General features: G+C 64.6%; 112 protein-coding genes, 1 tRNA gene and 1 pseudogene (2 of these 114 running past the window's edge). 61 read left to right on the forward strand and 53 right to left on the reverse strand.

The genetic code is table 11. The features are described from left to right. Positions 1-1,509 carry the 3' portion of a catalase gene (locus tag AB0O58_RS03055; protein ID WP_366237870.1) on the forward strand. It extends 630 nt beyond the left edge of the window, so 1,509 of the gene's 2,139 nt are visible here — the last part of the coding sequence; the start codon falls outside the window, past its left edge; it ends in the stop codon at positions 1,507-1,509. A gap of 2 nt (positions 1,510-1,511) precedes the next feature. Here AB0O58_RS03055 and AB0O58_RS03060 read toward each other — a convergent pair whose 3' ends face one another. From AB0O58_RS03060 to AB0O58_RS03080, 5 genes and pseudogenes are all read right to left on the reverse strand, one after another. Next, positions 1,512-1,919 carry an ankyrin repeat domain-containing protein gene (locus AB0O58_RS03060; protein WP_366237871.1) on the reverse strand — a complete coding sequence of 136 codons (408 nt, stop codon included), beginning with the start codon at positions 1,917-1,919 and terminating at the stop codon, positions 1,512-1,514. Between the two features lie 80 nt (positions 1,920-1,999). After that, the gene (locus AB0O58_RS03065; RefSeq protein ID WP_032392152.1) at positions 2,000-2,503 is read right to left on the reverse strand and encodes a hypothetical protein; all 504 of its coding nucleotides are present in this window, start codon (positions 2,501-2,503) and stop codon (positions 2,000-2,002) included. Positions 2,504-2,524: 21 nt separating this feature from the next. Beyond that, positions 2,525-3,736, reverse strand: a complete 1,212-nt coding sequence (locus AB0O58_RS03070; protein WP_366237929.1) for a GMC family oxidoreductase — start codon at positions 3,734-3,736, stop codon at positions 2,525-2,527. Between the two features lie 93 nt (positions 3,737-3,829). Beyond that, positions 3,830-3,940, reverse strand: a pseudogene (locus AB0O58_RS03075) (NAD(P)-binding protein); the annotation flags it as partial. After that, positions 3,937-4,629: a carboxymuconolactone decarboxylase family protein gene (locus AB0O58_RS03080; RefSeq protein ID WP_366237872.1), complete on the reverse strand. Its 693-nt coding sequence runs from the start codon at positions 4,627-4,629 to the stop codon at positions 3,937-3,939. The pseudogene AB0O58_RS03075 and the gene AB0O58_RS03080, both read right to left, overlap by 4 nt. A 136-nt stretch (positions 4,630-4,765) precedes the next feature. Here AB0O58_RS03080 and AB0O58_RS03085 point away from each other — a divergent pair, with 136 nt between their 5' ends. From AB0O58_RS03085 to AB0O58_RS03095, 3 genes are all read left to right on the forward strand, one after another. Beyond that, the gene (locus tag AB0O58_RS03085; protein ID WP_052060406.1) at positions 4,766-5,515 is read left to right on the forward strand and encodes a TetR/AcrR family transcriptional regulator; all 750 of its coding nucleotides are present in this window, start codon (positions 4,766-4,768) and stop codon (positions 5,513-5,515) included. Positions 5,516-5,654: 139 nt separating this feature from the next. After that, a complete protein-coding gene (locus AB0O58_RS03090; RefSeq protein WP_230073142.1) occupies positions 5,655-6,044 on the forward strand; it encodes a DUF4234 domain-containing protein in 390 nt (129 codons plus the stop codon). 31 nt (positions 6,045-6,075) lie between these two features. Beyond that, the gene (locus AB0O58_RS03095) at positions 6,076-6,510 is read left to right on the forward strand and encodes a GNAT family N-acetyltransferase (protein WP_032406096.1); all 435 of its coding nucleotides are present in this window, start codon (positions 6,076-6,078) and stop codon (positions 6,508-6,510) included. 97 nt (positions 6,511-6,607) lie between these two features. On the opposite strand, the gene AB0O58_RS03100 is transcribed toward AB0O58_RS03095, so the two are convergent. Continuing rightward, positions 6,608-7,777, reverse strand: a complete 1,170-nt coding sequence (locus AB0O58_RS03100) for an MFS transporter (protein WP_052053510.1) — start codon at positions 7,775-7,777, stop codon at positions 6,608-6,610. Further along, positions 7,777-8,616, reverse strand: coding sequence for a MurR/RpiR family transcriptional regulator (locus AB0O58_RS03105; protein ID WP_080731151.1), 840 nt, complete (start codon positions 8,614-8,616; stop codon positions 7,777-7,779). The genes AB0O58_RS03100 and AB0O58_RS03105 overlap by 1 nt, the downstream gene beginning before the upstream one ends. Positions 8,617-8,758: 142 nt before the next feature. Here AB0O58_RS03105 and AB0O58_RS03110 point away from each other — a divergent pair, with 142 nt between their 5' ends. From AB0O58_RS03110 to AB0O58_RS03125, 4 genes are read left to right on the forward strand one after another with little or no spacing between them, the layout of a single operon-like run. Further along, complete coding sequence (locus AB0O58_RS03110) at positions 8,759-9,334, forward strand: tripartite tricarboxylate transporter TctB family protein (RefSeq protein ID WP_032389707.1); 576 nt, start codon at positions 8,759-8,761, stop codon at positions 9,332-9,334. Between the two features lie 3 nt (positions 9,335-9,337). Beyond that, entirely contained in the window at positions 9,338-10,861 is a 1,524-nt protein-coding gene (locus tag AB0O58_RS03115; RefSeq protein WP_032389706.1) for a tripartite tricarboxylate transporter permease, read from the forward strand. After that, the gene (locus AB0O58_RS03120) at positions 10,858-11,850 is read left to right on the forward strand and encodes a tripartite tricarboxylate transporter substrate binding protein (protein WP_366237873.1); all 993 of its coding nucleotides are present in this window, start codon (positions 10,858-10,860) and stop codon (positions 11,848-11,850) included. The genes AB0O58_RS03115 and AB0O58_RS03120 overlap by 4 nt, the downstream gene beginning before the upstream one ends. A 23-nt stretch (positions 11,851-11,873) precedes the next feature. Then, positions 11,874-12,476 carry a methyltransferase gene (locus AB0O58_RS03125; RefSeq protein ID WP_094695684.1) on the forward strand — a complete coding sequence of 201 codons (603 nt, stop codon included), beginning with the start codon at positions 11,874-11,876 and terminating at the stop codon, positions 12,474-12,476. Positions 12,477-12,594: 118 nt separating this feature from the next. On the opposite strand, the gene AB0O58_RS03130 is transcribed toward AB0O58_RS03125, so the two are convergent. From AB0O58_RS03130 to AB0O58_RS03180, 11 genes are all read right to left on the reverse strand, one after another. Continuing rightward, on the reverse strand, positions 12,595-12,927 hold the full coding sequence (locus tag AB0O58_RS03130) for a DUF3140 domain-containing protein (RefSeq protein ID WP_032387659.1): 333 nt from the start codon (positions 12,925-12,927) through the stop codon (positions 12,595-12,597). 134 nt (positions 12,928-13,061) lie between these two features. After that, entirely contained in the window at positions 13,062-13,805 is a 744-nt protein-coding gene (locus AB0O58_RS03135; RefSeq protein ID WP_366237874.1) for an EAL domain-containing protein, read from the reverse strand. Then, complete coding sequence (locus AB0O58_RS03140; protein WP_032367032.1) at positions 13,792-14,079, reverse strand: hypothetical protein; 288 nt, start codon at positions 14,077-14,079, stop codon at positions 13,792-13,794. The genes AB0O58_RS03135 and AB0O58_RS03140 overlap by 14 nt, the downstream gene beginning before the upstream one ends. After that, positions 14,064-15,356, reverse strand: coding sequence for a lipase family protein (locus AB0O58_RS03145; protein ID WP_032367033.1), 1,293 nt, complete (start codon positions 15,354-15,356; stop codon positions 14,064-14,066). The genes AB0O58_RS03140 and AB0O58_RS03145 overlap by 16 nt, the downstream gene beginning before the upstream one ends. Positions 15,357-15,376: 20 nt before the next feature. Beyond that, on the reverse strand, positions 15,377-16,966 hold the full coding sequence (locus AB0O58_RS03150; RefSeq protein ID WP_366237875.1) for a GMC oxidoreductase: 1,590 nt from the start codon (positions 16,964-16,966) through the stop codon (positions 15,377-15,379). 107 nt (positions 16,967-17,073) lie between these two features. Further along, the gene (locus tag AB0O58_RS03155; protein ID WP_366237876.1) at positions 17,074-17,619 is read right to left on the reverse strand and encodes a TetR/AcrR family transcriptional regulator; all 546 of its coding nucleotides are present in this window, start codon (positions 17,617-17,619) and stop codon (positions 17,074-17,076) included. 34 nt (positions 17,620-17,653) lie between these two features. Beyond that, complete coding sequence (locus AB0O58_RS03160; protein WP_366237877.1) at positions 17,654-18,412, reverse strand: lysophospholipid acyltransferase family protein; 759 nt, start codon at positions 18,410-18,412, stop codon at positions 17,654-17,656. A 6-nt stretch (positions 18,413-18,418) separates the two neighbouring features. Continuing rightward, positions 18,419-18,811: a hypothetical protein gene (locus AB0O58_RS03165; protein WP_366237878.1), complete on the reverse strand. Its 393-nt coding sequence runs from the start codon at positions 18,809-18,811 to the stop codon at positions 18,419-18,421. A gap of 8 nt (positions 18,812-18,819) precedes the next feature. Then, a complete protein-coding gene (locus tag AB0O58_RS03170; protein WP_366237879.1) occupies positions 18,820-19,962 on the reverse strand; it encodes an FAD-dependent oxidoreductase in 1,143 nt (380 codons plus the stop codon). Continuing rightward, the gene (locus tag AB0O58_RS03175; protein ID WP_032389698.1) at positions 19,959-20,156 is read right to left on the reverse strand and encodes a ferredoxin; all 198 of its coding nucleotides are present in this window, start codon (positions 20,154-20,156) and stop codon (positions 19,959-19,961) included. Before AB0O58_RS03175 ends, AB0O58_RS03170 begins: the two co-directional genes overlap by 4 nt. Next, complete coding sequence (locus AB0O58_RS03180) at positions 20,153-21,355, reverse strand: cytochrome P450 (protein WP_366237880.1); 1,203 nt, start codon at positions 21,353-21,355, stop codon at positions 20,153-20,155. The genes AB0O58_RS03175 and AB0O58_RS03180 overlap by 4 nt, the downstream gene beginning before the upstream one ends. Positions 21,356-21,515: 160 nt before the next feature. Between AB0O58_RS03180 and AB0O58_RS03185 the strand changes: the two genes are divergently transcribed. Next, positions 21,516-22,178, forward strand: coding sequence for a TetR/AcrR family transcriptional regulator (locus AB0O58_RS03185; RefSeq protein ID WP_032374898.1), 663 nt, complete (start codon positions 21,516-21,518; stop codon positions 22,176-22,178). A gap of 251 nt (positions 22,179-22,429) precedes the next feature. Here AB0O58_RS03185 and AB0O58_RS03190 read toward each other — a convergent pair whose 3' ends face one another. Continuing rightward, complete coding sequence (locus AB0O58_RS03190; RefSeq protein WP_288124330.1) at positions 22,430-23,278, reverse strand: GAF and ANTAR domain-containing protein; 849 nt, start codon at positions 23,276-23,278, stop codon at positions 22,430-22,432. Positions 23,279-23,470: 192 nt separating this feature from the next. Between AB0O58_RS03190 and AB0O58_RS03195 the strand changes: the two genes are divergently transcribed. Together AB0O58_RS03195 and AB0O58_RS03200 are read left to right on the forward strand one after the other, a co-directional pair. Beyond that, the gene (locus AB0O58_RS03195) at positions 23,471-23,935 is read left to right on the forward strand and encodes a DUF2975 domain-containing protein (RefSeq protein WP_288124329.1); all 465 of its coding nucleotides are present in this window, start codon (positions 23,471-23,473) and stop codon (positions 23,933-23,935) included. After that, complete coding sequence (locus AB0O58_RS03200) at positions 23,935-24,141, forward strand: helix-turn-helix transcriptional regulator (RefSeq protein ID WP_032374896.1); 207 nt, start codon at positions 23,935-23,937, stop codon at positions 24,139-24,141. Before AB0O58_RS03195 ends, AB0O58_RS03200 begins: the two co-directional genes overlap by 1 nt. A gap of 12 nt (positions 24,142-24,153) precedes the next feature. Here the strand turns inward: AB0O58_RS03200 and AB0O58_RS03205 are convergent, their stop codons facing one another. Beyond that, a complete protein-coding gene (locus tag AB0O58_RS03205; protein ID WP_366237881.1) occupies positions 24,154-26,511 on the reverse strand; it encodes a pyruvate dehydrogenase in 2,358 nt (785 codons plus the stop codon). A gap of 237 nt (positions 26,512-26,748) precedes the next feature. Next, positions 26,749-27,378, reverse strand: a complete 630-nt coding sequence (locus tag AB0O58_RS03210; protein ID WP_027495446.1) for a TetR/AcrR family transcriptional regulator — start codon at positions 27,376-27,378, stop codon at positions 26,749-26,751. Between the two features lie 118 nt (positions 27,379-27,496). Between AB0O58_RS03210 and AB0O58_RS03215 the strand changes: the two genes are divergently transcribed. Genes AB0O58_RS03215 through AB0O58_RS03225 form a run of 3 tightly spaced genes read left to right on the forward strand, consistent with a single transcriptional unit; the run spans position 27,497 to position 30,042 of the window. Then, positions 27,497-28,477: an NmrA family NAD(P)-binding protein gene (locus tag AB0O58_RS03215; RefSeq protein ID WP_222061716.1), complete on the forward strand. Its 981-nt coding sequence runs from the start codon at positions 27,497-27,499 to the stop codon at positions 28,475-28,477. After that, on the forward strand, positions 28,474-29,259 hold the full coding sequence (locus AB0O58_RS03220) for an SDR family oxidoreductase (RefSeq protein ID WP_052063097.1): 786 nt from the start codon (positions 28,474-28,476) through the stop codon (positions 29,257-29,259). Before AB0O58_RS03215 ends, AB0O58_RS03220 begins: the two co-directional genes overlap by 4 nt. Before the next feature lie 12 nt (positions 29,260-29,271). Beyond that, complete coding sequence (locus AB0O58_RS03225; RefSeq protein ID WP_366237882.1) at positions 29,272-30,042, forward strand: TetR family transcriptional regulator; 771 nt, start codon at positions 29,272-29,274, stop codon at positions 30,040-30,042. On the opposite strand, the gene AB0O58_RS03230 is transcribed toward AB0O58_RS03225, so the two are convergent. Together AB0O58_RS03230 and AB0O58_RS03235 are read right to left on the reverse strand one after the other, a co-directional pair. Then, complete coding sequence (locus tag AB0O58_RS03230) at positions 30,011-30,670, reverse strand: enoyl-CoA hydratase/isomerase family protein (RefSeq protein WP_222065336.1); 660 nt, start codon at positions 30,668-30,670, stop codon at positions 30,011-30,013. The two genes, AB0O58_RS03225 and AB0O58_RS03230, sit on opposite strands and share 32 nt — an antisense overlap. Positions 30,671-30,698: 28 nt before the next feature. After that, positions 30,699-31,322 carry a TetR/AcrR family transcriptional regulator gene (locus AB0O58_RS03235; RefSeq protein WP_222098610.1) on the reverse strand — a complete coding sequence of 208 codons (624 nt, stop codon included), beginning with the start codon at positions 31,320-31,322 and terminating at the stop codon, positions 30,699-30,701. A gap of 154 nt (positions 31,323-31,476) precedes the next feature. Between AB0O58_RS03235 and AB0O58_RS03240 the strand changes: the two genes are divergently transcribed. The 3 genes from AB0O58_RS03240 to AB0O58_RS03250 are packed head-to-tail and all read left to right on the forward strand — an operon-like array spanning position 31,477 to position 34,831. After that, positions 31,477-32,112, forward strand: coding sequence for a VOC family protein (locus AB0O58_RS03240; protein WP_366237883.1), 636 nt, complete (start codon positions 31,477-31,479; stop codon positions 32,110-32,112). 26 nt (positions 32,113-32,138) lie between these two features. Next, positions 32,139-33,065, forward strand: coding sequence for a fumarylacetoacetate hydrolase family protein (locus AB0O58_RS03245; RefSeq protein ID WP_366237884.1), 927 nt, complete (start codon positions 32,139-32,141; stop codon positions 33,063-33,065). Next, entirely contained in the window at positions 33,062-34,831 is a 1,770-nt protein-coding gene (locus tag AB0O58_RS03250) for an FAD-dependent monooxygenase (protein ID WP_366237885.1), read from the forward strand. Before AB0O58_RS03245 ends, AB0O58_RS03250 begins: the two co-directional genes overlap by 4 nt. Here the strand turns inward: AB0O58_RS03250 and AB0O58_RS03255 are convergent. Next, positions 34,819-35,580 (reverse strand): TspO/MBR family protein, encoded by a 762-nt coding sequence (locus AB0O58_RS03255; RefSeq protein WP_366237886.1) that lies wholly within the window; start codon positions 35,578-35,580, stop codon positions 34,819-34,821. The two genes, AB0O58_RS03250 and AB0O58_RS03255, sit on opposite strands and share 13 nt — an antisense overlap. A 66-nt stretch (positions 35,581-35,646) precedes the next feature. Between AB0O58_RS03255 and AB0O58_RS03260 the strand changes: the two genes are divergently transcribed. From AB0O58_RS03260 to AB0O58_RS03275, 4 genes are all read left to right on the forward strand, one after another. Next, the gene (locus tag AB0O58_RS03260) at positions 35,647-36,513 is read left to right on the forward strand and encodes a hypothetical protein (protein ID WP_366237887.1); all 867 of its coding nucleotides are present in this window, start codon (positions 35,647-35,649) and stop codon (positions 36,511-36,513) included. 9 nt (positions 36,514-36,522) lie between these two features. Further along, positions 36,523-37,740 carry a lipase family protein gene (locus AB0O58_RS03265; protein WP_366237888.1) on the forward strand — a complete coding sequence of 406 codons (1,218 nt, stop codon included), beginning with the start codon at positions 36,523-36,525 and terminating at the stop codon, positions 37,738-37,740. Between the two features lie 19 nt (positions 37,741-37,759). After that, entirely contained in the window at positions 37,760-38,593 is an 834-nt protein-coding gene (locus AB0O58_RS03270) for an alpha/beta fold hydrolase (RefSeq protein WP_288123166.1), read from the forward strand. Positions 38,594-38,677: 84 nt separating this feature from the next. Further along, on the forward strand, positions 38,678-39,760 hold the full coding sequence (locus AB0O58_RS03275) for a M20/M25/M40 family metallo-hydrolase (RefSeq protein ID WP_032392132.1): 1,083 nt from the start codon (positions 38,678-38,680) through the stop codon (positions 39,758-39,760). Here the strand turns inward: AB0O58_RS03275 and AB0O58_RS03280 are convergent. Then, positions 39,721-40,746 carry a LacI family DNA-binding transcriptional regulator gene (locus AB0O58_RS03280; protein ID WP_027495434.1) on the reverse strand — a complete coding sequence of 342 codons (1,026 nt, stop codon included), beginning with the start codon at positions 40,744-40,746 and terminating at the stop codon, positions 39,721-39,723. The two genes, AB0O58_RS03275 and AB0O58_RS03280, sit on opposite strands and share 40 nt — an antisense overlap. 202 nt (positions 40,747-40,948) lie before the next feature. On the opposite strand from AB0O58_RS03280, the gene AB0O58_RS03285 reads away from it, so the two are divergent. The 8 genes from AB0O58_RS03285 to AB0O58_RS03320 are packed head-to-tail and all read left to right on the forward strand — an operon-like array spanning position 40,949 to position 47,947. Continuing rightward, positions 40,949-41,815 carry a BtpA/SgcQ family protein gene (locus AB0O58_RS03285; protein ID WP_230073156.1) on the forward strand — a complete coding sequence of 289 codons (867 nt, stop codon included), beginning with the start codon at positions 40,949-40,951 and terminating at the stop codon, positions 41,813-41,815. A gap of 3 nt (positions 41,816-41,818) precedes the next feature. Further along, positions 41,819-42,715, forward strand: a complete 897-nt coding sequence (locus AB0O58_RS03290) for a carbohydrate kinase family protein (RefSeq protein ID WP_363797393.1) — start codon at positions 41,819-41,821, stop codon at positions 42,713-42,715. Continuing rightward, positions 42,712-43,725 carry a substrate-binding domain-containing protein gene (locus AB0O58_RS03295; RefSeq protein ID WP_366237889.1) on the forward strand — a complete coding sequence of 338 codons (1,014 nt, stop codon included), beginning with the start codon at positions 42,712-42,714 and terminating at the stop codon, positions 43,723-43,725. Before AB0O58_RS03290 ends, AB0O58_RS03295 begins: the two co-directional genes overlap by 4 nt. A 4-nt stretch (positions 43,726-43,729) precedes the next feature. Then, the gene (locus tag AB0O58_RS03300; RefSeq protein WP_032392130.1) at positions 43,730-44,515 is read left to right on the forward strand and encodes an ATP-binding cassette domain-containing protein; all 786 of its coding nucleotides are present in this window, start codon (positions 43,730-43,732) and stop codon (positions 44,513-44,515) included. Beyond that, positions 44,512-45,546, forward strand: coding sequence for an ABC transporter permease (locus tag AB0O58_RS03305; protein WP_032367059.1), 1,035 nt, complete (start codon positions 44,512-44,514; stop codon positions 45,544-45,546). The genes AB0O58_RS03300 and AB0O58_RS03305 overlap by 4 nt, the downstream gene beginning before the upstream one ends. Next, the gene (locus AB0O58_RS03310; RefSeq protein WP_027495428.1) at positions 45,543-46,568 is read left to right on the forward strand and encodes a phosphotriesterase; all 1,026 of its coding nucleotides are present in this window, start codon (positions 45,543-45,545) and stop codon (positions 46,566-46,568) included. The genes AB0O58_RS03305 and AB0O58_RS03310 overlap by 4 nt, the downstream gene beginning before the upstream one ends. Positions 46,569-46,577: 9 nt before the next feature. After that, entirely contained in the window at positions 46,578-47,330 is a 753-nt protein-coding gene (locus tag AB0O58_RS03315; RefSeq protein ID WP_045841059.1) for a glutamine amidotransferase, read from the forward strand. Next, a complete protein-coding gene (locus AB0O58_RS03320) occupies positions 47,327-47,947 on the forward strand; it encodes a TenA family protein (RefSeq protein ID WP_032400451.1) in 621 nt (206 codons plus the stop codon). Before AB0O58_RS03315 ends, AB0O58_RS03320 begins: the two co-directional genes overlap by 4 nt. A gap of 68 nt (positions 47,948-48,015) precedes the next feature. Here the strand turns inward: AB0O58_RS03320 and AB0O58_RS03325 are convergent, their stop codons facing one another. From AB0O58_RS03325 to AB0O58_RS03355, 7 genes are all read right to left on the reverse strand, one after another. Further along, complete coding sequence (locus AB0O58_RS03325) at positions 48,016-48,456, reverse strand: Hsp20/alpha crystallin family protein (RefSeq protein ID WP_027495425.1); 441 nt, start codon at positions 48,454-48,456, stop codon at positions 48,016-48,018. A 175-nt stretch (positions 48,457-48,631) separates the two neighbouring features. Next, positions 48,632-50,029 (reverse strand): MFS transporter, encoded by a 1,398-nt coding sequence (locus AB0O58_RS03330; protein WP_366237890.1) that lies wholly within the window; start codon positions 50,027-50,029, stop codon positions 48,632-48,634. Between the two features lie 158 nt (positions 50,030-50,187). Then, complete coding sequence (eda, locus tag AB0O58_RS03335) at positions 50,188-50,847, reverse strand: bifunctional 4-hydroxy-2-oxoglutarate aldolase/2-dehydro-3-deoxy-phosphogluconate aldolase (RefSeq protein ID WP_032400452.1); 660 nt, start codon at positions 50,845-50,847, stop codon at positions 50,188-50,190. Next, on the reverse strand, positions 50,844-52,256 hold the full coding sequence (locus tag AB0O58_RS03340; protein WP_366237891.1) for a mannitol dehydrogenase family protein: 1,413 nt from the start codon (positions 52,254-52,256) through the stop codon (positions 50,844-50,846). The genes eda and AB0O58_RS03340 overlap by 4 nt, the downstream gene beginning before the upstream one ends. After that, positions 52,253-53,188 (reverse strand): sugar kinase, encoded by a 936-nt coding sequence (locus tag AB0O58_RS03345; protein WP_366237892.1) that lies wholly within the window; start codon positions 53,186-53,188, stop codon positions 52,253-52,255. Before AB0O58_RS03345 ends, AB0O58_RS03340 begins: the two co-directional genes overlap by 4 nt. Before the next feature lie 8 nt (positions 53,189-53,196). Further along, a complete protein-coding gene (gene manD / locus AB0O58_RS03350; RefSeq protein WP_032374833.1) occupies positions 53,197-54,402 on the reverse strand; it encodes a D-mannonate dehydratase ManD in 1,206 nt (401 codons plus the stop codon). After that, the gene (locus AB0O58_RS03355; protein WP_366237893.1) at positions 54,399-55,445 is read right to left on the reverse strand and encodes an alcohol dehydrogenase catalytic domain-containing protein; all 1,047 of its coding nucleotides are present in this window, start codon (positions 55,443-55,445) and stop codon (positions 54,399-54,401) included. The genes manD and AB0O58_RS03355 overlap by 4 nt, the downstream gene beginning before the upstream one ends. A gap of 119 nt (positions 55,446-55,564) precedes the next feature. Between AB0O58_RS03355 and AB0O58_RS03360 the strand changes: the two genes are divergently transcribed. Beyond that, positions 55,565-56,278 carry a GntR family transcriptional regulator gene (locus AB0O58_RS03360; RefSeq protein ID WP_027495418.1) on the forward strand — a complete coding sequence of 238 codons (714 nt, stop codon included), beginning with the start codon at positions 55,565-55,567 and terminating at the stop codon, positions 56,276-56,278. A gap of 37 nt (positions 56,279-56,315) precedes the next feature. After that, the gene (locus AB0O58_RS03365) at positions 56,316-56,480 is read left to right on the forward strand and encodes a hypothetical protein (protein ID WP_288124311.1); all 165 of its coding nucleotides are present in this window, start codon (positions 56,316-56,318) and stop codon (positions 56,478-56,480) included. A 241-nt stretch (positions 56,481-56,721) separates the two neighbouring features. On the opposite strand, the gene AB0O58_RS03370 is transcribed toward AB0O58_RS03365, so the two are convergent. The 7 genes from AB0O58_RS03370 to dcd all read right to left on the reverse strand — a co-directional run bounded on the left by AB0O58_RS03370 (position 56,722) and on the right by dcd (position 64,327). After that, positions 56,722-57,801 (reverse strand): fused (3R)-hydroxyacyl-ACP dehydratase subunits HadA/HadB, encoded by a 1,080-nt coding sequence (locus AB0O58_RS03370; RefSeq protein WP_032374830.1) that lies wholly within the window; start codon positions 57,799-57,801, stop codon positions 56,722-56,724. 83 nt (positions 57,802-57,884) lie between these two features. Further along, positions 57,885-58,829, reverse strand: a complete 945-nt coding sequence (locus tag AB0O58_RS03375) for an Hsp70 family protein (RefSeq protein ID WP_366237894.1) — start codon at positions 58,827-58,829, stop codon at positions 57,885-57,887. Positions 58,830-58,990: 161 nt separating this feature from the next. Further along, the gene (locus AB0O58_RS03380; RefSeq protein ID WP_366237895.1) at positions 58,991-59,278 is read right to left on the reverse strand and encodes an ANTAR domain-containing protein; all 288 of its coding nucleotides are present in this window, start codon (positions 59,276-59,278) and stop codon (positions 58,991-58,993) included. A gap of 150 nt (positions 59,279-59,428) precedes the next feature. Next, complete coding sequence (locus AB0O58_RS03385) at positions 59,429-60,505, reverse strand: hypothetical protein (protein ID WP_366237896.1); 1,077 nt, start codon at positions 60,503-60,505, stop codon at positions 59,429-59,431. A gap of 83 nt (positions 60,506-60,588) precedes the next feature. Then, on the reverse strand, positions 60,589-62,028 hold the full coding sequence (locus AB0O58_RS03390) for a CYTH and CHAD domain-containing protein (protein ID WP_366237897.1): 1,440 nt from the start codon (positions 62,026-62,028) through the stop codon (positions 60,589-60,591). A gap of 85 nt (positions 62,029-62,113) precedes the next feature. Then, positions 62,114-63,643: an Hsp70 family protein gene (locus tag AB0O58_RS03395; protein ID WP_196251017.1), complete on the reverse strand. Its 1,530-nt coding sequence runs from the start codon at positions 63,641-63,643 to the stop codon at positions 62,114-62,116. 105 nt (positions 63,644-63,748) lie between these two features. Further along, a complete protein-coding gene (gene dcd / locus AB0O58_RS03400; RefSeq protein ID WP_027495411.1) occupies positions 63,749-64,327 on the reverse strand; it encodes a dCTP deaminase in 579 nt (192 codons plus the stop codon). A 140-nt stretch (positions 64,328-64,467) separates the two neighbouring features. On the opposite strand from dcd, the gene AB0O58_RS03405 reads away from it, so the two are divergent. From AB0O58_RS03405 to AB0O58_RS03425, 5 genes are all read left to right on the forward strand, one after another. Then, positions 64,468-65,196, forward strand: a complete 729-nt coding sequence (locus AB0O58_RS03405) for a hypothetical protein (protein WP_051364987.1) — start codon at positions 64,468-64,470, stop codon at positions 65,194-65,196. Then, positions 65,193-67,307 carry an Rv1355c family protein gene (locus AB0O58_RS03410; protein ID WP_196251018.1) on the forward strand — a complete coding sequence of 705 codons (2,115 nt, stop codon included), beginning with the start codon at positions 65,193-65,195 and terminating at the stop codon, positions 67,305-67,307. The genes AB0O58_RS03405 and AB0O58_RS03410 overlap by 4 nt, the downstream gene beginning before the upstream one ends. Before the next feature lie 143 nt (positions 67,308-67,450). Continuing rightward, positions 67,451-69,244 (forward strand): EAL domain-containing protein, encoded by a 1,794-nt coding sequence (locus tag AB0O58_RS03415; protein WP_052061526.1) that lies wholly within the window; start codon positions 67,451-67,453, stop codon positions 69,242-69,244. A 19-nt stretch (positions 69,245-69,263) separates the two neighbouring features. Continuing rightward, positions 69,264-69,337: transfer RNA gene (locus tag AB0O58_RS03420), tRNA-Gly, on the forward strand. A gap of 189 nt (positions 69,338-69,526) precedes the next feature. Next, the gene (locus AB0O58_RS03425; protein WP_032387743.1) at positions 69,527-70,501 is read left to right on the forward strand and encodes an alpha/beta fold hydrolase; all 975 of its coding nucleotides are present in this window, start codon (positions 69,527-69,529) and stop codon (positions 70,499-70,501) included. 4 nt (positions 70,502-70,505) lie between these two features. Here AB0O58_RS03425 and AB0O58_RS03430 read toward each other — a convergent pair whose 3' ends face one another. Continuing rightward, positions 70,506-71,693 carry a CdaR family transcriptional regulator gene (locus AB0O58_RS03430; RefSeq protein WP_032367074.1) on the reverse strand — a complete coding sequence of 396 codons (1,188 nt, stop codon included), beginning with the start codon at positions 71,691-71,693 and terminating at the stop codon, positions 70,506-70,508. 224 nt (positions 71,694-71,917) lie between these two features. On the opposite strand from AB0O58_RS03430, the gene AB0O58_RS03435 reads away from it, so the two are divergent. From AB0O58_RS03435 to AB0O58_RS03455, 5 genes are all read left to right on the forward strand, one after another. Then, complete coding sequence (locus AB0O58_RS03435) at positions 71,918-73,606, forward strand: aldehyde dehydrogenase family protein (RefSeq protein WP_032400521.1); 1,689 nt, start codon at positions 71,918-71,920, stop codon at positions 73,604-73,606. 42 nt (positions 73,607-73,648) lie between these two features. Further along, positions 73,649-75,235: a GMC family oxidoreductase N-terminal domain-containing protein gene (locus AB0O58_RS03440; RefSeq protein WP_032400460.1), complete on the forward strand. Its 1,587-nt coding sequence runs from the start codon at positions 73,649-73,651 to the stop codon at positions 75,233-75,235. Positions 75,236-75,390: 155 nt separating this feature from the next. Further along, positions 75,391-76,089 (forward strand): hypothetical protein, encoded by a 699-nt coding sequence (locus tag AB0O58_RS03445; protein WP_032367076.1) that lies wholly within the window; start codon positions 75,391-75,393, stop codon positions 76,087-76,089. 102 nt (positions 76,090-76,191) lie between these two features. Then, entirely contained in the window at positions 76,192-76,662 is a 471-nt protein-coding gene (locus AB0O58_RS03450; RefSeq protein WP_027495403.1) for a hypothetical protein, read from the forward strand. Further along, entirely contained in the window at positions 76,659-77,324 is a 666-nt protein-coding gene (locus AB0O58_RS03455) for a methyltransferase domain-containing protein (RefSeq protein ID WP_080729123.1), read from the forward strand. Before AB0O58_RS03450 ends, AB0O58_RS03455 begins: the two co-directional genes overlap by 4 nt. On the opposite strand, the gene AB0O58_RS03460 is transcribed toward AB0O58_RS03455, so the two are convergent. Beyond that, the gene (locus tag AB0O58_RS03460) at positions 77,311-78,627 is read right to left on the reverse strand and encodes a hypothetical protein (RefSeq protein ID WP_032375071.1); all 1,317 of its coding nucleotides are present in this window, start codon (positions 78,625-78,627) and stop codon (positions 77,311-77,313) included. The genes AB0O58_RS03455 and AB0O58_RS03460 overlap by 14 nt on opposite strands. 79 nt (positions 78,628-78,706) lie before the next feature. Here AB0O58_RS03460 and AB0O58_RS03465 point away from each other — a divergent pair, with 79 nt between their 5' ends. From AB0O58_RS03465 to AB0O58_RS03485, 5 genes are all read left to right on the forward strand, one after another. Then, on the forward strand, positions 78,707-79,504 hold the full coding sequence (locus AB0O58_RS03465; RefSeq protein WP_032369478.1) for an S-methyl-5'-thioadenosine phosphorylase: 798 nt from the start codon (positions 78,707-78,709) through the stop codon (positions 79,502-79,504). After that, positions 79,501-80,559, forward strand: a complete 1,059-nt coding sequence (locus tag AB0O58_RS03470) for an NAD-dependent epimerase/dehydratase family protein (protein WP_032390238.1) — start codon at positions 79,501-79,503, stop codon at positions 80,557-80,559. The genes AB0O58_RS03465 and AB0O58_RS03470 overlap by 4 nt, the downstream gene beginning before the upstream one ends. Next, positions 80,552-81,205 carry a glycosyltransferase family 2 protein gene (locus tag AB0O58_RS03475; protein WP_032390239.1) on the forward strand — a complete coding sequence of 218 codons (654 nt, stop codon included), beginning with the start codon at positions 80,552-80,554 and terminating at the stop codon, positions 81,203-81,205. The genes AB0O58_RS03470 and AB0O58_RS03475 overlap by 8 nt, the downstream gene beginning before the upstream one ends. Further along, a complete protein-coding gene (locus tag AB0O58_RS03480) occupies positions 81,202-81,858 on the forward strand; it encodes a DUF2064 domain-containing protein (RefSeq protein ID WP_222087113.1) in 657 nt (218 codons plus the stop codon). Before AB0O58_RS03475 ends, AB0O58_RS03480 begins: the two co-directional genes overlap by 4 nt. Before the next feature lie 175 nt (positions 81,859-82,033). Then, positions 82,034-82,195 (forward strand): hypothetical protein, encoded by a 162-nt coding sequence (locus AB0O58_RS03485; RefSeq protein ID WP_167328661.1) that lies wholly within the window; start codon positions 82,034-82,036, stop codon positions 82,193-82,195. Positions 82,196-82,200: 5 nt separating this feature from the next. Here AB0O58_RS03485 and AB0O58_RS03490 read toward each other — a convergent pair whose 3' ends face one another. Beyond that, positions 82,201-82,635: a MarR family transcriptional regulator gene (locus tag AB0O58_RS03490; RefSeq protein ID WP_032367083.1), complete on the reverse strand. Its 435-nt coding sequence runs from the start codon at positions 82,633-82,635 to the stop codon at positions 82,201-82,203. 191 nt (positions 82,636-82,826) lie between these two features. Here AB0O58_RS03490 and AB0O58_RS03495 point away from each other — a divergent pair, with 191 nt between their 5' ends. The 3 genes from AB0O58_RS03495 to AB0O58_RS03505 all read left to right on the forward strand — a co-directional run bounded on the left by AB0O58_RS03495 (position 82,827) and on the right by AB0O58_RS03505 (position 86,440). Next, a complete protein-coding gene (locus AB0O58_RS03495; RefSeq protein ID WP_366237930.1) occupies positions 82,827-83,879 on the forward strand; it encodes a DUF4185 domain-containing protein in 1,053 nt (350 codons plus the stop codon). 22 nt (positions 83,880-83,901) lie between these two features. Further along, positions 83,902-84,525 (forward strand): class I SAM-dependent methyltransferase, encoded by a 624-nt coding sequence (locus tag AB0O58_RS03500; protein WP_288122793.1) that lies wholly within the window; start codon positions 83,902-83,904, stop codon positions 84,523-84,525. 79 nt (positions 84,526-84,604) lie between these two features. Next, on the forward strand, positions 84,605-86,440 hold the full coding sequence (locus AB0O58_RS03505; RefSeq protein ID WP_027495393.1) for an acyl-CoA dehydrogenase: 1,836 nt from the start codon (positions 84,605-84,607) through the stop codon (positions 86,438-86,440). Between the two features lie 145 nt (positions 86,441-86,585). Here the strand turns inward: AB0O58_RS03505 and AB0O58_RS03510 are convergent, their stop codons facing one another. The 4 genes from AB0O58_RS03510 to AB0O58_RS03525 form a co-directional block, all read right to left on the reverse strand. Beyond that, positions 86,586-87,572 carry a hypothetical protein gene (locus AB0O58_RS03510; RefSeq protein WP_366237898.1) on the reverse strand — a complete coding sequence of 329 codons (987 nt, stop codon included), beginning with the start codon at positions 87,570-87,572 and terminating at the stop codon, positions 86,586-86,588. 526 nt (positions 87,573-88,098) lie between these two features. Then, the gene (locus AB0O58_RS03515; RefSeq protein WP_027495391.1) at positions 88,099-88,590 is read right to left on the reverse strand and encodes a flavin reductase family protein; all 492 of its coding nucleotides are present in this window, start codon (positions 88,588-88,590) and stop codon (positions 88,099-88,101) included. A gap of 170 nt (positions 88,591-88,760) precedes the next feature. Continuing rightward, positions 88,761-90,989: a VanW family protein gene (locus AB0O58_RS03520; protein ID WP_366237899.1), complete on the reverse strand. Its 2,229-nt coding sequence runs from the start codon at positions 90,987-90,989 to the stop codon at positions 88,761-88,763. Between the two features lie 228 nt (positions 90,990-91,217). Beyond that, entirely contained in the window at positions 91,218-92,522 is a 1,305-nt protein-coding gene (locus tag AB0O58_RS03525; RefSeq protein ID WP_045841046.1) for a CdaR family transcriptional regulator, read from the reverse strand. Positions 92,523-92,670: 148 nt separating this feature from the next. Between AB0O58_RS03525 and AB0O58_RS03530 the strand changes: the two genes are divergently transcribed. The 5 genes from AB0O58_RS03530 to AB0O58_RS03550 are packed head-to-tail and all read left to right on the forward strand — an operon-like array spanning position 92,671 to position 97,470. Continuing rightward, positions 92,671-93,492: an ABC transporter ATP-binding protein gene (locus AB0O58_RS03530; RefSeq protein WP_230591705.1), complete on the forward strand. Its 822-nt coding sequence runs from the start codon at positions 92,671-92,673 to the stop codon at positions 93,490-93,492. Beyond that, positions 93,482-94,204, forward strand: coding sequence for an ABC transporter ATP-binding protein (locus tag AB0O58_RS03535; protein WP_027495389.1), 723 nt, complete (start codon positions 93,482-93,484; stop codon positions 94,202-94,204). The genes AB0O58_RS03530 and AB0O58_RS03535 overlap by 11 nt, the downstream gene beginning before the upstream one ends. Before the next feature lie 26 nt (positions 94,205-94,230). After that, on the forward strand, positions 94,231-95,109 hold the full coding sequence (locus AB0O58_RS03540) for a branched-chain amino acid ABC transporter permease (protein WP_032374817.1): 879 nt from the start codon (positions 94,231-94,233) through the stop codon (positions 95,107-95,109). A gap of 1 nt (position 95,110) precedes the next feature. Continuing rightward, positions 95,111-96,154: a branched-chain amino acid ABC transporter permease gene (locus tag AB0O58_RS03545; RefSeq protein ID WP_045841045.1), complete on the forward strand. Its 1,044-nt coding sequence runs from the start codon at positions 95,111-95,113 to the stop codon at positions 96,152-96,154. After that, positions 96,151-97,470: an ABC transporter substrate-binding protein gene (locus tag AB0O58_RS03550; RefSeq protein ID WP_027495386.1), complete on the forward strand. Its 1,320-nt coding sequence runs from the start codon at positions 96,151-96,153 to the stop codon at positions 97,468-97,470. Before AB0O58_RS03545 ends, AB0O58_RS03550 begins: the two co-directional genes overlap by 4 nt. A 149-nt stretch (positions 97,471-97,619) precedes the next feature. Here the strand turns inward: AB0O58_RS03550 and AB0O58_RS03555 are convergent, their stop codons facing one another. Continuing rightward, positions 97,620-98,918, reverse strand: a complete 1,299-nt coding sequence (locus AB0O58_RS03555) for an acetyl-CoA C-acetyltransferase (RefSeq protein ID WP_032387612.1) — start codon at positions 98,916-98,918, stop codon at positions 97,620-97,622. Positions 98,919-99,057: 139 nt separating this feature from the next. On the opposite strand from AB0O58_RS03555, the gene AB0O58_RS03560 reads away from it, so the two are divergent. Together AB0O58_RS03560 and AB0O58_RS03565 are read left to right on the forward strand one after the other, a co-directional pair. Further along, positions 99,058-100,404, forward strand: coding sequence for a 3-oxoacyl-ACP reductase (locus AB0O58_RS03560; RefSeq protein ID WP_366237900.1), 1,347 nt, complete (start codon positions 99,058-99,060; stop codon positions 100,402-100,404). Next, the gene (locus AB0O58_RS03565) at positions 100,401-101,258 is read left to right on the forward strand and encodes a MaoC/PaaZ C-terminal domain-containing protein (RefSeq protein WP_032369490.1); all 858 of its coding nucleotides are present in this window, start codon (positions 100,401-100,403) and stop codon (positions 101,256-101,258) included. Before AB0O58_RS03560 ends, AB0O58_RS03565 begins: the two co-directional genes overlap by 4 nt. 103 nt (positions 101,259-101,361) lie before the next feature. On the opposite strand, the gene AB0O58_RS03570 is transcribed toward AB0O58_RS03565, so the two are convergent. Continuing rightward, a complete protein-coding gene (locus AB0O58_RS03570) occupies positions 101,362-101,964 on the reverse strand; it encodes a TetR/AcrR family transcriptional regulator (RefSeq protein WP_027495382.1) in 603 nt (200 codons plus the stop codon). A gap of 62 nt (positions 101,965-102,026) precedes the next feature. Continuing rightward, positions 102,027-103,202, reverse strand: coding sequence for a glycoside hydrolase family 3 N-terminal domain-containing protein (locus tag AB0O58_RS03575; RefSeq protein ID WP_222065410.1), 1,176 nt, complete (start codon positions 103,200-103,202; stop codon positions 102,027-102,029). A 154-nt stretch (positions 103,203-103,356) separates the two neighbouring features. Between AB0O58_RS03575 and AB0O58_RS03580 the strand changes: the two genes are divergently transcribed. The 3 genes from AB0O58_RS03580 (at position 103,357) to AB0O58_RS03590 (ending at position 108,368) form a co-directional block, all read left to right on the forward strand. Beyond that, positions 103,357-103,824, forward strand: coding sequence for a universal stress protein (locus tag AB0O58_RS03580; protein WP_027495380.1), 468 nt, complete (start codon positions 103,357-103,359; stop codon positions 103,822-103,824). 103 nt (positions 103,825-103,927) lie between these two features. After that, entirely contained in the window at positions 103,928-104,098 is a 171-nt protein-coding gene (locus AB0O58_RS03585) for a DUF2613 domain-containing protein (RefSeq protein WP_072692026.1), read from the forward strand. Positions 104,099-104,120: 22 nt separating this feature from the next. Beyond that, positions 104,121-108,368: an alpha-(1->3)-arabinofuranosyltransferase gene (locus tag AB0O58_RS03590; RefSeq protein ID WP_366237901.1), complete on the forward strand. Its 4,248-nt coding sequence runs from the start codon at positions 104,121-104,123 to the stop codon at positions 108,366-108,368. Here the strand turns inward: AB0O58_RS03590 and AB0O58_RS03595 are convergent. Continuing rightward, positions 108,346-109,491, reverse strand: coding sequence for an acyltransferase (locus AB0O58_RS03595; protein ID WP_287452706.1), 1,146 nt, complete (start codon positions 109,489-109,491; stop codon positions 108,346-108,348). The two genes, AB0O58_RS03590 and AB0O58_RS03595, sit on opposite strands and share 23 nt — an antisense overlap. A gap of 167 nt (positions 109,492-109,658) precedes the next feature. On the opposite strand from AB0O58_RS03595, the gene AB0O58_RS03600 reads away from it, so the two are divergent. Further along, positions 109,659-110,780, forward strand: a complete 1,122-nt coding sequence (locus AB0O58_RS03600; RefSeq protein ID WP_366237902.1) for a DUF3068 domain-containing protein — start codon at positions 109,659-109,661, stop codon at positions 110,778-110,780. Positions 110,781-110,881: 101 nt separating this feature from the next. Here AB0O58_RS03600 and AB0O58_RS03605 read toward each other — a convergent pair whose 3' ends face one another. The 3 genes from AB0O58_RS03605 to AB0O58_RS03615 form a co-directional block, all read right to left on the reverse strand. Next, positions 110,882-112,600, reverse strand: coding sequence for a nitrilase-related carbon-nitrogen hydrolase (locus AB0O58_RS03605; RefSeq protein ID WP_366237903.1), 1,719 nt, complete (start codon positions 112,598-112,600; stop codon positions 110,882-110,884). Next, entirely contained in the window at positions 112,597-114,039 is a 1,443-nt protein-coding gene (locus tag AB0O58_RS03610) for a cytosine permease (RefSeq protein WP_052073940.1), read from the reverse strand. The genes AB0O58_RS03605 and AB0O58_RS03610 overlap by 4 nt, the downstream gene beginning before the upstream one ends. 169 nt (positions 114,040-114,208) lie before the next feature. Further along, positions 114,209-114,646: a MarR family transcriptional regulator gene (locus AB0O58_RS03615; RefSeq protein ID WP_032367431.1), complete on the reverse strand. Its 438-nt coding sequence runs from the start codon at positions 114,644-114,646 to the stop codon at positions 114,209-114,211. 103 nt (positions 114,647-114,749) lie between these two features. On the opposite strand from AB0O58_RS03615, the gene AB0O58_RS03620 reads away from it, so the two are divergent. Further along, positions 114,750-115,343, forward strand: partial view of a substrate-binding domain-containing protein gene (locus AB0O58_RS03620; protein ID WP_032400466.1) — the 5' portion only. Its footprint extends 483 nt past the window's final position; the window shows 594 of its 1,077 coding nt (coding positions 1-594); its start codon is at positions 114,750-114,752; its stop codon lies beyond the right edge, outside the window.

The raw sequence follows: 115,343 nt of genomic DNA on the forward strand, positions 1-115,343 counted from the left end.
CGAGGTATCCCGCGCTCGTATCGCACGATGGAAGGCTTCGGCGTCCACACGTTCCGCCTCGTCGCCGAGAACGGCGAGACCAGGCTGGTCAAATTTCATTGGAAGCCACTTGCCGGAGTGCACTCGCTGGTGTGGGAGGAAGCCCAGATCGCCGCGGGCGTCGATCCGGACTTCCACCGACGCGACATGTCCGACGGCATCAAGGCCGGTGCCCCACTGGAATACGAATTCGGAATCCAGGTCATGCCCGACGACGGCACCGAGACCTACGAGGGCATCGATCTGCTCGATCCCACGAAAATCGTTCCCGAAGAACTGGTTCCGGTGCAACCCATCGGCAAGCTCACCCTCGACGCGAACCCCACGAACTACTTCGCCGAAACCGAGCAGGTCGCGTTCCACACGGGCCACCTGGTGCCGGGCATCGAAGTCACCAACGACCCACTGATGCAGGCGCGTCTGTTCTCTTACCTGGACACCCAGATCACGCGTCTCGGCGGCCCCAATTTCTCGCAACTGCCGATCAATCGACCGCATGCACCTGTCAACGACATGCTGCGAGACGGTATGCATCAGACCGCCGTACACACCGGCCTTGCCCCGTACCTCAGCAACTCAGTCGACGACGGAGAACCCGCGGTAGCAGGTGAGAAGGACCACGGTTACGTGCAGACCGAACGCCTCATCGAGGGCCGCGCTGTACGAGCGAACCCCGCATCCTTCGACGACCACTTCACCCAGCCCACCATGTTCTATCGCAGCCTCAGTGCCGTCGAGCAGGATCACCTCGTCGAGGCATTCACGTTCGAGTTGGGCAAAGTGTTCGAGCAGTCGATCAAGGAACGTGAGCTCGAGGTTCTCTCGAACGTCGACGCCGATCTGTGCGAGCGCGTCGCCGCCGGCCTCGGCCTACCCGCACCCGTCGGCACACCCGCTGAGGACGTATTGCTCTCCCCCGCTCTGTCTCAGATCGTCGAGGCTCCGGGACCGATTGCCGGACGCAAGATCGGCGTCATCGCCGACGCCGGATCGGACCTGTCCGGAATCGGCAAGCTACGGACGGCAGCCGCGCGCCGCGGTGCCACAGTGCACGTCATCGCTGCGGCCGGCGGCATCCTCGGCAAAGGCATGCGCACTCAGGTGGTCGAGCGAACATTCCTCACAGTTCGTTCGATCGAGTTCGACGCCTTCGTCGTCGCGGGCGGAACGACGCCGACGAACGACATCAAGCTGATCCTGCTGCTGCAGGAAGCATTCCGTCATTGCAAAGCGATGGGTGCCTGGGGCGACGGAGCGGCACTGCTCGAGCAGGCCGGAATCGGTGCCGACGACGCAGGCGTCGTCATCGGCGAGACAGCGGTGAAAGCGTTCAACGACGCGTTGCTCGCTGCGGTCGGATTGCACCGGGCCTGGGATCGTGCCCCCGCGGTGATGGCGTCGAACATCCCGCCTTCGGTCCCCGACAAGCCTGCTCGTAAGCGGGCAGCCAAGGCCAAGGCAAGGAAGTAGGGCTACCCCGACTGGGGCTCGGTCAGCATCGCGGCCATGTCGTCCAACTCGAAGTACTGGGCGATTGCGTGTGCCGATCGAGCTCCGGCTTCGGGGTCTGCGCCTGCCTCCAGCAGCATCCGCACAATGGGCGTCGACCGACGAAACACCGCGGCCGCCAACGCTGTTTGGCCGTTGTCGTTCACGCGATCCACCGCTGCCCCCAGCGTCAGAAGCATGCTCACCGCACCCGGTTGTACGTGATACGCCGCCAGAATCAACAGTGTGTCGCCCTTGTCGTTGGTCAGGTCGACGGAGCCCCCGGCCTCGAAAAACGACTGCAACCACGAGGCGTCACCGCTGCGCGCGCAATCGAATGCATGCCGAAACACAGCCAGAACATCGTCGTCCAGAACATCGTCGTCGTCCACCAACACATGATTCCCCGAGCGACGAGATTCAACCGAGGCATCGTCCGATCCAAGTCGACGGTGAACGGCACGCATCGTGGTCACCGGTCCAAAGTGAAGTACATCAGCGTGATGCGTCGCCGCATGACAGTGAGGTACATCGCGGCAATGAACACCCCGGGCCCCATCGCAGCTGCTTCGCCGGTGATGAGCCGAACCGGCCGAGGGTTCGTACGCTGGTCGTAGTCCAGTGCTGCGTGGTGCCCGTCCTGGGCGGTCGTGATCGCGAAGTCACCGAATGTGCGGGGTCGTCGGCGACCGATCCACAGGTTGGTTCCAGTGTTGCCGTCGAATCTCTTGCCGCGCCATATCGGGCGCGCGAGCATCGCGACGATGGAGGTGATCGGAGTGCGCAGCATGCCCGGAAGTCGTTGCAGAGCAATCAAAGACACTATTCTTCCGGTGTAGTCGCCGGCAAGGACGACGGGTGACGGCGAGGCGTTCATCAGCGACGCCAGATCGGCGAAGCCGAGACCGTCACGAGATGTCGGTATCGGAGCAGTGGCGTCGACGAGGCTGTGCAAGCGAATTGTGTTGTCTTTCATTGGATTCTCCTGACAGGTGTTCTAGAGCCCAGAGGTTTCTGGGCATCGGTGGATCTGGTGGCTGATGCGTTCGGCCATTGCGGCGATGGTCATGGCGGGCGGAATGCCCGGCGCGGACGGCAGTATCGACCCGTCGGCGACGAAAAGTCCGGGATAGTTGTGAACCTGCCCGGAGGTGTCGACCACGCCGTTCGTCGGCGACTCGGCCATCGGTACTCCACCGAGTGGGTGGACCGAAGCCAGACGCGTGCTGCCGCGACCGAAAGGCGCATTGACGATCGTGCGTTTCGCCCGGTAGCCCGACGCGATCGCCGTGGCGTGCTCGGCGAGTCTCTCGAACAATTCGGAATCGTCGTCGCGGTTGGTGCCGAGGTGAAGATTGCGCCCGTCGTAGGTGGCCTCCGACGCGATACGGTCCGCGCCCATACCGATCAGCAGGGCAGTTCGTGGCAGCAATCTCGCCACCGCGGCGGACGGGGCCATGTGGTGCAGGCAAAGCCCCACCTCGGCAGTGAGGAAATCACGTCGGCCCTCCGCGGTCAGATACGCAGTGATCGGCGGTCCTGCAACGGAATCGACTCGCTGCGCGGTCCGATGAACCACGGTCACCATGTCCCCGTTGGGGGTGAAGCCACGTCCCAGGGCGGAGCTGACAAGGGGCAGCGTTCCGAGCCGGTCGCGAGCGTCGAACAGGAGCCGCATCGTTCCCAGCGTTCCCGCCGACAGGATCAATCGAGGTGCAGATTCGACATAGCTGCGACCGCGTTCGTGGTCTCGGTACCGCACCTGCCATCCGCCGTCGGGTGTCTGCGACATGGCGACGACCTCACTCATGGCCCGCAACTCGGCTCCGTGACGCAGCGCCATCGGCAGATAGGTCGTTCCCATCGTCGCCCTACTCGGTTTGCCATGGGGATGGCTCGTGAGAGCCAGATCGGGAAAATGCACCGGGCCCAGTCCCGCTGCGGTCACGGCGCGGTCGAATGCGCGCGCCTTCTGCGGAATCGGCGCAACCGGACGTGGGGCGAGCATTGTTCGGACCGCGTCGATATGTGGCCGCATCTCGGCTGCGTCGATGCAGTCGGGGAAAGCGTCGAGGTAGGCGTCCGGTGGTGGCACCTGCATGTCGGTGTAGACGAGAGATCCGCCGCCGACCCCGCTGGACACCACACAGGTCAACCGGTCGAACTGATGTAGCTCGTACAGTCCGTGACGGCGGACTCCGACAGACATACTGCGTGACCGAGTGGAATATCGGATCCCTCGCACCATATGCAATGGGCCCGTCCGACCCGATGCGGGAACCCGGTCGCCATCCCACCATGCCCCACGTTCGAGAATCAGAACCCGGTGGCCGCCTTCTGCCAGTCGTGCTGCAGTGACCGCACCGCCGAATCCAGACCCGACGACTATGGCGTCCCACGTGGGCTTCGTCATGAACCCACACGACCGTTCACGCTGCCCTGCGCGGTGAGAGCACGACCGTCGAATCGATCGAACTCGTGCCACACCTTCTTCGGGGACACCCGCCGTCGCAGTGCCAACGACAACGCCGAGACAACGGCCCCGACCAAGTAGGTTCCCCCGACAATCAGTTCGTCGACCACGCGACTTCCCGGTACCGAATGCCCGCGCATCCGGCGAATCAGCGCTTCTGCGGTATTGCCGGATACGTTCAGCAGCGTCATGACTCGAACGACGGTATCGAGGTCACGGATTCGCTGTGGGCTGTACCGGTTTTCCATCCGACGTTCGAGGGCCTCGTCAGCACGACCGAGACCGTTCGCCGCTCGGCTCTGCGCCCACACCACCGCGATCAAGACATCGTCGGTCGCGTCGGCCGGATCCAAGCCGACCAGCCGCGCCAATCCGTCGCGGTCCGCGCCGGAGGTGATCGCGGCATCGTCGTGCATGAAAGCGCAGAACTTGCAGTCGTTGACCATCGCAACGGCGAACATGACCTGCTCACGCAGCAGCGGGTCGACGCCGGTCGGTGTCCAGACGGTGACAAGGCTGCGTCCGCGCCTGAGCAGAGTGCCGACATCACGCGTCATGGCGGCCGCAGTGAACGTGCGTTTACGGAAAGGGGGCACTGCATCGGTGTGCCGACCGGGTTGAGCTTCCATGTTCGCCACTTCCTTCGATCGATGTGAAGCGAAATGTAATCACCGATAACATTTTGATCGGTGATCGCACAGTAGGCGCTGCCTGCCTAGACTGTCAACGGGGCACGGGAAGACAGGATCGGGAGGAGTGGTCACAGTGGGCGGAGCAGCTGCACCATCGCGTCGAGAAGCACGGCGTCGGGAGACCGTCGACGAGATCAAGACGCGGGCTCGTACGCATCTGGCCGAACACGGGCCAGGCGGGTTGTCCCTACGTGCTGTCGCACGGGAAATGGGAATGTCCTCGGCGGCGATCTACCGGTACTTCGACAACCAATCGGCCTTGATCGGAGCGCTCTGCATCGACGCATACACCGCGCTGGGCGACGCCATCGACGCCGCTCGAACCGACGTAGACTCACATGATCTGCAGGCCCAGTGGTGGGCCATGGGCCACGCAATCAGACAGTGGACGCTCGCACACCCCCACGATTTCGCGCTGATCTTCGGCACCCCCATCGCCGGCTTTCACGCCGACGCCGCAGTGACCGGCCCGGCAGCAAGCCGCGCACTACTTTCACCGATGGTGGTCTATCTCGCTGCGGTCGAGAACGGATCGGCAGACCTGACTCGGTGTCAGATCCCCGAACTGCTCGCGCCCGGAGATCTCGGGGCCTACTTACTCGATTTGCAGGAGACCGCTCTGGCGAAAGATATCGATCGCCAACATCTTCTGCGCATAGCGGCGGTAGGACTCAACGCCTGGGCGTCGATCTTGGGTTTTCTCGTCTCCGAACAGTTCGGCAATTTGCCACGCCTGGTCTCGAGTGTGGACGCGCTCTACGACTCACACCTCCGGACGGTGTTGTGCGGGATGGGGTTCGACGTGCTACCAGCGACTGCGTGAGTGCCGTGCACGGAGCGAGACCTCGCGTACGGACCCAACGACGTGGGAGAATCGTGTGGTCCACGGACATGCGGCGTCTGTCGCGTCCGACAAGGTTGGGGGGAGCATCATGACCGGTCCGGTTGCTCAAGGTAGTGCGATGAAGCGGCGAAACCCCGTTGTCGTGTGGATCCTGTTGCCGCTCATCACTCTCGGCATCTACCACTTCGTCTGGTACTACCTCATCCACCGTGAGATGGCGGACTTCGACCGACGCAAGGTCGACCCGCCGGTCGTCGGACCACTGCTGGTTCTGCTCCTCCTCGGCTGGACCATCATCGCGCCGTTGATCAGCTACTACAACACAGGAAACCGCATCGCCGACGCCCAACGCGCGGCCGGCCTTCAGCCGACGTGCAGCTCGGTCGTCGGACTTCTGCTCACGTTCGTCTTCGGCCTGCAGTCCCTGTACTACCAGCTGGAACTGAACAAGATCACGGCCCGATACAACGACGTACCGCCGGGAACCGTTGTGCCGCTCGCGGTGTGAATCGCGAAACCGAAACCACGAAAAGGACCCGATGACCACCCTCCATCACGCACCGCTCTCACGCGTCGATCCGAGCACTCTGTACCGCATCTTGGCCCTTCGAGTCGCGGTATTCGTACACGAACAGAAGATCGTCGACGAGGCCGAACTCGATGGCGCGGACCTACTTCCGACGACCGAACTGTTCTGGATCCAGGACGAGAACAGCGAGGTGTTGGCCACTCTCCGAGTGCTCGTCGACGACACGGTCCACATCGGCCGCGTCGCGACCGCGACTGCCGGCCGTGGCCGCGGATATGCCGGACAGCTCGTCGAGGCCGCCCTCGAGGCATACCCCGGGGTGGTCGAGATGTCCGCGCAAGCACACCTCGAAAAATGGTACGGCCGATTCGGATTCACTCGAGTGGGAGAGCAATACCTGGAAGCGGGAATCCCGCACGTGAAGATGTCCACCCATCCCAGCTGAATCAGCCCAGTGTCGGTTCGTGTGCAACTTGTGCTCCACTCTGTGCCCCTAGTCGGGGAATCCTCGCGACCGAGGCGTCGAGTGGAGCGTCAATTGCTCAGGGTCGGCTCCGTGGGTGCGAGGCCGCGACGATCGATCCCCCGAGCACCAGTGCATTGCCGAGCAGAATGCCCGTCACCCCGAACGGGCCGGCGAGTGCGCCGACCGTCAGTGGGATGAGGATCTGGGCCGATCTGTTGGCCGACATCCGCAATCCCAACGCCTCTCCCTGCGTGGATTTCGGCACGATCGACACCACCCACGACATGGTCAGTGGCTGCGGAATACCCAACGCGATGCCGAGTGCAATCATGACTCCGATGGCTCCGACGGCCTGTACGAATGGCAGCACGGCGAGAGCGGTCGCGCCCGCCGCCAGCGAAACATTCAGCAGCACAGTGCGACCGAACTTCGCGTCGAGTCTGCCCAGCCCCACTCGGCTGACCACCGACACCCCGGCACGCAACGCCAGCAGCCACCCCACCGTCGTCACCGACACCCCACGCTCGACGGCCCACGCGGGCACGAAGGCATAGAGCAGATCGACCGTCACGAGCACCGCGCCGCTGACCGTCAACGATTGCCACATACCCGGCAGCTTCAGCAATTTCAGCCCCGACGCTTCCCCTTCGGCAGGCTTCTCGGCACGAATGTGGTTGCGGCCGAGCATCAAGAACAGTGCGGTGGGGAGCGCGACCGCGGTGAAGGCACCGGCAGTGAGGATGCCTGCCGTCGTGTTCGGGCTCTCGATGCTCGCGCCGCCAAATCTCGACGCGACGGCCGTCACGGCGAGCGGCCCCACCAACTGACCCATCGACGCGGCGGCAGTCAGTGCGCCGAAGGCACTTTCGTTCTTGCCGTCGACGTGGACGTGTGCAACGAACGCCTGCTGCCCGATCATGATGAGCAGATTGCCCAGTCCGAACGCAGCCGTGCACACGAGCAACGCCCACATTGCCGAAAACGTGACGAGTACACCGGTTGCGATCGAGCACAACACGATTCCCGAAACGATCACCACCGGCCCGCCGAACCTGTCGGCGATGCGCCCGATCGGCAGGGCCGCCAATACTGCGGGCGCAGCGAAGAGTGCCGCAATCACCGCAAGCGTTCGAGTGTCGGCACCCTCGGCGATCGCCCGATAGCCGATCATCAACCGCACCCCGACCCACCCGGCCTGCGCAGTCGTCGCCTGAACGGTCAGAGCAATGGAGTCACGAGAAGGCATCAGCGCAAGGGAATTTCGTCGGTTCCTCCGACCAACCTCGACACGTCGTTGATGTCGTCGCGCACCGCCCCGTACCGATCGGGATCGAGGTGGAAGATGGCCAACTGCAGCGCGTACGCAATGGCAATGGGAATGATGAGGGTGTTGTATTCCGAATCGTCACCACGTTGGGCGACGAGCAGATGCGTCGGCGCGGGGCGAAAGTGATATCCCGGCGCGTCGCTGATGAGGATCGACGTGCCGCCGCGTCGTTCCGCTTCCCGGACCAGCGCAGGCAGCTGCGACGGTGCCTCGCGCAGGGCAAAGGCGATCAGGACGGAGTCCTCGGTGAAGCTGACGAACCGCTCGGCGAGGTCCTTCCCTCCGAGCCCGAGCTCGACGACCACCAGGCCGAGCCTGCGGAGCCGTCGTGCCAGCATGTCCAACGCGGGCCGCTCGTCGGCCTTGGAGAACAGGTAGACCACCCGCGAACGGTGAATCGCCGTAGCCACCTCCACCAACTGCTCCTGTGGGATGAAGCTCGACAACCGTTCGAGAGCACGCGCTTCGTCGCGAGCGAACACGGCAAGCTCATGCCCGGTGTCGCTCCTCATCAGTGCCGATGCCGCAACCGGTTCTGGGCTGTCACGCTCCAGGTCGGCACGAAGGTCGGGGAAGCCGCTGTAGCCGAGCTTCTGCGCAAGACGCACTACCGTCGACTCATGCGTCTGTGCACGGGCCGCGACCGGGGCCGCCCGCAGACTCGACGGTTCGGGCTCTCCGAGAAGTACTGCGATGACACGTTTTTCGGACGCGCTGAGCGATTTCCCGCTACTGGCAACCACTGTTCGGAAGCTCATACCCTCCACTTTCCACTGTGTCTGTTGACACACTCAACCACAATCCTGTAAACCTGTGCAAGATTGCAAGTGACGTGAAGCACAGCAATTCGGCCGACCCCTCCAGGCCACATCGAACTTATCGTCAGAAAGGCAGCCGGCCGTGAAGATACTGCTCGGCACACAACACACGATCGAATGGATCGTGCTCGGCGCGACGCTGGTCGTCGGATTGGCGACCGTCACCATGGCAACCGGCTACGGCATCGCCGCCGACCCCGGCGTCGGCGCGGGCTTCCTGCCCCTGGTGGGCGGCCTCGGCATGATCCTCGGCGGCGCTATGTGGGCGATACAGCTCGTCCGAGCACCGCGGGTGACGACCCCCGAACCTGAACTGGAGCTAGAACCCGCCACCTCGGCGGCCGTCGCGTTCCTCTCCAGCGACAACGAGGAGGACGCCGACGAGACCGAACTTCCCGACCGCGCAGGCTGGACCAGAATCGGAGTGGTCGTCGCCGCGATCGCCGGCGCAGCGCTGGTCCTGCCCACCCTCGGGTACACCCTGTCCATGGCGCTGATGCTCGCCGTCGTGCTGACCTTCGTCGGCAAACGGACTCCAGTGGTCGCCATCGGCGTCGCCGTGGCCACCACACTCGCCACCCGACTGGTGTTCGACGTCTGGCTCGGCACGGCCCTGCCTGCATCGTCCATTCCCTTCCTCGCCGATTGGGGGTTGTGAGCCATGGGATTTCCCGATCTGGTGGCAGGCTTCGTCAACGTCCTCACTCCGACGCATCTGCTGTTCGCACTCCTCGGCTGCGTACTGGGCATGCTCGTCGGCGTCCTCCCTGGGTTCGGCCCCGCCGCCGCGGTGTCACTGCTGATCCCGATCACCTTCGGCCTCGACGCCACCACGGCGCTGATCATGCTCGCCGCCATCCTCTACGGCGCAGCATTCGGCGGCACCGTCACCGCGGTCCTACTGCGCATTCCCGGTGAGGCGTCGTCCATTGCAACGACACTCGACGGCTACGAGATGGCCAAGAGCGGACGCGGCGGTCCCGCCCTCGTCGTTGCCGCACTCGCGTCGTTCGTCGGCGGACTGGTCGGCGTCGTCGGATTCGTCGTCGTCGCCCCGTTCAGCCGATTCGCACTCGAATTCGGTGCTCCCGAACTGTTTCTCGTCGCACTACTCGGCATGGCCCTGATCACCAGCTTCTCGGGCAACAACCCCGCGAAAGCACTGATCAGCGTCGGGCTCGGCCTGGCCATCGCGTCGGTGGGTATCGACTCCGGCCAAGGCATCCAGCGATTCACGTTCGGCATGCCGGAACTGTTCGACGGCGTCGCACTCGTGGCCGTCGTGATGGGCTGCTTCGGCCTCACCGAAATCCTCATCCAAGCCCGCTCGGCAGGCGGTGCCGGACGACGACCACTCGCCGTCGGTAAGCTGCTGCCCACCAAGACCGACATCACCAGGTCTGCAGGCCCCACGATGCGCGGCTCCGTCATCGGCTTCTTCATGGGCCTGCTCCCCGGATCTCCGGGTGCTGCAACCTCATTGGCGTCCTATGCGATGGAGAAGAAGCTCACCAAGCGTCCCGGGCAATTCGGTAAGGGTGCCGTCGAGGGTGTCGCCGGACCGGAATCGGCCAACAACGCACTCGCGCTGTCGTCGATGATTCCACTGTTCACCCTCGGCATCCCCACCTCCGCGACCGTAGCCATCATGGCCAGCGCCTTCACCATCAACGGTCTGATCCCCGGCCCACTGTTGTTCCGCGACAACCCTGAAGTGGCCTGGACCATCATCGCCAGCTTCCTCGTCGGCAACATCATCCTGCTGATTCTCAACGTGCCACTGGTTCGCCTGTGGATTGCCGTACTGAAGATCCCGTTCCACTACCTGATGGCGATGATCCTGGCCTTCATGTTCCTGGGCGTCTACAGCATCAACGGCAGCGTCTTCGACATCTTCATCATGCTCGGCGCAGGCGTCATCGGATACCTGTTCCACCTCAACAAGATTCCACTGACTCCACTGGTGCTGGCCCTGATCCTCGGGCCTCTGCTCGAGGAGAACTTTCAGCGTTCACTCTCGCTGTCTCGCGGGGACTACGGCGTCTTCGTCGAAGGTCCCATCAACAAGGTTCTCCTGCTCGTCTTCATCGCAGCCGTTCTGTTCGGAATGCTGCGCCCCGTCCTCGCTCGCATCCTCTCCCGCCGCGCCACCCGAACCCAGCCCATCAAGGAGCCCGTCTCATGAGAACACTGCCCACCCTGGTCGCGGCCATCTCCGCTGCCGCCCTGATTGCCGGATGCGGCTCGAGCACAACCGATTCCGGAGCGCCGTTCCCACGGAACGGTGCCACCGTCGAATGGGTCGTCCCGTCCGCCGCAGGCGCAGGCAACGACATCCTGGCCCGAATCATGGCCCCCGCCATGGAGAACGAACTTGGCGTGCCGGTCAAGGTCGTCAACAAGGAGGGCGGCAGCCAGGTCGTCGGACTGAACTACCTGGCCAACGCCGAGCCGGACGGTGAGACCATCGGCTTCACCAACATCCCGTCGATCCTCGGGCGATACCTCGACCCGAGCAAGAAAGCCGGGTTCGATCGCGAAAGCTTCTCGCCCATCGGGTCGTTCGCATCGAACGACATCGTGATCGGGGTCAACAAGTCCAGCCCGTACAAAGACATTGCCGAGCTCTTCGACGCCGTGAAGGCCAACCCGGGGTCCATCACCGTGGGCACCGATTCCAGGGCCGGCGACGACCACGTCAACCTCCGCACCCTCGAAGACACCCTCGGCCTGGACTTCAACATCGTTCATTACAACAGCGGAGCCGACAAGATCTCGGCATTGGTCTCCGGCGAAACCGACTTCGCCCTCGGTGGAGTGTCCAGCTTCTACGGCCAGTTCGCCTCGGGTGAGGTGAACATCCTCTCGGTTCTCACCGAAGAGCAGAACAAGCTCATCCCCGAGGTACCGACGCTGGCAAGCGAGGGATACGACGCGCCGTTCATGACCAACAACTTCGCCATCAGTGCCCCCGCCGGCACCCCGGACGCGACGATGACCACGCTGCAGAACGCCCTCGAGACTGCACTGGCCGACCCGGCAGTCGCCGAGAAGCTGACCGGCGCTGCGACGCAGCCCGATTGGGTGTCCGGTGCCGACGTCGCGACCCTGTGGGAACAGCGCGAAACCGAGATCGAACCGATCATCGCCGAACTGCTCGCCGACCAGCAATGAGCCACCCGAAAGGCATTGATCTCATGAGTACCGAAACCTATTCAGCCACTGCCGTATCCGACGACATGATCGAACGCTTCTCTCGAGTGCCCGCAGCCAACGTAGGCGATGCACAGGAGCGCTTCGGCATCATCGCCGGACTGCGGCCCATCTGGGCCGGAGCAGCAGTCACCGGCCGGGCGTACACCGTCTGGACCCGATCGGGCGACAACCTCTACATCCACAAGGCCCTCGACGACGCCCGCCCAGGCGACGTCATCGTGGTCAACGGCTCGGGTGACGACACACGCGCCCTCATCGGCGATCTCATCGGAATTCGCGCCAAATCGCTCGGCATCGCCGGCTTCGTCATCGACGGTGCCGTGCGCGATGCCGACGCCTTGGCCGAGTTGGGTCTGCCCGTATTCGCACGCGGTGTCACACCGGCGGGTCCCTACAAGAACGGGCCGGGCCGACTGAACGAGCCTGTCGCACTCGGAGGAGTCGTCGTCTCACCCGGTGACATCATCGTCGCCGATGCCGACGGAGTGGTCGTCGTCAAGAGTGCCGATGTGGACGACGTCATCGTCGCGGCCGAGGAAGTGGTGGCGCGCGAGGCCTCGAAGCGAGCGAGCTTCTCGTCGTAGATGCGCTAGTCGGGTCCTCCACGGTGCGAGCAATGTCTGCTCCACTCCTGAGCCCCGGTGGCGGGATTCCCGCAGCCGGGGCCCCGACTAAAGCAGACCTCCCGTCAGCGAAGCGAGATCATTTCTTCTTCGGGTCGTGGCCCCAGTTCATCAGCGAGTAGCGCCATTTGGTGTCGGTGATGTCCCCGTCGGGCCGCTGCGCAAGGTGTCGTTTGCAGTAGCCGACGACCTTTCGCATGTGCTCGTAGTCGTCGTCGGACAGGTCCGCCTTCTTCGTCTTCAGGATTTCGACGATGCGGCGGCCGCTCTCGTGGCCCGTCGACTCGCCGCCCTCCTTCTTTTGACCGACGTCCTTCGAGTCGTCGGTGCCGAGAAACTCGTCGAGTTCCTTCGCCGTCATGTTGACGAGGTCATCGAACTCCGTCTTGATGTCACTGTCGTCATCGGCCATCAGTCCGTCTCCTTCGATTCACCCTCGGTGGTGGTGCCGCGTGTCTCCCGTTCGACCGCATCGGCCTTTCTGAACTTGTCTTGTTCCTGCCATACCCACAGTTGGGCGGTACTCAACCTGCTGGTCAGATCCGATCACAGCGCAGCAGGGCGGCCCACTCGGAAGCCCTGCAGCAGGTCTGCCCCGATCGACGCGGCCGCTTCGAGGTCGTCGTCGGTCTCGATGCCCTCGAACACGCACCTCGCCTCCGTTTTTCGCGCGAACTCGAGCACCAGTTCAGCCAAGGCAGACTTGACTCGATTGCCTTTCATGCCGTGAACGACGAACGCGTCGAGTTTGATGATCTGCGGCTCGAGCACGACGAGCTGCCGCATACCTGCGTATCCGGATCCCACATCGTCCACTGCAACGGCGACGCCGCCGCGTCGAAGTTCGGCCAACACTGCCACCACCGCATCCTCGTCGTCCTGGGCGGCATGTTCGGTGAGCTCGATTACCAGTGACCGTCGTCGGCCGAAATCGAGCAGCACATCCACCAGGGCAGCATCGACCAGTAGCGTTGCAGCACTGAGGTTCACCGCAACGAAGCAACCATCCGGCAGACGCGCTGATTCTCCCAATGCCTTGACGGCCGCAGATCTGTCCAGAGCAGGACCGAGGCCGCACTGCGCTGCATCGGCGAACCACGCCTCGGTGTCACCGCCGCCCGCCGGGAAACGCGACAGGGCCTCGTATCCCTCGATCACACCATCGCGTGCACGAACGATCGGCTGAAAGACGATGTCCGGGCCACCGCCGGCAATCACAGCCTCCACCCGACGCCGCGACCGCAACAGGGTCGAGCGCAGCGGTGTCGACGCCGCCCTAGTCGACGGCACGATTCCACACCCGCACCACCGGGTGGAGCTGAACCGGAGCTGCAACCGGGCGCATCGCGGCAAGGACGGCATCCGGATCCCGATCGCCGAAACTGGTCAGCAGTGCCCTGGCACGCTGTCCATCCGGCGGCCAGCACAGTCCGAACGCGTCTGCTATCGCCACATAGTCATGGGCACGCTGCTCGACGGTCGAGGCTGCGGGACAACGATTGCGTAGTACGAATTCTCGCACCAGCCGCCAGCGCCTGCGGCCGCCGATCAGTCGATGGAGCATGGTGCCATGGGGACGTCGGCGAACCGATCCATCAGGAACGCTGCAGCGGCACCGCCGTACCCGTCGATCAGCTGTGGCCCGAAGTGGTTGGGCAACACCGCACCCTGCAGGATCGGCGGCAAAGGGTTGGTTCGGAACTCCACCGTGGCACCTCGCCCACACCAATCCTGAGCCAACTGCCGGGCCTGACCGTACGGCACGGTGTCGTCGTTGAGTCCGCTGGTGATCATCACCGGTGCGTTCGGAGTACTGCGACCGATCCGCTGAGCCTCGAGAATACGACCCGCCTGCGGAATGGTGCCCAGATTCTCGAGCATCGACTTGCCGTCCGCGGTCAACGATTCGGTTCGCAGAAACGGGTACTTCAGAATGGTGTCGCCGATGCACTGCGTCGACAGATCGTTCAGCACTGCCTTGCCGTGATCGGTGAGTCTCTCTTCGACGAGCGGCAGCAAGCTCGGATCCCGCTCTACGAACCCGTTGAGGGCATAGCCGATCACCCCTCCGATCAGCGTCCCGTCGACGGTCTTCAACACCTCGAGCAAGTCCGCTGTAGGAGCTCCGGCCCACGTACCCTTCAGATCAACCTCAGGTGCGTACTCCGAGGCCAGTTCGGCCGCCGCGGCTGCCGCCCCACCGCCCTGGGAGTACCCCCAGATACCAACGGGTGCATCGGTATCACCTAGGAGCTCGTTCGCGGCACGAGCACCGTCGAGCACCGCATGAGCCTGCTCGACACGATTGACATAGGTGTGCACACCGGGCGTTCCCAACCCGATGTAGTCGGTCACGAATACGTTGGCACCCATCGATCCCCACAGAGTGGAAGACAACAATTCCTGATTGAACGAGATCGACAATGGTTGTGCCACAGCGTTGACAGTCGTCGGAAACGCACGAGAAGGAGCGCACTGATCGGCTTGACCCACCGTGCCGGGCGCGACGACGATGGTCGGCCGCGGGCCTGCACCACGCCAGGGCACCTCGGTCTCGATGAACGTGCCCGACACGCCCACCGGCGTATCGTCCTGCGTCCGTGACGTGTACAGCACCCGCTGCGCCTGAACGGGGTAGGCACCGTCCGCACCGGGCAGAGCCGCGAACAGTGACATCGGCTGCGTCCGCAACACGGCCCCCGGGTCGTCGACGACCTGAGCCGGAGGGACGTAGAAGTCGTCGACGGGGTCGGCATTCGCTGCCGAGCCTCCAAGCACGGTCAGGGAAGACGCGAGCACGGCGGTGACTGCGACGCCGATCATGTTGCGGTACAGATGCATCGGTCTCTTTCTGGTGGGGGTCAGATAGCGGTGCCGATGTCGTCGGCAACGATGTTGTCCAGCGCACGTTCGGCCAGTGCGGCGATGGTCATGGATGGGTTGCACGCTGCGGTGGTGCCGGGCATGAGTGCCCCGTCGAGTACATACAGGCCTCGCTGGCCGTGGACGCGACCGTCGAGATCACATACCGCGCCCATGTTGGCCCCACCCAACGGATGCCAGGTGGACGGGAACACTGCATTGGTATCGGTGAGAACACTGCCCGATCCAGCGATACGACGCACCGTCGGATCGATCGAACCGTCCTGAATCAGGCTGTCGCCGTTGGCCGGCCAATGTAGTCGCACCTGGTCCATGGAGGAGTCGTAGCCGAAATGGCCGCGGCCGCTGCTGACGCCGTACCCGACGAGCATCGTGCTGTGGGCATCGAACGACAACGGCGGTATCGAGGCCTGGATGACGGTGTGCGCAGTGTTCGGGTCGTCCCAGTTGAGGCTGCCGAACACCACCGGTCCGCCTTGGGGTGCACCGAATTGCTGCTCGATGCTCGACCACACGTAGATGCGATCGGCATTGGTGCCCCAGCCCTGCCCCAACTCGTTCGGGAGATCGGGAATGCCTCCGGTCGCTCCGGCGCGGACGAGCAGTTTGGTGGTGTTCAGGCTTCCGGCTGCCATGATCAGCGTGCCGGCGGTGAGAACCTTGTTCTCCAGAACCGTTCCGTCGGAATCGATTCGATCGACATAGACCGTCCAACGGCCGTCGGCACGCCGCTCGACACTCGTGACATCGTGCTGCGTCGCGACCGTGGCCAGCCCCGTCGCCTCGGCGGCGGCGATGTAGGTGACGTCCACGGAGTGCTTGCCGCCGTTGTTGACTCCGAATGCGCCGGAACCATCGGTGTACGACGGTGCCATCACCCCGCGCGTCTCGTCGAGGGCGAAGTTCCAGTCGATCGGCATCGGGATCTTGGACACCGGCAGCCCCGCTCGACGAGCATTGGCCGCAAACACCCGCGCTGCTTGATAATTGGGCGTACCGATCAACGCGTCGGGAGCCTGCTGGAGCTGCAACATCCGCGCCACGCGTGGGTAGTGCACCCGATTCAGAGTCGGCCAATCCAGTCCGGCCGGAAAGTGTTCCTCGAACACCGGCTGCGATGGCTGCAGTGTCATTCCCTGGTAGATCAGGGATCCGCCTCCGACACCGGCCGCGCACAGCGCAGTCATGTTGTCTCCGGGCACCGCCTCGAGGAGGCCGACGTACGGATCGAACGGAACTGGCCTGCCGAACAGGTTGGGACTCGAACCGTGCCACAGCATTCGCTTGTCCGGTGACGTGGCATCGGGAAACGTGTCTGCGTTCGGTCCTGTGTTCCAACGTCTTCCGCGCTCGAGCACCAGAACCGGCACCCCGGCTTCGGCCAGGCGCAATGCGGCGACGCCACCGCCGAACCCCGATCCGATGATCACCACACGATGATCCTCGCGGGTCAGCGGGATCTGGACGCGTCGCCCGCCCGCTGCTCGCGCCACTCCCGCGCCCGATAGTGCGGCCAATCCCGCAACCGCAGTCGCGCCGAGAAACGACCGGCGATTCAAATTCGACACGTACCCCCCCAATGGTGTGCAGCAGCGCGCACGAGACCTGTGTCACGTGCACGTGCGAAGCAAAACTAGACAGATGCGGCTTATGGTGTCAAGTTTTTGGGGGTCCGTCAGAACAGGAGCGGAATCAGCCAGCGCCGCAGGTATGACCGCAAACCGTCGTCGTCGTGGATCTGCGCGTCGTCGAACAAGATGACGGACAGCCCGTTACGCACAAGCACGGAATCGATACCATCGAACCGCGTCGCATCGAATTCGGGATTGCGTTCGATGTAACCGTCGAGGAACTGACGCACCACCGGTTCGGCTCGATCCATCATGTCCGGATCGAACAACGGGTTGGCGTTGCCTGAACGCATCAGAGAATTGAGCACCGGTTCTCGTCGAATGAGGTTGCGTGCAGCCACAATAGTCTCTACGACGAACTCGGACGGCGTCTCGGCCTGATCGGCCTTTGCCCGGGTGCCACCGATCACGTCGACGACAAGACCGACCATCGCCTCCGAGATCATGTCCTCGCGCGTGCTGAAGATCGAATACACCGTCTGGCGCGTCACGCCTGCCGCCCGCGCAGCCGCGGCAATGGTGACATCCTCGAACCCACCCTCGGCAATGAGCCCGAGGGTGGCGTCGAGAATCTTCTGCTTCGAACGCATGGTTCGAGTATGACGGCAATCCCGGCTCGGCGAGTCATCCGATGAGAGGCCGCCGATCCTTCGTCAGTTCGTCGAGTTCGGCTTGCATAGCCGAGTGCACCCGCACTGCGAACTCCTCGGCCGTCTCGTCGGCCTCGGGGCGCATGGGTGCGAGCACCGTCGTTTCGAGTTTGGTGGGCAGCGGCAGGTACGGAAGAAGCCCGACCAGACCGAGATTGACGCCCCACGGTATGGACACCGACAGCGGAAACGTTTTGAGCCGCAGTACCTTGTCCAACCTCAACGCCTTCGCCAGCCGCTTACCACTGCTGAGTACCAGCAGGGACTCCCCCGCCCCTGCCGTGACGACGGGGACGACCGGCACCCCCGCCTCGATCGCCAAACGAGCGAACCCGGTCCGACCCGAGAACACTATGTCGTTGCGATGCCGCCACGACTTCAAAGCATCGACGTCACCGCCCGGGAAGACCAGGACACTGCTGCCCTCCGCAAAAGCGTCCAGGGCCGTTTGTCGCCCGGCGGGCCTGGCACCGAAGGATTCGATCAGCTTCTCGGCATGCAGAGTCCACGCGATCTGGTGGGTCAGCGTGATCAACTCGCGGTCGATACCGAGCTCGTCGTATGCGGCCGCGAATGCGAACACATTGAGATCGATGACTCCGCCGAACCCGTGGTTGGCGACGAACAGCACCGGGGTATCCGGAACCGGTTGCGCTACGGTCACTTCCAGTCGGTTGTAGAGGCGAACAGCACTGCTGCTCGCCGCGCGAACGACTCGAGCGATGTTGTCCATCGCCGACTACCGGTCCAGTTGCAGGTCTGCCAGCGCGCCGGCGATCACGAAGCCTCCGGCAATTGCACAGCCGGCTGTTCTCGTTCGTTGCGGCAGGTGAGCGGTGAACGCGAACGCCGCCGTGTCCCAGACGTCGACGGCCACACCTGCTCGCAGCAGAGTGCGCACGGCCTTCGGCGCGTACCGAGTTGCCGCATACAGGCCGCCGCCGATGTAGATTTCACGAATTCCGAAGGTGCGAGCCGCAGCTCGCGTCGTCGCCACCGCCGCGTCGGGCCCAGCGAGGAGTTCGTTGGCGCGAGTGGGCGCCACCATGTGGGCGATGCCGATCGCGGCCCGGCCGAGCCCGACCGCCTCGGGAAGACGACGAACCAGACCGGACGCAGAGCCGAAAGCCATGAAATTCCTTACGTAGTGGGAACAGCGGAGTCGCGAGCAAGCCGTCGGAGCAGTCCGACGGCCTTCTTCATGCCGTAGGCAACGATGGTCGTGCGGCCGTCCTCGTGGTTCCACTGCAGCAGCGCCGATCCGTCGTCGACGGAACCCTCGAGCACGGTCGGATTACCCAGTAGCGGAAGAGGACCGACGACCTTGATGGACAGTCCCAGAATCTCGGTCCAGAAGTAGTCGTCGGCGGGCGCACACGTGGGTTCGAGACCGAGCGCGGAGGCCGCTGCGACCTTGCCCTGCGCGACGGCATTCGACCAGAACGGCGCTCGACCGGAACCGGCACGTGAATACGCGACGTCGCCTGCGGCGAACACTTCGGGAAGCGTAGTGGTGCAACGATCGTCGATCGCAACACCGCGATCATCGGCGATACCGGTACCGTTCAACCACTCGGTCTCGGGCACATCACCGGCGCAGGTGACCACCACATCGGCGTCGAGGGTGCGGCCCGCGAGCTCGATCCCGGTAACGGGGTTGCCCGTCAACGTAACCAGGCTGTCCGCGCGGAGAAACTCGACCGACGCTGCCTCGGCCCGGGCGGAAATCGCGCCGGACAGGTAAGTACCCAGTAGGCGTGTCAACGGAGGGTCGACGTCCACGACAGTGACTGCGATTCCGCGCGAGACGCACGCACTGGCGACCTCCATGCCGAGGAATCCGGCACCGACGACGATCGCCGTCTGCGCCGCATCGAGTTTCGGACGTAGTGCCCGAACATCGTCGAAGGTCCGCAGCACCGTCTCGCCCCTTTGCCCGGGAGCCGCAATGCGACGTGCAGCCGCTCCGGTGGCGACGATCAACCGATCGTACGGAACATCGGTACCGGCGGCGGTCGTGACTGTGTGGGCCTCGGCATTCACCGATACGGCCCGATCACCGATCGCCTCGATCCCGAGGTCCGACAGATCCCACGTTTCCGCCTCGGCTGCTTCGCCTTTGAGCACGTGCTTGGACAACGGCGGCCGCGCGTAGCAACCGTCGGCATCGGCCCCGATCATCGTCAGTGGACCTTCGTGTCCGCGGGCCCTCAGTTCGCGGACAGCGGTGCACGCGGCTATGGAGTCTCCGACGACGACGATCCTGCTCTCGAGAGAGCTCACGCCTGTTCTCGCAGTGCCGCCACCGGACACACGCCGACCGCAGACCGGGCCGAGGCCGCGAGGTCGTCGGGAATGTCGTTGCCATCGAAGGCGTAGTGCAGTTCGCCCTCGTCATCGAGGCTGAACACCTCGGGTGCCTGTTCGGCACAGATGCCGTGGCCCTCGCAGCGATCCCAATCGACGTCGATCCTCATGGCTGTGTCCCTTCTGCTGCCACCAATTTGAGCGGCAACCGTTCGTATCGATGAATGACGTTGTTGACAGCGCGTACGGGTGTTCCTGCGGGAACGAACTTCTCGACACGCTGCGCCAGCACCCGAAGCATGGTCTGGGCTTCCAGACGGGCGAGCCCCTGACCGGCGCACCCGTGCACGCCGGAACCGAAGCCGAGTTGACGCGCCGCGTCACGCGTGATGTCGAAGGCATCGGGGTTGTCCCATTCACGCTCGTCGCGGTTCGCCGACGCGTAGACCACCAGTACGCGAGCACCTTTCGGGATTCGTGATCCGTCGATCTCGACGTCACGGACCGCACGACGCGAGAACGCTCTGATCGGCGACTCGTATCGCACGACCTCGTTGATCGCATTGGGGATCAGGTCCGGGTCCTGCCTGATCGCCTGCCACTGCTTGGGGTGCCGCGCGAACAGGTCGAGGGCACCGCAAATCGCTCCGATGGTGGTATCGAGCGAGGGACCGAGGTAGTCGATCATCAGCGCAGGACAGGTCGACTTCTGAATCTTGTTGTCGTCGGCGGCCTTCAGAACGTCGTCGCCCATGCTTCCCGGAATCACCGATCGGTCTCGCACCACGCGCCGCGAGAAGGCAAGCATCTCTGCGGCACCCTTGACAGCGGTGATCGAGTGTCGATTCACGGGGCCGAGGGAGTCGAAGGTCGCCCCCGCCCACCGGAGTAGATCCTCGCGGCCGTCCTCCGGCCACCCGACGAGATCGGGCACGATCGACATCGGCAGCGCTGTCGCGAGATCGTCCACGCCGTCGACGAACTGTTTGCTCAGTGCCGCGTCGACGATGCTGTTCGCTTTTTCCTCCACAGCCGCTTTCATCTTGCGCACGGCCTTCGGAGTGAGCCGATGCGCCAGCACCGATCGCTTGGTCGCATGCTCGTCGCCGTCACTGTTCAGTGTCGTTCCGCGGCCGAGCCGATTGGCGACGGGATTGAGCGCCACACCGTCACCCGAGATGAAGGTCACGTCGTCGAGCAGCACCGCCTTGCAATCCGCGTAGCGCGAGACGGCGAACACCTGCTGGCGGGGCAGCCACACCACCGGACCCAGCGCGCGCAGCCGGGCATAGTGCGGGTACGGATCGAGAATCGCGTCGGTGGAGTACAGGTCGGTGCGGTACTGCGGAATCGTCGCGTTCGTTGTCATGGGATCCTTCGGTGCTGCCGGAAGTCGAGGCCCCTGCCTTCACAGGGTGTTGACGATATCGTCACTCATGGCACGGTCGTACGTCAAGGCTTTTTGACGAATTCGTCATACTTGATTCGCGATAGGCTGCGCTCACTGACCCACAGAGCAGGAGCAGATCGTGACCGAAGGCAACCGCGTCGAGCGCCGCAAGGCACGCACCAGAGCCGCGCTGATCCAGGCCGCCCAAGGGTTACTCGCCAACGGGAACACCAACGCACCCGTGCTCGAAATAACGCAGGCCGCCGACGTCAGCAACGGCTCGTTCTACAACTACTTCGAGAGCAAAGAAGAACTGTGGCAGGCCGCCATCGACGCCGCTCTCGAGTCCGTCGGCGACTACCTCGATTCGCTCACCGTCGGTTTCGAGGACCCGGTCGAGAAATTCACCCAATCGTTCAGACTGTCCGGGCGCCTGTTCCGCCTCGAACCGCAACTGAGCCGCGTCCTGCTCAACTCCGAGGCCGCCGCATTCGCCGCGGCCGGTGGCCTGGCACCACGGTCGCGTCGCGATATCGAATCGGCCGCAGCGCAAGGGAGATTCGACGTCGACGACCCGGATCTCGCCCTCGCGATCGTCGCCGGTTCGCTGCTCTCCATGGGCCGTCTGCTCCTCGCACAGCCCGACCGCGACGAAGCGGCGACGGTCGACGGCACCACCGAGCGAGTGCTCCGCGCACTCGGAATTTCGACCGACGAGGCACGCACACTGTGCAGCAGTCCACTACCGGCGTCCTACAGCGGCGACGTCCACGCGGCCGTCGTCCCCACTGCGTCGCACTGAGCCCCCCTGGGTTTGCCGTCAACCCCTCTGATGTCGGGGTGGGCCGTGCACGGCTACCGGGGCCGGAACGGCCCGAGCTACCGGCTCGATCTTCCGACTCCCCCCGCCGGTGTCGATGTCGAGAAAATGCTGGAGTTCGTCGTAAATCGGAGTGTCCGTCATGGGCCTTGACCTTCTCGACCTTCGGAGATGCAGATCGTTCGGCTTCGCTGAACCATTGATGGTGCTCGGTGGACCGTGTGACCCCGACACTACGGCCCTTCGGCATCCTGCCATCGGCCGACGGAATCGACCATCCGAGCCGCCAACACGGCAACTCGCGTGTTCTCTCGCTGCGATTGCTGCACCAACGCGGCGAACGCGGCTTCGGGAGTGATCGACTGCGTTGCCATCAGGATGCCCTTGGCCTGCTCGATGGTCGCCCTGGTCGCCATCGCCGCACGAAGACCGACGACTTCCTGCTTCGCCTCCACCGTGTGCCGGGAATTCCATACTGCCGCTTCGACCGACGTGACGAACATCTTCACCACCACTTCGTCGATATCGTTGAAGCCACCGGCATCGAAGCCGTAGATGTTGAGCGAGCCTGCATGCTCGGAGTCGACTGCCAGCGGTGCCGACAGGTAACTCTGCACTCCGATGTCTGCTGCTGCGGCTGCGAATGCGGGCCAGCGAGTGGTGATCTCGTCGACTCGGACGCACACCAACCGATCGTGGCGCGCCGCTTCGAGGCACGGACCCTCGTCCGCGCGGTACTGATCGGCATCGATATCGACCACGCGCGCGTCCGAGAATGCAGCGGTGGCGGGATTCTCCGAATCATGATGCAGCAGGGTCACTCCCGCCATATCTGCCCCGGGAATTGCCACGACGGCCTGCTCGCACAGGCCCTGCAGCACAGTCTCGAATCGGCTGTGCTCGAACAATATTCCGCGGAACACGTCGAGCGCCTCGAAGGTGTCTTCCGCGAAATACGTCGTCGCACCCGGCATGTGTGATTGCCTCGGGAGTGCCGCCGCGATCTGCTCGTCGAACGCGGCTGCGGCCGCTCTCTCGGCAGCCGAATCATCCGGCGTTTCCTCGGATGTCCGATCGGTCACGTGGTCCCGCCCCCATACGATGCGGCCATCACACCCTTCGCCGTGAACGAGCAACCTACGGCGTTGGCCCTCGCCGAATGTTACAACCGTACGCCCGCTGTCAATCGGAACTGGATGATCCGGACACCGTATTGATCTATTGACTTTCGATAGATTCCTGTCGATACTCGCTATATGCTGAGTGGATATCGAGTGGTAGTCCTGTTACTTCGCCTGTTTCTCGCCGCGTTGTTCGCGGTGCTGGTGCTCATGCAGGTCATGTCGCTGCCCGGGCAGTTCGCCCACATGGCTCAGGAATCTCCCGAATCCGCGTACCTGCAGTGGCCGTTGACCATCGTGTCCATCTTCTGGGTGCTGTGCATTCAAGTGGTCGTGGTCGCGACGTGGAAGCTGCTGACGATGGTGAACCGCAATGCCATCTTCACCCGCGCCTCGTTGGTGTGGGTCGACACGATCACGTGGTCGATCGTCGCGGCCTGGGTGGTGCTGGTCGGCGTCTTTCTCTACGTCGGATTCGGAGCCGACGACCCAGGCCTGCCGCTACTGCTCTTCCTGCTCGTCGTCATCGTCGCCGTCGCCGCACTGTTGATGGTCGTCATGAGGACACTGCTCAGTCAGGCCACGGAACTGCGCAGCGACATGGACGCGGTCATCTGATGGCCATCGTGGTGCGCATCGATGTTCAGTTGGCCAGGCGGAAGATGAGCGTCGGCGAGTTTGCCGAACGCGTCGGCCTGACGCCTGCCAACATCGCAGTCCTCAAGAACGGACGGGCCAAAGCAGTACGACTGAGCACCCTCGACGCCATGTGCCGGGTGCTGCACTGCCAACCCGGAGACCTCCTGGAATGGGTGGACGAATGAGCACCCGCGGCACTACTGTCCGGTGACATCCAGAGCGGCACCGACGATCGAATCGGTGTCGATGTGATGATGCTTGTACACCTCGTCCAGAGAGCCCACCTGACCGAAGTTGCTGACGCCCAACGACGTCGACGCCACGCGGTTCACCGTGGCCAGGAACGCCAGCGTGTGCGGATGGCCGTCGAGGACGGTCACCATCGGTGTCGCCCGATCGGCCGGCAACAGCTGATCGAGAATCCACGACTCCGCGTCGCCGTGTCCCTGTCGAGCCTGGACGGCTCGATAGAGCTGGCCCGGACTTGTGATGCACAGGACGTCCGCGAGAATGCCGATGCGCTCCAAACGTGCTGCGGCGTCGAGAGCTTCGGGCATGAGCGCACCCATCGCTGCGATCGTGACGGTGGCACCGTCTCGTCGCACGAGCGGGTAGCCGCCGGCCACCACCTGCTTGCGCCTGCGTTCGCGGGCCGCCGGATCGCTGGGCACGTCGGCCAACGTCTGATCGACCGGACGGGTCGACAGGCGCAGGTACGCCGAGGTGCCGTCGGGACGACCCAACTTGGCGATACTGGCGAGCAACGTCCACTCCACGTCGATGGCGAACGCCGGCTCGTACGAGATGCACCCGGGCTGCTCCAGACCGATCGATGGAGTCTTGATCGACTGGTGCGCACCACCTTCCGCGGCCAACGTGACACCCGATGGCGTACCGACCAGAATCGACTGACCGCCCGCGTAGATGCCGTACGACCACGGCTCGAGGGCGCGTTCGACGAACGGGTCGTACATCACCCCGATGGGGAACAGCGGCTCCCCCCACCGACTCCACGTTGCACCCAGCTCGCCCATCAATCCGACCAGATTGGTCTCTGCGATACCGAGTTCCATGTGTTGACCGGTAGGCCCCTCACGCCAGTGCATGATGGTTTCGGCATCGTCACCGAACCAGTCGTGCCGCTCCGACGACGACCAGACACCGACCTTGTTGACCCAACCGCCGAGATTGGTGGTGGAGCTGACGTCGGGACTGACCGTCACGACACGGCGCGCCGCATCCGGGGCCTCACGTGTCAGGTCGATCAGGGTGCGGCCGAGCGCGGCCTGCGTCGTGGCAGTGCCCTTGGGAGTACGGCCGATGTCGGCAGGAACTGCAGGCGGTGCCGAGACGGGCACCGGCTCGCGGCGCAGCCGTTCGGCGACATCGACGCACAACTGCCCGGCAGCTGTGGCGTCGTCGAAGCGGCCCCACGGCGAACCGACGTCGGTGCCGAGAGTGTCTGCCAGAGCTGCATATTCGTCGACAGTCAGCAGAGACGAGTGGTTCTGCGGATGCCCCTGAGTGGGGAGGCCGAATCCTTTGACCGTGTAGGCGATGATCACCGTGGGCCGGGTGTCGTCGATCTGCGCGTAGGCTTCGCGCAGCGCGTCGAGATCATGGCCGCCGAGATTGCGAATCGACTCGGTGAGAATCAGATCGTCGAGGTCTCCGATAAGCGCGGCGATCGCTGCGGCATCGGACCCGTTGCCGGGCAGCCGATCACGCAATTCGGACGCCGAGCACCGCAACAGCCGCTGATACTCGGGATTGGGCATGTCGAGGATGCGACGCCGCAAGGCGTCGCCCCCGGTACGCGCGAAGAGGTTCTCGAGCAACCGACCGAACCGCACGGTGATGACCTGCCAGCCTGCCGCGTCGAACATCTTCTCGAGGCGACGCGCGGCGATGTTCGGCACCACCCGGTCGAGGGACTGACGGTTCAGGTCGACGATCCAGACGATCTCGCCCAACTCACCGATGCCCGGATCGATGACGGCTTCCCACACGGCACCCTCGTCGAGCTCGGCGTCTCCGACGAGCGAATACTGCCGTCCGCGAAACCCACTCGGGGTGTCTGCGGAAAATGCGGAGTCGACGAAGCGGCGCGACATTGCGCCCCAAATAGGTGCCGTCGCACCGATACCCACCGACCCCGTCGAGTAGTCGACGGTATCGGGATCCTTGGCGCGCGACGGGTAGGACTGCAGCCCACCGTACGAGCGCAGCGTCGTCAAATACTTCTCGTCCAGCTCACCGAGAAGGTAGTTGATGGCGTGCAGCACCGGCGACGCGTGCGGCTTGACCGATACTCGGTCGCCCGCTTCGAGCTGCTCGAACCACAGCGAGGTCATGATGGTGACCATCGACGCGCACGACGCCTGATGACCGCCCACCTTGAGACCCGTCGGATTGGGCCGGATTCGGTTGGCGTGGTGGATCATCGACGTCGACAGCCACAGCACCCGCTCGGAAATGTCGTGCAGGGTTTCGCGCCCCCCGGTGACCGAATCACCGTCGGTCGAGTTGCCGGTGGTCGAGCTGAGGCTGGTCATGGCGAGCACTCCTGAAATAGGCGACGAAAGATTGCATCGAGTGGACGTGGCGGGACCGGATGGGTCCCGTCACTCCATGAGGCAAGCGTTCGGATTGCGAAGCGCCGAGTCAGTCGCGTCTGTGATGCAACCGGCGTCAGTCGACCAGAACCCGGCGGGCTGCGCAATAGAAGTCATCGACATTGAGCAATCTGCGCAATTTTCGGAATCAGCCTTTGCCGTTTCTGGTCGACCTGATCACCGCGGCCCGGCACCTCGGCGAGTCGCGGAATCGATGACAGCTTCGAATGCGTCGACGATCAGCGCGACCGACTCGTCCAGATCGAGATCCGCCGTCTCGAAGAAGGCATCGGCGGTTCGATCGAGAAAGCCGGTCCACCCTGAAATCGCAACAGCGACCAGCGGCGGCAACGGATCCGGAAGTTCGGCCAGGGCCGCGACCTGACGCTCACCCTCGGCGCGAGCCTGCCGGAGGGCGCTCTCGACGCCTGCCTCACCGAATTCCTCCTCCCGCACCACGCGCAAGTAGAGCGCTCGGTGATCCCGCAGAAACTCGATGTGCCGTCGGACGAATCCTTCCAGCCGCGCTCGGACGGTCCGCTCTTCGGACTGCGGCCCCTGCGCGTCGGACAACTTGCCCAGAACGTCGGCCAGCGCAGCCTGCACCAGGCCCTGCTTGTCGGTGAAGTAGTAGAAGAGCAACCCGTGCGCCACACCCGCTCTGCGCGAGATCGCCGCCGCACTGATGTCTGCGCTGGCACCTTCGGAGATCATCTCGATCGCGGCGTCGATCAACGCCTGACGGCGATCGCGACGTGGGCGGGCGCGCCGCGACTGCTCTGCATCGTCGACGTCGTTCGAGGGCACCGTCCGAGACTAATGCAGATCGAGTCGGCATTTGCGTCGACCTCTTGCGTTATGTGCAGATCATCTGCAATATGTGCGAGAGAGCCGGGACTGCCGCGCTCCCCATCGAGGAGGTCCGATGATCACAGTGACCAGTGCCGCAGGCGGGATCGGACGGTTGCTCGTCCGGCAGCTGACCGCGCAGAAGATGCCCGTCCGCGCTGTCGTGAAGAACGACAGTCAGGCTGCGACCACCCGTCGAGACGGGGCAGCCGAGGTCGTCGTGGGCGATCTGCGGTCGTCCGACACGCTCGACAGAGCCCTGGCCGGAGCCGACGTGCTCTATCACGCGGCACCGACCCAGGTCATCGACGAGAGACCGATCATCGAGCACCTGATCGCAACGACTCCGGCAAGTGGGTTGCAGCACATCGTGTTTCACTCCGTGATCCATCCGGACCTGCATCAGCTGACACACCACCACCAGAAGGACATCGCCGAGGGCCTGCTCCGCGACAGCGGAATCCCCACCACGGTGCTCAGGCCGTCGCACTACATGCAGAACTACTTGGAAGTGTGGGAGTTCCTGCAGGCGGGCGTCATGCCGTACCCGGTGTCGCCGGACAGTGTGATGGGTGTCGTCGATCTCGCCGACGTCGCCGAGGCCGCGGCGAACGTACTGATCGACCCGTCGCCGCACACCGGCCGCACCTACGACCTGTCCGCGGTCGAACTCACCCGACACCAGATGGCCGAGATCTGGTCACGCGTGCTGGGGCATCCGGTGACCGCCATCCGAATCCCGCCCTCGTCGCTGACGAATACCCTCGATGTGGTGCCTGCACTTCCTGCCGTCATCGGTCACGCCGTGCGATCGACGAAGCTGCGTTCGCTCGGACATATCGTTCGCGGCGCGCAGGCCGCGTCGAATCCCCGCGATATGAAGAACTGGCCGGAAGACGCACGTCAGGCGTATCGCACGATGATGACCCATTACGACGGCCACGGTCTGCCCGCGGGAGACCTGACGGTTCTTCCGACCCTGCTCGGACGAGCACCCACCTCGTACGAGGAGTTCGCCCGGCGCTCGGCCGCTGAGCTCGGGCGCTCGGACCGATGAGCCGCAGGGCTTTTCGCTACAGTCCGGGCCGCTCGCTGGTCACCGGCGCGAGTTCCGGAATAGGCGCCGAGTTCGCGCGCGTGCTGGCCGCCCGCGGCTCCGATCTGGTGCTCGTCGCCCGACGGGAAGATCGTCTGACAGCGCTGGCGGACGAGGTCGAATCGACCTACGGTGTGCGCTGCCGAACAGTGCCCTGGGACCTGTCGGAGGAGGCCAGTGGTCGGCGGCTCCGCGCCATCGTTCCCGAGCGCATCGACCTCATCGTCAACAACGCAGGATTTGCGGTCCAGGGACCGTTCGTCGACGGCGACGCCGACGATTTCGAGCGGCTCGTCGCCGTCGACATCCGCGCGGTCGTGGACATCTGCTCGGCGTTCCTGCCGGGCATGATCGCCCGCACAGCAGGCACCATCGTCAATGTAGCCAGCACGACGGCATTCCAACCTGTCCCGACTCTTGCCGTGTATGCGGCCGCGAAAGCCTTCGTGCTGAGCTTCAGCCAGTCGCTGTGGTACGAAGCAGCGCAACACGGAGTCAGAGTGTTCGCACTCAACCCCGGCCCCACCCACACCGAATTCTTCGACGTCATAGGCGATTCGGCCACAGCCACCGGTACCTACCAGACACCGGCCGACGTCGTCGCCACCGCCATGAAGGAACTCGACGCCAAACGATCACGGCCACATGTTATTTCGGGTCGCCGCAATGCTCTGCAGGCGGCGATGGCGGGTATCGTCCCCGCACGAGTTCTACTCCCGGCCCTCGCACGAATGCTGCACTAGACTGTCACGATCATGGCCAGGGTCTCGAGATTCACACTCGCCGATCGCCGAGAGGCGGTGGCACGGGCATTCGGGGGTTCCGAAAGCCCGACAGCCGTGGCCACGGACTTGGGCATCCACACCACCACGCTGTACCGCTGGGCCGGGTCGTCGACCACTGACGAACCCGGGCCCGCACCGACACGCCTCATCGAGGCCACCCAGGAGCTGCTTCGGCACGCCGACTATGCAGACATCACGATCGAAAGTGTCGCTGCGCAATGCGGTCTGGCCCCCAGAACTGCCTTCCACCACTTCCCCAACAAACGCCAACTCTTTCAAGCCGCCGTCGACGACGCCGCCACCGTTCTGATCGAACGCATCCGTGAACGGTCCGCGGACGCCGGCTGGCCGAGCACCCCACTCGAGCAGCTGCAGACATTTCTGCGAATAGCTGCCGAGAGCATCTACGAGACACCGCGCACGCACGTGCTGTTCCGCAATCTCGGAGTCCCGAAATCCGAAGGCACAGCGGAGCGTTGGCACGACAGCTTCGTCGATGCCATCACCGAACTACTCCGCGCCGCTGCCGAAGCAGGGCAGATCGACAGTGCCACAGACCTCCCTGCCTCAGCCCGACTGCTCACGGGTGCCATGCGCGGCATCCACACAGCGGTGTTCGACGGTGCCGACGCCGACACGGCTCTGACCCTCGTCGGCCGCGTTCACCTTCTGATCCCGCCTGCGCGGCGCGACGCGACCGACTACGACGTCACTGTCGACCCTGACGCAGCGCAGCGGTGACCGACGCGAACATGGTCGTCTTGATGGCTCCGATGGTGGCTTTGTCCTTACCGGCAATTGCCGAGAGCCGCTCCAGCGCAGCATCGATCACCGAGTCCTCGGCCGCTACGCCGTCGACAAGACCTGCAGTGAGGGCCTCCGCGCTCCCGTACCGATGTCCCGTGGTCATTGCGACCATGGCCGTCTGCGGAGAGAGCTTCGCCTGAATCAGAGCGGACATGCCGGGAGTGAAAGGGATGTTGATATCCGCTTCCGGAAAGCAGTAGTAGCCACGATCCTCGCGCATGAAGCGGTAGTCATGGGCAATGGCGAACATCGCTCCGGCACCGAAACTGTGCCCGTTGACCGCCGCGGCGGTGGGTATCGAAAACGTGAGCATTCGGGCGAACAGCGTCTGCACTCGATCGACGTACCAATCGGCGCGATCACCATGGGCCATCAGCCAGTCGAGGTCCAGTCCGTTGGAGTAGAACTTGCCCGCTCCTACCGTGATCAGCCCGCGCGCCGACCGCTCTATCTGGTCCAAGTGGGCGTCGACCACATCGAGCCAGTCCGGTGAGAATCGATTCTCGTCCGAGCCGAGCGTCAAAATCGCTATGTCACTGCGAATTTCTAGCGTAGGAGTCATCGTGAGCTACCTTTCGAGGGTGCCGAGGCTATGAAGACCTCGGCGGTGGAGGGGGCGGAGGAAGAGTGAGGACGCCGCGCACGGCGGCAGCGAGTCGTTCGCGCACCGATGCGTCTGGCGCACGGCGACCCCGCAGGAGCAACGCGGCAGGGAGCTCGACGGTGCAATCCTTGATCACGGCTACGGCCGTGCGATCCGCTCGGTTCCACATCTCGGTCGACAACCGCACGAACAACTCGACGAGCGTCGAATCGAGCATACGAAGGTCGTCGGCAAGCGCGTCCGGAATATCGTTCGAGCCCAACAACTCTCGACGCGACACAATCATGAGAAACTGTCCGGCCGTCGGATGATCGAGTAGAAAGCGCGCCGGCGCATCCGCAGCAGCCACTATTGCGTCCACCGCGGTGCCCGTCGCCAATGCGTCGTCCACGGACCCTCGCTGCACGGTGAGCATGCGCTGCGCGCCGCGCAACCACACTCGGCCGAGGAGTCCGGCCCGCGACCCGAACGCGTGGTAGATCGCCCCGTTGGACACCGAGGTCAGCTCAGACAACGCGCGAATGGTGACCGCGGCCGGGCCCGACTCGACGGCCAACGCCTCGGCCACATCCAGTAGGTGGTCGAGATCGTGCACGCGTGGGCGGGGCATGACGTGACCGTAACAGAGCAATTGCTCTGTTACAACGACACGCTCGGCACCGCACCCATTCCAGATTTTCGACTGACCATCAGTCAATTTATTGACTGACAGTCAAACTGCACTTAATCTGGATCACACTCCGATCGCGACGAAAGGTCGATTCATGAGCGCAACGCACGATGCACCGCCGATCGAGACGCAACGGGTCGCTCCCGACTACATCGCGCATTGGGTCGTCAAATCTGCGCGAACCGAGGAGATGGTGCGCTGGTACGGCACGGTGTTCGGGGCCGAGATCGCCTACCAGGACGACGAGATCACGTTCTTGACCTGGGACGACGAGTCGCATCGACTCGCGGTCATCGCCGTGCCCAAGCCGGTGAAGTTCCTGTTCCCCTTCGCCAAGCTGCGCCGCAAGGCCTACGGCATCGATCACATCGCCCTGACGTTCCGATCGCTGGAACGACTGCTGGAGAACTACGTGCGGCTCAAGCGCCAGGGCATCCTTCCGGTGTGGTCCATCAACCACGGGCCGACGATCTCGCTGTACTACGAGGACCCGGACGGTATTCGGCTCGAGTTCCAGGTGGAGAACTTCGACCCCGATCACACCGCGGCCTTCTTCTTCACCGAGGAATTCGCGCGCAATCCCATCGGCGTCAACATCGACCCCGACTACCTCCTCAGCCGACTCCGCAACGGAGCGACCCACGAGGAACTGCGGCAGCGTGAGGCCGGAACCAGGCCCGGCCGGCCGGTGATCGCCAACAAGAAGACCATCACACCGAAAACTTTGTGACCGAAGGCTAGGGGGGATCGAAAGCTATGCCCATCAACATCATTCGAACCACGGGCGGCTGGTGGCGTCTCGACGGCGACCAGGCCGTCAGGATCGACACCGCTGCGCAGACCACCCGTGAGCTACTGGGTGATCGCGCGGCCATCGAGGCGGCATCGGGGGTCGGGACGAACGTCGCCGAGCTCCGGCTCGTCTCACCCATCACCGCACCCTGCCGAGTGGTGGCGCAGTTGCTGAACTACCGATCCCATGCGATCGACGCCGGTTCGGACCCGAAGACCCTGCAGCCGACGTTCTTTCGTAAATCGTCCGCGTCGATCAGTGGCCCGAACGATCCCATTCGGCAACCGCCGGAGGTAGCCCTGCTGGACTACGAGATCGAGCTGGGTGTGGTGGTCGGTGCCGATATCCCCATCGGGACAACCGTCACCGACGACAACCTCGCGTCCTATGTGGCGGGCTTCGTCGTGGCCAACGACGTGTCGGCTCGGGAGATCCAGTTGACGAAAGTGCAGGTGTACGAGAGCAAGTCGTATCCCACCTTCACTCCACTCGGCCCTCGGCTGGTGCTGCTCGACAACGACGAGCTTCGACGACTGCCCGAGCTACGGATGACGTTGGCGGTCAACGGGGAAATCCGTCAGGACCAGACCATCGGCGACGACCTCATCACTCCTCCCGCCGAGGCCTTCACCAGACTGGCCCGCTTTCAGAACATGACCGCAGGCGATGTCCTGCTCACCGGAACTCCGATCGGTACGGCAATCTCCGCGCCGCCCAAAGCGATCCAGAAGATCGGTGAACTCATCCCGCCTGCGCTGAAGTGGAAGTTCTTCTTCGCACGCCAAGCCAAGAATCCGAAGTACCTCTCGGTCGACGACGTCGTCACTGCCACCATTCGCACTCCGGACGGGTCGATCGACCTGGGAACCCAGGAAACCGTCGTCCGATGAGCACTCCCGTCGTCATCATCGGTGCCGGCCCGGCGGGTACCACTGCAGCGCTTCTGCTGGCGCGCAGGGGCATTCGAACGGTATTGCTGGAGCGTCGAACCAGTCCCTTGTTCCATCCGGCGGCTCACGTCATCAATGCTCGGACGCTGGAGATCTGGAACGAGTACAGCCCCGAACTGGCCAAGTCGATAGCGGCGATGTCGCCTCCGCACGAACAGGTCAATCTGATCAGCTGGTACGGCGACCTGGCCGGAGACGCGATCGGGTCGATCGATCTGCTGTCCGATCCCGAACGCAAAGCCATCGTGGAAAGCCAGAGCCCGTACATGGTGTCGCACATCGGCCAGCACATTCTGATGCCCGTGCTGTGGGACGCCGTGGACGCCGAACCGCTGATCGAATTTCGCCGCGGAGTCTCCGTCGAATCGGTCGAATCGAACTCCGGTGACGCGCGCATCGCCTTCCGCACCCTGACGGGTGACGTCGACGAACTCGGTGCGCCGTACGTCCTTGCCTGCGACGGTGCCAACAGCGCCACCCGCGACGCGGCCGGGATATCGCTGACCGGACCGGTACTGGCCAACATGGGCAGTGCGTTCTTCACGTCGAACACACTGTTTCCCGACGACGCGCGTCCGCTGTTGAGTTGGATCTACACCCCGGACCTGTGCGGAGTGCTCATCTCGCACGCGGATCACCGCTACATCCTGATGACGGCCTATCTGCACCCAGCGCAGGAGATCGCCAGGAACGGCCGCCGATTCTGGGAGAAGACGCTACCGAAGGCGTTGGGTACGAACGACTTCACGCTCGAATCGACGGGCACGTGGGTGATGACGTCTCAGACGGCCGACACCTTCCGCCACGATCGGCTGCTGTTGCTGGGCGATGCCGCTCACCGCTTTCCACACACCGGCGGCTTCGGGCTCAATTCCGGAGTGCAGGATGCCCACAACCTCGCGTGGAAGCTCGACGCTGTGCTCTCGGGTGCGGCCGGCCCGGAGCTACTGGACACCTACGACACCGAGCGCCGCCCCGTCGTGGAGAAATTCGCCGAACAAAGCGTGGCCAACCACTTCCGCATGGACGACATCGGCAAGCGGGTGGGGATCACCAATGCCATGCTGGCCAAGGCAACTCAAGCCATGGGCCGGGCACCCCTGAACAAGATCCCGGGCCGACTGATCGCACCCATCGCGGCCGCGGCAACCCGCAAGCAGATGAGCCGGTCCCGAAGCCTGCGCCCGGATGCCCCCGGGTCGACGGAACTGCGCGCCGAAATCGCGGCGGCGATTCCACTGCAATTGGAGCATTTCGTCTCCACCGGCCTGCAATTCGGCTACCTCTACGACAGTCCACTGATCGCCCAGGACGCGTCGACGAAACCCGTGGAAGATGTTGTCGATTACGTGCCCACCACGTACCCCGGTGCGCGATTGCCGCACGCGCTCGTCTCGGTCGACGGGCAACTCGTCTCGCCGCACGACGTGTTGGACCCGAACATGTTGACGCTGTTCACCTTCGACGGTTCCGCGTGGGAATCGGTGATTGCTGGTATGCGTGATGTACGCCCGGGTATGTCGCTCGTCGTACTGGACGCACCCGTCGGCGTCGATCGCAACGAACTGATATCGCTGTACGAGGTAGGTGAGTCCGGAGCAGTACTCGTCCGACCCGACGGTCACGTCGCCTGGCGTACCAACGATTCGGGGAGTTCGCTGTCCGACTTCCTCGAAACGCACTGGAGGAAGTACTACGCCGCCTGACGGACCGTCGACCGCCGTGATCGGAGCCTGATTCCCACCGTCACGACGGCGACGATCACTGCGGCAGATACTGCCGTCCATCCGACCATGGCGTTCGTCAGCTCGCCGCCGAGGCGCCCCTGTGCCAGCCATCCCAGTCCCCACACGATGGCGAACATCGGAGCGATCGCTCCGTTCGAGTAACGCGCCAGAGTCACCCCGACCATTGCTGCGACGGCCAGTACAACGACCGCCCAGACCGTCGCGCCACCGGTGACTCCGAGATCGACCAGCCACGCCGAGATGTTCGCGATGGTGGCCACGCACACCCACCCGAGATAGAGACCCATCGTGCCGTCGGTGATCACCGCGTCGACCACGGATTCCGGGCGCTGCTGTTGCAGGTGAACGAAGACGCGCACGAGAGCGGCCAACAGCGCGACGATGACCACCACGCTGAGCCACACCTGCCCGAACTGAATCGCGAGAATCCACGCCGGATTGAGCAACATCGACGCGATGACCGGTGCCCGCAAGGCGTCGTGACGTCCAGTTCGACCGGGTAGGAACTGCCAGACGGCATAGACGACGAGACCGGTGTAGATCACCGACCAGATTGAGAACGCGGGACCAGCGGGAGCCACCAGCGTCGACGTCGCACCGAGCGCCCCGCCGGCCGCCTCGGCAATGGGCGTCCCTACCCACGCGCCGGAGCCGAGAAACGACACCACAACCGCAACGACCGCACTGACAACGACGCCAATCCTCATGGCTGCGATAGTCCCCGAAAAACAGAAGCGACAAACCCTGAACTGCAATGCCGCTACGTTGTGCTGATGACATGGCGATGGACGGTGGGACTGATGCTCGTCGCCATCACCGCGGTCACCTGTGCGTCGCCGGCGTCGCTGAATCCCCACCGGGTCGTCGCCGAAATCGGATCTGCAGAGGCATTTCGGTGCGACCGAGGGCCCCAGATAGACGAGCCGCGGCCGAGATTCCCTCGGCCCACACCTGGGACGGTGCCGGACGATTTCGTTCCAGTCGCCGCGATCGTCTGCGACCAAATCGACGAGGGGGTCGCCCCCGACACCGTGCCCTACCGCGAGCACAGATACGAAGGTGACCTCACCGAGGTGATCCGCCTACTCAACGCGCCGTCCGAAAGCACGCTGATCCGCGGCTATTGCCCGACATACAGCGTCGTCGAGCCGCCGCAGATATGGCTCGTCGACAACCGAGGGCGCGCAATGGAACCGACTCTCCCTACTGGGGAATGCGGGCTGCTGAATTACAGCGCCATCGCCGAAATTCGGGCACTCGATATGGTTACCGAATTCGAACACGACGTATCGGTGATCAGCTACGACCGGCAACGAGTCTCGAGCTGCTCCCCTCACTACTCCGAGGTTCTCCTCGGCAGTGAGCGCGCAGCGGGTCTGACCATCGGCTACACGTACTGCTTGTTCTCCGGCACCGAATTCACCGGAGTCACCGGCGAGATCGGGATATCGATCGAAGACTTGGCACCCGCCGGGCCCTGCACGATGTCTGCGACGCGGACGGCGGTGACGACATATGCTGCTGGATGGCCGTCGAACATTCGCAATTTCACCATCGAACTCGACGGATGCCGTCGCGCCATTCCCGACGGGTATGCGCCGCTGCAGGCGACCGACGAGTTGTTGGCTGCGTTCTGGTAGACACGCGATATGCCCGCATCCATTGCCCTGCCGTCTCGCCGAGTCTTCGCAATTGCGTGCGGGCTCACGCTGCTGACGGCCGTCGGATGCAGTTCGTCGCCCGCTGGACCCGACTCGCCCGCGCCCGCAAGTACGTCTCTAGCACAGTCGCAGTACGAGCTGACGGGCACTGCGGGGACGCTGCTCGAATCGGAGGATTTCGGGTCCCGGTCGGCCAGGCTCACTGCGACAGGTGCGACCGTCTATCGCTTCGTGTACGAATCGACATCCGGTGTCGATGATTCTGCGACGGCGGTCTCCGGCGTCGCCGCTGTTCCGCCCGGTACACCTCCGGCAAATGGATGGCCGATCGTCGTCTACGGCCACGGCACCACCGGCGTACAAGCCGACTGCGGGCCCTCCCTGTACCCCGACCTACTCGGATTGGACTCCACGGTCGAGGCTTTCACCGAACTCGGCTACGTCACGGTGCTACCCGACTATCAAGGACTCGGCAGCGGAGACGGCACCCACCCGTACCTGGAGCCGCGCACTGCGGGCCACAACATGATCGACGCGGCTCGCGCCGTCCACAACGGCCTGCCCGAGACCTCTGCTCGGTGGGCAGCCGTCGGACTGTCGCAGGGCGGGCAAGCAGCCTGGGCCGCAAACGAATTGAACTCCAGCTATGGGCAAGGGCTGGAACTGATCGCCTCGGTCTCACTGTCCCCGCCCACGGATCTGGCACCGCTTGCGCGTGCCGCCAGGGACGGCACCCTGACCACACCGCAGAAAGGGCTGCTGCCGTACCTGCTCTACGGGGCGCAACAGGTCGATCCCACCCTCGACCCTCGGGACTACAGCGGCACGGTCGCTCAGACCAACACAGAACTACTACTCGCGTGCCAGGGCACGAACACCGCAACCAAGGAGCGCGCTGTCAGCGAGATGGCACCGACGGAGTTCGCGCCGAGATCCCCCGAGGCAGAACAGAAGCTGTTCGATCTGATCGGCCGCTACACCCTCCCTCAGGTACGAACCACCGTGCCGATGTTCGTCGCCTACGGTGCGCGCGACGACATCGTGCTACCGCAGTGGACGGCCGACGCCGTCCGCGCAGCGTGTGCGCTCGGCGATCGGGTTGTCGCTCAGGAACAACCAGAGCAGGGACACAACGTGAGCGACGACTCGGCCATGCAATTCCTCGCCGCCGAATTCGCCGGTGCATCGGTTCCCAGCACGTGCTGACCAACGAAAGGATTCTTCGGTGAGCGGGAGGATCGCACGCTACACCCATGACGGACTCGAGTTCGACGTCCTCGACCAGGGACCTCTGGACGGACCGATTGTGTTGCTGCTGCACGGCTTTCCCGAACGTGCCGCGTCGTGGTCCGCCGTGATGAACGAGCTGAACGAGGCGGGGTTCCGAACAATCGCGCCCGATCAACGCGGGTACTCGCCGGGTGCCCGACCCAAACGCCGACGCGACTATCGCGTCGGTGCGCTCGTCAACGACGTCGTGGCCCTCATCGACGAAATCGGTGCCCCGGTGCATGTGGTCGGCCACGACTGGGGAGCGATGATCGCGTGGGTCACCGCAGGCCGACGCCCCGATCTGGTGTCGTCGCTGACGGCATTCTCCGTCCCGCATCCCGGGTCGTTCATGACGGCTCTGCTCACCTCACGACAAATTCTGCACTCCTGGTACTTCGCATTCTTCCAACTGCCGGTGCTCCCCGAGAAATGGATGACACGGCCTGGCCAGAGGGCCGAAAAGTGGTATGAGAAAAGCGGTATGAATGCGGACGACCTGGAGCGCACGCGCACGGACGTCGTCGACTACGGCGCACTTCCCTTCGCTGTCACTTGGTATCGCGGACTGCCGTTCTCCAACCCTGGTATCGGCCGTCTGCGCATCACAGTCCCGACATCGATGGTGTGGAGTGACGGCGACACCTTCATCGGCCGCTCGGCCATCGAACGCGCACAACAGTACGTCGATGCCCGCTACACCCTGACTGTGCTTGCCGGAGTGACACATTGGATCCCGACTCAGGCACCGACCGAAGCCGCGCAGGCAATCATCGCCAACGCCTCATAGATGCCTGCGGCAGTGGTGCGGTTATGTGCCCTCTGCGGCGCTCTGCCGCACCACTGCCGCAGGCACCACGGGCATACTGGAGTCATGGATTCCGTCGGACTTCTCACCGAACTGGTCACCCAGCCCACTGTGTCGGGTGATCCCCGTCCCCAGCGCTCGTCGATGGACGAAATCGTGTCCGTGCTCAGGGCCCGCGTCGGTGACCTTGCCATCGACGGCGATCCGGATGGTCCCCACCCATGGCTGTTGATCACCAATCCCTCCCCGCCGACGTCGACGCGGTTGATGTTCGCGTGCCACGTGGACACCGTGCCGGCGGGTGATCTGTCGAATTGGCAGTTCGATCCCTTCGCTGCAGATATCGAACACGGTGTTCTCCGTGGCCGCGGCACCTCGGACATGAAGGCCGGGCTTGTTGCCGCCACCGCTGCGGTGATGGACGCCTTCGACAACGGGGTTCCTGCCGCCCTGTTGCTCACCAGCGACGAAGAGATCGGGTCACTCGGTGCGCGTGCCGCTCGCCACGCCGTCGCCGAGTGCGCCGTAGGAGCGGTCGTGGTTCCCGAGGCAACGGGAAATCGCGTCCATCTGGGGCATCGAGGTGCGTTGTGGGTCGATGTGACCACCAAAGGCATTGCAGCACATGGAAGTACTCCGCATCGGGGTGAGAGTGCAATCATGAAACTGGTCGACGTGTTGGCACGAGCCCGCACCGAGCTCCCGCTGTCTACGGATCAGTTCCTGGGCGCCGAAACGTTCAACGTGGGATTGATCGACGGCGGCTCGGCACCCAACATCGTTCCTGACACCGCACACGTCGTCGTCGACCATCGCACCGTCGGGGACGGTTCGGCACTGCTGTCCTGGTGGCGCGATCAACCCGAGGTCGATCACGCCGACGCTCGCATCGATCTGCCCGGAGTTCGCACACCCCAAGGCGACCGATGGGTGGATGGCCTTCCGCATACCGTTGCTACAGAACCGGTCACGTACTTCACCGACGCGTCCATCATCGGATCCGCTGCCCCCGGTGCCCCTATTGTCGTGTGGGGGCCGGGGACGCCGGCACTGATGCACGCCGCCGACGAAACCGTCACGCTCGACGAACTCGATGCGGCGATCGTGGCCTACACCGCGGCGACGCGTGCGTGGCCGACCGTCGACTGACGGACCACCAACTCCGGCTGCAACGCGATATGCGCAGTGCCGGTGTGATCGCTGTTCATGGCCTGATCCAGCAGGCGAGTGGCCTCCGCAGCGATTCGTTCCTGCGGTTGCCGGATGGTGGTCAGCGGCGGATTGCTCAATGCGGAGAACGGAATGTCGTCGAACCCGGTGACCATCACATCGCCCGGGACCGACAATCCCAGAGCCTGGCAGCTCTGCAGCACCCCGAGGGCGATCAGGTCGTCCGCACCCACCACCGCATCGGGCCGCGTGGGAGAAGCGAGGATCGAGCGCGACGACTCACGCCCCCAGTCGATCGAATAGTCACCCAACAACGTCCACTCGTCCCGCGTCCGAATCCCCACGCGCTCGGCATGGCGGAAGAAGCCCGCCCGCCGCAACTCCGTCGACGAATTGGTCAGCTCGGAACTGATGAATGCGGCACTCCGAACACCCTGTGCAGCAAGGTGATCCATGATCAGACCCTGAGCGGCATCATCGTCGACGCCGACCCAATCGGTATGAGTATCGAGAGCGAAGCGGTCGAGCTGAACCACAGGGATCGCACGGGCCGACGCACGAACCGCCTCGGCAGAACGTTCTCCATGGCACGGGCTGATGATGATGCCGTCGACCTGACGTGAGACCAGGCTACGCAGCCGTTGCGCCTCTACTTCAGGATCCGATCGCGAATCGCACAGGAACAGCTGCAGTCCACGCTGCGAGAGAACGTGTTCGACGTTGACGACGAGCGAGGTAAAGAACGGGTTGGCAATACTGGGCACCACCATCCCGACCGTGTCCGTGCGGTTGCGGCGCAGAGAGCTGGCAATGATGTTGCCCGAATAGCCGAGTTCGGCCGCCGCCTGCCGAATACTCGCGGCAACGTCGTCCGACACCGGACGTGACCCCGAGAGCGCCCGAGACACCGTGGCTGTCGAGACGCCCGCGCGCTCCGCGACGTCACGAATGGTTGCTTTGCGCATCCAACTCCTACTCTCGCGTGTGAACCGAGGCTAGCGAACCGCACGGTCGCTTGCGATGCTGTTTACACAGTAGAGGTAATCGTTTACATAAACGACTCAAGAATTCCTTGACACGCCCCGGTGTCGATCCCCTACGGTGCATACATACGAGGCAATCGATTACATCGCCTTGGTCGACGCCCACACCAGAGGAGCTCCTTACGTGAGTACGTCCCCGTCGGATCCGAACCCCTCAGCCGCGCTGGGGGTATTTCCGACCAAGCCGTCGGCGCTGGCCGAGATGTTCACCTCCGCACCCGCACTCATCGGCGCAATCCACCTGCCCGCATTACCGGGCAGCCCGCACTACAAGGGCCAGCCCGTCTCCGAGATCGCAGCCTTCGCCGTGGAGGAGGCGCACGCGTACATCGACAACGGATTCGATGGCGTCATCGTCGAAAATCATTGGGACATACCCTTCCTCAAGCCCGGAGAGCACGGATACGAAACAGCGGCCAGCATGGGTGTCGTCACCGCCTCCGTCGTCGGTGAGTTCGGCAGCAGAGTCGGAGTATCCATCCTGTCCAACGCGGGCGAATGCGGCGTGGCCGCGGCGTGGGCCGCCGGAGCGAGCTTCGTGCGGGTCAACCAGTGGGCAAACGCCTACATCGCCAACGAGGGATTCATCGAAGGCCAGGCAGCCAAGACCACCCGCTTTCGCCACCGCATCGGTGCCGACCCGGTCAAGATCTTCGCCGACGTGCACGTCAAGCACGGTGCCCACGCCATCGTTGCCGATCGCACCATCGCCGAACAGACCGAGGACGCGGAATTCTTCGACGCAGACGTCCTCATCGCCACCGGCTCGAGAACCGGTGACGCCGCCTCGGTCGACGAGGTGTCGGTCATCAAGAACAACACGGTGCTCCCCGTCATCATCGGATCGGGAATCACGGCGGCCAACGTCGCCGACCTGATGAACGAGTGCGACGGTGCCATCATCGCTTCTTCGGTGAAAGAGAACGCACGCTGGTGGGGCCGTGTCTCCGGCGAGAAGGTTCGCGACGTGTCCCGCGCAGCCGGGAAGTAGACGATGATCGTATTTTTCGGCTACGCGAACAACGATGTGACGGTTCATGTTCCGCATGTTCCGACCCTCGGAGAGAGGGTGCAGGCCACGACGGTCGAGTCGATCGACGGCGGCATGAATGCCAACGCCGCAGTGTCGGCAGCCCGCATGGGAGCCCGCGTCGCGTTCGCCGGAGCGGTGGGCCCGGACATCCGATCCTCCGAATTCCTCGCGGCCCTCGAACGCGACGGAGTCGACACCACCTGGGCACCGCGCGACGCATTTCTTTCCACCGCAGTGGTTCTCATCGCCGACGGCGGGGACCGATCGATCATCAGCCAGGACGACGCCAACGACGCAGGCAGACTACGCACGGTCCTCGACAAGCTCTCGATCGACGGTGGACGCGTGTTCCTCGACGGCTACCGCGCATCGATGCTCCCACCCACGCTCCCCGACAACGTCGGCCTCGCCATCGACCTCGACGGCTGCGACGACGTCGACGCCGCACTGCACGCATTCGCCCTTGCCGACCACGTCATCGTCGGACGCAGTCTGTGGCACAACAGCTTCGGCATCCCAGCCGAACGGTGGCCGATACTGACCGCCGAGCACGACACCCACCTCGTCGTCACCGACGGCGAACGCGGGTGGACTCTGGTCACACCCTCGGGTGAGACCATCACAGAACCGGCAGTATCGGTCGACGTCATAGATGCCGTCGGAGCCGGAGACTGCTTCTGCGGCACCTACATCGCCTTCATCGACGCGGGCGAAACCTCCATCCACGCAGCCCGAATGGCGGGAATCTCGGCAGCACTCGCCTGCGCTACAGCCGGACCACGCGGATGCCCCACTCCAACCGAACTCGCCGACTTCACCTCCACCCTCGCCACTGTCGATCTCCAGGAGACCCGATGATCAAACGCGCACTCCCCCTCGTTCTCGGTGCCGCACTTGCGCTCACCCTCACCTCGTGCGACTCCGCATCCAGCAGCGACACCGCGGGCGGAACCGACGCAGCCGCGTCGAGCATCCCGGATCCGAGCCGCGTCGCCAATTCGTGCGACGGCAAGAACGGCACCCTCAAGGTCGGTCTCGTCACCATCAACCTGCAGGCCCTGTTCTTCAACCAGATCAACAACGCAGCCCAGAAGATCGCCGACCAGACCGGCGTCGAACTGCAGATCATCAGCGGCAACGACGACTCGGTCAGCCAGGCCAACGCTTTCGACAACCTCATCGCCTCGGGCGTCGACGCGATCATCGTCGATGCCATCGACACGGACGGCATCAAGCCCTCGATCGTCAAGGCCGATGCTGCGGGCATTCCGGTCGTCGCAGTCGACGCGACCGTCGACGATCCTGCGGTGGACACGCAGGTCGGCACCGCCAACGCCGAAGGCGGCGTTCAGATCGGCGACACCCTCACGGCGTTGGCGAACAACACCGGCACCGTGGGAATCGTCGGCGCACTCAACAGCACCATCCAACTCGAGCGTCAGAAGGGCTTCACCGATACCGTCTCGGCGGCCGGGATGACCGTCGGCACCGTGGTCGATGGCCGCAACATCCAGGAGAACGCGCAAACCGCGGCCGAGAACCTGCTCACCGGCAACCCGGACATGCAATACGTGTACGCCACCGGGGAGCCTGCTCTGATCGGATTGGTCGCCGCGGTGAACAGCCAGAACGCCCAGGACCGAATTCAGGCCGTCGGCTGGGATCTGTCCGATCAGGCCGTCTCAGCTCTCAACGCAGGGTGGCTGAAAGGCGTCGTGCAGCAGAACACCTTCGAGTTCGGCTACGAGGCCATGAATGCCGCCATCGACCTCGGCTGCGGACGGACCGCACCCGCTGACATCCCGGTACCGACCCAGATCGTCACTCCGGAGAACGTCGGCGACTACATGTACTACCTGGAGAAGTAGCCCTATGGCACAACAAGACCTGACGGTCGCGCCACTGATCGAACTCTCGGGAATCACCAAATCGTACGGCCCGGTGAAATCGCTTCGGGGAGTCGACCTTCGACTCGCCCGCGGCGAAGTACTCGGCGTCGTCGGAGACAACGGCGCCGGCAAGTCGACGCTCATGAAAATCCTTGCCGGTGCCGTCCAACACGACGGTGGCGAGATGCGCGTCAACGGAGAACCTGTGCGCTTCTCGACACCGCTGGACGCACAACAGAAAAAAATCGGCATCGTCTACCAAGACCTCGCCCTGTGCGACACCTTGGACGTCGCAAGTAATCTGTTCCTCGGCCGCGAGCCACGCAAGGGGCCGTTCCTCGATCGCCACGGGATGCACGAGCGTTCCGCCAAGATTCTGGCGGACCTGCACGTGAAGGTGAAGTCGACCTACCAGGAGATCGGGCAACTCTCCGGTGGGCAACGCCAGACGGTGGCCATCGCACGTGCGGTCTCGTTTCGACCGGACGTGTTGATTCTGGACGAACCCACCGCCGCTCTTGCTGTGGCAGAGGTCGAATCGGTCCTCAAGCTCATCACCGACGTCGCAGCCCAAGGCGTCGGAGTCATCCTGGTGACGCACCGTCTGCAGGACCTGTTCCGGGTCTGCGACCGCATCACCGTCATGTACGAGGGACAGAGCGTCGACGATGTTCCGATCGGCGATCTGAACATCGAGTCGCTCGTCGGATTGATCACGCGCACGCCGGTTCCCCAGCGTTCACCCTCCTCGCCGGAAGGCCGCCCATGATCACCGTGGACAAGAAAGCCCAGCCGACCGTGGAGAAACTGGCGGCACGCCCGACTCTGTGGCAGCAGACCAACAAGCCGACCCTGGCCATGCTCGCGGTCACCATCGCAGTGGCCCTGGTGTTCTCGGTGACGACGTCCTCGTTCCTGACCTTCACCAACATCTCGAACCTCGCGACGCAGATCGCACCGGTTCTCATCATCGCCGTCGCCATGACGTTCGTGATCACCACCGGTCAGATCGACCTGTCGGTCGGAGCGACGGTTGCCTTCGTCGCCGCGATGAGCGCCGAACTCATCCAAGCCGGAGTCGACTCGTCGGTGGTATTCGTCGCGGCACCTCTGATGGGTGCCGCATGGGGCTTGGTCAACGGTTGGCTCGCCGCGTATCAGGGCATTCCGCCGTTCATTGTCACCCTGGCGACCCTGTCGATCATTCGCGGCATCGCGTTGTACAGGACCGAGGGCTTCTCGGTACCGATCACTCCCGGTACCGCCTTTGCGAAACTGGGTACGGCGTCGTGGCTGGGCTTTTCGGCAAGCGCATGGATTGCTCTGGCCGTAGTGATCGTCGGCGCTGTTGCGCTCAATCGCACACGATTCGGCCGCTACGTCACCGGAATCGGCTCGAACGTCGAATCCGTCCGACGCTCCGGCGTCAACACCCGTCGCGTGCTGATGATGACCCTGGTGTTCACCGGGCTCGCCGCGGGCATCGCGGGCCTATTGATCGCTGCACGACTCGGATCGGGATCGGCCAACTCCGCCAATGGTTTCGAGCTCACCGTCATCACCGCAGTGGTGTTGGGAGGCACCAACCTGTTCGGCGGCCGGGGAACGGTCATCGGCACCGTCATAGGTGCAGTGTTGACCGGCATCATCGCCAACGGCCTGACGCTACTCGGTGTGAGCCCGTTCCTGACACCGATCATCACCGGTGTTGTTCTGCTCGTCGCCATCTGGATCAACATGCGCGGGCACTCTCTGGCTTCGCTGTTCAAGCACCTGCAGAGCGCACCGGGTAAGCAATGATCGTCCAGACCGTCACCGGGCCGATCGACTCCAGCGAACTGGGACTGGTGCTACCGCACGAGCATCTGCACAACGACGCCTCGACCGCGTATTCCGAAGCTGCCGACCCGGCTCTGGCGCAGTTGCTGTCCGGTCCGGTATCGGCGGACCGGGCCTGGCTGCTGCACGACAACCCGTACCACAGCGCAGACAACTGCCGAGTGGACGACGCGGCGGCCGTACTCGACGACCTGAAAGTGTTCGCGGACAACGGCGGTACCACGGTCGTCGACCTCACGCCGCCGGGCATCGGGCGGCGACCCGAGATCCTCGAGCACTACTCACGCGAGTCCGGAGTACGCGTCGTCATGGGTTCGGGCTGGTATCTCGAACCCACGCACCCGCCCGAGGTCACCGCGCTCGGTATCGACAACCTCGCGGCCCGGCTCATCGCCGAATTCACCGGCGACGGGCCGCGGCCGGGGGTGATCGGTGAGATCGGCGTTTCGCCGTCCTTCACCGACGCCGAGGCCAAAGCACTGAGAGCCGCCTGCATCGCCCAAAGAGAAACCTACGTCCCCTTGTTCGTCCATCTCCCGGGCTGGCAACGCAGAGGACATCAAGTCCTCGACATCGTCGTGGACGAGATGGGTGTCGACCCGGCAGCTGTGGTGCTCTGCCACATGGACCCCTCGGGCGACGACCCCGACTATCAGTGCGCCCTCGCCGATCGCGGAGTCTTCCTCGAGTTCGACATGATCGGCATGCCCTTCGAGTTCGCAGGCGAGGGCCAGTCGCCGTCGCCCGCCGATACCGCGTTCGCGATCTGCGGCCTCGTCGGCGGCGGCTATCGATCCCAGTTGCTGCTCAGCCACGATCTGTTTCTCAAGTCGATGCTCCGCAAGTTCGGTGGCAACGGATTGGCCTACGTTCCAGTCTCTTTCGCAGCGCGGCTGGTCCGCAGCGGAATGGACGCACACCACGTCTCCTCGCTCATGCAGGACAACCCCAGGTCGCTCTTCGAGAGCGCCGGAAAAGGATAGAGAACCACCATGGGTAAGAAAGTTCTGATCGCCGGCGAAAGCTGGATGACCTCGTCCACCCACGTCAAAGGCGTCGACGAATTCACCGTCCATTCCTACGTAGAAGGGATCGGCCCCCTGCGCGACGCGCTCACCTCGCGCGGGCACGAAGTGGTTCACATGCCCGCGCACCTCGTTCCCACACAATTCCCCGGCACGGCCGAGGCACTGTCCGAGTTCGACGTCATTGTGCTCTCGGATATCGGAGCCAATTCGATTCAACTCGCGCCCAACGTGTTCGACCGCTTCCAGGCCGGCGACGACAGGCTCGCCGCACTGCGTGAGTGGGTGAGCAGCGGAGGAGGACTGATCATGATCGGCGGGTACCTGTCGTTCTCCGGTTTCCAAGCGCGCGCCGCGTATCGGCAGACTGTGCTCGCCGACGTATTGCCGGTGACACTGCTGGCCGAAGACGACCGAGTCGAGGCTCCCGGCGGAATGGTTCCCGATGTCGTCGACAGCACGCACGCCGCACTGGGTGCCAGCGGAACACAGTGGCCCGCCTTGCTCGGTTACAACCGAGTGGTGCCGAAGGAGGGCGTTACCGTGCCCGCCACCATCAATGGAGATCCGCTCGTCGCGGTCGGCGAATACGGCTCGGGCCGATCCGCGGTCTTCACCTCCGATTGCTCGCCGCACTGGGCCCCGCCCGAGTTCTGCGAACAATGGCCCGGTTACACCGACCTGTTCGACGGCTTGATCACGTGGGTTGCCGGCGCGTGACCCGCTCGCAGCAACTCGTCGAGCGTCAACAGCCCAACCTCGCTGCTGCTCAGCAAGTTCGGTTCATCGTGCAATCGACGGACGGATCACTCTCCGATGAGGACTTTCGAAGGTACCTGGTGATCGAGGAGGCGTTCGTACTCACTGCAGTCCGCATTCTGGGGCTGGTCGTCGCCGAGTCGACGTCGTTGGACGACGCGTCGGATCATGTGATGTCGATGTCGAACCTCGTCGGAGAACAGCGAGCGTACTTCGCCGGTCTCCGCGAGAAGTTTCCGTTCGACGGCAATACCGAAGAGTTGATCGCGAGTTCCTCGGCGCTGTCGGACTATGCCCTCGGACTCGCGCAGCGAGAGGGTAGAAGTGCCGCTCTGGTAGCGATGTTCGCCGCCGAGACCCTGTACCTATCGTGGTGCCGAACAGCGATGAAGTCCTCCGCTGAACGTGAACCGGCACTTCAGGAATGGATTGCCATGCACGCCCGGTCGACCTTCGTCGCTCAGGTCGACGCACTGGCCCATGAAGTCGACCGCATGGACGCCGTGGACGACGAGACGCTCGACAGGTGGTTCGAGGGGATGCTGGCCGCCGAAAACGAATTTCACGACGCAGTGTGAGTGCCTGCGGCAGTGGTGCGGCTATGTGCCCTGGGCGGCGCTTTGCCGCACCACTGCGCGAAGCGCACTCAGCTCTTCTGCGGCTCGATGGTCTTCTGCGTGTTGTCGTGGGCGATCTCGATCTTGCGCGGCTTCGCACGCTCAGCCAGCGGGATGGTGACCGTCAGGACGCCGTTGTCGTAGGAGGCCGAGATCTTCTCCGCGTCGACGCCGTCTCCCAGGGAGAGTTGCCGACGGTACGTTCCGGCGAACCGCTCCGACGAAAGCCACTGCACACCATCACTACTCGGAGCGGTGCGATGCGCAGTCAGAGTGAGTGTGCCGCGGTCGATGTCGACGTCGATGGAGCCGGGATCGACGCCGGGTAGGTCGGCGTTGAGTACGTAATGGTCGTCGAGCTTGTACAGATCCATCGGCATGAATCTGGGCGCACGGTCCGAACCACTGGTCGCGCCGAGCATGCCGGCGGCAATCGAGTCGAGGTCACGGAACGGATCGAAGCGAAGCACAGCAACCACCTCCTGTACGACGAAGCGTCCGCCCCTGTGGCGGGCCGCCCTTCACTGTGCAGAACCCAAATTAGCACTCTCCACCGGAGAGTGCCAATAGGGTACTTCGATTTTTTTGCGTTCAATTCTGTTGCAGTGGTGCAGCTATGGGCTTAGCTACACCACTGCGGACATCTCAGGCTGCGTCGGCCAGTCTGACGAGATCGCGCCCCTTGGTTTCCGGTGCCAGGTAGGCCGACACCAGCGTGATCGCGGAGTAGATCACGAGCATCGCCGCGATGGGCCACCAGCTACCGGTCCATGCGGTGAGGCTGGCCGCGAGCAGCGGTCCGATGGCAGTGGCGAGGATGCCGCCGATCTCCTTGGACAGCGCGAGCTGCGTGAAGCGGGTACGTGCGCCGAACAGCTCCGCCATCGTCACGCTTTCGAGCGAGAACAGGCCCAGCACACCGAGGTTCAGAGCAAGAACCATTGCGACGACGAGGGCTATGGTGTTGCCGCTGGTGACCATCAGCATCAGCGGGAACGCGAGAATCATGGTGAGCGCACTGAGCACCATGTACATCGGACGACGGCCGAACTTGTCGCCCAGGATGCCGATGATCGGAATGGTCGCGAAACCGATGAGCGAGCCGTAGACGATCGCGCTGGTGGCGATGGAACGATCGATCAGCAGCGTCGACGCGATGTAACCGACCAGGAACGTCTGAATCAGTCCGGAGTTGCCCGCCTGACCGAAACGCAGACCCAGCGCGATGAAGAACGCGCGCCCCTTCTTCTGCTTGAGACCGGACTCGAGAACGCTGACCTTCACGTCCTCGTCGGTCTTCTCGATCTCGTCGCGCGAGAGAGCCACACCGTCGACCACATCGGCACGCTCCTCGAAGACCGGGCTCTCCTTCAGGTTCGAGCGCAACCACACCGCGAAGATCATCAGGAAGAAGCTCGCGAGGAACGGCACTCGCCAGCCCCAGCTGAGCAACTGATCCTCGGACACGACAGCGAGCAGCAGGGCCCAGATAGCCGAGGCCGCAAGGGTTCCGGAGTTGGTTCCCAGGGAGACCAGCGATGCGATGAGGCCTCGACGCTTGTCCGGTGCGTATTCGACCAACATGACCGTCGCCCCGGCGATTTCGGCTCCGGCACCGAAGCCCTGGATCAGGCGGAGGGCAACGAGCAGGATCGGCGCCATGATGCCGATCGCGTCGTAAGTCGGCAGTGCGCCGATGAGGGTGGTGGATGCGCCCATCATCGCAATGGTGATGAACAGGACCTTCTTTCGACCGATCCGATCGCCCATCCGGCCGAAGTAGATGGCACCGACCAGGCGGGCCACGTAGCCGACTCCGTAAGTGGCCATGGCGGCGATCAAGCCGATCGCCGGGCTCACGTCGGGGAAGAAGATGCGATTGAAAACGATCGCGGCGGCGAGCGAATACAGCTGGAAGTCCATGAACTCCATTGCCGTACCCAGCCAACCGGACATCGCCGCCTTGGTGAGGTCTTTAGTGCTGCGAGTCGGGACGGCGGTGTTACCGCGATCGTCCGTCGACTCGTTGGTGTCCTGTGACATCCGAAGCTCCATTGCTGGTGATGATCGATGAGTTCATGATGCGAGTTCGCCGCGGTCTCCGCGAGACCTGTGCCTCATCGAGGAGGGTTGGTGGCGCTCGCCACAGTGATATACAAGCACTGTTATACCAATACGTCAATGACCCTTCGCGAACCGAACTACGCGGTGCCGAGCGCACTCGCAGAACGGGCCAGTTCCTCTATCGCGGCCCAGTCCCCCGCCTGCACCAGTGAGCGCGGCGTGAGCCAGCTACCGCCGACGCACACCACATTCGGCAATGCCAGGTAGTCGACAGCGTTCTGCGGGGTGATCCCGCCGGTGGGGCAGAACGTCAAGTGCGGCAACGGGCCTGCCAGCGCGCCCAGTGCCGCTGCGCCACCGGAGAACTCGGCGGGGAAGAACTTCATCTCGGTCGATCCGGCCTCGGCAACGGTCATCGCCTCGGTCGCAGTCGACACGCCCGACAGAACAGGCACCGGTAGCGTGCGTACCGCGTCGAGCAGACCCTTCGACGATCCGGGTGAGACCAGGAACCTCGAGCCGGCATCCACCGATCTCATGGCATCGTCGCGGTTCAGCACAGTTCCCGCGCCGATGACCACTTCCGGCACGTCCGCAGCGATCGCCGCAATGGCACCGAGCCCGGCCTCGGACCGCAATGTCATCTCGATGATGCCGATGCCGCCCGCATAGAGTGCACGCGCCAGCGGCACTGCATCCTCCACCCGATCGATCACGACGACGGGAATCACCGGACTCACGCGTAATACATCTCGGGCAGTGAGGTTTTCGAGCAATGTTTCGTGTTCGGAGGTCATACCAGCACTCGTTTCCACTCGCTCAGCGAGTTGGTCCGTAGGAAGTCGGTCCACGCAACGACCTGCGTGCCGAACGGTGACGTGGGCCCGAGATCGGACCCGAAGATGGACTCGACAGCGAGAAGGTCCGACGCCGACCCGGCCCGAGCCAACTGCGCCGACAACGGATCGTCCAGTGCACGTCCGGCTCCCGTCTCGGCGAGAACGAAGGCGCACCAGGCTGCGACGGCAAGGGCGAGCATGTCCGTCGAACCACCGGCGTCTGTGGCGTCCCGCACGGTTCCGAGAAGGCGCGGTCCGAGCTTCTGCGATCCGTCCATCGCCACCTGCCGGGTGGTGTGTTTCAGCGCCGGGTTGGCGAATCTCGTGCGTACCTCGTTGCCGTAGCCGACAGCGTCCATTCCGCCGGTCGTCGTCGGTGCCACGTCTCGGAGAACCATGGCCCGGCAGATCTCGTCGAGCTCCGAATCCTGGACCGCCTCCGCGATGGTGTTGTGTCCACGCAGAATTCCGAGGTAGGCCAACACCGAGTGGGTGGCATTGAGGACGCGCAACTTCATGGTCTCCCACGGCTCCACGTCGTCGACGAACTGCACGCCCACTCGTTCCCACGCCGGTCGCGGACCCGCGAAATCGTCCTCGATCACCCACTGCCGAAAGGGTTCGCACACCACCAGGGCGTCGTCGCGCAGTCCCGTTCGTCGTTCGTTGTCCGCCCTGTCCTCATCGGTGGTAGCCGGCACGATTCGATCGACCATGCTGCTGGGGAATGTGACTCGACGCGAGATCCATTCGGCCAGGCCGTCGTTCATGCCGCGTGCCTCGACGAAAGCACTGACGAGTTCGGACAGAATCCGCCCGTTCGACGGTAGGTTGTCGCAACACAACACCGTGAGAGGCGCATCGCCCGCCATGCGTCGAGCCATGCCCGCCACCAACTGTCCGGCAACGGTGCGCGGCGGCCTGCCGGCCAGATCCGCCGCGATCTCCGGATCGTCCAGGCGCAATCGACCCGACGCGGGGTCGAGTCGATAGCCCTTCTCGGTCACCGTCAGCGTGACGATGTGCGTTGCGGGATCGGCGATGGCCTCGACCACCGCGTCGGGGTTCGCGGCTGCGTTCCGTACGTCGAGCATCGAACCGACGACGGTCGCCGTCGTCTCCTCGGTTCCCTTCTGCACCAGGGTGAACAACCCGTCCTGTGGGGCAAGCTGTTCCACCACGGTGTTACTGCGCTGGGTGAAACCGGTGATGCCCCAATTGGTCTCACCGGTCAGCAGCGCCGCCTCGTAGGTGAACGCGGCCTGATGCGCCCGATGGAATGCCCCGACGCCGAGATGCACGATTCCGCTGGCGGTGGGACGAATGACCTCGGCGGTCGCATCGGACAATCGCGTGGCCACCGTCATGTCGTCACTCGTTCTCTGTGACGTCGGATTTCGGACAGCGGTGCGATGAGACCAGTGCCGCCCCGCCCGCCGACGCTCAGCGATGCCGCAGCAGCTGCCATGGCCGCCGCCTCGCGAAGATCGTCGCCGAGAGCGAGACGCGCCGTCAGGGTGCCGGCGAACACATCACCGGCACCGGTCTGATCGATGACCTCGAGCGCGGGGATCACCGGCTGGTGCGACGTCCCCGCAGCGGTGAAGATGCTGGACCCTTCGGACCCTCGCGTGACCACCACGGAACGTGCACCCCAGCCCATCAGGAAAGCTGCAGCAGCCTCCGGTTCGGTTGTGCCCAGGAGCAATTCGATCTCGCTCGGTGCCGATGGCACCATCACCTCGGTACAGGGAGCAACGCTCTGCAGGAATGCGCGGGCCTGGTCGGTCGTGGTCAACCTGGGGCGAAAGTTGGGGTCGTAGACGAATCTGCTCGACCGCTGCGCCGCGTGCAGCATCGTGCGGGCGAGCGTCGGCGACAGTGCCGCAGCGATTCCGCCGCCCAGCACGGCACCCGCCTGCTCGATCACACCCTCGGGCAGGTCCGCCACATCGAGCTGACTGCCCACCGATCCGGCTCGGGCGTAGGAGAACTGGCGATTCCCCTCCGGATCGATGTGCAGGAAGTAGACACCCTGCTGTCCGGGAACTCGCCGAATGTAGGTGTCGTCGATGCCGAGTTCACGAATACGCCGACAGACGGCATCACCGAGTTCGTCGTCGGATACCCGCGCGATCAGCGCTACCGAAGCACCTGCAGCAGCGGCCGCGGCACCTGCGTTGACGACGTCTCCCGACACCCCGAGCGCAGCACCTACTCCGTGCCGGAAGGCCTCGGTGGTCGAAACCTCCACGAGGGGCTCGCCGAGCAGGACGACATCGAATTGCGTTGTGGTCATGTGGCGCTTCACCAATCGTGCATGCTGCCGTCGAGACGGCGATTGACGGGCAGATACTTGGGGTTGTACGGGTACTTCGCGGCGGCCTCTTCGTTCACCTCGACGCCGATGCCCGGCTTGTTTCCCGGGTGCATGAAACCGTCGGTGAAGGTGTAGCTGGTCTGGAACACATCGCCGGTCGGGTCGACGTGACCCATGTACTCCTGCACGCCGAAGTTCGGGATCGACAGATCGACATGCAATGCGGCTGCGAGGGAGACGGGCGAAAGATCGCCCGCACCATGAGATCCGGACCGAACGCCGTACAGATCCGCCAACGAGAAGATTCTGCGCAGATGGGTGATGCCGCCGGCGTGTGAGACCGACGCTCGGATGTAGTCGATCCACCGGTTGGTGATCAGATCCTGGCAGTCCCAGATCGAGTTGAAGATCTCGCCGACGGCAATCGGGGTGGTCGTGTGTTGGCGAATGGTGGCGAAAGCACTCTGATCCTCGGCGGGAGTTGGATCCTCGATCCAGAACATGCGCATCTCTTCGAGGTCGCGACCCAGGCGTCCGGCCTCGATCGGACTCAGACGGTGATGCACGTCGTGCAGGAGATGGAAGTCGAACCCATGACGCTCTCGGACGGCACCGAGCATCTGCGGTGCGAACCGCATGTACGGGGCGGTATCCCACGAATCTTCCTGCGGCGCAGCGCCGGAGGCTGGTTCGTAGAAGCCGTCGACCGGGATTCCATAGGTCTTCTTCAGACCCGGAATGGCCGACTGCGCGCGAATTGCCTTGTAACCCTTGTCGAGATGGGCCTGGACGTCGTCGAGCATCTCTTCGATGCTGCCGCCGCTGGCGTGGCCGTAGACCATGATCCCGTCTCGTGCAGCACCACCGAGTAGCTGGTAGACCGGCATATCGGCGGCCTTGCCCTTGATGTCCCACAGCGCGACGTCGACCGCGGCGATGGCCGTCATCGTCACCGGCCCACGTCGCCAGTAGGCGCCCTTGTACAGGTACTGCCAGATGTCTTCGATCCGATGGGGATCGCGTCCGATCAGAAGTGGCGCAATGTGGTCCTTCAAGTACGACTCGACTGCGAGCTCGCGTCCGTTCAGCGTCGCATCACCCCACCCGACGATGCCCTCGTCGGTGGTGATCTTGAGCGTGACGTAGTTGCGGCCCGGAGCCGTCACGATGACGGTGGCGTCGATGATTTTCATTGCGGTCCTTGCGAAGTGGTGTCGATGACGATCTTGAGCTGGGTGGGGTCGGTGAGCGCGGCCTCGAGCGCTGCGGCAGATTCGGCCAACGGGTACGTCGATGTGACGAGCGTCGCGAGGTCCACTCGAGCCGATCCGGCGAGTGCGATTGCGTCGGCGAATGACGAAGGGCCGTAGCGGAAGCAACCGCGGATGTCGAGCTCCCAGCGTTGCACTGCACCGATCGGGAATTCGGCAGACGCGCGTCCGGGTACGCCGACGAGCGCCAGAATTCCTGCCGGGCCGAGCGAGCGTGCCGCGTCGGCAATGGCTCCGGGATGACCCGAGCAGTCGAAGGCGATGTCGAAAGCGCCTTCCGGCAGGGCGTCTTCGCCGGAACGCAAGGTCGTGGTGGCACCCAGCGCTGCCGCGACCTCGAGACGTGCAGGTGCGACGTCGGTGATGGTCGTCTCCGACGCGCCCAGGGCGATGACCGTCTGCAGAACCAGCAAACCGATGGGCCCGGCACCGGTGATCGCGATGCGCTTGCCCAGCACCGACCCGACCCGTGCGGCAGCCCATGCTGCGACTGCCAGGGGCTCTATCAGCGCAGCGACGTCGTCGCCGATCGAATCCGGGAGTGGGTGCGCGAATTCGGTTGCGAGAACGACGGATTGCCGCAGGAGTCCGTGGTTCGGTGGGGATCCGAAACAGACAACACTGGGGCAGACGTTGTAGTGACCGCTCAGGCTCAGCGGTGAGGTTCCCTCCGGAATCGCGGGTTCGATGGCCACTCGCTGGCCGATCCGGTCCTGGGACACGCCCGCGCCGACCTCGGTGACGACCCCGAATCCCTCGTGGCCCAAGACGGTGGGCTGCGTCAGCGAGTTGGAGCCGTTGCGGCCGTCGGCGTAGTAGTGCAGGTCCGAGCCACACAGGCTCACGCCGTGTACCTCCACCCTGACCTGGCCGTCGCCGACCTGCATACGGTCGATTTTCTCGATCCGCAGGTCACGTGGACCGTGCAGAACGGCTGCCTCGTCGTTGCCGCTGATCTCTGCCATCACTGTAGAGCCTCCGCCGTCGTGCCTTGAATATCAGTACTACCATACTAGTGACGGGCAGCACTTCGTCAAGGCTTCGGCCCTGTGGGTCACTCACGAGGTCACGTTAGTCTTGACCGGTGAGCACACAGAGCAGCAGGAAAGTCACCGCACGGGAGCGGGCGTACCGAGAATTGCGCCTTCGCATCGTGTCGCTGACGCTCCCCCCGGGTAGCCCGCTGTCGGAGAACGACCTTGCCGAGCAGATGTCCGTGAGCCGCACACCCGTTCGCGAAAGCTTGATCCTGTTGGCCGAAGAGGGTCTGGTTCAGGTCTTCCCACAACTCGGCACCTTCGTCTCGCGGGTGGACACCGACCGTGTTGCCGACGCCCAATTCGTCCGGGAGGCAATCGAAACCGCGTCTTTGAAAGATGCAGTCACGTCTCGCTCGGACCAGGACCTCGCTGCATTACGCGCCAATCTGGCAGCGCAGGCCGAGCCTGGAATCGACATGGACCAGTTCTTCGAGTTGGACGAGCAATTCCACCAGCTACTCCTCGCAGCCGGAGGACATTCCGCCGCATGGCGATCCGTCGAATCCGCGAAAGCTCATCTGGATCGGGCCCGACGACTCGGTCTGCGCGACACCCGTCCCATCCCCGACCTCATCGAACAACACACCGCAATAGTCGACGGCCTCGAAGCCCGAGACTTCGAGGCCGCCGCCCAGTCGATGCGCGAGCACCTGCGCGCCGTGTTCGCCGACGTCGAATACATCAAGAGCAAAAGCCCACACCTGTTCTCCAACAGCAACGAACGCCCGACGCGCAAAGTCGTCTCCAGCTGGGAATGAGTGCGGCTGCGCCGCTACGGCGGGTAGCTTGACCACCATGGACGATGAATCGAGCATCGAACCTCAGCACGACCCGCGGGCACAGTGGCGACAACTACCGGAGCCGGTGGAACCCACCCATGAGGGCCAGACCCTCAAGTCCGATACATCCATTTGGGACCACAAACCCAAGAACGACCCGAGCATGGACATCGTTCGCTGACTCGCGCAAGTGCCTTCTTCGGGTCACACCGCCTCGACGGCGTGGCTCAGCCGACACATTTACGCCCCTAGCAGCAATCCACACCCCCCACACGGGGCGTAAATTCCGAACAGGGGCGTAGATTGCAACCCCCACCCACACATCCACGCCCCCACCGACACATCAGCTCCCCACATTCGGAAACCCGACGCCGATCGGAGTCAGAAATCCGAAACCGAGGAGCCGATACGCGGCAACAGGCTCAGCCCAATTGCACTGTCGCAGTGGCGCGGTGGCCGAAGATTCGCTTGCCCTCGAAGGTCGCGCCGATCGAGATGACGGCCGTACGGGACTCCTCGTCCTTCGACTTGATCTTGCCGCCGAAGACGATTTCGGCCGGCTTGTGTGTGTCCACCGGGATCGGGGTGGTGAATCGAACGGTGTAGTCCTTCACCGCGCCTGGATCGCCGAGCCACTCGCTGATGAATCCGCCGCCGACACCCATGGTGAGCATGCCGTGCGCCAGGACGTTCTCGAGATCGATCATCTTGGCGAACTTCTCGTCCCAGTGAATCGGGTTCGCGTCACCGGCGACGCCGGCGTAGTTCACCAGATCTCCGCGAGTCAAACGCACAGTGCGCGAGGGCAACTCGTCGCCGACATTCACCTCGTCGAACTTCCGAGTGGGCTGACCCCGGTACTCCTCGACGATGAGCGGCTCGTGTTCCTGCGGAGTGGACAGGGTGTCGTGCTCACTCGCCTCGGCACTGCTGGTGTCGGTCGTCGCACCGAACATCACGATGTTGCGAGCCGCCTCGGAGATGGCCGGATCGATCTCGCCGGATCGCCCGACGAGCAGCGTGGTGTACGTGGTCTGCACCAGTTCGTTCTTCTGGTTGGACACGACGTTCTTGGTGATCATCATGTCTCGACCCATGACCGTCTTGAACGCGTCGAGGGAGACATCGCAGGTCAACTGGTCACCGGCCAGAATCGGCTTCTGGAACACCAGCACCTGATCGGTCTGCAGAATCTGGCTGAGGTCGTAGCCCTCGGCGATGGACTGCAACAGCTTCTTCTGCGCCAGAGTGCCGACCAACGACATGAACGTCAGCGGGGCCACCAGAGCGCTGTGGCCCAGCGCTGCTGCGGCATCGCCGTCCCAGTGGGCGGGGTGGAAATCCTGAACGGCACGGGCGTACTCGCGAACCTTCTCGCGGCCCACCTCGTAGTAGTCCTCGGTGCGGTAGTGATACCCGACCATGCTGCGCGCGTGCTCCGCCGGATCGAATGCTCCCGCATCGGATGCTGCTGCGCCGGACTCCGCTACCTGCTCTGCCACTGTTGCCCCACCGTCTCGTCCCTACTGTTCATCATTACCCGAGCAACCTACCCAACGACGACGCACGTTGGCCAGGAAGGGGCTCAGGCAGAACGGTGCCGCGGGGCGTCCCGGTACCCCACCATGCCCACCATCGCGGCCGGCTGAGTCAGCACCGACGCACTGCTCGTCGCGCCGCGCGGACGGTGTTGGCGCGACGCGACCGCATCGATCGCCATCAGGGCCGCCCCGTGCGCAGTGAGGGACTCGGGATTGGCAGGCGCGATGACGGGCAACATCAGATCGCGTCGAAACATCCGACGAAGCGACGGCAGGTTGGCGCATCCGCCCACCATCACCAACGCATTCACGGCGCAGGGTGCGTCGACGATGATGCTGGCCACCCAATCTTCCAGTGATCGGATACTGCGCTCGAGAACATCGTCGAACGTGTTGCGCCACAACCGGACCGGTCCGCCGACGAACGGCCCGGTGACCTCGGCCACCCGCAGGCGTGACAGCTGTTCGCGTGCCGTGCGAACGGACACCAGCAACGCCGCGCGGGCCCGCTCCGAGGCCAATTCGTCTGCCCCGTAGACGGACAGAAGGTAACGTGAGATCTGGGCGTCACACCCGATCCCGCCGAACAACGTGGTGCGGACCGAACTGTGCACCGCTCCCGTGGCGGGGTCGGCAATGGACACGGTGGTTCCCGACGCCCCGATGTCGCACACGGCCACGGTGCGCGCACCCTCGAGCATCCCCGTGCCGCGTAGATACCGAAGTTGTGCCCCGAGCTCCGACGCCACCAGCAGACGATCGGCCTCGTACATCGAATATGCCGACGTGCGTCCGCGCGCACCGGGATCGTCCGGGACGGCGAGAACGATGTCCGGTCGATCCACCATCTGATCCCGCGACATCGAATCCAACAGATCGAGCGCGACCTGCAGATGGTCGTCCGGATCGAACGATCGCACGACGTGCGCAGAACGGACCGACTCGTCCGACGCATCCAGGGCTACACCCCTGGCAATGGCTGAACCCACCGAGACACCAAGGACAGATCTCATGTTCCCTCGACTCGCCTAGCTACTCCGACCTGGCGATCGTAGCGCCTCGAACCGTCGAGGAGTCGGTAAATGCCCTGCTCTATTCAACTTTCGGTTTGTTTTGGGATTCGTTACAACAACTCGGGCGACGAATTGGGTCAGGCGACGTGCCCGAACCCGTCCCGACGGTCGGCGAGCAACGAGCCCCACTCCTCCTGCGCCGACGACATCGCGGCACAGCCCACGCCGTTGTCGGAGTCCATTCCTCGTGCCGCAGTGACGATGGACCGAGCCGACTGCACGAGAGGAACATCGAAACGGAAACTGTGCGCTGCCAATTCGGCGAACGCCTCATCCGGACTGCAGCCGCGCAAGGCAATGAGGACACCCACCGCCCTGTCGATGGTCGTGCGCGTCACCGGTTCTACTGCGGATTTGTCGGTCATCGAGAACTCACCGTCTACTGGTCGATCACCCGATGGTAGCCAGGCTCGAGCAGAAGTTCAGGTGTCCGAGTCGAATTCACACACCTGTCACACCACGGACTTTTCGAAGTAGCGAACCCGCTCGCTCACAACGGATTATCGATGAAATCGTCACTCGGCCGGATCGGTGACAGGTGGTTCCTCCGTCCGAGGCGCGGGCTCGGAATCCGTCGGCCCCGAAGGCTCCGCGGGCTCCACGGGCTCGGTCGGCCCCGTCGGCTCCGTGGGCTCCGTGGGCTCCGTCGGCTCCGTGGGTTCGGTCGGACCCGGTTCCGTGGGATCTGGGACGTTCGTATCGGTGGGAGCTGTGGTTTCGTCGTCGGTCGGCGGAGTCTCGGTCTCGGGCGTCGAGATCTCTGTTTTCGTATCCCGACCACCGGGGGCGGAATTGCCGCCACCCGAGTTCTCCCGTCCCGTCGACGACGAGCTCGGTGCGTTCGACGTCGCACTCGGGGCCGCCGCCGGGAACGCGTCGATCCAGATGCCTCCCGACCCGGAGCCGGCGGTCGATACATCCAGAACACCCGCGCCGATCGGTGGAACCGCGGACGGCCCAGCCACAGGAACAACCGGCCCGGCGCTCGACGCCGGCCGACCGGGCACCGATGGGGCGATGCTGGAATCTGCGGTATCGAGTACTGCGTCCTGAGTCGGCGCGGGTGAGGAGAACGCCCACACGGTTGCGCCACTCAGAGCAGCCAGCACGGCCACACCCAATCCGACCATGGTCCATCGAGATCCCCGCGACGCAGCATCGAATTCTTCGGCCCGATCGTCCAAGCCGGGTTGCCCCGCAGCGATCTCGTCACCCGGCGGACGGCCCGTCCTGGACGCGGCACCGACGACGGCGGCGGCCACGTCCAACGGGTACTCGTCGGGCAACCGCGGATCGTCCATCGCCAAGACCTCGACGTCGACGACGCGGTGGTCGGCCAGCGCGGCCCGAACGATCTCGCCGTGCAGAAGGTTGTCGCAGACCACGGCGGCACCGTCGACGATCAGGTCTCGTTGAGCTGCCTGTACACGCATGATTCCGAGAACCGTCGCAACGGCGTCACCGATTCCGCCGGGGGCAGCGGCGATCGACACGGGTCGCGAGGTGACCGGGCCCAGACCCGGCAGATCGGTTTCGACCAAGACGGCCGCGATCTCGTCGGTTCCGACGTGAACGCCCAACGCAACGGACATACCCGTCGACCCCCCAACTCGATTCGGCCTCACAGTACACTTCGAGGGCCTAAACGGGGAAAACGACGGTTTGTGTGCCGGGGTCAGAACTCCAGCTTGCTCGCCTCGTCACGAGCCAGTTCGGCTGCACGGCGCTCACGCTCGAAGAGCAGTCCGAACGTGAACCCGTTCTCGCCGGAGGCGGTTCCCGCTCGAGCCCCGAGGGTGCGCAGAATCTCCGCCGCGATGACGGCATCCTGATGCTCGCCCAGAACTTCTTGAATCTGCTTGTATCTCTTGATATTCGACTTGGACACCTTCTTGTCCACGACGGGTGCCACCAACTCGGCCGCATACCGAGCCCGCTTCGAGGCCTTCCTCGCGCGGTGCAGTTGCTCGTCGTCGGTGCCTCGCACAGCCTTCTCGGTGCGGTCTACGGCCTTCTTACCGGCCTTGCGCGCCAGCTTGATCAGCAACCGCTCGCTCACCTCGCCGTCGATCGGCAATCCCCTCGACCAGGCAGCCACGGTCGTGAGCAACTCTCGATACCGTTCGCCGTCGAGCTCCGCCATCGCAGCTTCGCGGTGGCGGATCTGCTCGGCCAGCAGGTCGTTCTCGATACGCGACGCCACCGGGCCCAGAACCAGTTCCGACGGAAGGTCTCGCAGCGCCGCTGCAAACCGCGCCCGCTGCACCTGCCGATCTCGCACCTCGCCGAGCAGGCTTGCATACCAAGACAATTCGGCTTCGAGTGCGGCCGCGGGCTCGTCCTCGAACACGCTGCCGAAGACGCGAAGCGTACTCCGATAGCGCCTGATGGCCACCCGCGTGGAGTGAATCGGATCCAGTCCGCGGCGCAGATACACGTCGCCGGCCACGATGGCCTGCGCTTGCTCGTCGAGATAATCGACGAGCAGCCGAAGCCCGTCGTGCGCCGGCTCCTCCCGAACCACCGACAGCGCACGATTCAACTTGGACGGATGTGCCGACGGCGTCGCACCCGACGCGCGAAGCACCTTGCTCGCCTTCTTCAGGAACGATTCCGAGCCGGCCGGCCCGAGCTCGACTTCCACCTCACGCCACTGCGGCCCGGTCGCGCCGCCGATCAGGACGACCGACACCGCGTCGTCGGCGAATTCGGCCACGACGGCTCCGGTTGCATCGGTGACGGTACGAATCTTCCGACGCGTCGTCAGGGTGGCGACAGCCGACAACTGCCTGCCCATGACCGCCCCGCGCAGTACGTCGGCCAGCTCGTCGGGCACGACCTGCGGGTCGCCGTGACCGAGTGGAAGCCTGATCTCGGTTCGCGCCTTCTCCGCAGGAACCTTTGCGTGCCAACCGTTGTCGGAGTCTCCGGTGCGTCGCCGAAGGGTGATTCCCCGACGCAGCAGATCGTGACCGGTGGTGTCGAAGTACTCGCTGACCAGTTCGGTGTCGGTCTCCACCGCCGCGCCGTCGGCAGGAACGAGCGAGGTGAGGGAGGGGAACTCGAAGTCTGCATCGACATCGAACTTGTCTTCGCGCTCGGTCTGTGACTCCATACCGACCATCCTGCCTCGAGGACGCTGCCCCGTGGCGGTCGAAACCGTAGATCTATCGCCGCCACGGCGAAACGAACGGCGGTGTCTACGGTCGCCGAGGCGTGGTAATCGTGGGTTTCGTCGGGGTCGAGGCGCGAGTGGTGGTGTGCGGCAACGTTGTTGCGACCGGCACAGTGCTTGTCGGCGCAGTGGTGGTCGGCGCAGTGGTGGTCGTGGGGTGAGTCGGAGCCGTCGTGGTGGTCGGAGCCGTGGTCGTCGTCGGAACTCGAGTGCCCTCACGCGCGGGCCGAAGAACAGTGACGTCAGGAATCGTGCGGGTTGGAGGCGGTGACTCGGCACCGTTCGGCGAGGTGGGTGCAGGAGAGGACGTCGAGACTCCGGATGTCGGAGACGTCGAGGACGACGGGGCCACGTCCGTGGCCGGCACCGAGGGCGGCGTCGACACGGACGGTGAGCCGTCCACCGCCGGCATCACAGCCTGCGATCGGGCGGAGGGCGACGCGTTCTGCGAGGTCGCGATCGACGGTTCGGGGGTGTCGTCGGTGGTCCGGGCCGCTGCCGCGACCACGGTTCCGGCCACGCACACCGCAACGAGCGCGGCAAGTGCGCCCCCGACGCGGCGGGACTTCGCTGCCCTGGCCATTCGCCTCGACGGGCTGCCGCTGTGCCGCGGACGACGGGAGGGCACGGCGGTCACGGCGGTCACGGCAGGGGCCGGTGCAGGCCTGGCTCCCACGGTCCGCGCGATCCCGGCTGCCCCACGGGCGGCCAACAATTCCGGTCGTTCCGGAACGTAGACGGGCACCGACACGGCGTCGAACAGTGTCTGCCGGACGATCTGCATGTTGGCACCGCCGCCGACTGCGACGATTGCCTCCACGTGAACGCCGATCGCGGCGACGGACTCGAGCACGTCGACGGCAGTGCAGACTGCCGCACGAACGGCGTCGCCGATGAGCTCGTCGAGGTCGTGTCGCCACAACGAGGCGCGACCGCCGACGAACGGCCCGACGACAGAAACGCTGCGCAGGATCGACAGCTGGTGTTTGCCGTCTCGGACGTCGTGCACGAGCTGTCGACGAGCTGCCACCGTCAACGCTTCCGCCGCGCCGAACGTCTCGATCAGGTGGTCGCTGAGCACACGGTCGCAGTCGTCGCCACGGAGTTCTTCGGTGCGATGCGAGGCCAGAACGCGACCGGACTCGACGTCGACCACCGACACGCTGGTGCCGGATGCGCCGACGTCGAACAGCGCGACGCAACGCTCACCGGCGAGCACTCCGGTTTCTCGTAACGCGCCCAGCTGCGCACCCAGTTCGGATACGAGCACGATGCCGTCGGAGAAGTCCTCTCGAAAGGCCGTGTCGGGATCGCTCTCGCGGAGGGCGAGCACCGGGTAGTAGCGAGCGGACGCGTATTCGTCTGCCGTGCTGTGCACCGATGCGACGACGGCATCCCAGGGATCCGGGGCGAGACCGTTGGGCGCGGGCCCGGTGGCAACCGGTTCGAGGACGTGGAGCACCGTGTCGACACCCGAGCTGTCGCTGATCACACTGCGGACGCCACTCGACCCCAAGGAAGCGCCGAGCACGGACGGATCGGGTACCGCGGACACGAGAAACCTCATTCTGGTAGGCCCCAACCCACGTTCGAGCACCAGAATACCGCCACAACCGGGAACTCACCAGGTTTCGTCCAACAAAACAGACCGAATGTTGGTCTATGTCACGTCCGACTGGATGAAGTTCAGATACGCCTTCGACGGAGTGGGACCACGCTGCCCCTGATACTTGGAGCCCACCGCGGCGCTGCCGTACGGATTCTCCGAGGGTGACGACAGCCGGAACAGGCACAGCTGCCCGATCTTCATTCCCGGCCACAGCGTGATCGGCAGGTTGGCGACGTTGGACAGCTCCAACGTGATGTGACCGCTGAATCCCGGGTCGATGAATCCTGCCGTCGAGTGGGTGAGCAGTCCCAGCCGGCCCAGAGAGCTCTTCCCCTCGAGTCGACCCGCCAGATAATCCGGCAACGTCGTCAGTTCGAGAGTGGAACCGAGGACGAATTCCCCCGGATGAAGAACGAACGGCTCACCCGCTCGTGGCTCCACCAACGTCGTCAGCTCGTCCTGCTGCTGGGACGGATCGATGTGGGTGTACCGGGTGTTGTTGAACACCCGGAACAGCTTGTCGAGTCGCACATCGACGCTCGACGGCTGCACCATCGACGGATCGAAGGGATCGATCGCCAGGTTGCCCAGGGTCACTTCGGCACGAATGTCACGGTCGGAGAGCAGCACCACTGCAGGCTACTGGTCCTCACGGGCCTTACGCGAAGCACCCGAGTGACCACTTCCACAGGTACGTGCGGACCGAACAGTCGGACAATCGATCGGTCACACCTCTCACATTCGGTGACACTCCCTCAGGAAGAGCCCCTATGTACATTCGACCCAAGCGCATTCGAATCGACGTTCCTTCGTACTTCGATCATCCCTCCCAGTGCCACATTCTGGCCACGACTCCCACCCGAAGTCCCGCTTTGTGGACGCAATTTCTCGACGGTGCCGAAGAAAGCTACCGACGCCACGACGTGACACCAGCGCTCGAGATATCGGCAATTCGCGACGGCGGGACCACCGCATTGTTCTTCGCCGCTCTCGACCGAACCGGAACGATCCTCGGCGGCGTTCGCGTTCAAGGGCCGTATTCTTCGGCCGATCAATCACACGCACTCGTCGAATTCGCCGCGCATCCCGAGGGCCGTCATCGCGTTCGCGCGATGCTCGACAGCCGCATCGAGGACGGGGTCGTCGAGATCAAGTCGGCGTGGGTTGCCCCGGGAGCACCCCGCGGCCGCGCCGTCACCACCATGATCGCGCAGTCACCGGCGTACAGCACAGCACTGCTGGGCGCTCGTTACGCGCTGGCCACTGCCGCCTCCCACGTCCGCGCCGCGTGGCTGCGCACCGGAGCAGCGATCGCAACGCACATCGAACCGGTGCCCTACCCCGACGACCGATACCGGACCGAGGTGTTCTGGTGGGACCGAACGACTCTCGCGTTCGATGCCGAACTCGAAACGTGGCGGCGCATGAAACGCAACACGGTCTCGCTGCTCGCACAGCACGGCACGTCGAAGAACCTGCACTCGGCGGTGGCGTCGTGACGATTCCCATCACTGCCGAATACAGCTGGCAGCCTGTGATATTCGACGAGACGGTCGCCACACAGCGGGCCGCCCTGGACGAGCTGCGGGGTGACACCTCGATCACCGTTCGCGACGAACGCGCCACCCAGCGAGCCGGACTGCATGCATTGTTGCCGAGCCCTGAGCAGAGCCTTCTCGACGAAAGCGACAGGTGGGTCTATTTCCCGTGGCGCAATACCGTCGTCGCCGTTCTCGGTCCGAATTCGTATCGGCACCTCCGACTGGACCGAAACAGAAACAAGATAACTCTCGAGGAACAGCAGAAATTGGGAGATCTCACGATCGGCGTCATCGGTTTGAGCGTCGGACACGCCATTGCGCACACTCTCGCACTCGAGGGAATCTGCGGAACTCTTCGCCTCGCGGATTTCGACGAGATAGAACTGTCGAACCTCAACAGGATTCCGGCGTCGATCATCGATCTGGGTGTCAACAAAGCGATCGTCGCCGCCCGGCGAATCGCCGAAATAGATCCCTACCTGACGGTGGAGGTCTTCCGGAACGGGATCGACGAGACCACGATCGACGAGTTCTTCGACGGACTCGACCTGCTCGTCGAGGAATGCGACTCCCTCGACATCAAGGTCCGGGCACGAGAGGCGGCCAGGTCGCGTCGAATCCCCGTACTGATGGAGACCTCCGATCGAGGTCTGCTGGACGTCGAGCGATTCGACCTCGAACCACAGCGCCCGGTGTTTCACGGCGTACTCGGCGACATCGAGTCCGCCGGTCTGCACGGACTCGGAACCCGCGACAAGATTCCCATCGTGCTCGATCAGCTCGACGCCTCCCTGCTCTCGGCTCGGATGGCGGCCTCGATGGTGGAGGTGGGCGAAACGATCGAGACGTGGCCCCAGCTGGGCGGCGACGTCCAACTCGGGGGTGCCACCATCGCCGCGGCGGTCCGACGATTCGGGACCGGAGCGCACCTACCGTCCGGACGTATCCGCATCGATCTCGAGGTGCACCTCGACGGGCTGAACACGCCGGCCCCCACCCGCAGACAGATCTCGGGTGATGCGGCCGGTCCGCAGAGTGTGGATTCCCATGACTCGATACTCGAAGCGGCACGACGAGCGCCTTCCGGCGGAAACAGTCAGCCGTGGACCTTCTCCTCGAACGGGCCGACCTTCCGGGTCGACGTCGACCGATCACGAACGTCCACCCTCGATATCGCGTACCGCGGCAGCTTCGTCGCTGTGGGCGCAGCCGGATTCAACGCGCGGGTGGCCGCCGCCGCCCAGGGCATGCTCGCCGGCATCGAGATCACCGACGAGGCGGTCGAGCTCTCGTTGCGCGACGGTACCGCCGGACCGATCACCGATCGACGCCTCCTCGACGCCGTGCTCACCCGATCCACGGACCGCGAGCTCGGGTCACCGTCGACGCTGGACGATGCGGTGGTCGCCGATCTCGTTGCGGCCGCAGCCGCCGAAGGCGGACGTGCCGTGCTGTTGACGACGCGCGAGTCCATCACCGCGGCAGCAGACATTCTCGCGGCCGCCGATCGGATTCGGTATCTCACGCCGCATCTGCACCGAGAGATGTTCTCCGAACTGCGCTGGGCAGGCGATCCGGACCCGGATCGGGGCATCGACGTCGCCAGCCTCGGCATCGACGCCGCAGACCTGTCCACGCTGGACATCATCGGGCGGCCCGACGTCATGGCGCTCGTGGCTGCCTGGAACGCAGGCGCTGCTCTGGCCACCGACATGCGCGATCGGGTATCGGCGAGCTCCGCGCTCGCAGTGATCGTGGTGCCCGGATCGACTCCGGCGCATTACATCCGGGGTGGATTTGCAACGGAGAACGTTTGGGTGACTTCACATCTGCACGCACTGGCAGTTCAACCCGTCTCACCACCGTTCCTCTACGCGCGCACGATGGACGAGCACCGAGAATTGTCTCCGACCCACGCAGAGACGTTGCAGCAGTTGAACTTCGAGCTGCGGACGTTGGCGGATCTGGACGAGGCCGAGTCGATCGCTCTGGTGTTGCGGCTCGGCACTGCGCCACGAGGCGCGATATACAGTCGCAGAGTCGCGGTTTCGGCGTCCTTACCGGGGTAGAGTCCGGCATAGACCAGGGGGAACAGTCCTGCACTGCGTCTACAGGAGCGGTTCACGAGACCGCGTCGACGAGAGGCGGGAGTAGGGCCCTGGAGAACAGTCGGACACTCGAGGTCCTCGTCACCGGCGTCGCCACCGAACTCATGGGCGTCGACGCGGCGACGGTGCGAGAAGCATACCTGTCGGTACTGCGTCAGCTCGTGGACTACCTCGGCATCGATTTCAGCTTTCTCCGGCACCACGATTTCGATGCCCGGGCAACCAGACTCACCGCGGAATGGCCACCGCGCCTGAGCGTGCCCGATCCCGACCCCCTGGCCGTCGTCTACTTCGACGAGGCCGACTCGGTCTTCGCGATGGCCGAAACACTGTCCGAACCGGCAGTGTTTCGGCCCGACCCGGAGCAGGAGGACTATCGCCGACGCGTCGAGACCGCCTCGGGATTGAGCGCCACCTCGATGGCCGTCGTGCCGCTGCTGCACTCCGAACGCACCACCGGGATTCTGGGCTTCATCAAAGTGGGAGACCGAAGTTGGTCCCAGGCAGAACTGAACGCCCTCAAAGCAATTGCTGCTCTGCTGTCGCAGTTGCAGGCGCGAGTCAGTGCCGAGGAACAGATCAGGTTCTCGGCCTTGCACGACGGTCTCACCTCACTCCCGAACCGCACCGCACTCACGCAGCACCTCCGTGACCGACTCGATCCGTCGATGCCCGGTCCGGTGGCGGTGTTGCACATCGACCTGGACCGCACCAAGGCGCTGAACGACTTTCTCGGACACCTCGCCGGCGACCAGTATCTCCAGGCTGTCGCCGAACGCCTGCAGGCGTTCGTCGACGAATCGGCGAGTCTCGCGGCCCGCCTGAGCGGCGACGAGTTCGTCGTGGTCCTGGCGGGCCCGTGCTCGCACCGCGTCGCCACCGACCGTGCCCGCACGATCGCCGAGTCGATACAGGCACCGGTCACTCTCGGTGTCGAGAGAATCGGTCGCAGCGCCAGCATCGGAATCGCCTTCGGCGAGCCCGGCACCCACACCGCCGACTCTCTGCTCCGGCAAGCAGGGCAAGCCGCTCTGGTGGCCAAGCGTGCTGGTGGACATCACATCTCGCTGTTCACCGACGAGATGCACGCGCAATCCGAACTCCGCAACGACGTCGAGATCCATCTGCGTGACGCCATTGCAGGCGACTCGCTGACGTTGCACTTCCAACCCGAGGTCGACCTCGTCACCGGGCGCATCACTGCGGTGGAGGCACTGGTTCGGTGGCGTCACCCCACCCGCGGGCTGCTACCACCGTCGGCCTTCATTCCAGTGGCGGAGGAGACGAACCTCGCCGGCGAGCTCGGTCGGTGGGTTCTCGACCACGCGTGCCGGACCTTGGCGGCGTGGCAACGGGACATCCCCGGCCTCGACATCGTGATGCGCGTGAACATCTCGCCCGTACAGCTGGTCACCACCGGCTTTGCGGCCACCGTGGCGAGCGCCCTCGACGAATTCTCGATCGCGGGCTGCAACCTGTGCCTGGAGATCACCGAAGTGGCCGTCGTACAGGATCTTTCGCGTACTCGAGTGACTCTCCGAGAACTGCGGGACCTCGGCGTGCAGGTGGCGATCGACGACTTCGGTACCGGATACAGCTCACTGTCACACCTCAAGGAACTGCCCGTCGACGCGCTCAAGATCGACCGCGCGTTCGTCACCGACCTCGGATCGGGAGCGACCGACGACCTCGCGATCGTCCAGTCGATCATCGGGCTCGCGCACGCGTTCGGCCTGAGCATCATCGCCGAGGGCGTCGAAACCGAGAGTGCCAGGAGCACATTGGTGGCCTTGGGCTGCACCCGCGCTCAGGGCTACCTCTTCTCCGAACCGGTGCCGGCCGAGGACGCCCAGGCCCTGCTGCACGGTGTACGCATCGACGTCGGGCCACCCTGCTAATCTGGACGCCGCACCACACGCCGGTGTAGTTCATTGGTAGAACGCGACCTTCCCAAGGTTGAGAGGCGGGTTCGATTCCCGTCACCGGCTCCACGTTTTCCTTGTCGGCGGTAAACCCGTCTTTCGATCGATCCCCTGCGTCTGCACCCTCGCCGTCACCGGTAGCTCGGTCGGCAATCGGCATGCGACACAAAAATCGCTACAGAACTATTGTTGTGACTTTTATGCGTTCATGTCCGAATTCGTAGGGACATTTCACAACTGCAGGAATACCGTGTGATCATGCGCGGACCACGCCGAAGTCTGATTCTTCTCGTCGTCGCACTCACCGCTGCACTGTCGGCCTTGTCGACCCAAGCGGCACCACTCGCACATGCCGGCCCGCTCATGCCCATCGCAGCTGCACCGCCGCAACCCGACCACGCCGATGCCATTCGGTACGCGTCGACCAACCGCGACGCCGCCCCGCCCGGGGCCAACGACATGAGCTGCGTGCCCTCTGCCGAGCACCCCAATCCTGTCGTTCTCGTCCACGGCACCGACGCCACCGCCTACTCCGATTGGGCCGGCTTCTCCCCCATCCTGCAGGCCGCGGGCTTCTGCGTCTTCGCGATCAACTACGGCGCGTCGCCGGACGGTAAGTCCAACGGCTACGGCGTCATCGAAGACAGTGCAGCACAACTGAAATCGATGACGGCAACCATCCTCGACGCGACCGGCGCCGCGGCGGTGGACGTGGTGGGCTACTCGCAGGGTGCTGCCGTCGCCCGATACTTCGTCAACAGGCTCGGAGGGGCCGATGTCGTCGACCGATGGGTGGGAATCGCGTCACCGACCTACGGCGGCACCATGTACGGAGTCGCCCCCGTCGTCCAGGCCGTGCCCGGCGCGACCGGTCTGGTAGCCGACGAATTCGGCCCTGGCCTCGCCCAGTTGATGGCCGGATCGGACTTTCTCGAAAACCTCAACGCCGGCGGCGACACCGTCCCCGGCGTCGACTACACCTCGATCGCCACCAAGGTCGACGAGGTCATTCAGCCGTATACCAATGCGCTGCTGCGAGATCCGGGAGCGCACAACATCGTGATCCAGGACGTGTGCCCCGACACCGAGGTCGCCCACTTCACGTTCACCTACGACCCGACCGCGCTGCGTCTGGCGCTCAACGCACTCGACCCCGCGAATGCACGTCAGCCGTCCTGCGTTCCGGTACCGCTGGGAACGGGAATCCTCGACGTCGTGCTGGCCAGCCACTGACCCGTCAGGTCAGTAGTTGGTGGGCTCGAAGCCCGACATAGAGTTCGGCGGCCTGCACGGGATCACGGAAGTCGCGACCGGTGAGTTCGGCGATACGCCGCAATCGGTACAACACCGTATTGCGGTGGTAGTGCAGCTGTTCCGCGGCATCCTTGGTGGAGCCACCGCACGAGAACCACGCATCGAGAGTGGCGAGCAGACTCGTCCGCTCGGCGCGGGGCAACGCCAACAGATCGCCGAGAATCTGACGGGCCGCGATACGGCCGGATTTCGGGTCGCGCGCGAGCAGTAACGGCACCGGTACCGAGTCGTAGCGCACCGGCGTCGACGGCACAGAATCGGGAAAGCTGCACGACCGGGCCAGACGGGCCTGCCCCACGGCGTCACCGATTCCCGACGGAGACCGGAACACCGAACTGACACCGATCCGCCCCGGGCACAGTTCTCCGAAAGTGGCCAGTGCTGTATCGATGTCGGATTCCCGAGCGGCACAGAACAATCCGATGCTGCCGTCCACCTCGGCATCCCACACCGACTCGGTTCCCGCGGCCCGCAACCGAGCGACGACGCCTTCGATACCGAGTCCCGTCGACGAGGGTTCCTGGGAAACCACAGCAAAAAAGCCGCGATCCGGAATTCGGAACGCACGCAGGGCATCCGCCGCCGCGGCCGGATTCGCGGCATGATCGGCGAACAGCACCCGAATCAGCCGGCCGCGGGCTTCGGCGCTCTCGCGGGCTCGCATATCGGCGCTCTCTCGATACGCCTCGGCCGCCTCGTCGGAATACACGTCGACCAATGCCCACACCTGCGCCGCCATGTCCAGCAGCGCGTGGCTCGCCCGGCCGTGCGAACGCACCATCAACTCGTCCCAGACCAGCCGACCACCGAGCCGGAACGCGTGCAGCAATGCCGCCAGCGGTACACCTTGCTCGGCCTTGAGCCTGCCCGCCTGCTGCGCCGACTCGAGCCGAACCGGTGCACGCCCGGACAGCTTGCCCAACATCGAGGCCAGATTGCTGCGAGACGCTTCGTGAAGTTGATCCGCGGTGAGCAGCGTCGCCTCCAGATAGGCATGCTCGGCTCCCAGGATGCGCCGGACCAGTTCGCTCGCCAGCTCGTCGACGTCGTCGAGCATCGCCGCCGCCAGCTCGGTCGGTGACGGATGCAGAGCGGACTCGGTGGTGGTCATGACTGAACCATAGCCCGGCCGATGTAAGCCACACCACACCCGAACTGTGCGGCGGCACAATCCGCTGCGCTCGATTGACAGCGGCGGCCCATAGCCTGCCGCCCCGAATGCGACCAGAATCACACTCGAAGCCGTGTATCCGAACGACGAGTGGAGACGAAAAGTTGACCAGCGAAGCCACCCCGCATCTGCAGCCTGTACCGACGAACGGACCGGACGCCTCCCTGGCGGTCGATACCGCTCTTGCCGACCTCGACGCAGGCGAGCAGACCTGGGGCAGGCTCGGCCTGGCAGACCGCCGGGCACTGCTCGAGCGCATGCACGCCCTCACCACGACGCACGCGCAGGAATGGGTGACCGCCGCGGCGTCGGTCAAGGGCCTCGACCCCTCGTCCAACCTGCTCGGTGAGGAATGGCTCTCCGGCCCGTACTCGTTTCTCGGCGGTCTCGGCACGCTCGCGCACACCCTCTCCGCGCTCGAGGCAGGCGGTAGCCCGCTGGCCGGAGCGAAGTTCGGAACAGCCCCGGGCGGACGAACGACCGTATCGGTGTTGCCGCTCAACAACTTCGAGAAGCTACTGCTCAACGGGTTCAGTGCCGAGGTGTGGCTCCGGCCGGGAATCGACCGTGCCACCGCACAGCGCACCGCAGGCCTCGCCCAACTCGACCCGACGCGCACCGCGGGCGTCGGCGTCGTCCTGGGCGCGGGCAACATCACCTCGATCGCCCCGCTCGACGCCCTCTACGAACTGATCGCCTTCAACCGCGTCGTCGCGCTCAAGCTCAACCCCATCATGGACCCACTGCTGCCGGTCTTCGAGAAGATCCTCGCCCCACTGGTGGACATCGGCGCGCTGCGTCTGCTCACCGGTGGAGCCGACGTCGGCACCTACCTGGTCAACCACGATCGCGTCGACCACGTCCATATGACGGGCAGCGCAATCACCCACGACGCCATCGTCTTCGGCCCGGGACCCGACGGTGCCGCCCGTAAGGCGGCGAACCGGCCGATCCTGACCAAGGAGATCTCCAGTGAACTCGGTGGCGTCTCGCCCACCATCGTGTTGCCGGGCGAGTGGAGCCGCGCGGACATCGAGTTCCAAGCCGAACACGTAGCCACCCAGCGACTGCACAACAGCGGATACAACTGTGTCGCTTCGCAGGTCGTCGTGCTGTCCTCGGAATGGAAGCAGCGCGACGAGTTCATCGCAGCCCTGCGCGCCGCACTCGACCGGGCACCGGCCCGCGCCCCGTACTACCCGGGCAGCGACAGACGGGTGTCCGACGCCACCGCCACGTACCCGTCTGCCGAACGGCTCGGCGACGGCGGTGGCCGGGTGCTCATCACCGACCTCGATCCGGGCGAGTACGCACCGCTCCTGCAGACCGAGTACTTCGCACCAGTCATGGGCGTCATCGAGTTGCCCTACAGCGGAGCAGCATTCGCCGCCAAGGCCGTCCAGACGGCCAACGAGGAGTTCACCGGCACCCTCGGCATCAACATCATCGGCACGCCGAGCACCATCAAGGAACTCGGTGAGAAGTTCGACTCCATGCTTGCAGACCTGAGGTACGGCACCATCGCCGTCAATGCCTGGACCGCCCTCGGATTCCTCACCGCATCGGCCACCTGGGGCGCGTTCCCCGGCCACACCGTCGACGATGTGCAGAGCGGAATCGGCATCGTGCACAACGCATTACTGATCGACGGTGCCGAACGGACCGTGGTGCGCGGACCCTTCCGCCCACTGTCGAGGTCGCTGATCAGCGGAGAGATGTCCATCTCCCCCAAGCCGCCGTGGTTCGTCACCAACAAAACCGCAGCATCGACCGGGAAACTGCTCACCGCATTCGCCGGAGCACCGTCCTGGACCAAACTCCCGGCAATATTCGCCTCCGCCCTGCGCGGCTGAGCAGCGTCCAACGACAGCTGCCGACGAACCCTGAGGACAATCATGAGCACACAGAACACAACCGCCGACTACATCGTCGTGGGCGCGGGCTCGGCCGGCGCAGTGGTGGCCAACCGGCTCAGCGCCGATCCCCGCAACAGCGTGATCCTGCTCGAGGCAGGCCCGGAAGACAAGAACAAGTTCGCCCACATCCCCGCCGCGTTCTCCAAACTCTTTCGTACCGAGGTCGATTGGGACTACCTCACCGAACCGCAGCCGGGGCTACGCGACCGCAGCATCTACTGGCCGCGCGGCAAGATGCTCGGCGGCTCGTCGTCGATGAACGCCATGATGTGGGTACGCGGATTCGCCGCCGACTACGACGAGTGGGCGGCCAACTCCGACGACTCGTGGTCGTTCCGCAACCTCGTCGGATACTTCCGCAAGATCGAGAACATCGAGGGCACAACCGAACTGGACGCCGGCACCGGCGGGCCGCTGATCGTGTCCCACCAGCGCAGCTCACGCCCGCTCACCTCGTCCTTCCTCTCCGCCGTCGAGGAAGCCGGCTACTCGGTGGAAACACCCAACCTGCCCGAACCCACGGGCTTCAGCCGCACCATGGTCAACCAGAAACGCGGCGCCCGCTGGAGCACCGCCGACGCCTACCTTCGCCCGGCGAAGAAGCGCACCAACCTCACCGTCCTCACCGAGGCACAGGCCACCCGGGTTCTTTTCGAGGGCAGCGCCGCAGTCGGCGTCGAATACACCTCCGACGGCGTCACCCATACGGTGCGCGCACACAAGGAAGTCGTTCTGTCCGGCGGAGCCATCAACACACCGCAGCTGCTGATGCTCTCCGGCATCGGAGACAAGGAGCAGCTCGCAGCCCACGGCATCACCGTCCGGCACCACTCGCCGGACGTCGGGCAGAACCTCCTCGACCACCTGGCCGCCCTCATCGGATGGAAGACCGAGAAGGACTCCCTGTTCCACGCCGAGAAGATTCCCGAACTCATCAACTATCTCGCGCGCCGACGCGGCATGCTCACCTCCAACGTCGCGGAGGCATACGGCTTCATCCGGAGCCGCGAGGATCTGCCGCTGCCGGACCTCGAACTCATCTTCGGACCGGCCCCGTTCTTCGACGAAGGCCTGATCGCCGCCGACGCACACGCCGCGGTCATCGGCACAGTCCTGCTGCAACCCAAGAGCCGAGGCGAGATCACGCTCCGGTCCGCCGACCCCCTGGCCAAGCCCATCGTCGAGCCGCGTTACCTCAGCGACCCCGACGGAATGGACCGCAGGGCCATGATCGAGGGACTGCGCGTATGCGTCGCGCTGTCGGAGACCCCGTCCCTGAAGTGCCAGCTCGGGGACGTCGTACGCCCCAGGGTGGCGTCGAACATCTCCCCGGCGGATCTGCTCACCGAGGCCCTGGAGCAGAACGCGCACACTCTGTACCACCCGGTGGGCACCGCGCGGATGGGCAACGATGCCGGCAGCGTCGTCGACGCTGCGCTGCGGGTTCGGGGTGTCGACCGACTCCGGGTCGCCGACGCATCGATCATGCCCAGCATCATCCGCGGCCACACCCATGCACCGTCGGTGATCATCGGCGAACGAGCCGCGGATCTGATCCTGGGCTGAGCCGAACGTGAACATGTCTGGTTTGACCGTTCACACCGTGGGGTAACAGGTCGGCACCGCTTCAATGCAGGCATCGCGATGAAGACCCATCCGATCGGCAAGCAGCGCCGAATAACCCACAACGCTCGAGAGACGAGCACGGAAGGTTGACCGACATGTTCACTGTTCGTAAAGCTTTGGCCGCCACCGCAATCGGTGCACTCACCATCGTCCCGCTCGCCGCGTGCTCCAGCGACGACGCATCCAGCACCACCGACGCAGCCACCTCCTCGGAGTCGTCGGCCATGGAGACCACCGAGAGCACTCCCGAGCCCGCAGCCGAGGTCGCCGACCTCAGCAACGGCGTCGACACCGCAGTTGCTCTCGACCCCGGCTTCCTGGGCGCACTGACCACCCTCGGCCTCACGCCGGGCGTAGTCGGAACCGCAACTCTCGCAGACGGTTCCATTCGCTTCCCGATCACCGGTGGCGACGTCAAGTACTGGGAGCCCGGCACGGTCGACCCCTACGTGCAGGGCGAGATCAACCACGACGGCAGCGGATTGTCGCTGACCGCAGGCGAGACCGTGGTCGAGCTGACCAACTTCGACATCGACCCGGGCACGTCGCTGCTCACCGGTGACGTCACGGTCAACGGCGAAGAGGCTGCTGCCGACGCCGTGCTGTTCGACCTCGACGGCCGCACCCTGCAGCCGTTGGCAACCGGCCCCGAGAACACCGCCATCCTGCAGGGCACGCAGGTGAAGATCTCGGAGACCGCAGCCGGACTGCTCAACGACACGTTCAAGACCGACGCTGTCACCCCGGGACTGCTCGTCGGCGTTGCGACCATCACGGTCAAGACCGCCGCATAATCAGCTCCTGAACCCGTGCGCGGGCAGTCACCGACGACGTCGGTGCTGCTCGCGCTCTGGTGCTTTCACAGACGTTTCGTAAAACGCGACAGGGGACCGGGAATGAGAGCCTTCCGACGGATATACGGTGGCCACCCTCTGCATGCCGTCGGCCTGCTGTTGTCTTTCGCACTGGTCGGCTACGTCGTCCACATCGCCGGGCCGAAAACGTTGTGGAACAGCGACATCTGGTGGCATTCCATCGCCGTCTGGTTCTTCGGATCGGTACTGCTGCACGACGCGGTCCTGTTCCCGCTGTACTCGGCGGCCGATCGCCTTCTCACCGGGCTCGGACGACTACAGCTGACCGTCTCGCCCATCAACTACATTCGCGTCCCGGCTCTCGGCACAGCGCTGACGTTCTTGATGTTCTTCCCCGGAATACTGTCCCAGGGCGCGGAGACCTATCGTGCGGCAACAGGTTTGACCCAAGACCCCTTCTTGGAACGATGGCTGGTTCTGACAACGGTGTTGTTCGCCGCCAGCGCCGTCGTCTACTTCATTCGCTTCACCGTGGTACGGAGCCGAACATGAGCGTCACCGCAGACACCCTTTTCCACCGCGCCGCCGCTGGATTGCCCTGCTGGATCGGCGATTCCGACGGCTCGAGAGAACGTCTGCCCACGGCCCGCTGGATGGGCGGAAGCGCATCCTCGGAAGAGGATCGCCGAGCCGACCACGCCATGATCAGCCGATGTACCGGGTCCACCATCGATCTCGGATGCGGACCCGGCCGGCTCACCGAAGCTCTTGCCCGCCGAGGACTCTCGGCGCTCGGCGTCGACACGTCGAAGGCTGCCGTCGACCTGACCATCGGCCGCGGCGGAAACGCCGTTCTCCGTGACCTCTTCGAGCCTCTGCCCGGCACCGGCACGTGGTCGTGTGTGCTGCTCGCCGACGGCAACATCGGCATCGGCGGGGATCCGGTGCGCCTGCTACGCCGAGCCGCCGATCTGCTGGCACCACACGGAGCCATCATCGCCGAGGTGGACGAACCGAGTGACTCCGGGATTCGGCACCGCACCGTCCGCTGGGAAACCGACACCATGGTCGGCGATTGGTTCGCCTGGTCGAGTGTCAGCGCCGACGCCACCGCCGACCTCGCCCGCGCCGCCGGCTTGCAGATGGTGGACGTGGCTCCGATCGACGGCCGCTGGTTCGCGCAGATGACTCCGGCTCAGCTCACCAATTCGTGAACAGCAGATGATTGACGGCCAAGGCCCCGATCACCTGCAGCGCCAACCAGAATCGATGTGTTCGACGCGGCAGCACCGCCGGGGCGATCAACATCCACATCGCGAACGGCAGCCAGATTCGCTCCGTCTCCGCTTTGCTCAGCTGACTCAGATCGGCCATCACCACCGCCGCGAGGCCGCCGAGCACCAACAGGTTGATCGGCTGCACCCGCGCGGCGATGCGTGGGAACGCCGCGGGCACAGCGATGCCGAGCGCGCAGAACAGTGCAGCGAAGTTCGCCCAGCCCCAGTACTCGAACGGACGATCCTTGGCGATGCCCTGGTAGTACCGCTCCTGCACCAGCTCGTACCCGTCGTACCACCAGAATCCGTACGCCGTGAAGATTCCCGCAACGAGCAGGGCACCGATCACTGCACCGAGGAACGGCAGAACCTTTCGGCCCGCTATCAGCACCGCGACCGCCGGCAGACCCATCAACACCAGGCCGTAGTTCAAATAGATTCCGAACCCGAGAAGCACTCCCGCACCGATGGATGCGGGCCACAGCCAGCGCTTCGTCGAGACCGCCAGCAGCGCGATACCCCACGCCGCGACCCCGGCATAGAACGCGTCGGCGGAGACGGCGATCCAGATCGCTGCCGGTGCGATCGCCACGAACGGTGCTGCGCGCCTGGCCATGTCCTCGTCGCCCAGAACACCCAGCGTGAGAACCACAGCAACTGCGGCACTGGTTCCCACCAACACGCACAGCGTTGCCGCCCAGGCCCCGCCGCTCAAACCGAGACGGTCGAGCCAGACGAACGTCAGCAGCGCACCGGGCGGATGGCCCGAGACGTGAGTGGTCCACGAATCCGCCTGGTAATCCAGAATGCGCTCGGAGAATCCGCGCAGTGTCGCGGGGATGTCGGTGATGCCGGGAACCTCGTGCAGGTACTCGTCCGTCGAGGCCAACCGGTCGACGAACCCACGCTTCCAACCGTCGACCATCGCCAGCGCCATCGTCCATGCCGCCGACGCACCCCAGACGACGAACAACAGCCGCGTCCAGGACAGGCGTCGAGCCACGGTCGGTCCCCACAGCACGGTCGCCACCGCGATGAGGACGGCGAACGGCGTTCCCCATCCGACATGAACCTCACGAAAACCGAACAGCGGTGCGGCGTCGGCAAAATCGCGCACCTGCTGCGGTGTTCTGTTGATGATCGGGGTGACGATCTCGTTGCCCAGATACGGAACGACGAACGCGACGGCAACGAGCACGACGGCCAGCGCACCGGCGACGGCTTCTCTCCAGTAACGGATAGTGTTTTCTCCCTGCGGACTTGAAGACGAACACGGTTTCGGACCAGCATATCGACCGACGGTGATGGAGGATGGGTAGATGAACACGCAAGCGGGGTTACAGGCCGAGATCGCGGTGATCGGCGGCAGTGGCTTCTACTCGTTCTTCGCCGACGACGCCGAAGAGATCGAGCTGGACACGCCCTACGGATCACCGAGCGCACCGATCACCGTCGGCGAGGTGGAAGGACGACGAGTTGCCTTTCTACCTCGACACGGCCGCGCTCACGAATACTCGCCGCACACCCTGCCGTATCGGGCCAACATGTGGGCGCTGCGCATGCTCGGTGTCAGCCGCGTGTTCGCCCCGTGTGCCGTGGGATCGTTGGTGGCCGAATACGGTCCGGGAACCGTCGTGATTCCGGATCAACTCGTCGATCGGACGTCCGGCCGCACTCAGACCTACTTCGACAACGGCGGCATACACGTCGAATTCGCCGATCCCTACTGCGCGGAGTTGCGCAGCGCGGCCGTCCAGGGGTCCGCGGTCGACGGCGGTGTCATGGTGGTCGTCGAGGGTCCCCGGTTCTCCACTCGCGCCGAAAGCCAATGGTTCGCGCGCCAAGGTTGGACACTGGTGAACATGACCGGTCACCCCGAAGCCGTCCTGGCCCGCGAGCTCGAACTCTGTTACGCGCCGATAGCGTTGGTGACCGACCTCGACGCCGGGATCGAATCCGGTCAGGGAGTCAAGGCAGTGGACGTGTTCGCCGAATTCCAGAAGAACATCGAACCGCTCAAGGCGCTCGTCCGATCCGCAGTGCGCGACGCACCGACGGGCGAGTGCCCCCACTGCCGGGTGCACGCCGGAGTCACACTGCCGGTCGAGCTGCCATGACTCGCGTACTGCTTACCGGCGCAGCCGGATTCATCGGGGGCCACATTCTCGACGCAGCGCGCGACACCGATCTCGAGATGGTCGCCGTCGACGCCATGTTGGGTTCCGCTCACGGACCCGGCGCGACAGCCGAGGGCATCACCGATCTGGATGTGCGAGACAAGGATTCACTCGTCGAAGCGTTACGCGGTGTGGATGTCGTGTGCCATCAGGCTGCTGTCGTCGGCGCAGGCGTCGACGCCGCGGACGCACCGGCATACGCCAGTCACAACGACTTCGGAACTGCAGTCCTGCTCGCGGCGATGTACGAGGCAGGGTGTTCCCGCCTGGTACTGGCATCGTCGATGGTGGTCTACGGCGAAGGGCGCTACCTCAATTCCTCCGGCGAGACCGTCGTGCCGCGACCGCGTACCCGGGCCGATCTGGACGCCGGGCTGTTCGACAACCGCGACCCTGCGTCCGGCGAGCCACTCGATTGGCTACTGGTCGAGGAGGATTCACCGCTGCAACCGCGCAGCACCTACGCAGCGAGCAAGCTGGCGCAGGAGAACTACGCCTCCGCGTGGGCACTGTCGACCGGTGGTTCCGTCGTCGCGCTGCGCTACCACAACGTGTACGGCCCGCACATGCCGCGCAACACCCCGTATTCCGGTGTGGCGGCAATGTTCCGGTCCTCGCTCGAACTCGGGAAGCCGCCCACGGTCTACGAGGACGGCAAGCAGGCCCGCGATTTCGTCCACGTGCACGACGTGGCAGCAGCGAACATCGCGTCCATCTCCGCCGAACTGGACGGCTTCACCGCGCTCAACGTGTGCTCGGGTCATCCGATCACCATCGGAGAGGTGGCGTCCGTTCTCGCCGACGCGAGGGGTGGACCAGCGCCCGAAATCACCGGCCAGTACCGAGCCGGGGACGTACGGCACATCGTCGCCAGTCCACAGCGGGCAGAAGAGGTTCTGGGATTTCGCGCGCAGATCCTGCCGCAGGACGGTCTCACCGCGTTCGCCGACGCACCGTTGCGCGACGCCGAGGGAACGGGCCCACCCCGTGTCTGAGCCCGGATCGGTCACCGTCGTCATTCCCTGCATGAACGAAGCCGAATCGCTTCCAGCCGTGCTGGATTCGATCCCGCCGGGATATCGAACGATCGTCGTGGACAACAATTCGACCGACGCCACCGCCGCGGTGGCAGCCGCCCACGGCGCGGCAGTGGTAGCGGAAATCGTGCCCGGATACGGAGCTGCCGTGCACGCGGGCGTCCTCGCCGCCGACACCGATATCGTCTGCGTGCTCGACGGAGACGGCTCGATGGACCCGCGCGACCTACCCACCCTGGTTGCTGCACTGGACAGCGCAGACCTGGCCGTCGGCCGTCGCCGGCCCGCCAAGGGAAGTTCCCCGCTGCACGCAAAAATCGGCAATGCCGTTCTGTCTCTTCGACTTCGGACCAAGTACAAGTTGCCCGTACACGACCTCGGTGCCATCCGAGCGGTCCGCCGACAAGCACTACTCGACCTCGAAGTCACCGACCGACGCTCCGGCTACCCGCTGCAGCTGCTCGTGCTCGCGGCCGAGGCCGGCTGGACCGTCGTCGAACACGACGTGGACTACCGACCACGAACCGCAGGCACATCCAAGGTCTCCGGCTCGGTCCGCGGCACCATCGTGGCCGTGCGCGACTTCTGGAAGGTGCTCTCGTGACCGTCACCGCCCTCGTCGTGGCCAAAGCGCCCGTTCCAGGACTTGCCAAGACTCGCCTCGCCGCCACGATCGGCGACGCGGCCGCCGCCGAAGTGGCAGCCGCCGCGCTGCTGGACACCCTCGACGCCGTCGCGGCAGCGGACGTCGACCACCGCGTCGTGGCCCTCACCGGCCATCTTAGCGACGCGGCCCGCGCCGAGGAACTCACCCGAGCCCTCGCGTCGTTCACCGTGATCCCGCAGCGCGGCGACGGACTGGGCGAACGGCTGGCGAATGCGCACGCCGACGCCGCGCCCGCAGGTGCGGTACTTCAGATCGGAATGGACACCCCGCAGGTCACCGGGCGACTGCTCAGCGACGCAGCCGCGTTGCTGGCCGACACCGATCTACTCGGTGCCGCCGAGGACGGCGGTTGGTGGATCCTGGGTCTACGGAATCCTGCTCAGGCCCGGGCATTGCTGGACGTACCGATGTCTGCCCCGTCGACGGGTGACGACACTCGGGTGGCACTGACCGCTGCGGGTGCCGAGGTCACCATGGTGTCGCAATTGCGAGATGTGGATTTCGAGTCCGATCTCGATGTGGTGTCGAATATGTGCACACCGAACAGTCGCTTTCGCCGAGTCGTCGAACAATTACGCAAAACTCATTGATTTTTGTTTTCGAGAAGGACACGAAAAACAATCCGTCGGGTCTCTACATCTGCTGGGGAACAAGAAGCTTCACTTTGTCGCATTTGCCGGACCGCACGCGATGTATATCGAACAGCAACACTTCATAACCACCGTTTCACGGCGATTTCTCAGACATCAGTGCTACAAAGTGTCCATGACCGGGTTGCTGATAGGCGTAGTCGTCTGGATGGTGTGCGCTGCAATAGTCGCCACCGTCCTCGGCCGCGTCGCGCACCGAGGAGATTCCGAGGAACTCGGATCCACCATCGAGTGGAATATCGACGGTCTCGATCGCGAAGTTCAACACGAGAACTGACGGTCTCAGTCGACTCGATCGACCAATTCGATCAGGATTGCCGACGCTGCGGCCAACGTTTCCCGCTGCCGAGCCGATAACTCGTCCAACTGTTCGGCGAGAGCGATTTCGCGAGACGCCACTTCGTCGCGAGCAGTCGCAACGCCCGCCTCGGTCAACTGCAGCACCACCTGCCTGCCGTCGGTCGGGTGCGGCTCACGGACAATCAGGCCGGCCTCGACCAACTGATGCGACGACCGCGACACCGACGGCGGCTTGATTCGTTCCCGAGAAGCCAGTTCACCGGTCGTCATCGGCCCCTCGCGCAACAACGTCGTCAGAATCGACAACTGAGCCACCGGCAACCGGTCGCTCGAATGGCGCAGACGCAGTCTCCGATTCAGCCGCATCGCACTGACGGACAGATCCCGCGCCAGCTGGGAATCGGGTAGATCACTCACGTGTCCAGATTACGACACCGAGGGGCATTCGCCCGATTCGCGAAACAGGCTACGAGTTGATTGAACTTGCCCATAACAAACCGCTGCCATGGTTCCGAGGTGTTATCGGGGAAACACCATGAAACGGGGCAGTTTTGACACGCGTGGGATCCAGACTCTTGACAGTCGCAGCACTGACGGTGACGGCATCGATGCTGGTCACAGGCCCAACGGCCCTCGCCGACCCCAACGCAATCAACCCAATCGCCGGTCTGAACGGAACATTCGGATTGCCGCAACTGCACGGCCGCGCACAGGCCGTCGCCCAGGTGACCGGAATGTCGAGCCCGAACATGACCCAGAACGTCAACATGATCGGCACCGACCTCGGCATCATGTGGGACAACGGCCGAGGCGAGGTCCTGACCGCCTTCGGCGACACCGCAGGCGTCGGCGTCCCCAACCTCCTGCAAGGCAGCCTCTGGTCCTGGCGCAGCAACGCCATCGTCCGCAGCAACGACCGAAACCTCGCCGACGGCATGAACTTCGACAGCGTCGTCAAGGACGCCGTCGGACAAACCAAAGAAGTCGTCCCCAGCCCCAAGATCCCCTTCGTCGAAATCAGCCGAATCCCCACCGCCGGAGTCGCCGTGGGCGACACCCAGTACCTCAACCTCATGTCGGTCAAGAACTGGGGACCCGCAGGTACCTGGGACACCAACTTCTCCGGCCTCGCCGCCTCGACCGACAACGGAGAGAACTGGGCCGCACTACCCGAGACCCACAGGCCCAGCGCCGGCGGAGATCGAAACTTCCAGCAAAGCGCCTACCTGAAGGACAACGGATACATCTACCAGTACGGCACACCGCCGGGTCGCTCCACACTCGGCCACGTCTCTCGCGTCAGAGAAGCGGACATCACGAGGCCCGGCGAATACGAATATTGGACGGGTAAGGAGTGGAAGAAGGGCGATCCCGCTGCGGCCGCCCCCATCGTCGACGGCGTCGGCGAACTGTCGGTTGCATACAACGCCGCTGTCGGCCAGTACCTGATGATGACCACCGACAACGCCAATTCCATTGTGCTGCGGCGTTCTTCATCGCCCGTCGGACCGTGGAGCCCACCCGAGGTACCGGTCGACACTCGCGAGATCAGCTCGATCTACGCCCCGTACATCCACCCGTTCTCGACGGGCCGCGACCTCTACTTCTTGGCGACGGTGTTCCAGAACTACAACGTGCTGTTGCTGCGGGCAACGCTGTAGCAGTTCCCATTAGGCTTCCGGCGTGGACGCTGCCGAATGGGATCGCAAGTACGAACGCCGAGAACTCGTCTACGGCGAGGCTCCGAATGCCACCTTGGTCGAAGTCGCGACGACAATCCCGCGCGGTCGAGCCCTCGATCTGGCGGCCGGCCAAGGTCGCAACGCCATCTGGCTCGCGACGCGCGGCTGGATCGTGGACGCCGTCGACTTCTCGTCGGTGGCATTGACGCGGGCGAGTCGAGTGGCCGAGTCGGCCCCGCGGTCGGTGCGCGAGCGCCTGACCTGGATACACGCCGATGTGACGAAGCTGGCAACCGAGCCCAACTATGACCTGGTGCTCATGTTCTACCTCCATTTGCCTCCGGACGAGCGACGCCGAGCCGTATCGGCTGCGGTGTCGGCGTTGAAACCTGATGGAATCCTCATGATTCTCGGCCATCACTCGTCGAACATCACCGACGGTGTCGGCGGTCCACAGGAAGCCGAGATCCTGTACACACCAGAGGATCTGGCGGCGGACGTCGGGGACCGACTCACCGTCACCACGGCCGAGAACCGGTATCGAGACGTGACCGGCGGCACAGCGATCGACGCTCTATTACTGGCGAGTAGGTCCGCCCTTGGCAGCGGAACCGATCGGGGGTAATATCCGTTAAGTTACCGACGAGTAGCTAACTTGGGCGGTACTCACGAGACCGCACCACCGACTGGAGAGCGAACGAGCAATGGGCCATTACAAGAGCAACCTCCGGGACCTCGAATTCAATCTCTTCGAGCTATTCGGACTCGACGAGACCCTCGAGGGCGACAACTTCGGCGACATGGACGGTGAAGTAGCCCGTGACATGCTGCGCGAGGTAGTACGCCTGGCCGAGGGCCCCCTGGCGGAATCCTTCGCGGACGCCGACCGCAACCCCCCGGTCTTCGATCCCGAGACCCACAGCCTGAAGCTGCCCGAATCCTTCAAGAAGTCCTACAAGGCCCTCGCCGACGGTGAGTGGTGGCGCGTCGGCCTCGACGAAGAGGTCGGCGGCATGGCAGCGCCTCGTAACCTCCTGTGGGGCATCAACGAGATGCTCCTCGGCTCGCAGCCCGCCGCCTTCATGTACTCCGCAGGCCCCGGCTTCGCAAACATCCTGTACCACAACGGAACCGACGAGCAGAAGGAATGGGCCAAGGTCGCCGTCGAACGCCAGTGGGGTGCCACCATGGTCCTCACCGAGCCCGACGCCGGATCCGACGTCGGCGCAGGACGCACCAAGGCGATCAAGCAGGACGACGGCTCCTGGCACATCGAGGGCGTCAAGCGCTTCATCACCTCGGCCGTCTCCGACGACCTCTTCGAGAACATCTTCCACCTCGTGCTCGCCCGCCCCGAAGGTGCCGGACCGGGCACCAAGGGCCTGAGCCTGTTCTTCGTTCCGTCCATCCTCTTCGACTTCGAGAAGGGTGAACTGGGAGAGCGCAACGGTGCCTTCGTCACCGGCGTCGAGCACAAGATGGGCCTCAAGGCCTCCGCCACCTGTGAGCTCACCTTCGGTGGCCACGGCGTCCCCGCCAAGGGCTGGCTCGTCGGCGAGGTCCACAAGGGCATCGCGCAGATGTTCGACGTCATCGAGCACGCTCGAATGATGGTGGGCACCAAGGCAATCGGTACCCTCTCCACCGGCTACCTCAACGCACTCGAGTACGCCAAGGAACGCGTCCAGGGCGCCGACCTGACGCAGATGACCGACAAGACCGCACCGCGCGTCACCATCACGCACCACCCCGACGTGCGCCGCAGCCTCATGATGCAGAAGGCGTACTCCGAGGGCCTGCGCGCGGTGTACCTCTACACCGCCGCACACCAGGACCCGATCACCGCCAAGCAGGTCTCGGACGCCGACGAAGACATCGCCTACCGCGTCAACGATCTGCTGCTGCCCATCGTCAAGGGCGTCGGCTCGGAGATCGCCTACCAGGTGCTCGCCGAATCGCTGCAGACCTTCGGTGGCTCCGGCTTCCTGCAGGACTACCCCGTCGAGCAGTACATCCGCGACGCCAAGATCGACTCGCTGTACGAGGGCACCACCGCCATCCAGGCGCAGGACTTCTTCTTCCGCAAGATCGCCCGCGACCGCGGCGTAGCCCTGGCTCACGTTGCCGGACAGATCAAGTCGTTCATCGACAGTGAAGCAGGCAACGGACGCCTCAAGGCCGAGCGCGCACTGCTCGCCACCGCCCTCGAGGACGTCCAGGCCATCGTCACCTCGATGACCCAGCACCTCATGGGCGCACAGGACCAGCCCACCGAGCTGTACAAGGTCGGCCTGGCATCGGTGCGTTTCCTCATGGGCTTCGGCGACCTGCTCATCGGCTGGCTGCTGCTGCGTCAGTCCGAAATCGCCATCGCTGCACTGGACAACGGCGCAGAGGGCAAGGACAAGGCGTTCTACGAGGGCAAAATCGCAGTGGCCTCGTTCTTCGCCAAGAACATCCTGCCGCAGCTCACCGCCACGCGCGCCATCCTCACCAACATCGACAACGACATCATGGAACTGGACGAAGCAGCATTCTGATTCCCTGAAACCTTCGACGGCCGCACCTGTTTCACGGGTGCGGCCGTTGTTGTTCGTGCGCCGTCGGTCTCGCCTCGGTTGCCGGCCTGCGTAGCGGCGCAAACGCGCGCGCGTTTGTCAGATGCGCGCGGATTCTGCGGGATACTTAGGCGATTTCGCGCGCGTTCGGCAAATGCGCGCGCGTTTGCTCCCGACTCGATGTAATTCGCACGCTCCCTCGCGGTGCCGGCAGGGCAGCGGCCCGTTCTACAGCTCGGGCAACGCGCGCCACCAACTCTGCTGGATTCGCCAGGTCCGCCCAGGTCCAGCGCACCACCGGATAGCCGAGATCGCGCACCGCGTCCTCCCGTACCTTCTCCCTGAACACCACGTCGCCGGGGTTCTCATCCTGTCGCAAGTATTTGGTGTACTTGGCTTTACCGTCGAACTCGCATACGACGAGGCCATTGACCATCCAATCGATCCGTGCCACCGATCGCCCACTTGGATCCAGGATCTCCACCTGAGACTCGACGTCGAATCCGCCCTGGCGCAGTATGATTCGACTCTGCGATTCCCCTGGGTTCTCGCTGCGCCCGTCCATGAGGTTCACGGCTCGTCGCGCCTGCGCCACACCTTTCCAGCCCCGAGCCCGCTGCAACTCCGCGTCGAGCTCACTCTCGTCACAGCACTTCAACGCCACGTCACCTGCGATTACCGCAGACAGCAGCGTCTCGGTTCGAGCAAGGTCGACCACTGTCCGAGCCAGCGAGGTCACCGAGACACCGTCGACCGTCACGCTCGATAAGGACGGTGCACAGTGCACGGTCACAGCCGTATTCGTACGACCGCCGCCGCGGCGGTGTCGGGTGATGTGAACCTTGTCCAATCCGCCAGTGGGTAAGGGTAATCCGTGCAGTAGTGCAGCCGAACGGTGACTGACGACGTAACCACCGGACAAGATCGGCAAAACCGCATCGATCAACAGTCTGTGCCGCTCCTGTTCTGTCAGCCCGGCCAATCTCGACGACGGAACGTAGACGCCATTCACAAAACGCTCCCAGCCACCCCGCTCATACATTGCGCGCAACTCGTGATCGGCGCTCCCGTCTGCCAGCGCCTCGGAGCGTCGAATCATTCGGTCGTCCTTCATGCTCCGAGTCTCGGCCATGCGTCGACGGAGTCGAGCTCGAAAGCTGACGACTGTGCACAACTCCGGGCTTGTGGATGAATACAGGTACCGGCGTACCAGTTCGCCTAGCTGTCAGTCCCGCAAACGCGCGCGTATTTGTCAGGTGCGCGCAGAATTGTCGACTATTCGGCCACTATTTCACGCGCGTTCAGCACGTGCGCGCGCGTTTGCGAGGCAGACGGAGCCGAAACAGGTGGACGAGCAAACGAGGCCGCACCGAGCGAAGCGCAGCTGCACCACCAGGAGAACCGGCTCGGCAAAGCGTCGCTGGCAGACTTCACGAGACCGATCCGACAAACGCGCGCGCACTTGTCAGATGCGCGCAGAATTGCCCACGATTGGGCCACTATTTCGCGCGCGTTCAGCAAGTGCGCGCGCGTTTGCGAAAATCGGCGGGCGAACCGAACAGGCCGAAGGTGGGCGGACAGGGCCGAACCGGTGGGCGGGCCGAACAGGCTGAAGGGGGCCGAACCAAGTCGAACAGCGGTTACTGCTGAAGTTTGCGGAACTTGCTGCCGTGGAAGACGATTGGATTGACTTCACTCTGTACTTCGAGGGAATGGATGCGTAGCAACACTATTGCGTGATCGCCCGCTGGAATTTGTTGCTCGACGGTGGTGTCGAGCCAGGCGGTGGCACCGACGATGAAGGCCGCGCCTCCGTCGGTGACGGTGAGGTCGAGACCGGCGAAGCGGTCACCGGTTTTCGCAGCCAGAGTGCGGACGGCATCGTTGTGCGCTTCCCCGAGCACGCTGACGCCGATGTTCGGCGCAACTTCCAGCTTCGGCCACGTGGTCGACGTGTTCTGGATGCACACCGCTACCAACGGCGGATCGATCGACACCGACACGAAGCTACTGGCCGCCAAGCCCACCAGGACACCGTCGATTTTCGCAGCGATCGCCACGACGCCGCTGGGGAACTGCGCGTACGCCTCACGAAGTGTCTGTTGATCGAGGACGGTGCGTGTGAGCGTCATGGAGGATGCTCCCTTTCGATCGTGCGGTGCCGAGCGCACCTCTACTGTTGCAACCTCGTCGCGGCGGCATTCGTTCCGGGCATACGTCTACATCCAGCAAACACCCGATCGAGCGTCGACGCCACAGTCCGAATCCGCGTGATTCGAAGTGACACGTCGAGCACAGGACGTCACTCGTCGTCGTTCGGGCGCGGGGGGTCGTCGGGTTCGGGGGCCGGAGCCGGACGATCGGGCTGGACGCACTTGACGATCGGGATGGGGTCGTATTTCACGGTTCTGGTGTTGCGCGAGATCTCCCTGCCCGACGCGGCGTCGCTGATCACCCGGGTGTCACTGGCGGTGAATCCCGGTCCCCCGCCGGATGCGACGCAGCCGGCACCGGCCGGCAATGTCACGGTGTTCGGCGAGGTGGGCCGCGTCCGGGGCCCGGTGATCGATTCGACGTCGACGGTTTTGGTGCCCCACAGCCGGACGGTGACGCTGGACGAATCCGCGAACGACTCGATCACCACGCCGGTGTCGTTGGGGTTGGTGAACTTCAGGTCAATGGCACCTTCGAAGACCGTCGCTTCCCGGGCCTCGGGGTATCGACTGATGTAGTAGCTGTGCTCGGTGTGGTCGGTGTCTTCCATACCCGCGAAGTACGACGCGTTGTACAGCGTCGTCGCGAATTGGCTGATGCCGCCGCCGACGGCACGATCGGGTCGACCGTTGTCGATGATTCCCGATTCGACGAAGCCCTGAGCGGTCCCGCGCGGACCGGTGTACCCGTTGAGCGAGAACGTCTCCTTCGGCTTGACCAGCGCGCCGTTGACGATCTGCGCGGTGAGCCCGATGTTCACGCCCGACGCGTACTCGAAACCTCCGGTCGTGTACTCCGCGACCACCTCTCGCACGCCGAGATTCTCTGCCGCTTCGGTGGTGAGGGCAGGCGGCGCCGGTTCGTAGACGGCCTCGGTCGAGCGCGGACCGTCCGCAGCCAGCAGGGCGGGAAGCTGTTCGAGGGTCTTGTTCCACTCGACCAGCTCTCCCATCACTCCGGGAACGACGGTGGGAGCTCCGCCGGAGAACGTGAACGACGCGTCCTTGGGCGGAACTTCGGTGCGGACCAGTTGCGGAGCAAGAATGCCGGTGGCGATACCGGTGTCGTAGATCGGCGTGAGGCCGCCCTGCCCGTCCGGATCGAAGCGCAGCACCTCACCCACACGGTCCACCGGCAACGTTGCATCGACGTTCTGTCGGCCTTCGATGACCACCGGTGCCGACACTGCGGGGACCGCGACGTTCGACAGAGCCTGATCGACCGCATCCTGCGTCACGGTGACAGGGGTGGATTCGTAGACGACCTCGGTCGCACCCGTCGACCACTCGGTCTGCAGATTTCGACGCGTCCCGTCGGCGTCCAGAACTCGCCCGGCCAGCGGTTCGACGGCTACCGGGGTGGCACCTTCGAAGACGACGTCGCCTTCGACGGGCGCACGGTCCGTCTCCTCTCGCAGGCCGTCCACGGCGACCGAGAGTGCCTGCTCGTCGGTGGTCGAGACAACGCCGATCTCCCGGCTTCCGAACAGCGACGTCAGACGCGTGATCGGGTTGATGGGCTGAGTACCTGCGCGATCGAGCGTCGCGTTCCAATCGACTCCCAGCCCGGCCGCGGCAGGCAACACCTCGACCTGCCGGTCGTCGATGCCCACCTGAATCGGCTCCTCCGCCCGAGGTCCCAATTCGGCACGCAGTACGGCCTCGGCGTCGGAATGACTCTTGCCGCCCACCTCGATGCCGGCAACGGTCACACCGCGCGGAACCCGATCGCTGGAGGCAATCCAGTCCGCCGCGTACAGCAGCCCGAGGACGGCAACCACCGCGCCGGTACCGATGGCAATCTTCTTCCACGGAGGCGTGGACCCGGATCCGTCGTGCTCCGCCGAACCGTTCTCAGGGGTAGTAGAGGGAGGTTCGGCCGGTGGCTGAGGTTGCCCGGCGTCAGAAGCGGACGGCAGAACAACGGGCTGCGCCACCGTCGGCGATTCGTCCGCCACCGGTGCGGGCTGCGCGTCCGCGCCGGGTGCAACAGACTCGGCCTCGTCGATCTGGTCGACGTCCGGATCACCGGCGGTATCGAGGTCGGCAACCGGCTCTGATTGCTGCTCGACCTCGGTGGTGGCATCGGGTTCGGTTCCCTCGGCCTGCGTCAGCTCGGCATGGTTCGCATCGGATTCGTTCGCGTCGGATTCCGTGGCGTCCTGGCCCTCGGAGACCGGCTGCTCTGCGTGCTTCGGCTTCTCAACGTCGTCGCGGATGGCCCCGAACACCTCGGTCGGCGTGTCGTACGGCGGTACGTCGGGGCGTGGCTCGGCACCCTTCGGCGCGTCACCCGACCTACTGTTGCCCTCGCTCACATTCGACCCTTCCAGGACCGTCGATTCATATTCCGGCCTGCTGCGCGGCGTACCCCGCGGACGAGCTTACGCAAACCGCACAGCACCGCTCGTTCTGAGACCCTCGCACGCGCCGCACGGAAAAGGCCCCGCACTGCTGCCGGGTCGGGGGTCAGGCAGCAGTACGGAGCCACACGGAATATATGCAGACTTCAACCACTCGTTACAGCGAGTTCGGAATTGCCATCGTCATTTCATTCGATTGAATGAACCGTGGGTCGTCGAACCGTCGTCCTGCTCCACGGCCCGCGCCCAATGTCCCGTCCTGACCAGCGCAAGAGTGAGCAGAAGCCGGTCGCGTGCATCGGTCAAGTCACGCCCGGTCAACTCCTCGATTCGACGCACCCTGTAGATGACGGTGTTGCGATGGCAGTAGAGCGCCTTCGCAGCGTTGGTGGGCGAACCGTCCGAAGCGAGCATGTGCGCCAACGTGTCGAGCAACGTTTCTCGGTGCGGTTCCGGATGCGTGAACAGCGCGCCGAGCGCATGGCGAACCAACAGTTCCGACGACTGATCGTCGGCGGCCATGATCACCCTCGGCAGTCGGTCCGTCGCCAACGCGACGCCACTCTCTTCGGTGATGGTCTCGGCCGTCAGTGCCGCCAGGCGATACGCCGCCGCGAACGACGCCACGCCCTCGGGCGAATGCGCGACACCGACCGGGCCGACCGCCCGCGCGGAAAGGGCGTCGATGACCGATCTCCACGATCCGGTCCCGAGTGCCACGAGCGCGAATTGGTGCCCGTCCCGAGTGTTCCAGTGGGACACTGCGCCGATCTGGTCCATCGCGTCCTCGGGCGCGGGGAGCGGAGGCGACCCCTGATCGTCGAGCGGGCCGACCACGCAAGCGATCTGCTGTGAGGCCGAAAGGCCGAGGGTCGCGCGGGCCTCGATCACGAAAGCAGGATCACCGCCTCGGCCCGACCGGAGACCGTCCAAGATCACCAGCACATTGGCGAGATCACGCTGCTGCATACGCGCGCTCTCCTGGCGGTACGCCTCGACGAGAGTTTCGTACTGACTGTCCAGCGCTCTCCACAACTGCTGGCCGGCGACGAGCAGTAGATGCTCGTCGATCACGGATCTGCATTGTTCACGCTCGAGCATCAGCTCTTCCCACAGCGTCCGACTCCCGAGCGTGTACGCCTTCAGCACCAACTCCATCGGAATGCCCTGGCGCGCACGCTCTCTCCCGGTGCGACGCCATACCTCTCGGGCGTTGTCGCCCGCGGCCGCAAGACCGGACAGTGTGCGTAGGCCCTGGCTGATATGCGCGCGAGTACTGCGACGAATTTCGCCGGCGATGTCAGGAGTGGTGCTTGCCAGGTACGCGGGTTCCTGCTCTATCAGCGCCAGCGTGATCGAGTCGGCAATCGCATCCGCCCGCGGCAACAGCGCGGCCCACGCATCGCGAATCTTCTCCTGGTCGGAGGGCTTCACTGCGCCCCGCGCAGCGGATCGCGACGTCGCGCGTCGCACCCCGGGAGAAGCCATCCGCCCATTTTTGCGCACAGAGCCCACATCACAGGGTGAATTGACCGTTACTGGTGCCCAGACACCCAAACATTCTGTGCGGAGCGCCCATACCGCGCGTTGTGCTGGACGCCCCATAGTGGACCCAACAGATTGTGAGGTGCATCACTTGAACTCTCTCGACACGATGGATCCGGTCCTCACCATGACGGACGTCGACGTGTCCTTCGGCGGCATCGTCGCGCTCTCCGGAGTGACCATCGAGGTACGACCCGGCGAAGTCCTCGGCGTCATCGGACCCAACGGGGCAGGCAAAACCACACTCTTCAACGTCGCGTGCGGTCTCGTTCGACCCCAATCGGGAACCCTCGGCCGACACGGCGAAACCTTGAGCCGCCTGCGCCCACACGACCTGCCCCGGCTCGGCATGAGCCGAACGCTGCAGGGACTGGGACTGTTCGATCGAATGACCGTGCTGGACAACGTCATGGTCGGGGCCGACCGAACGGCACGCACCGGAATCCTCAGCGGCCTCCTGGGCCTTCCCTCGAGCGCGGCCGACGACGCGGCGGTCCGCTCGACCGCGATGAACACCCTGGAACGACTGCGCATCGACGGCTACGCGCACCGGCTGCCACCGAGCCTGCCCTACGCGGTGCGCAAGCGCGTGGCCCTCGCGCGCGCGCTGGTGAGCGAACCGTCGTTGATCCTGCTCGACGAACCCGCCTCGGGCCTGTCCAACGACGAAATGAGCGAACTCGGTGACGAAATCCGCTCTCTCACATCAGCAAACAAGGATTCCCAGCCGGACCGACCGGCAACATCGGTCATGCTCGTCGAACACCACATGGACCTCGTCATGACCGTGTGCGACCGGATCTACGTCCTCGACTTCGGCAAGGTCATCGCCCAAGGCACACCGGATCAGATTCGGGAGGATCCGGCCGTACTGGCCGCATATCTCGGAAACGAGGTGGCACATGACAACTGACGCGACACACCTGAAAATCACCGACCTCACCGTGCACTACGGGCCGGTCACCGCCCTCGATTCGGTGTCGATGACCGTCACCGCGGGCACGATCACCGCCGTACTCGGAGCGAACGGTGCCGGAAAGACCACGCTGCTGCGCACTGTCTCCGGCCTCCTGAAACCGACGTCGGGACGTATCGAGCTCGCCGGCGTCGACATCGTCGGCATACCTCCGGATCGCATGTCCCGTAAAGGGCTTGCACACGTGCCCGAAGGCCGGGGCGTGATCGCCGAATTGACCGTCGACGAGAATCTTCGCCTCGGCGCGTTGGGACGCAACAGAAGTCACGACGCCGTGACCCTCGATCGAATCTACGACATGTTCCCGCCGCTGACCGGACGCCGAACCTCGTCGGCGCACACGCTGTCGGGCGGAGAACGGCAGATGCTGGTGATCGGTCGAGCACTGATGGCAACACCGTCGGTTCTCCTCCTCGACGAACCGTCGCTCGGGTTGGCACCGAAAGTCGCCGCACAGATCTTCGAAACGCTGCGCGCACTCGTCGATTCCGAATCGATGACGGTCGTGCTCGTCGAACAGAACGCACGAAGTGCACTGTCCATCGCCGAACATGCCGTCGTCCTCGATCTGGGCAAGGTCGCGGTGGAAGGCCCGGCCGACACCTTGGCCGGGGACGACGCCCTCCGACACGCCTATCTCGGGTTCTAGAGCAAGCCGAAAGGACGCCAGCCACAGTGCAACAACTGCTCACCATCCTCATCAACGGCGTGACGACAGGCATGGTCTATGCCGCGTTCGCCCTCGCTCTCGTCCTCATCTGGCGATCGACCCGCATCGTCAATTTCGCCCAGGCACCGATGGCCATGATCACCACGTACGTCGCACTGGTCGTCATCGACGCCGGTTACTCGTACTGGTTGGGCTTCGGAGTCGCGCTGCTCAGCGGACTGTTGTTGGGAGCGTTGATCGAACGACTCGTCATTCGGTTCGTCGACAGCTCCTCGCACATCAACCCGGTGATTCTGACGCTCGGGTTGTTCATCATCATCCACGCGGTTGCGGCCATCATCTTCGGGAACCAATTTCGTTCGTTCCCAGCACCGTTCGGTCTCACCGGCCAGAAGGTCGGGGAGATCAACGTGGCCCTGACCGGATACGACGTGTTCAAGATCGTCGCCGTTCTCGTGGTCCTGGGCTTGCTGATTCTGCTGTTCCGGTTCACCGATCTGGGACTGAAGATGCGCGCCAGCGCATTCGAGCAGGAGGTGGCCAAGCTGCTCGGAGTCCGGGTGAGTCGAATGCTCACGCTCGGTTGGGCTTTGGCCGCAGTCGTCGGATCGCTGGCCGGGCTGCTCATTGCGGGTGGCTCGCTGGTGCACCCCGGGTACATGGACTCGATCGTCGTCTTCGGTTTCGTCGCAGCCGTTCTCGGCGGTCTCGACAGCCCGGCAGGCGCAGTGGTCGGAGGCCTGCTGATGGGCGTCGGGCTCAGTTTCGTCAGCGGCTACCTCGGCCAGGACCTCGTGTCGAGCGCGGCGTTGATCATTCTGATCGTCGTTCTCCTCGTCCGCCCGAGCGGGTTGTTCGCCAGCGCAGCAGCCAGGAGGGTATGACGTGAACGCAACTCTCACTCGTCTCACGGCCACCCCGGTACGACGCCACTTCCTCTGCGCTGTCATCGGACTCGTCGTCATCGTGCTGGCGCTCGAATCACTGAGCACCTTCCGTCAGAGTCAGCTGACGTCGGTCGCGTACCTGGCGATCGCAGCCGGCGGATTGACCGTGCTGACCGGTCTGAGCGGGCAGCTCTCACTCGGGCACGGTGCGTTCATGGCCGTCGGTGCGTACACCGCGGCATTGATGCTGCGGGCCAACGATTCCGGATGGTCGGTGCCCCTCGTACTGCTGGCCGCCACCGTGATCTCTGCCCTGGTGGGCGTGGTCGTGGGAGTGGCCGCCGCCCGACTGCACGGCCCGTACCTGGCCGGTGCGACGCTGGCGCTCGCCGTCGCCGTACCGGGACTGGCTCTGTACTTCTCGGACTACCTCGGCGGTGAACAGGGTCTCGTCGTCCCGGCTCCGAAAGTGCCGGACCTGATCGACGACATGATGTTCTTCGTCACCGGAAACGAGCTCAGCGGAACCAAATTCGTCGCCTACGTCAGCTGGGTGCTGCTCGTCGTCGTGTTCTTCCTGTTGGCGAACGTCTCGTCGAGCCGGATCGGCCGTCGCTGGCGGGCCGTTCGGGACGACGAAGTAGCCGCCGAGCTGTCCGGGATCGATCTCGGGCGGGCACGCATCCTGGCGTTCGTCGTCAGCGCCGCATGCGCGGGTGCCGGAGGTGCCGTCCTCGCGATGTCGGCGCGGATCGCGGCCCCGAGCGGGTTCACTCTGACGCTCTCCCTGACATTGCTCTCCGCCGTCGTCATCGGCGGGCTCGGCACTCTGTCCGGGGCATTGATCGGGGCGCTGCTGCTCACCTACATCCCACCGGTGGTCACCAACCTCGGACTCGATCTGGGGCTGAGCAGTCTGCAATCCGCCGAACTCGCACCACTGGTGACCGGCATCTTCACCGTCCTGGTCATCCTGTTCGCCCCACTGGGTCTGGTGGGCACGTTTCGAAGGTTGCGTTCAACCAGAAAAGAGATGAAATGAAGAAGTTCGGATCGGTGGCGGTCAGAACGACCGCACTCGTCGCCGTCGTCTCGTTGGCCGCAGCGTGCGGTGCAGGAGGTAGAGACGAGGCAACAGAATCCTCGGAAGGCTCGACGATCGGCATCACCGACACCTCGGTGAAGATCGGAGCCCACTTCCCCCTGACCGGGGTCGCAGCACCCGGATACAGCGAAATACCCACGGGTGCAAAGGCTTACTTCGACTACGTCAATGCCGCGGGCGGCGTCAACGGCAGGCAGATCGAGTACGTCGTTCGTGACGACTCCTATGACCCGACGACCACCACCCAGGTCGTCAACGAACTCGTCCTCCAGGACGAAGTGTTCGCCGTCGTCGGTGGACTCGGCACAGCGACGCACAGCGCAGTCATCGACTTCCTGAACGAGGAGGGTGTGCCGGATCTCTTCGTCTCCTCCGGCGCCATCATGTGGGGCAACGACCCCGAGAAGTACCCGAATACCTTCGGCTGGCAGCCCGATTACCAGGTCGAGGGCAAGATCATCGGCGACTGGGTGACGAAGAACCGGCCCGACGCCAAAGTCGGGCTGTTCCTTCAGGACGACGATCTCGGCAGGGACAGCGAAGCCGCGGTACGCCAATATCTCGACGACCAGATCGTCGAGGTCGTGCGCTACACCTCCGGCAACACCGATGTCGCACCACAGATCGCCGCTCTGCAGGGTGCCGGAGCCGACCTCGTGCTCGGCTTCAACGTCCCGTCGTACACCGCACTGAGCCAACTGACCGCGATGCGGCTCAACTACGATCCCGAGTGGTTCTACAGTTCGATCGGCTCCGACGTCGACCTGGTCGGTTCTCTGCTCGGACGCTTCTCCCAGGGCGCAGTTACCAACGGTGCGCAATCCCTCGAAGGCATGATTTCGCTCGAATACATCCCCGGCGTCGACTCCCCCGAGAATCCGTGGACGCAACTGTGGCAGAAGGTCTGGGCTCAGAACGGAACAGGTGACCCACTGACCAACTACCGCATCTACGGGCTCAGCCAGGCGTACGCGTTCGTGCAGGCACTTCAGGCGGCCGGCGAAAATCCCACCCGTGAGGGCATCGTCTCCGCGATCCAGGACGGCGGAATGGACTTCCAGGGCCCGCAGCTGGCCCCGTTCCGATACTCCGACGAAAGCCACCTCGGAATCTCCGGAGCCAGTGTCTTCCAGATCCGTGGAGGTGTACCCGAGTACCTGACTCCGGTGTTGCAGACCGACATCGGAGACTCCGCAGTGGAGGAATACACCGGGGACGAATCGACTCCGCCGGAGAGCGGCATACCCGGCTGATCGGACACGAAAAGGCACGCAGAGCGAGCTCTGCGTGCCTTTTCGACGTTGTGATCAGCAGATCCGAAAACCCCTCGTTTGCCGGATCCGCCGACCCTGTGACCCCCAGATCGTGTCCCCGTATCGGGGAGCAGCCGAAGCTGCGGTGATCAGCGCTCGATGATGGCGGTGACGCCCTGGCCACCGGCCGCGCAGATCGAGATCAGGCCGCGGCCCGAACCCTTTTCGGCCAGCATCTTCGCCAGCGATGCGACGATGCGTCCACCGGTCGCGGCAAACGGGTGGCCCGCGGCGAGCGAGGATCCGTTGACGTTGAGCTTGCTGCGGTCGATGGAACCGAGCGCACCGTCGAGTCCCAGACGCTCCTTGCAGTACGCATCGCTCTCGAACGCCTGCAGCGTCGCGAGCACCACCGAGGCGAATGCTTCGTGAATCTCGTAGTAGTCGAAGTCCTGCAGCGTCAGACCGTTGCGGGCGAGTAGACGCGGAATCGCGTACGTCGGGGCCATCAGCAGGCCGTCCTTGAACGATCCGTTGCCGTGGATGTAATCGACCGCGGCGGTCTCGGAATCGACGAGGTGCGCCAGCACCGGCAGGTTGCGCTCGGCAGCCCATTCGTCGCTCGACAGCAGCGCCGCCGACGCACCGTCGGTCAGCGGAGTCGAGTTGCCGGCCGTCATGGTGGCGTCGCCCAGCTTGGTTCCGAAGACCGGCTTGAGGGTGGCCAGCTTCTCGACGGTCGATCCCGGACGCAGGTTGTCGTCGCGGGTCAGGCCGAGGAACGGCGTCACCAGGTCGTCGAAGAATCCGCGGTCGTACGCGGCTGCCATGTTGTGGTGGCTCGCTGCGGCCAGTTCGTCCTGGTCCTCGCGGCGGATACCGAATTCCTTCGCGGTGATGGCGGCGTGATCACCCATCGACAGGCCGGTACGCGGCTCACCGTTGCGGGGGATCTCGATGCCGAGCATGCCGGGACGGACGTTGCCGAGAAGCTTGAGGCGAGCGGTGGTGCTCTTCGCCCGGTTGAGCGAGAGCAGGAACTCGCGCAGTTCGTCGTTGACGCCGATCGGAGCGTCGGACGTCGTGTCCACGCCGCCGCCGATACCGGCGTCGATACGGCCCGAGGCGATGGCGTCGCCGACGGCGATGATCGACTGCAGACCGGTACCGCAGGCCTGCTGAATGTCGAAGGCCGGGGTATACGGGCTCAGTGCGCTGCCCAGTACGACCTCGCGAGTGAGGTTGAAATCGCGTGAGTGCTTAAGCACGGCACCGGCGGCGACGAGGCCCAGCCGCTCGCCCTGCAGACCGAATCGCGAGACGAGACCGTCGATGGTGGCGGTGAGCATGTCCTGGTTGGACGCCAGCGCGTACTTCTTGTCCGAACGCGCGAACGGAATGCGGTTGCCACCGACGATTGCGACCGGTCGTAGCTGCTTGCTTGTCACTGACGTCTCCAAACATCGTCCCCAGCATGTGGGGAATGGCCCTGGTGGAGTTTCATCTTACTGGCGAGTAAGTTGGTTGTCGACACCCGGTCGTGCGCCTCGCCCTCAGAGCGAGCAGCGCTGAATGAAAGGTACGACAGTGGCAGCCTCCAAGGGAGCCCCAGATCTCTACTCAACGTTCCTCGCGTCCGCGCCGGGAGCCTTCATCGCCAAGCAGGCCGGCCTGCCGCAGCCCGAGAAGCTGCGCCGCTACAAGGCAGGCGAGCCGCCACTGGCCGGACCGGTCCTGATCGGCGGCAACGGCCGCCTCGTCGAGCCGCTGCGTGAGCTGCTCTCGGACTACCCGCAGTCGCAGCCGCACGACGACAAGCACGGCGGACTGGTGTTCGACGCCACCGGCATCGGTAACGTCGCCGAGCTCGAGCAGCTCTTCAAGTTCTTCCAGCCGGTCATCCGCAACCTGGCACCCTCGGCTCGCGTCGTCGTCATCGGCACCACCCCCGAAGAAACGTCGAGCGTCGACGAGCACATCGCGCAGCGCGCCCTCGAAGGGTTCACCCGCAGCGTAGGCAAAGAGGTCAAGCGCGGCGCGACGGCTCAGCTCGTCTACATCTCCCCCAACGCGTCGACCGGACTCTCCGGCCTCGAATCCACCCTGCGCTTCCTGCTGTCGGCCAAGTCCGCCTTCGTCGACGGCCAGGTCATCGTCGTCGGCGACGCCGACTCGCAGGCACCGGCCTCGTGGGACAAGCCGCTCGCCGGCAAGGTCGCCGTCGTCACCGGCGCTGCCCGCGGCATCGGTGCCACCATCGCCGAGGTTCTTGCCCGTGACGGAGCCACCGTCATCGCCGCAGACATTCCCGCAGCGGGAGAAGCACTCTCGCAGTCGGCCAACAAGGTCGGCGGTACCTCGCTGGCCCTCGACGTCACCTCGCCCGACGCCGGCCAGGTCCTCTCGAAGCACCTGCTCGAGCGCCACGGCGGTGCCGACATCATCGTGCACAACGCAGGCATCACCCGCGACAAGACCCTCGCGAACATGGACGACGCCCGCTGGAACTCCGTCATCGGCGTCAATCTTGCTGCGCCGCAACGCATCACCGACGAACTGGTGGCCTCGGGTGCGCTCAAGGACGGCGGACGCGTCGTCGACGTCTCCTCCATCGCCGGTATCGCGGGCAACCGCGGCCAGACCAACTACGGCACCTCCAAGGCCGGCGTCATCGGCCTGGTGCACGCATCCGCACCGGTGCTCGCGAAGAAGAACATCACCATCAACGCCGTTGCTCCCGGCTTCATCGAGACCGCGATGACGGCGGCCATCCCGTTCGCCACCCGCGAGGCCGGGCGGCGCATGAGCTCGCTGCTGCAGGGCGGCGAGACCGTCGACGTCGCGGAGTTGGTCTCCTACTTCGCTTCTCCCGCATCCAACGCCGTCACCGGGCAGGTCGTGCGCGTGTGCGGCCAGAGCCTCCTCGGCGCATGAGCACCGTCACGCTCACCGAGCAGCCGAAGACATCGCAGATCTACACCTCGGCTGCACTGGGTGCCTTGCCCTTCCTCGGATCCAAGTCGAAGACGGTGCCCAGCACCGTGTTCGAGCTCAAGGGCCTGCGAGTGGACCAGGACAACCTGGCCGGCTACTGCCGCGCGACGGGGCTACGATTCGGCGATCAGCTCCCGATCACCTACCCGTTCACGCTCGTGTTCCCGACCGTCATGAAACTGATGGTGTCCAAGGGCTTTCCGTTCGCCGCCATCGGTTCGGTGCACGCCGAGAACGTCATCGAGCAGTTCCGCGGCATCTCGGCATCGGAGCCGCTGGATATCCGAGTGCACGCGGAGAATCTGCGCGAGCACCGCAAGGGCTTGCTGGTCGACCTGATCAGCGAGGTCAAGGTGGGACGCGAACTGGTCTGGAAGCAGACCTCGAGCTTCCTGAGCCTGCAGAAGACCTCGCTCTCGGGTGGACCCCGCGAAACACCGCCTGCAGACGAGGTACCGCCGCCCCCGACCCGCACCCTGCGCGTCGATCAGCGGATCATCAGCCGGTACGCGGCCATCTCCGGAGACCGCAACCCGATCCACGTATCCTCGCTCGGCGCAAAGGCTTTCGGCTTTCCGAAGACCATCGCACACGGAATGTGGAGTGCTGCAGCGGTACTGCAGACGGTCGAAGGTCGTATCCCGGAGGCCGTGAAGTACAGCATCCGATTCGGCAAGCCGATCATCCTGCCCGCGACGATCAATGCCTACGCCGATGCCGTCGGCACCGGCTGGGACCTGTCACTGAAGAACCCGAAGAAGGGCTACCCGCATCTGACGGGCACCCTGCGCTGAGTTAGCTCGAACTCGAAGTTATGGACGGATTTCCTCAGATTTTCGTCCATAGCTTCGAGTTCGGCAGCAGGAGTGGAGCCTGCGGAACGACCCGGGCGGCCAGCTAGGTAGTGGCAGTTTTCTTACCGGCGAGTCCGCGCCACGCCAGGTTTTCCAGGAGGTCCGCTGCGGCGTCGACCTCGATTTCTCCGCCTGCCACGCGGTCGGCCACAGCCTCGCCGGCCCCGACCAGCGCCACGGCCATCAGCCCGAAGTTCTGTGACTGTTCCGGGTCTCGGGTACTCATCGCCAGCAGACCTGCGGTCAGCTCGATCAACCGGTCTCGGCTGCTCTGCACCTGCGAGGCAAAAGCCTGCTGACCGATCGCCTGGCGGTAGAGCACCATCCACGACTTTCGGTTCTCGCCGACGAAGCCGAGGAAACCGACCAGCGCACGGCGCAGTTGTTCGCGCGGCGTCAGGGTCGGGTCTGCAGCGGGCGTCAGGGCCTCGACGAACTTGAGGCCCTCACGATGAATGCACGCAGCGAACAGCTCGTCCTTCGAGCCGTAGTACAGATAGAGCATCGGCTTGGAGATGGCCGCCTTCTTGGCGATCGAATCCATCGATGTCTCGTGAAACCCGTTGTCGGAGAACACATCCACTGCCGCGTCGAGCATCTGCTGCTCGCGGACGGCGCGGGGCAGTCTCTTGGTGCCGCCAGCCATGGATCCTCCAATACGTACGAAGCACTAGACGTTACTCCACAGTAAGGTCGAGCGACGACCGATCAGGCTCCGCACGCCCCTTTGAACCGAGCAACCGTCGCCGCCGCCTCGTCCACCTGGGCTGCGGGAAGGCGTCCCGTCGCCACTGCGTCCTCCAGATTGTCCAACACCGCCGGCACCTGATCGGTGGTCAGCCACAACGCCACGTCGGCTCCGGCAACCAGCGCCGACTCGACCGCGTCGACGATCCCGAGCCGGGCCGTGATCGCCGCCATGCCACTGAGGTCGTCGGTGAAGATCGGGCCGTCGAAGGGCTTCGCGCCGTATCCGACGCCGTCGCGCAGCAACGCCATAGCCGCAGGGCTGATGCTGGCGGGAACACCGGGGTCGGTCAGTCCTGGCACGTCGAGGTGGCCGACCATGACGCCGACTCCTGTGGTGTCGAGCGCGGCGAACGGCAGCAAATCCTTGGCTTTCAGCTCGTCGAGCGGCGGCGTGGTGACGGCCCCGGTGTGCGAATCGCCCGAACCCGAGCCGTGCCCGGGAAAGTGCTTGATGACCGGCTCGACACCCGCATCCTTCAACCCCTTCGCGTACGCCCCCGCGTACTCGATGACGACCTGCGGATCGTCGGAGAACGAGCGGTCGCCGATGACCGAATCATCGGGCTGAGCACTGACGTCGACGACCGGCGCGAAGTCGACGGTGACGCCGAGATCCTTCAGTCCCCGGCCTCGCGTCAAGGCCTCCTGATACGCCTCGTCCACCGACATCGTCTGCGCCAGTTCCCGCGCCGACGGTGCCGCACCCAAGAGATCGGCTACCCGCGACACGCGTCCGCCTTCTTCGTCGATCGTCACCATCGGTGCCACCGCGGACGCGTCGAGCACCTGCGGAACCTCACGGTTGCCGAGCATCGACTCGTCGGTCCAGCTGCCGACGAAGATCCCGCCCACCTGCTCGGTGGACATGATCCGAACCGCGTCCTGCGTTCCGGTGACGCCCACGGTGAGCAACTGCGCAAGACGTTGCCGCTCGGTCAGACCGTCGACGAAAGTGACACACGCGTCGGCCGGCGGAGGCGTCGACTGCGGGACCGTCGTCTGCGGAGCGGTCGTCGTCGAGGACGGAGCCGACTGCGTCGAGGCCACCTGCGACGATTCACTGGAACACGAGACGAGCAACCCCACCCCGACCGTCAGTGCTGCAGCGGACCGAACAGAAAACCGAAGTCGCATGGAATACGACGGTAGCCGAGAAGTTGCGTGTTGCTGACCGCCCTCCGGTTGGGATCAATGCGACTTTGTTGCACTCCGAGCGACCGAAACCCACATCGATCCGGGGTGGGGGCGGGGTAATCTGGACGAAAGCGACATGAGGAGAATCACCACCATGACTGCTGACCTCATACTCATTGCCTACGACGGTTCCGACAACGCCAAACGAGCCATCGACTATGCGGGACGGTTTCTCACCACCTCTCGCGCGATCGTCGTCACGGCCTGGGAACCGATGGTGCGTCAAGCAGCGCGGATGTCCGGTCTGTCGGGTGTCATGCAGCCCGAGTGGGTGCCGGACGACGAGGCCGAGGACGTTGCTCTCACCGATGCGAAGGTGACCAACAGCGAGGGCGTCGCCCTGGCCGAGGCCGCGGGCCTGAAGGTGGAAGGCCAGTGCACCGAATGCACCACCGCCATCTGGAGCGCGATCGTGGAGAAGGCCGACGAGATGAACGTCGACATCATCGTCACCGGCACCAGGGGCACCACGGGGCTGCGGGCCCTACTGCAGAGCTCGGTGGCCGAGCACGTGCTGCGGCACAGCCATCGACCCGTGCTGATCGTTCCTCCCGGAAAGTAACGCGTCCACCGGCCGGTTCACGGGGTGCAGGTGATACCGTGATGCCCGCGTGGGGGACAACCTCGCCCACTGCTTCACTGAGCCGACTGACTGGAGAACCGAGATGAAGTTCGCTGTCCCGGGTGTCATTGCCGCCGTCGTCGGAGCCGTACTGGGTGCCGGCGTCGTATTCGGAGTCACCGCCGGTGCAGCAGACAACTCTCGGCCGGACATCGATCGCACCGGAAACGCCGACTCGTCCTTGCTGAACCAGGTTGAGTACGGCAGCCGCTGACGCTGGTCGCTCACGTGGATCGTTGATCTCGGCCGAGCCGCTCGGTCGGATTTGGCTCTTCGGAGTCTCCGCTCTCGCATTCCTGCTCACGTTTCTGCAGGTCCCGGGCTTCACCGTCGCCGATACCAAGTACGACCTGGCGCAGAACCCTCTCGGATTTCTCGAACGCGCCTCGCATCAGTGGAACAGCGCCGCACCGCTGGGCCAGGTGCAGAATCAGGCCTACGGCTACTTCTTCCCGCACGGAGCGTTCTTCGCCGGCGGTGATCTGCTGTCGATTCCACCGTGGATCACCCAGCGCATCTGGTGGGCACTGCTGCTCGTCGCCGGCTTCTGGGGAATCGTCCGGCTCGCCGAGGCACTCGGTGTCGGCAGTCGCACTTCCCGTCTGATCGCAGCGACAGCATTCGTGCTGTCCCCCAGAGTGATCACCACTCTGGCGTCGATCTCCTCGGAGACGATGCCGATGATGCTCGCGCCGTGGGTGCTCGTTCCCATCGTTCGTTGCCTGAACAGCCGGTCCGCAACGAACACGGTTCGGCGCGCGGCGGCACAATCGGCGCTGGCCGTGGCGTTGATGGGCGCGGTCAATGCCGTCGCGACGGCCGCCGCCGTTCTGGTTGCCGTCATCTGGCTGCTGTGCCATCGACCGAACCGCCGCTGGCTGGTGTTCGCGGCCTGGTGGACCGGCTTTCTGGTGCTGGCGACACTGTGGTGGATCGTCCCACTGCTGTTGCTGGGCAAGGTCTCTCCGCCGTTCCTCGACTACATCGAATCGTCCGGCACGACGACCCAGTGGACGTCGCTGACCGAGGTACTACGCGGTACCGGCAGCTGGACCCCGTTCGTCTCTCCCGAACGGGTGGCGGGCGCCGTGCTGGTGACTCAGCCTGCTGCCGTGATCGCGACCGGCTTGATCGCGGCCGCAGGCATTGCGGGTCTGGCGATGCGCTCGATGCCGGCCCGCGGCCGGTTGACGATCATGTTGTTCGTCGGCCTCGTCGGCCTGGGCGCGGGGTTCGTCGGCGATCTCGACGGTCCGTTCGCGGCAACCGTGCGAGTGTTCCTCGATTCCGCGGGCGCACCTCTGCGCAACATTCACAAACTAGAGCCGGTCATTCGAATCCCCTTGGTACTCGGCCTCGCTCATCTGCTGGCCCGGGTTCCATTGCCGGGTTCGGTTCCACGGCCGACGTGGCGAGCGGCCGTCGCGCATCCCGAGAAGCACCCGATGATGGCGGTGACCGCGCTGATCCTGGTAGCGCTGACGCTCTCGACGGCGCTGGCGTGGACGGGCAAGCTCGCGCCGCGCGGTGCGTACGAGGCCGTGCCGCAGTACTGGCACGACGCCGCGGACTGGCTCACCGACCATGCCTCCGGCTCGAGTCCCGACGGTTCCGACGCGCAGCGCGCCTTGATCGTGCCCGGCGCACCGTTCGCTCTGCAGACCTGGGGCCTGACGCGCGACGAGCCGTTGCAGGCTCTCGCGACCACGCCCTGGGCCGTCCGAGATGCGGTGCCGCTCACGCCGCCCGGTGCCATTCGCGCCCTCGACTCGGTGCAACGACTCTTCGCCGACGGCAGGCCGTCGACCGGCTTGGCCGACACCCTTGTGGGACAGGGCATCAACTACGTCGTCGTGCGCAACGACCTGGACCCGGAGGATTCGCGGTCCACCCGACCGGCGTCCGTCCACCGCGTGCTCGACGGTTCGCCGGGGCTCGAGAAGGTGGCAGAGTTCGGCGAGGACGTGGCACCGGGTCAGGTGGACGGGGTGGTTCTGGACGGCGACCTACGGCCTCCGTATCCGGCCGTCGAGATCTACGCGGTCGATGCCGCAGCGGACGTACCTGCCTCCGGTCCGTACACGGTCGATGTGGATCGGGTGCCGGTGGTGCAGGGCGGGCCCGAGTCGATTCTGCGATCGAACGAGTTGCGCAACAACGGTGTTCGGCTGCCCGTTCCGGCCGGGCCGACGCTGCTCGCGTCGGATGCAGCTGCTGCGGGCCTGCCCGTCGATTCGGTGACGGTGACCGACACACCGATGAATCGCGAGACCGACTTCGGTCAGGTGGACAATCACAACTCCGCGTTGCGGGCCGCCGACGAGCCCCGCCGTTCGCTCAACGAGGTGCCCGACTATCCGGTGTACGGGGCGCAGACCGTGGACGCGGAGTGGGAAGGCGCGACGTTGACCGCGTCGAGTTCGGCGTCGGACGCGACTCAGATCGGGGGCAGTGTGCCCGGCAGCGGGGTCGCGGCCGCAGTGGACGGTGACCTGGCCACCGGTTGGATCAGCAACGGCATCGAACGCGCTGTGGGGCAATGGCTTCAACTCGATTTCGATACTCCGGTGCGCGGCGGGCTGCTGCACATGCGGACCAGCCCGGGAACGATCGGAGACCCGGTCAAGTGGGTCGAGGTCACCACTCCGAACGGCTCGACGGCAGCCCGGGTGGACAAGCCGGGAGACCCGATGACGGTGTCGCTGCCCGGTGGGGAAACTCCGTGGCTGCGCATCACCGCGAAGTCGACGGTCGACGGCACCCGGGGCAGTCAGTTCGGCATCAGCGAGGTGTCGGTGGACGACTACTCCGATCGAGACAACCCCAAGCCGGTCTCCATCGTGCATCGCGCGGTGTTGCCACCCACTCCCGCGGGCGCGAGCGTCGACGCGTGGGAGCTGGGCCAAGAATTTCCCGGCCGCTCCGGTTGCCTGGACACCGACGATCGAATCCGCTGCAGCAGTGGACTGTCCAAGTCGCCGGAGGAACTGGGCCGCTTCTCGCGCACGATCGACGTCCCGATGGGCACCGCGGTGATCCCCGAGCTGACGGTGCGCACGCGGCAGTCCCCCGAGCTCGAGGCCCTGCTGGCCCAGCCCGGCCGGCCGTTGGCGAGCGGGGCGTCCGACGTCGCGGACCTCGACGGCTCTGCCTTCGCCGCCACCGACGGCGACCCGCGTACGTCGTGGACGGCACCGGAGAAGTCGATCACCGATCGAGCCGGCACCGACCCCACTCTCACCATCCAATTGCCCGCTCCGACACTGGTGGACGGGCTCGAGCTGAGCCCCAGCCTCGGCGCATTGCCTGCCCACCCCACGCGGGTGGCAGTGAACCTGGGCAACGGTCCGATGGTGCGCGATGTGGATACCGACGGTTCGACGACACTCGCGTTGGCACCGTACGTGACCGACAGGATCGTGCTGTCCATCGTCGACTGGGACGGCGTACTCGACCGAAACTCGTTGGGCTTCATCCAATCTCAACCGCCCGGATTTGCCGAGGTCACACCGTTGTCCGCCGGTGAGCCGATCGGGCCGCCGTACGACGGTGACCGGCAGATCACGGTCGACTGCTTCGACGGACCCCTGGTGTCCATCGCGGGGCAGACGGTGCGCACCTCGGTGACGGCGACCGCAGACCAATTCCGTTCCGGCGCAGCTCTACCTGCATCGGTCTGCGACGCGGACATCCCGGTCAACGAAAAGTTCGTCAATCCCGTGTCGCTCCCCGAGGGACGCCAGGACATCGTCGTCGAACCCGGAGCGTCGTTCTTCGTCGACGGGCTTCGACTGCGCACCATGCCCATTCCGGCGTTGTGGCCGGACACGTCTGCACCGCAGGCGGCGCGCACCACAGCCTGGAGCCCCGATCACCGCGAAGTGACCCTCACCTCGAGCACCTCGGATCGCCTGCTCGTCATCCCCGAAAGCAACAACAGCGGCTGGCGGGCAACGACACCCGGAGGGACCGAACTGACCCCGGTGGTCGTCGACGGCTGGCAGCAGGCCTGGATCGTCCCGGCCGGGGCGTCGGGCACGGTGTCGTTGGATTTCACCACCGACCGCTGGTACCGACTCGGGATCTTCGGCGGACTACTGCTGTTGATTCCGCTGCTGATCGCGGCGCTGCGACGGCCTCGCGGCGTCGTCGATCCGGGCCCCGTGCCCAGGCCCTGGCGTAGCACTCCGGTGGCGTTCGCGGCGCTGCTCGGCGCGGCGATCGTGCTGGCAGGCGTCGTCGGAGCGATCTCGGTGCTGGTTCTCGGTGTCGGCTCGGCGCTGCTGAACCGCCGCTACGGGTCGGAGCTCACGTCTCGCGTATCGGTCTGCGCAGCAGGTGGATTCGCTCTGCTGGGGGCAGCGCTGCTCTCGCTCGGGCCGTGGCGGTCGGCCGACGGATATGTGGGCGGGTCCTACGCGGTGCAGCTGGCATCGTTGATCGGCATCGTCGCGTTGGCCGTCAGCGCGATGCGGAAGCCGTGACCGCCTTCTTCGGCGCGAACCTGCGCCGGGCCGGCTCTTCCACCAGCGCATAGCTCGCGGCAGCGACCGGAATCGACAGCGCCAGGGTCACCGTCAGCACGAACCACATGCCGCCCGAGAAGGGGACGATGCCGAACACCGGGAACACGACGGCGAGCACGGCCAGGTGCCAGATGAAGATCCCGTACGACCAGCGTCCGAGGGTCAGCATCACCGGATGCTCGAACACCCGATGCCGGCGGCCGGAATCGGCCAGCACCAACGGCGAAAGCATCGCGAACGCCAGCACGGCACCGAAGACGATCTTGAGCTCGAACTGCCACGGCTCGGGCCGCACCAATCCTTGTGGGCCCGCCAGCGGCGTCGCCGACAGAACGAATGCCGTCACCGCGATCGCGGGCATCACCCATGTGCGACGCGCCCAACGATGCACCCACATCTGCGGACCGACCGATACTTCGGCGAGCACCATGCCGGCGGCGAACCACGGGAAGTAGCCGGGCAACCAGTTGTCGTGATGGATGGCTTCCGGTGTCGCGATCGGAATGAACGCCCAGGAGAGCGTCACCGCGGACGCAGCGAGCAGAACCCACACCCGGTACGTCGCCGACGATCCCCGAAGCCGGATCATCAGCCAGGCGAACAGCGGCAGCAACAGATAGAACGCCACTTCGACCGACAACGACCACATCTGCGTCATGCCCTCGGTCAGTGTCAACGGTACGAACACCTGGGTCAGCGACAGGTTGGCCAGCCACACCCGATAGTCCCCGCCTGCGTGCGGCAGAAACAGCAGGACGAGCACCGTGACCACCCAGTAGGCGGGCAGGATGCGCACTGCGCGAGACCAGAAGTAGCGGCGAGTGGGCTGCGCCTGCGTGAGTCCGCGGGCCTGCGCGGCATGCGGGCGCCACAGCAGAAATCCCGACAGCGCGAAGAAGATCGCCACCGTCAGATCGAACCGGCCCCAGACTCGGCCCATCAGCGGGGAATTGGCGGCCCCGGTCTGGAATGCGACGTGGGTGACGACGATGCCGAGCGCGGCAACTGCCCGCATCCCCTCCAGAGCGGGCACGAAGGCACGCAACGGTACGACGGACGCCGAGTGGACTCGAGTGCTCATGGTGGCTCAAGTGTGCCGTGTCGAACCGGCATGGACGAGACCGGTGCCACTGTCGACTGTTACTGTCACCTGCGACGTGTCGTAAGAAATCGGGCAGCGCATCGGGGAATTCGTACGATCCCGCCTGCGGTGTCTTCCAGTGAAGCGGTCGACTAAGGAGATTCAGCATGGCGGAGCGCTCAGGGCCGAGCCGGATATTGGCCCTTTTCCTCATCGGCTTGGGCGCATTTCTGGTGGTTGCCGCCATCCTCATCCCCACCTACACCGTCTCGGCGCTCGAGAAGACTCCACTCGACCTCGAGGTCACCACCGTCTCCACCGGCACCGGAAGCGTCCTCGACGCACGGTCGCTGGCAGCCGGTCGCGCCGTGGTCGATCAGAACGTTCCACTGACCTCACAGCGATTCGTCACCGTCGAGGATCCCTCCGACGCCGACATCATGACGCTTCAGGCCGGACAGACGTTGCGCCGCACCGACAAGCAAGCCGACACCGGACTGCTGACCGCCACGGTCGACCGCGTGAGCATCGACCGCAAGACCTCGATGCCCGTCGAGAGCCCGATCGGCACCATTCAGGTGGCAGGCGACAAGCCGGCCGAGGAAGTGGCCCACACCGGTCTGCAGTACAAGTTCCCGTTCAACGCCGAGCAGAAGAGCTACCCGTACTTCGACGTCAACGCGCGCGCCTCGAAGGACATCGACTTCGTCGAGGAAACCGAGATCAACGGCACGCCGGTGTACCAGTACCAGCAGACCGTCGGACCGGTCGACCTGTCGACCGTGGTGAACCTGCCGACCAACAAGGTCACGCTGCCCGCCGACACCTGGGGCGTCGAAGGTGGGACCGCACCGGTGACGATGACCCGCTGGTACGAGAACACCCGCACCCTGTGGGTCGAGCCCGAGACCGGCGTCGTCGTCAAGGGCGAAGAGCAGATCCACCAGTACTACGGCCGTGAGGCAGGCCGTCCCGAGGTCGACGTACTGAAGGCCCCGATCACGTTCGACGAGAACACCGTCGAGTACCAGATCCAGCAGGCGAAGGACGGCCAGGACAAGCTGTCGCTCTTCGGCCGCACCGTTCCGATCGTCGCCGGCATCCTTGGTGTCATCTCGCTGATCGCCGGAGTCGTTCTGCTGCTGCGCGGCGGCAACGGTGGACACCGTCAGCCGGCCCGCACCGACACCGGTCCCCGCCCGACCCCCAGTGGCGGCACCGCACCGAACCGCGACTGGACGACCGATCGCACGGAAGAGATTCCGAGGACGAACCTCTCCAAGGAGTAAGTGCCTATGCAGGAGTGGAGCCTGCGGAACGACCAGATAGCCAGTGGCGTGGTTGTGTGCCCCAGCGGGCACATGACCACGCCACTGGCGTTTTCGGCCACTCAGGCAGTCGAGAGGATTCCGTACTGGTGTGGTTGCCGCATCAGCACGAGGTCTTTGCGGCGCACGACGTTGGTGGGGTACGCCCCGCCCAGGCTCGTGGTGTCCACGACGCAGGTCGCGTGGCCCGGTGCGTCGCTCTCCACGAGGGCTTCGGTTCGGGGGAAGGCAAAGGTGTCGGGCCCGAATACTCCGCTGTGTCCGGCAATTCCGCGGTCGGCGTCGATCGTGTTGGCGAACGCGAAGTACACGTTGTTCTCGCCTGCCCGGACGCGCATGTGATGCCAGTGCGTGGGATCGGCTCCGGTGGGAATCTCTGCTGCATGAGGGATGTCGGTTCCCGGGTGGGAGCCGACGAAGGTGCCTGCGAGTGCGGCCGGGCAAACGATCAGATCACAGCCACGCAGCGCCAGAATTCGGCCGGCCTCCGGCAACAGTGCATCGTGACCGACGAGCATTCCCACTCTCCCGACGGGAAGGTCGACGACGATCCAGCGGTCGCCCGCATCGAACAGCGAGGTGTGTTCGACGGACAGATGGATCTGGCGGTACGCCGTGCAGGTTCCGTCCGGCTGAACCAGCACTGCGGAGTTGTACACCCGATCGGAACCGATGTCGTGCTCGGCCACACCGACGACCATCGAAACACCATGCCGGGCAGCGATATCGACGACGCGTGAGAGCGACGTCCCGTCGATCGACTCCCCGACCTCGCGCGGCGGGCGATCCGCGGAGACCGGCCCGGTGACGGACAGTTCGGGAAACACGATGAGATCGCTCGCGCCTGCAAGGCCGGCGGCCCACTGTTCGATGTCGTCGAGATTGCCGTCGATCGACGTCCCCGGAGTGCATTGCACGACGCTCACCGACGAAGTCCGCCCGGCCGGTAAGGGCGAGTGGCCGTAGAGGGTGAAGAAATCGAGCGGGTTCCACGCATACGTGTTGGTCTGCAGTTCACGGTACAGATTCGGCCTGCGCACGGGACCGGCCTCACGTGTGCGACGAATGTCGATGTCGCCGAGAACGATACCGTCACCGACGTCGAGGCGGCCGGCCACGTTTCCGTCGGGTTCGATGATGCAGGTGCCGCCGCTGAACTGAACGGTTCGTTCGAGACCCCAGCGATTGCTCTCGATGACGTAGCAGTTGTTCTCGAAGGCCCGACTGATCCAGTAGGGGGCAGGAGTGCGTTCGGCGAGCCAGTTGCTGATGTGGCAGATCACGTCGGCACCCTGAAGCGCAGCCACTCGCGCCGTCTCCAGGAAGTGCAGATCCATGCAGATGAGCAGTGCGATGCGACCGAGCGGGGTCTCGAACACCTGGTGCCCGAGATCGCCCGGGGCCGCCCATTTGGGTTCGGCGATGTACGGATGCGTCTTGCGATGTGTGCCGACGATTCCCTCGGGACCGATGAGAACTGCACTGTTGTAGAACAATCCGCTCGTCGCATCGACTTCGGGCATGCCCACGACGATGTAGCAGTTACGACGCGAGGCGATCTCGGCGAACGTCTCGGTGGTGGGGCCGGGGATCTGTTCGACGACGGTTGCCGCTTCCTCGGTGTCGTGGAAGCAGTAGCCGGTGGTTGCCATTTCGGGTGTCGTGATCAGGCGCGCTCCGTCCGACGCCGCCTTCTCCACGAGGTCGCTCAGAGCGGCGACGTTCGATTCCTTGGCGAACAGAGTGGGCTCGAATTGGACGGCCGCTGCAGTGAATGTCATGACGCCACAATCCTTTCGGCGATGAGGGGATCGTTCGATTTCGGTGGTTCGTAGAACTGTCCGCGGGTTGCCATCGTGAGCGGAACGTAGAGAAGAGGACCGAGAAGCATGGCGATGAACGACGCGTAATACGACGGGTAGAGGCCGAACACGCCGAGTCCGCCCACCGCGACGCCCGCTGCCATGGCGATGATGCCGCAGGGGTTCCAATTGCGCACTCGCCCTTCGCGGAACTCGATGTTGTCGCGTGGAGCCAGGCCGAGCAGTCTTCTGCACACGAAGTAGTCCGCGAGCAGAATGAAGATCCAGGTGTTGGTCATGATGCCGGTGACGGCCAGGAACTTGTCGGTGTACTGCAGAATGTTGACGGGGTAGCACAGCACGCCCACCACCAGTAGCGCCACCATCCACCATTGACGCCCGACCTTCCTGGGCGAGAGCACATCCCACGCGTTGGACAGGGCGAGGGATCCTGAATACAGGTTCATGACGTTGATGCGAACCTGGGTGACCACCGCGAAGATCACGCCGAGCAGACCCATGACGATGGCGAAGTACAATCCCGGGTCGGTGGCCGAGAGTTCCGGTGTTGCAGTGGTTCCGGTGAAATGACGCAGCATCGTGAAACCGAGGAACACACCGAGAATCATCACGACGACGATCATCAGCAGTTCTGCGAGCATCAGTCCGGCCGTTCCGACATAGCTGACGCTCTTCTTGACGAACCGTCCGTAGTCGGTGGCGATGAGTGCTTGGAACACGACCTGCCCGTTCGCGAGGCTGAACGCCTGCCACAGTGCGGTGGCGGTGAATCCTCCGGTCGCTTCCCATTCGCCGGGCCCGACGAGTACGTAACCGCTGGCGAGCATGTACATACCGACGGCGAACAGGATCAGGAAGATCGGCATCCCGAATCGCTGCAGAATGTTCATCGAGTGCATACCGCGCCAGGAGAAGAACAGCGCCACGAGTGCGACCAGCGCGAATACCACTGTGGCCCACGCGGAGTCGATATCGATCCCCGCGAGCTCACTGAGCCCGTGCGAGACGATGCTGCCCTCGAAAATGAAGTAGAACACGTAGTTGACCGCGTAGACGAGCGAGGCGACGGCAGAACCCTTGGTTCCGAATCCGAGCCCGCGGGTGAGCAGTGGCAGCGACAGACCCTCCTGGCTGGCGATACGCATGATGAGGCTGCCGACGAGCGTCGCACCGATCACCATGTACGCCACGGGGATCAGGAACATCGGCCATCCCACCAGAAACCCGATCTGGCCGCCGAGGGCGAACCAGAACATCGCGGTCACGTTGCCGGTGAGGACCAGCAGGATCGCCGGCCGCCGCCAGCGTTGGTCGTCGGGCACTCGGGAGGTTGCGTAGCTTTCGATCTGATCGTCGAGGCTGGTCGCTGGCCCCTCGAAGTATTTCTTCATGTTCATGAACGGGTGTCCACTTCGGTTCGCGGCGAGAGCGCTGGCTGCGCTGCATCGGAACAATACTTTCCGTGGACACTATTGCAATGTGAAACATGTTAAAAAGAGATCACGAAAGCGGCCGACCTGGCAGGTTACGGCGGAGACCGCGTCCGAGACCGGACGCCGAGAAAGGTCAGTGGGTGATCGAGGCCGTCTTCGCGTTGGTCTCGAGGGCCCGGAGCAGAGACTGCAACAGCTCACGATCCGACTCCGACGGGAAGACCATCGCCGCGGCGTCGTTCATCATCGGGGCGGCCGCGTCGTGCTTCGCCTTCCCACGGGCCGTCAAGCGGATCAGCACCTGGCGACGATCGACGGTGCCGGTACGGCGGTGCACCAGATTGTTGGAGACCAGCCGGTTGACCGCCTTGGTCAACGTCGGCGGGGAGAGCAATGCGAACTCCGCTGTCTCGGCCATCGTGTGTCCCTCACCGTCGGACAACAACGACAGCACTCGCCATTCTTCGAGGTCCAATTCCCACGGCACGAGGGTGGCGCGCAATCGATCCGACACGGCCCGCTCGACCACGGTGAGCAAACGCGCTGCCGACGCAGCATCCTGGTGATCCACGTGATCGTCCCCCTGCTCGGTTCCTGCGTCGGCGCTACAGTCTCTCTCAGCGATTCTATGGTGAAGCGAACCGCGAAGAGACACCGAGCGGACGGACGGCACGATGAACAGCGATCGGTTCGACACGTTTCGCGTCGGCCTGATCTTTCCGATGTCCGGACCGTTCGGCATCATCGGACCGTCGAGCGAGCTGTCGGCCCAGCTGGCCAGGGACGAACTCAACGCCTCGGCCGGTGTGTTGGGCCGCCGCGTCGAGTTGATGTCCATCGACGGCGGCCGCGATCCGGTGACGGTGGCCCACGAGGTCGCGACGCTGCTCGATGCCGGTGCCCTCGATGCGGTGGCGGGGATGCACACCTCGGCGGTACGGCGAGCCGTCATTCCGGTGACGCTCGGACGGATTCCGTACGTGTACACCTCCATGTACGAGGGCGGCGACCGCTACCCGGGACTGTTCATCACCGGTGAGACCCCTGCCAACCAGCTGGTGCCGGCGCTGGAGTTCCTCGTTCGCGAATTCGGACGACGCCGCTGGGCAATCGTCGGAAACGACTACGTCTGGCCCCGAAAGAGCGCTTCCATCACCGCAACTCGGCTCCGTGCGCTGGGCGCATCGGTGGTGCACGCGGAGTTCGCACCGGTCGGCACGAGCGACTTCGCAAGGACCGTCACCGCGATCGAGCGGTCGGGTGCCGAC

It is taken from the genome of Rhodococcus sp. NPDC080181, assembly GCF_040702225.1.
Lineage (GTDB): Bacteria > Actinomycetota > Actinomycetes > Mycobacteriales > Mycobacteriaceae > Rhodococcoides > Rhodococcoides fascians.

Coding starts and splice junctions, on each gene's coding strand:
- AB0O58_RS03205 (WP_366237881.1), bottom strand. CDS start 26,511: ATGACCAGCCTCAGCTCGACCACCGGCAACTCGACCGACGGTGATTCG.
- AB0O58_RS03485 (WP_167328661.1), top strand. CDS start 82,034: ATGACCGGGTTGCTGATAGGCGTAGTCGTCTGGATGGTGTGCGCTGCA.
- AB0O58_RS03090 (WP_230073142.1), top strand. CDS start 5,655: ATGAAGCGGCGAAACCCCGTTGTCGTGTGGATCCTGTTGCCGCTCATC.
- AB0O58_RS03250 (WP_366237885.1), top strand. CDS start 33,062: ATGAGCACTCCCGTCGTCATCATCGGTGCCGGCCCGGCGGGTACCACT.
- AB0O58_RS03290 (WP_363797393.1), top strand. CDS start 41,819: ATGATCGTATTTTTCGGCTACGCGAACAACGATGTGACGGTTCATGTT.
- AB0O58_RS03145 (WP_032367033.1), bottom strand. CDS start 15,356: ATGCATCTGTACCGCAACATGATCGGCGTCGCAGTCACCGCCGTGCTC.
- AB0O58_RS03260 (WP_366237887.1), top strand. CDS start 35,647: ATGACATGGCGATGGACGGTGGGACTGATGCTCGTCGCCATCACCGCG.
- AB0O58_RS03535 (WP_027495389.1), top strand. CDS start 93,482: ATGACAACTGACGCGACACACCTGAAAATCACCGACCTCACCGTGCAC.
- AB0O58_RS03280 (WP_027495434.1), bottom strand. CDS start 40,746: ATGCGCAAAGCAACCATTCGTGACGTCGCGGAGCGCGCGGGCGTCTCG.
- AB0O58_RS03070 (WP_366237929.1), bottom strand. CDS start 3,736: ATGTCTGTCGGAGTCCGCCGTCACGGACTGTACGAGCTACATCAGTTC.
- AB0O58_RS03450 (WP_027495403.1), top strand. CDS start 76,192: ATGAGAGCCTTCCGACGGATATACGGTGGCCACCCTCTGCATGCCGTC.
- AB0O58_RS03470 (WP_032390238.1), top strand. CDS start 79,501: ATGACTCGCGTACTGCTTACCGGCGCAGCCGGATTCATCGGGGGCCAC.
- AB0O58_RS03305 (WP_032367059.1), top strand. CDS start 44,512: ATGATCACCGTGGACAAGAAAGCCCAGCCGACCGTGGAGAAACTGGCG.
- manD (WP_032374833.1), bottom strand. CDS start 54,402: ATGAAAATCATCGACGCCACCGTCATCGTGACGGCTCCGGGCCGCAAC.
- AB0O58_RS03580 (WP_027495380.1), top strand. CDS start 103,357: ATGACTGCTGACCTCATACTCATTGCCTACGACGGTTCCGACAACGCC.
- AB0O58_RS03300 (WP_032392130.1), top strand. CDS start 43,730: ATGGCACAACAAGACCTGACGGTCGCGCCACTGATCGAACTCTCGGGA.
- AB0O58_RS03165 (WP_366237878.1), bottom strand. CDS start 18,811: ATGGCTTTCGGCTCTGCGTCCGGTCTGGTTCGTCGTCTTCCCGAGGCG.
- AB0O58_RS03155 (WP_366237876.1), bottom strand. CDS start 17,619: ATGCGTTCGAAGCAGAAGATTCTCGACGCCACCCTCGGGCTCATTGCC.
- AB0O58_RS03275 (WP_032392132.1), top strand. CDS start 38,678: ATGGATTCCGTCGGACTTCTCACCGAACTGGTCACCCAGCCCACTGTG.
- AB0O58_RS03095 (WP_032406096.1), top strand. CDS start 6,076: ATGACCACCCTCCATCACGCACCGCTCTCACGCGTCGATCCGAGCACT.
- AB0O58_RS03180 (WP_366237880.1), bottom strand. CDS start 21,355: ATGACAACGAACGCGACGATTCCGCAGTACCGCACCGACCTGTACTCC.
- AB0O58_RS03115 (WP_032389706.1), top strand. CDS start 9,338: ATGGGATTTCCCGATCTGGTGGCAGGCTTCGTCAACGTCCTCACTCCG.
- AB0O58_RS03595 (WP_287452706.1), bottom strand. CDS start 109,491: ATGAGCACTCGAGTCCACTCGGCGTCCGTCGTACCGTTGCGTGCCTTC.
- AB0O58_RS03315 (WP_045841059.1), top strand. CDS start 46,578: ATGGGTAAGAAAGTTCTGATCGCCGGCGAAAGCTGGATGACCTCGTCC.
- AB0O58_RS03345 (WP_366237892.1), bottom strand. CDS start 53,188: ATGACCACAACGCAATTCGATGTCGTCCTGCTCGGCGAGCCCCTCGTG.
- AB0O58_RS03570 (WP_027495382.1), bottom strand. CDS start 101,964: ATGGCTGGCGGCACCAAGAGACTGCCCCGCGCCGTCCGCGAGCAGCAG.
- AB0O58_RS03510 (WP_366237898.1), bottom strand. CDS start 87,572: ATGAAGGACGACCGAATGATTCGACGCTCCGAGGCGCTGGCAGACGGG.
- AB0O58_RS03120 (WP_366237873.1), top strand. CDS start 10,858: ATGAGAACACTGCCCACCCTGGTCGCGGCCATCTCCGCTGCCGCCCTG.
- AB0O58_RS03105 (WP_080731151.1), bottom strand. CDS start 8,616: ATGAGCTTCCGAACAGTGGTTGCCAGTAGCGGGAAATCGCTCAGCGCG.
- AB0O58_RS03355 (WP_366237893.1), bottom strand. CDS start 55,445: ATGGCAGAGATCAGCGGCAACGACGAGGCAGCCGTTCTGCACGGTCCA.
- AB0O58_RS03600 (WP_366237902.1), top strand. CDS start 109,659: ATGGCGGAGCGCTCAGGGCCGAGCCGGATATTGGCCCTTTTCCTCATC.
- AB0O58_RS03575 (WP_222065410.1), bottom strand. CDS start 103,202: ATGCGACTTCGGTTTTCTGTTCGGTCCGCTGCAGCACTGACGGTCGGG.
- AB0O58_RS03225 (WP_366237882.1), top strand. CDS start 29,272: ATGGCCAGGGTCTCGAGATTCACACTCGCCGATCGCCGAGAGGCGGTG.
- AB0O58_RS03330 (WP_366237890.1), bottom strand. CDS start 50,029: ATGTCACAGGACACCAACGAGTCGACGGACGATCGCGGTAACACCGCC.
- AB0O58_RS03380 (WP_366237895.1), bottom strand. CDS start 59,278: ATGACCGACAAATCCGCAGTAGAACCGGTGACGCGCACGACCATCGAC.
- AB0O58_RS03125 (WP_094695684.1), top strand. CDS start 11,874: ATGAGTACCGAAACCTATTCAGCCACTGCCGTATCCGACGACATGATC.
- AB0O58_RS03175 (WP_032389698.1), bottom strand. CDS start 20,156: ATGAGGATCGACGTCGATTGGGATCGCTGCGAGGGCCACGGCATCTGT.
- AB0O58_RS03140 (WP_032367032.1), bottom strand. CDS start 14,079: ATGCTCCATCGACTGATCGGCGGCCGCAGGCGCTGGCGGCTGGTGCGA.
- AB0O58_RS03605 (WP_366237903.1), bottom strand. CDS start 112,600: ATGACATTCACTGCAGCGGCCGTCCAATTCGAGCCCACTCTGTTCGCC.
- AB0O58_RS03585 (WP_072692026.1), top strand. CDS start 103,928: ATGAAGTTCGCTGTCCCGGGTGTCATTGCCGCCGTCGTCGGAGCCGTA.
- AB0O58_RS03390 (WP_366237897.1), bottom strand. CDS start 62,028: ATGGAGTCACAGACCGAGCGCGAAGACAAGTTCGATGTCGATGCAGAC.
- AB0O58_RS03200 (WP_032374896.1), top strand. CDS start 23,935: ATGGCCATCGTGGTGCGCATCGATGTTCAGTTGGCCAGGCGGAAGATG.
- AB0O58_RS03265 (WP_366237888.1), top strand. CDS start 36,523: ATGCCCGCATCCATTGCCCTGCCGTCTCGCCGAGTCTTCGCAATTGCG.
- AB0O58_RS03295 (WP_366237889.1), top strand. CDS start 42,712: ATGATCAAACGCGCACTCCCCCTCGTTCTCGGTGCCGCACTTGCGCTC.
- AB0O58_RS03065 (WP_032392152.1), bottom strand. CDS start 2,503: ATGAAAGACAACACAATTCGCTTGCACAGCCTCGTCGACGCCACTGCT.
- AB0O58_RS03525 (WP_045841046.1), bottom strand. CDS start 92,522: ATGGCTTCTCCCGGGGTGCGACGCGCGACGTCGCGATCCGCTGCGCGG.
- AB0O58_RS03445 (WP_032367076.1), top strand. CDS start 75,391: ATGTTCACTGTTCGTAAAGCTTTGGCCGCCACCGCAATCGGTGCACTC.
- AB0O58_RS03415 (WP_052061526.1), top strand. CDS start 67,451: ATGGGCGTCGACGCGGCGACGGTGCGAGAAGCATACCTGTCGGTACTG.
- AB0O58_RS03465 (WP_032369478.1), top strand. CDS start 78,707: ATGAACACGCAAGCGGGGTTACAGGCCGAGATCGCGGTGATCGGCGGC.
- AB0O58_RS03505 (WP_027495393.1), top strand. CDS start 84,605: ATGGGCCATTACAAGAGCAACCTCCGGGACCTCGAATTCAATCTCTTC.
- AB0O58_RS03255 (WP_366237886.1), bottom strand. CDS start 35,580: ATGAGGATTGGCGTCGTTGTCAGTGCGGTCGTTGCGGTTGTGGTGTCG.
- AB0O58_RS03365 (WP_288124311.1), top strand. CDS start 56,316: ATGGACGATGAATCGAGCATCGAACCTCAGCACGACCCGCGGGCACAG.
- AB0O58_RS03235 (WP_222098610.1), bottom strand. CDS start 31,322: ATGCCCCGCCCACGCGTGCACGATCTCGACCACCTACTGGATGTGGCC.
- AB0O58_RS03130 (WP_032387659.1), bottom strand. CDS start 12,927: ATGGCCGATGACGACAGTGACATCAAGACGGAGTTCGATGACCTCGTC.
- AB0O58_RS03610 (WP_052073940.1), bottom strand. CDS start 114,039: ATGAACATGAAGAAATACTTCGAGGGGCCAGCGACCAGCCTCGACGAT.
- AB0O58_RS03430 (WP_032367074.1), bottom strand. CDS start 71,693: ATGACCACCACCGAGTCCGCTCTGCATCCGTCACCGACCGAGCTGGCG.
- AB0O58_RS03080 (WP_366237872.1), bottom strand. CDS start 4,629: ATGGAAGCTCAACCCGGTCGGCACACCGATGCAGTGCCCCCTTTCCGT.
- AB0O58_RS03440 (WP_032400460.1), top strand. CDS start 73,649: ATGAGCACACAGAACACAACCGCCGACTACATCGTCGTGGGCGCGGGC.
- AB0O58_RS03405 (WP_051364987.1), top strand. CDS start 64,468: ATGTACATTCGACCCAAGCGCATTCGAATCGACGTTCCTTCGTACTTC.
- AB0O58_RS03550 (WP_027495386.1), top strand. CDS start 96,151: ATGAAGAAGTTCGGATCGGTGGCGGTCAGAACGACCGCACTCGTCGCC.
- eda (WP_032400452.1), bottom strand. CDS start 50,847: ATGACCTCCGAACACGAAACATTGCTCGAAAACCTCACTGCCCGAGAT.
- AB0O58_RS03515 (WP_027495391.1), bottom strand. CDS start 88,590: ATGACGCTCACACGCACCGTCCTCGATCAACAGACACTTCGTGAGGCG.
- AB0O58_RS03215 (WP_222061716.1), top strand. CDS start 27,497: ATGATCACAGTGACCAGTGCCGCAGGCGGGATCGGACGGTTGCTCGTC.
- AB0O58_RS03425 (WP_032387743.1), top strand. CDS start 69,527: ATGCGCGGACCACGCCGAAGTCTGATTCTTCTCGTCGTCGCACTCACC.
- AB0O58_RS03230 (WP_222065336.1), bottom strand. CDS start 30,670: ATGACTCCTACGCTAGAAATTCGCAGTGACATAGCGATTTTGACGCTC.
- AB0O58_RS03565 (WP_032369490.1), top strand. CDS start 100,401: ATGAGCACCGTCACGCTCACCGAGCAGCCGAAGACATCGCAGATCTAC.
- AB0O58_RS03385 (WP_366237896.1), bottom strand. CDS start 60,505: ATGTCCGTTGCGTTGGGCGTTCACGTCGGAACCGACGAGATCGCGGCC.
- AB0O58_RS03100 (WP_052053510.1), bottom strand. CDS start 7,777: ATGCCTTCTCGTGACTCCATTGCTCTGACCGTTCAGGCGACGACTGCG.
- AB0O58_RS03240 (WP_366237883.1), top strand. CDS start 31,477: ATGAGCGCAACGCACGATGCACCGCCGATCGAGACGCAACGGGTCGCT.
- AB0O58_RS03495 (WP_366237930.1), top strand. CDS start 82,827: ATGCTGGTCACAGGCCCAACGGCCCTCGCCGACCCCAACGCAATCAAC.
- AB0O58_RS03160 (WP_366237877.1), bottom strand. CDS start 18,412: ATGGACAACATCGCTCGAGTCGTTCGCGCGGCGAGCAGCAGTGCTGTT.
- AB0O58_RS03245 (WP_366237884.1), top strand. CDS start 32,139: ATGCCCATCAACATCATTCGAACCACGGGCGGCTGGTGGCGTCTCGAC.
- AB0O58_RS03220 (WP_052063097.1), top strand. CDS start 28,474: ATGAGCCGCAGGGCTTTTCGCTACAGTCCGGGCCGCTCGCTGGTCACC.
- AB0O58_RS03455 (WP_080729123.1), top strand. CDS start 76,659: ATGAGCGTCACCGCAGACACCCTTTTCCACCGCGCCGCCGCTGGATTG.
- AB0O58_RS03340 (WP_366237891.1), bottom strand. CDS start 52,256: ATGACGGTGGCCACGCGATTGTCCGATGCGACCGCCGAGGTCATTCGT.
- AB0O58_RS03310 (WP_027495428.1), top strand. CDS start 45,543: ATGATCGTCCAGACCGTCACCGGGCCGATCGACTCCAGCGAACTGGGA.